A 110,382-nucleotide genomic window follows, 5' to 3' on the forward strand; every position below is an offset into this window, starting at 1 on the left:
TTGTTGGTTAGCTGGTTGTTTGGCGATGACCAAAACTAACCGACTTGGCGGGCTACGTCATTTTTAGAATGTGCGAAAAATACCGTACGTTATCATTTTCAGTCATTTGGCTGCAAGTGTTTTTTGAAAAGTGCCTCCCATTGCTTTTCCCACTTCTTTTTTTCAAAGGCTGGAGCAACTTGTAGGGCGTTAGAGGCTAGCTGCTGCATTTTTTCTCTGTCTTGTAGCAAACTCTTAATGGCAAATATGAGCTCTTCGGTTGTGGGGGCAATGAGAAGGCCGTTGAAGTCGTTGATGATGAGGTTTGGCAGCCCGCCTACATTGGTAGCAATAATGGCATTATTGGTAGCCATTGCTTCAATGCAAGAAAGAGAAGTCCCTTCTGATTGTATTGTGGGGACAAGGGCAATGTGGCTTGTTTCGTAAGCCTTATGCATATCTTCCATGTCAAATTCATCCCAGATAATTTTCCCTGGGTGCTTGTCTATTATGGCTTGTATAATTTTGGTATCATTTTCATCGGTCTGACCTACAAGGTGCAAAATTATGTCAGAGTGGGTATGCAAAAGGGCTTCGAAGGCTTCAAGGGCAATAAAAACTCCTCTCGCCCCATACAGGCGGCGAGGGTAGAGAATACGAATTGTTCCCGTAAAATCTTTTTCCAAGGGATGAAATTGATCGGCGTCATAGTAATTGGGAATGTACTGTAACTTGGAAGCAAGTGATACGTTTTGTGTACGCACCCAGTTGATGAAATTGGTATCAACACAAATGCATCTAGTGGAGTTTTTTAAGGCAGAGACGATTGTTCTTTCGTGCCGAGAGGGAGCATAGGCATGGTCCCAGTGGATACCATGGTTAATGCCAATGACGCAGGGATGTGTACTGGCAACCGCCATTTCAAGGGGGGAGGCGACAACTAGGTCGGCAGTGGAGCATTCTTCTTGGATGTTTTTTGAAAATTTTGCAAAATCAACTGTTTTACCAATTGGAACTCCTATCACGGGGATGCCCTTGAAGGTTCTTGAAAAGGGGGTATGGGCATTTTGCAGAATTCTTGGTTGCCAGTTGTTTTTCAGGCAGATGCAAGCAAGGTCGTAAATATATCGTTCCGCGCCACCTCTATAAACAGTTTCTCCTTCCCAATCAAAAAAATTGATATTGATAAAATCAACCGTTTTTTTTCGGTTTTTTTTCAGGGTGGATAATGTATTGCAGTGAGCAATGACGGGTAGCATTTGGCTTGCCCAGTCAACAGTTTGCAAAATTTTTGTATAGTCTTTTTTGTTTATGCTTGCCGGGGCTGTGGCCCATGTTTGAATTGCCGAAACCATTGTCGTGCGGTCATACACCATAATATCTTTGGAATATTCGCTTAATGTCTTGGTTGGCGTTGCAAACACGGGAAGCCCCAATGCCATATACTCAAAAAGTTTGAGAGGCGAAACGGGGTCTGTTTTTTCGTTAATTAGGAAAGGAATAATGGCTGCATCAAGTTGTGCCAAGTAGTACTTGAGTTCAAAATAGTCCACAAAAGGGATGTGATACACGTTGGGCTTGGCTATAACATTTTTGCGTATCTGGTCGTTAAAGCCATTGGCAAATTCGGCAACAGGACCAATAAACAAAAGGTTCACTGTAGGGCTATTGCTTATGGTGTCAAGCAGTTCCCAGTCAAGCAGGTCGCTGACAACACCATGGTAGCCAATGAGCTTTCTTGATGTATCTGTAATGGGAAGTGCGGCTATTTTGTCATTACTGGTGCAGACAAAGTCTTTAGCCCATACTCCATTGGTTACCAAAAAGGCATTTTCAGAAGCTGTATAGCCGTTTTTTTCAAGCAACATTTTTGAAGAAAAAAGTAAAATATCTGCTTCTTCTTTCATTTTGTTGTGTTCAGACACTAAATCAAGAGATTGTCCATCAAAAACAGCTAAATCATCAAGAATATCATACACAACTACAGCATTACGCAAAAATTTGTGTATATATCTGTAAAGTGGGAATGTAATATAGAAAATTGACGTTGTTTTTTGAAAATAAGCAATTGATTCAAAGTACAGATTGGTAAGAATTAAATTTGGTTCAAGATTTTTGATGAAGGGTTTTCCCTTGTCATGTTCTGTAATAATAACAACAGTATATCCCTTTTCGCGCAACGCACGAAAAATATGGTCCGGGCGTTGCCGTAATTCAAGGGGGTAGGAAAGAGGGTAAATAACAATAGGGTTACTATTTGCACAGTTATCTGTGACGAACTCCCGTATGCGCTGTACGGCGCTACTTGTTTCTAAATTTTGTATTGCATGCTTAATGTGTTTTTCTGCATCGAGCACATAGCGTGTGTGAGCAGAGAGGCTCGGCATGTCAGATTGAATATAATTATCTTTAACATAGCGAAAGAGCCTCTGAATTGCAAAAATTGGCCCATGTTGCCTTACTAAAGAAAGAAATTTTTTACTTTTGTGCAGGAATTTCATGTTATTTAATCTCGCTTAATCTCTGCTTTATTAGTCGCAAAGGAGCCGTGATGCGCCAACTTTTTGAGTTGTACACTCCATTTAGAGTTGCTGCGAGGTGGGAGCACCTGCCATCTTGTTCCGAAATTTGCTTTTCTCGCTCCGCAAATTGCTCACTCCGTTGAGCCGCAAGATAGAGCAAGGCTTGATACGGATTGTCATTGCAGGTGGAAACATGTTCCTTTGCGCTTGTAACGCTTTTATTTTCTATTAAATCGCACCAGCCTAACACAGGGGGTAATTCTTGCTCTTTTGCAAGTGTGCTGCGGACAAGGTTGGCATAAGCGGCATAGGTTTTTTGGCGGTCAAACAATGACGTTATTTCTTGAGGTAAATTCGGTCGTACCCGTTTTGTATAGGCTTGCATTATTGATGCAGCCAAGTCGGCAATAAGCTGGGGGCCACCATTGAGGAGGTGTTGGTTGTTGAAGGATTCATGTTTGTACGGAAAGTTGCGTTCCACAACATAAATACCATGGTGCCCTGTAAAGAGAGGAGCAAACCCTACATTGGATGTGACCACAGAAAGGTTGGCCGTTAAGGCCTCCAGGAAAGTAAGTTGCCCACCTTCGATTGCCGCACCATGAAGTTGGGCGTCTGCAATGGCATAGTATTCCTCTGGCGTGCGGGTGTGGCCTATGTATTGAACTATGTCTTGCAACTTATTTTGTTCAATATATTGTAATAGTTCCTGTAAATAGCCTGTGTCATATGCATGGCCAATAATTAAAAGTTTAGCTTTGACCCCAGCAAGGGTAGCAAGGTGAAAGCTTTTTACAAGGGTGAGCTGTCGTTTGATTCTGTTAATTGAAGCTACAGAGATGAAAATATACTCGTCCGCCGAATAGCCCATTGCGCTTCGTTTGACAGCTCGTTGTTCTGGTGGCAATGGAGTAAATTTTTGTATTTCAATGCCATTAGCTATGGTTATGCACTTATTTTCCGGCACGCCTAGCTCATGTACTGTGAATTCACGCACTACAGGGGAAACGGCTATGAATTGTGCCGTATTCTCTATTGTATTTTGCAACATAGTTTTTCCTTCTTCGTCCAGCCATGTGTACACATTGTGTACCACCTGGTAAAAAGGAATGCTCAGTTCTGCACAAATGTGGCTACCCTGAAAAGAGTAGTGGGCAAATACCACTTTGGGCTTTGCCGCCGCTAGTTGTAGGCGAAGGGATTGTTCACCATAAGGCATGTTGCATACGGTAAGGCCCATAGCCTGTGCTTTTTCAGCATCTGCTCCGGTATTGCCAAATACAAGTAGAGCAACCGTATATCCTTGCTTTTGTAAGCTAATGGCAAGGTCAATGACTACCGTTTCCAAGCCACCTGTAAGCATATTATCTAGTTGCATGATAATATCGCAAGGGGGAAGAGAATAGACAAAAGCTGACTGAGGAGAGGAAGCTACTGTAGGTGTGTGCTCGGAAATTTTTGAAATTCCGGAGAGAAGTGGTGATTCTTTCATCTCACTCTCTGGGCTTTTTATAGTAGGCTGTGCAACAGTTGTGCTAGCTTGAGTAATCGCAGCAGGTATTTCAAGGCGTAAGCGTAGCTGATCTATGGCAGCGATGCGCTGAACGGTCATTTCATTGTAAATGGCCAGATTCTTCTTTACCATATGTTGCCAAGTTTTATTATCTGGGAGTTTCCCATTTTCAAAATCTTCTAATGCAACATATTGTAGGCCTTTATCATTAAAATCCCCAATGAAGGGGCTTTTAATGATAGGCACAATACCCATTCCGATATATTCTACTAACTTTGTGGGGCAAGCAACATGGTTTACAACAATGTCTTCCCGCAAGATAAAGCCAAAGTGACTGCGAGCGTATTCTGATATAAGTTCTGTATGTGGCTTGCTGCTAATTTCAATTTCACAACAATCAGGCAGTGGTTGAGTGAATAATTTCTTAAATCCTTCTGGTTGTGGTGTGAAAATTTTGTAGTTGCACAATGTAGGCTGTAGTAATATAGCTTTAGCCATTTCAGGTGCCAATTGCCATTTGTGCAAACCACCTGCATAGATTGCTATTGGTTTTTCATTGTCTATCGTTTTATCATCCAGGCTGCTAGGGAGCGAAGGGAAAATAGGCAGTACGATGATGTCTCCCTTTACGCAGGCCCCGTATTTTTGTTGTAAGTATTTTGCCATGGCTTCAGAAACTACCACGACAAGCTTTGCGTGATGCATGGCAAAACGTTCTTTTTCTTCAGTTCTAAGCGCACTATAAAAGTCGTTGTGGTATCGGAATTCTTCAGGAACAACACCATGGACATCTATAATGCCTTTTATGCCGGGCAGGTATAATAACCATGGAAAGTATCCATTTAACATAGCGAGAACACTATGAAAATATAATTTTCGAAAGCGTAAGGCGAAAATGCCAATGCATATGTGAATAGCTATTTTATGCAGTTTTGTTCCAGTATAAGTAAAAATAATGGTGTCTGCATTTGGTCGTGACACCCAACTGACTGGAGAGTTTGGCCTTGCATGGAAATCGACATAAATGCGCAAATAATTGGTAAAAAGACCGTCTATTGCATTTATTCTTTGAAAATAGCCGTCTTTTTCTCTTTCTGGGTACATATAACCACCCAAAAAAATTACCCCTCTTGCTTTAAATAAGCATTTAATTCCTTTGCGTATTCGCATTAGTATGGTTGAAATTTTTCCTTGTTTTTTGTGGGGTTGCTTGCAGGAATGTTTCAAAGTCCATGCGTTTATCAAATGGTTTGCTTTAACTGTGCGCAAAACTAAGTCTTCAATTGATTGAAAATCTTGTTCAAGCTGTAAAATTTGCTCATTAGAGCGCGTACCACTGGCGAAGTAAGTATCAATTTTTTGTAATAGAAGTGTCCATTTTTCATCAAGTGAAGAGCTTGTGCTGGTAAGGAAACACATTGGTTCCAAGGCGGCTGGAATTGAAGGATTTAAGCGAATATCGGCGATTAACTTTTCATATTCAGATGAAAAGTGAAGAATGAGAGGTGTTAGTTGCTCTCTGAAAATTTTTTCAAATAAGCGATCTTCAGTAGAATTTTTATGGCGTTTTAACAAAGAAATAACATCAAGCCGAAAAGAAGAAACTGCTTTGTGGGGTCGAATTTCCCATGTAATAGAATGTTTTTCCTCAAGGTATTGTCTGTTTTTTTGAGCGTATTCCTGGAAATAGTTATAATCAAGCTTTGCAAACGAGGCAGATCCCCAATGGTGAATGAAAACGTCCCGTGCTATATAAAGTTCATATCCGCAAGATTTAGCCCGTAGGCAGTAGTCGTCATCTTCATATCCGCCTGGATAAAAAGCAGTATCAAGCAAGCCAACTTTTTGTACGAGTTCTTTGGTAAAGAGGACACAGAAGAATGTTGGTTCTGCTTTGGCTACCTCATTAGCAAATAGGCTATAGCGCTTTTGAGAAAATTCCGAAATTGATGTAAAAACATGCTGTTTGATGTTTTTTCCTGCATCCAAGGCTTCATTCAATTCAAATGTGTAGTTAGTCGGAATGCATTGTTCACTGTCTGATTTATTTGTTACAGGACTTATGGCATGACAATTTTTTGCAATAAGTCTGTCTAGCCATTGGTCAGTAACAATTGTATCAGCATTTAATAAGCATATGTGAGTAACACTTGGATTCTCAAGGAAAAATGAAATGCCAATGTTATTGCCCCCGGAAAACCCCAAATTTGTTTCTTGTTGAAAATAAGACCACTCGGGATTATTATTGGCAAAATGATCAAAGGCCGTTTTTATTGCATTGCGCTCATGGCCTGAAGAGGCATTGTCTATAAGTGCAACATGAAATTTTATTTCTGTTTGAGCAGCAACAATGCTGCTAAGTGTAAGCATGACCGCATCAGCAGAGTTATAGGAAACAATAACGATGCCCACAACAGGAGCAGAAGATACGTTGTTCATGCTAATTTACTTGCCTTTATGGGTAAAAAATTGAACAAAAGCCCGCAAAGGGGCTGTAATTTTCCAGCTTTTTGAGTTTTGATAGCCTTCAATAACGGCGTAGCAAGCAGAAACTTGTGACTGAAGGGCCGCATTCTCGCTCTGGCAAACAGAAACTTGTGACTGAAGGGCCGCATTCTCGCTCTGGCAAACAGAAACTTGTGACTGAAGGTCAGTAATTATGTTGTCACGTAGCGAAAGCTCATTATGGATGCGGAAGTACCCATTTTTCCAGGCATTTTCTTGGCTACGAGCATTGTCGATAATCCTTTCAAACAGTCCTTTAGAGAAATGTAATACTTGGCCAGGGCGAGCGGTCCAGCTCTCTAAAAGATATAAAGCATAACCAGAGCGCACTAGATAATCCATAGTTTGTGTAAGGTCATGTAGGCCAAAAAGAACAGGTGCCTTTTCATCGCCAATAACATTGAACCAAGAAGCTGAAACGACTTGTTTGCCTATTGTAATTGAGTGCTGCAAGCGCAGTTTCGCCGTGGGGGTATCTCCCCGGTTCAGTGCCAGCACTGCTGCATGATAGCAGGCATCGATAACTTTTGTGGCAGACATGCTACTAAATTCGAGCGGGTTCATGTGGGCGCATGCCTCAAATGATGCTTCTGCTTGCTTAAGATTTCCTATTTTTTGAAAGAGGAAAGCTTGCACATATTGTAAAGAAATTTTCCAGCGCACACAGTGGGGCAAGGAGTCTGCTTCCGCTTGGTAAACTGCAATGGCAGATAGCAATGCTTCAACTTCTGTTGTGGGCACTTCTTTTTCTAAAAGTCTGTATGCTGTAACGCAGAGAGCTGCCCCATAGTCGGCAGACTGAGGAGGATATTCCTTAATTACTTGTTCTGAAAGTGTAATTCTTTGCTCCGGGTTGGACATGGGCCAAGTGGTCATTCCCTTGGCTAGCCAAGGGTTAATGTAGCTCCCTGCATAGTTTGTTGCATGGTAGTCAGGGGATATAGGCTGGTTGGTGTGCACAGTCTCCACAAAGGGTACAGAGCGACCCAGCATCGGGCTTTTCATGGCAAAAAGAGCAATCCATTCAGCATCATCGGTTAAAGGGGAGTCTACTGACACTTCTTTCCAGAGGCGAGGGTTGTTTGTAAGCAGCCCACCTCCCCCTGCGGTTTGGACGAATCCTCTATCTAACAGGAAGTGTTCTGCAATTTCTTGCTTAAATCTCTGCCAAGTGTAGACTTGGCAGTGATAGGGTGGCTTTGCATCCTCTTCAATAGGCCATTCATTTGGAGCACTCAGCATAATGCGCCCTGAGGGACGCAGAACACGGGCAAGTTCTTTGAGATAAGCCTCAGGATTAGGCAAGTGTTCAATTGTTTCAAAACTAGTAATAAAATCGACGCTATTGTCAGGTAAAAAAGCTAAATTTTGTGCGTCGCCCTGTACAAAAGTTATGGTGCCATTGTTTCCATAATTGTCGCTAGCATACTGGATAGATGAAGGGGAAAGATCTACCCCAATAATTTGTTTCGCGGGACTGTTGTTATACAGAACATGAGGGCCATACCCAAGGCCGCAAGCACAGTCTAAAACAGTATCTCCAGGGCTAATGTGTATGGCAGCCATGTGGTATCGAACCACATGGGCATCGCTTCGGCGGCCTGCTTCACGTAGCATGTCCATGTGCAGGTCGCGTTCTTGTTTCAGTTTTTCCAGTGGATGATTTGCTCGCACTTCATCAGGTATTTTTTCAAGTATTATTGTGCAGCGCTCACTTTCATAATTTAATTCCTCATATGAGCATACTTGCATGTAGCGTGGGTGCCGCCGGAAACCCGCGGTAATGCATTGTTCAACCCACCATTCGCGATTCCGCAGTATGTCATCTTGCTCCAAGGTAGAAACATTGAAAACGGCGTATCGTTTTGTTAATTGACAAAGTGTAGCAAGGGTACTCGACAGTTGTTCCAAAGAAAGTTTGTCGAGTATTGTATCTACCACAAGTGTGTCCGCTTGTTGTTGCGTATTGTTGGCAAGTGATTGTTCAATATTATCTATCTCAAGTACCGCATGAGGAAAAAATTGCTGACAACTTGCTTGTTCCTCAAGGGAGGTGACTATTGCGTGTATATTTACGCCTTGTGAATAAAATGCATTAAGCGCCTTTTGGGGAAAACCACCATAATAGATAGTTTCACCAACGGCACAACATTTCAGGGTGTCATTAACAAGTTTTTTGATAAATGGCATTGGCTATTCCTCAATTTAGGCAATTGCATGGGGTGCTTGATGATCCTCTGGACTCGCACATGCAATAAGCAAAATTGTTGTGTTTTAGGTTTAAAGCAAGCAGCAGCTATGCCGATGATAACTTAAACTGAAGATATTTCAACTTCGTTTCCTGTACTGAGGTATATAGATTGGCAAAATTACGCCTGTACGTGATGGGAAGCATGGCTTGATTATTCTGTAAAAGTTTCTGTGAAGATATTAAGGGGGATTTCTGCAGTTTTTTCTAATACTAACATACTTCCTGAGGCGTTAACTACACGTGCACAGCCAAAATCGACAAGTCGTTTGCAAACTTCGGCAACGCCGGGGCAATGGTTAATTTGATTGAGAAACGCTGCTCCTTCATTAGGAACGGCATCATGAAAAACTGCAAGTAAGGGGGTATCTGGTGAAATGCGTTGCAATTGACCCCAATGCGCCACAACGTCGGCAGCACAGCCCTCAAAAGAATGGTCCCCGTCAATAAAAAGTAAGCCTACAGGTGGGGAACAAAATTGCCTTGAATCCCCCTCCACTAAGGAAAGCCGGGGAACGATTTTTTCTTGTGCAAAAAAGTCGTTTGCTTCCTTTGCGTGAGCAGGAGCGAGGTCTATGCTAATTACCTTGCGTGATTCTTGAGCGGCCTCTAGGAGTAGTATTGTACTTCCTCCATGTCGCCTGCCTACCTCCAGTATATCACCACTTGTGTCTCGGACGGCCTGCCAAAGTAATGCAGCTTCATCAAAGTTGAGACGTAGAATTCCTCTGTTCCTGTTATCACAAGTAAATAAATAGGTTAGTTTGTGGAACACGGTGTTTTCTCCTGTTATTGTTAGGATACAAAGATGCACCCGCTTGAAGCGGATGAGTTAGGATACGGGGCCTGTGCCTGAATGAGTTTGCGGCACAACAAATGGAGTTTGCAAGTTGATATGGGAATACTCAAATTGTCTGCGAAATTCATTGTCCCCGATATTTCTTGCAATATCTATTTGGATTAGTTGATGTATATCGGGCTATTTGAGTTGTTGCAATGCCTGTGAGCAATGACACTTGGCTGCATTCGAAATAGGGCCATGTTTATGGCTTTGACAGCCAAAAGTTTAAGCAATACTCACCATGCCCATATGAGTGAGCGCTTATTAACTTGGCAAAAGACTCGGGAAAGCCTTTTGTCACTCTTTTTATAAAAAATCCGGTGTCTATGAATATTTGTGTGCATTCTTCTTGGGTTAAAGATAATGGGTGAGCTGGATCTGTTATGCCTGCATGTGAGTCAAATGAAAGAAAAGCAGTTCCATCTTTTTTGAGGTATGTGTAAATATTTTCGATGATAGCTTTAAAATTATAGCAATGATCAAGAACATTTATGCTGATACAAAAATCTGAAGAATTTTTAATGGTATCAATTGTTTTTTCAGCAGGCACAGAAAAAACTTGAGAAGCTAGGTGCAGGTCGCATAATGCAACTTCCTCTATATATTTATCGGCCAGTGGTTCCAGGGCAATAATTTTAGCACCGGTAAAATACTTTGTTCTTAGCTGGCTACCCGCTCCAAGGTCTAGTATTGTCTTTCCATTGTAATCATCCTTTTTGAAGCCAAAAGCCTCAAAAAGTTCCATTGTTTGAGGCATAAAGTCCCCACTACGACGCCATTCGCTTGTAATATGATATTCAAGTTCAATTTTTTGCCCTTGCTCCATCCATACATTCTGGAGAGAGTTATTTGGCAATTTCTGAAACAATGATCTGAAAAAATTAGAGAAATTCATGCCCATTAGTCCTTAGCAGTGTTTTGCAATTGAGTTTCTTGCCATGACACGGTCATACGCATATCGCATACTCCTCCAAATGGGTAGTTGGGGAGGGGTCTCACTTCAAAAAAAGCTGCTTCATTTGTCCAAGATAACTGGTGCGCGTCTTGAGTTAAAGGATCGACTAAAGATGTTGCCACTTGAAGTTCATAAAAATCGGGCCCAAGTGTGCAGGGGGCAGAAAAAATAAGATTTAGCGCATGATCTTTTTTCAATTTATAATTATAAAAGAGCTCTGCTTCTGAATTCACATGTCTACGGGCGACATCTTGACTGAATGTTCCCCAAGAATAAATTTTAATCCCTTGTTTATTAATTATTCTAATGGCAACGAATAGATTATCTAAGTCTTCAGTGGCGCGTATTCTAATAGTAAATAAAAAATTGTCGTTTGAATAAAAAACAGATGTTACCTCACCGGATGATTTTGCGACAGACACGTTTTCAATTTCGAGTTTGCCGTTGGAAAAGCATTTTTGCACAATGTTGGTAGGAGTCGCATTACTTACAATTTGTTGCTCAAGCCCACTTAAAAGTGCCTGATAAGCCAGAATAGCATCATTTGCTTGACCATAGTACAGCATTTTGCCTGTATCTATCAACAAAGCTTGCTGGGCAAAAAGCCGAACACTTTCAACATCATGAGAAACAAGAATAAGACTTGTTCCAGAAGCCAGAAGTTCATTGATGCGTTGGTAACATTTTTTTTGAAAAAGAACGTCTCCCACAGCCAGGGCTTCATCTACAATAAGAATATCAGGATTAAGCTGCACTTGCACGGCAAATGCCACACGCACCATCATACCGCTGGAATATAGCTTTACTGGCTGGTCGAAAAAATCGCCAACGCCTGCAAAGCGCTCTATTTCAGGCATGGCGGCGTCCATTTCCGCCTCGGTCAGGCCAAGAATGGAACCGTTTAAGTACGCATTTTCCCGTCCGGTAAATTCAGGGTTAAAGCCGCTTCCAAGCTCTAATAGGGCGGCAACTCTTCCGTTTACCTGCAAGCTGCCTGTGGTTGGTGCAAGTACACCGGAAAGGAGCTGCAGCAAGGTAGATTTCCCGGCCCCGTTGCGCCCTAAAATGCCTAAAGATTCCCCTTTGTGCAATTCAAAGGAAACACCTTGCAGTGCCCAAAACTCTCGGAAAAACTGTTTTTTTCCGCGGAGCAAGGTTTGGAGAAGGCGGTGGTGGGGCTTGTCATATAATTGGTAGCTTTTGCCCAAATTCTGTGCCGAAATAATCACATCATTACAACACATCAGCAAACCCCTTGCGTAACTTACGAAACATCCAAAAAGAAAGAGCCAGAAAGAGCACGCTGCCACCCATGAGCACCAACCAATGTGTCCACATGGGAAGTGTTTGTGCAAAAAAAACAGCCCGTGTTTGTTCAACAATATGAGTTAGGGGGTTAAGTAAGACATAATTGCGAATTTTATCTGGAACAATACTCACGGGGTACATGATAGGCGTTAAAAACATGAAAGACATGGAAATTGGCCCTACAAGACTTTTCAAGTCGGGTAAGTATATCCCTAGCGCAGAAAGGCAGTACACAAGCCCTAGGCACCCAATAACAAGTGGCAAAAACGTTAAGGGCAGCAGCAAGGCTTGCCAGCTTGGTAGCCCTACGGAAAAAACATAAAAAAGAAACAGCAGGCAAATGTTGATTGTTGCTGTGAAAAGCGCGCTGGTTATAGAAACAAGTGGCATAATTTCAAGGGGAAATACGATTTTTTTAACGTAACTCGGGTTTTCTCGAATTAAGCCAGGCGCACGGTTGAAGCATTCCGAAAAAAAATTGAAGCAAATAAGCCCCATAAAAAGAACAAGGGCAGAAGGAGCCTCAGCATCCTCACCAGAAGGTAACAGAACCTGCCAGCGGGCCTTGAATATTAGGGAGAAAACATAATAGTATATTGCCAGTGTAAACAAGGGGTTTACAATCATCCAGAAGGCACCAAGTATGGAGCCGCGAAACCGTGCGGAAAAATCACGCTTGGCCAGTCCCCAAGCGAGATTAAGGTGTATCAGTGAGTTAGTCATGGTGTGGTGGGGGTAGAGGTTCCGTTGCCTGTGCAATGTGATAGTTAACTTTCAGTTGTGGCTGCTAAAGGTAAAAGCTGCTTTAATGCAGCATGGTTAGGCTTACTCCCAACGCAATAAGGGAAGAGCCAAACCAAAAATTTGGAGGCAACTTTTCTTTAAATATTATTTGTGCCGTCATAGGTGTGGATATATATACTATAGAAGCAAAAGGAACAAGAGCGGAGAGGGCAACTGTTTGGAGTACTTTTACACTTATGAGCACAGAGGCAAGCATGCAGCCTGCCCCCAAGCCCCAAAAAAACAAGGCGTACCCTGCCTGTTTGCAGCATGTTGCCTGCTTAAAGCACAATTGCCCGGCAGTGCTGCTGCACACGGCAACAAGGCAAAGGGAAGTTTCAAAAAGAGTCACGTACTTTTGCTCGTTCTTGTAGGTCTTGTGGTAATAAACACCCCTGCAATAATGCACCCCAGCCCAATAAAGTAGGGCAGGGCAAGGCGTTCCTGCCATAACAGGGCTCCGCAAAAAGGGACCAACACATAGGTGAGGGCTGTCCATGAATAGGCTGTAGCCAAGGGCAGTGCACGAAGCGTTTTTGCCCAGAAGAGCATGCCAATGGCAAAGCTGAAGAGTGCAAGCCAAAGATATGGGTTCATGGCCCAGCCTGACCACAGTCAGCCACATGCATATAGTAAGAACAACAATAGCAAGCCCCACCATAGTGCAATTTGGGGGCAAAAAGGCCATTATTGGCAAAGGGAGAGGAGGCTTGCTTCATGGTTTTAGTGCAGAGCAGTTTCTAAAAAACGGGCAATGCGTTCACCGCTGTGTCCGTCGCCATACGGGTTGGTGGTGGTAGCCACTTTTTTGTAGGCGGCTTCATCCGTCAACAAGCGGGAGGCTGTTGCAACTATGGTTTCCGGGTCTGTTCCCACAAGCATGTTTACCCCTGCTTCAACCCCTTCGGGCCGCTCTGTTACTTCACGCATTACCAGCACAGGTTTGCCAAGCGAGGGGCCTTCCTCCTGAATACCGCCGGAGTCCGTCAAAATGATATGGCTGTTATCCATTAGGCGAATAAATGGCTTGTATGTTTGTGGTTCACACAAAATAATGCCTGGGGCTTCTGCCAAAAATTCATTCACCACACTGCGCACATTGGGGTTTAGGTGCATCGGGTAAATAAGCCTATCTTCAGGAAAGCGACGGGAAAGGGTGAGAAGTGCCTGGCACATATTACGGAAGCCTTCCCCAAAACTTTCGCGGCGATGCCCTGTAACCAGTATAATGCGGCGTCCTTGGCTAATGGCCGTTTCTACTTCTATGGGTAAGGCGGGTGTTTCTGTGCGCACCATGTCACGCATCCAAAGCAGGGCATCAATAACCGTGTTACCTGTAACCAGAATATGGGAGTCTTGTACGTGTTCAGCAAGCAGGTTCTGGCGGGAGAGTTCCGTGGGGGCAAAATGCCAGGAAGCCACAAGCCCGGCAACGCGCCTATTCAATTCTTCCGGAAAGGGGGCTGCCATGTTATGGCTGCGTAACCCAGCTTCAATGTGTCCCACAGGAATATGTCGATAAAAGGCACATAAGGCGGCAACCTGTACAGTGGTGGTGTCGCCTTGTACCAGTACTGCATCAGGTATTTCTTTTTCGTACAGTGCATCCAGGGCTGCAAACAACCGTGCAGAAAGGCTTGAAAGTGTTTGCCCTGCTGTCATAACGTCCAAATCCACATCCGGGGTCATGCCAAAGTCTGCAAAGGCCTGGGCCAGCATTTCGCGGTGTTGCCCTGAGGCGCATAACCGCACATCAAATGTTTGGGGCAAGGCTCTAAGTGCCCTAACAACAGCAACCGTTTTTATTGCTTCAGGGCGAGTGCCTGCAATGACAAGAATCTTTTTCATGAGGTGCCTTGTAATTGGTTATGAAGATTGTAAGTGGCTCATAGCATGATTATGTGCAAGTAAGCACGCCTGCAAGCAGCTGTTGGCGTCCATAGTTTTGGCAATAAAACCATGGGGGTAAACTTTGACCCGTTGTGCTTGTGCCCCCAGGTTAAAGCACACCAAAGGTAGCCCAAGCTGAGTAACTTCAAGGGCCGTATAGGAAAATGTTTCCGGGCAGAGGGAAGGCACAAGCCCTACAGTAATGCCATGAGCTGCTATAATCTCTGGCAGGTCGGCGTGGCGGTAAGCTTTGGTCACTGTTAGCTTTGAAGAGGTTATGGGCAAATCTAGTTCGCCTATTACCACCACCCGTGCATCGCTGCAACGGCTTTCAAGCATTGCAACCAATTCTTGCACAATGGTAGCTCCCTTATGGCTGGTAATATGCCCGATAACACCAATGACTGGTGGTGTTATGCGGGAGAGAGGGGGCAGAGGTGCCCACTGGTCAAGGGGGGCATGGGGAACTATTTGCGCCTTGGCATGCAGAGTTGGGTAAATCTGTTCAAGGATATCTTGCACACTCTTGTCTGGAACATAAATAGCCGCTGCTTTTTGGAGAAATTCTTCCCATTGTCTGCGCCATGCCGTAATGTTATCGGGCGTATACGCCGGGACATTGCGGTTTGCTGGCAGGCACTGGTTGCAGACGATTGTTCCAGGGAGTCCACAATAATTGTTGTTGCTATTCATTAAGCTATAGCTTGGACATATGCAAAAATAGTCATGTACCCATACTTCCAAAGGTGTGCTGAGGAATGACTGTAAATATGACAAGGTGGTTTCAATCTGTGGCCAGCTTACAAGCTCATTCAGCAATAGTTTGCTAGGCGAAAGCCATTGAATGCACTGGGCCATACGTTCAAAGGAACGTTCTTTGATAAAAAGCTTATACTGAGTACTTTCCAGTTCTAGCAGGTACAGGTTCAAACCCGAAAGGTAGGTCCAGCGCGCTACAGCTCCACCTTCTGCTATGTGTCTGTTAATCCATTGCTGCGCAAAGGCATTGGCCCCGCCCCCGCACATGTGGTCTATGAGTATGGTTGGATGAAGCGATTGAAACAGGGCGAGTTTTTCCTGTGCAGAGCCTGTAGGGGATGCGAAGGGAAAAACACTCTCAAGGGGAATGGCCTTGCGGGCAAGAGCATAGCTTTTGTATAGTTTTGCGCCGTAACTATAGAGGTGCTTGGTGGCATAGGCTACGCCATCTTGCCTCGCGGCATGGTATAGCTTGTGGAGAACGCGGTTATGTATGCTTGGCATAATGCAAAGTGATGAAAGAGTATTAATCAACGGCAATTTTTTCGCGTTAGACAAAAGTGCTCACCGTTGCAGCGGGTTGCTTATTCTGCATCCAAAGCAAGGAAACGAAGAATATTCTTGCGCATGGCGCTGGAGGTGAATTCGTTTCTAAATACAGTGTAGGCATTTTGGCACATGGAGGCATACAAGTCTGGTTCATTTATAAGCCGTTCCAAAGATTTTTGCAAACCTTCTCCTGCTACTTCCGTAACAGAAAAACCACTTTGGGTGCGAATGAAGAACTCTACTGGTGAGGAATATGCTGGACCATGAAAGAGAATAGGGCGGGCTGCCGCCAGATACAGCGTTATTTTGGAAGGAAAGCTAAGGCGCGCAACATCTTTTTCTTCAGGTTTAAAAGGATAGGGGCAGTAAAGCACATCGCACTCTGCCAGCAGGCGCACCGCATCACGTTGGTCGCGCCAGCCTAACCATTCAATATGTTGCGGTTCATTGCTGGGGGAAAGGGGGCCACGGCCCATATAACGGATGATAACCTTTCGCCCAGCAATGGTCCAGTTGTTGGCTCCTAGCATGGCGAGCAAAGATTCCCACGCTTCTCTGGCGTATAGCTGTCCAGCCATGCCTATATACAGGTGTTCCTTGTCAGAAAGAGTGCTCTGGCAAGGTTGCCCCATTGATTCAGGAAGGGAGTGCTGGATCACTTGCGTGGCAACGCCATACAGCTTTTTGTATTCATCTGCCATCGGTTGCGCAATTACTGCACAGCAGGTGCTGCTGGCAACAGTTTCGTCAAAAACCTTTTTAACATAGCGTATGGTGGCTGGAGCCATATTATAGGCAGTCATGTGCCATTCTGGTGGGTCAAAAACCATGGTATAAAGTGGCAATTGAAGATTTTTCGCCACAGCTAATGCCGTTAATATCGGGCCTGGAGTGTCAAGGTTGGCCACAATGCTATCAATATTATGTTGAGAAGCAAATGCCGTAATTTTTTTAATGAGTTTTGGGAAGGCACGCATTTGGTAACGGTACAGGAGCCAACTTGCTGTATCCCGAAGGGGGCGAAGAGGCTTGTCTAGGGAAGATAGCTGCGGGGGAATGGGAATACCGCTTTCAATGGGTTTAGGTAAAAATAAATAAGGAATATCAATGGATGTATTGTTTTTCAGGTATGCTTGCCTGGGGTTTAATAGGACGGCATTGCAAACAAGGTGTGGTTTCAACTGTTGGCATATACCGTCAAGTGTAATGCCCGCAGTGCATTGCAGGCTAGGAGGGGTTTGGGATAATATCATTATTTTCATGCAAGCAATTCCTTACCCTAATGGATTACGACTGAAAAAAAACGCCGTGCCAAAAGGCGTATACCAGCGTAGGCAATGCCACAGAAAAGTACAGGCAAGGACCATGGGGCATGTTTGCGAAAAAGCAGCACTCTACTTCTTGTTATGAGCCATAGGCTACGCAGGTTTCCTTTTGAGCCGGGCCAACCTGTTGTAGCACCTTCTTTGTGAAATACAATTGCGTTAGATGCATAGGCTAACCCAAATCGTTTTTTATTCCGGCAGGCCCAGTCTTGTTCTTCACAGTAAAGGAAGAAATCTTCATCCATTTCCCCTACGGTTTCATAAAAAGATTGGGTTAACATTACGCTGGCACCATAAATAAAATTGATGGAGTCTTCCACCTCTTGTTCCAAGGCTTCATGGGCAGTCTGTATGGTTTGTCCGTTACCGTTAAGACGTGAAAGGCCTGTCCAGTAATTGGTTTTACCCCCACTTCTGCACTGTACTCTATCTTTAATGTGGTAATAGAGTACGCAGGAGCCACATAACCCGTAATGTGGCTGGGAAAATAACTTGTCGGACATGGCGCGTAGCGCATCTGGGGCTACAATTGTATCGTTATTCAAAATCCAAGCCGCATCAGCTCCTTCTTTAAAGCATATAGAGAGTCCGATATTGTTGCCTGCAGCATATCCTTTGTTGGATTTTGCGGCTACAAGAAGAATGCGTATATTCAATGGATGGGTGAAGGCCCATACCTGCGAGCCGGAAGTAGGCAGCCAAGGTGTTTTTTGTTCTTCGATATCCACCGGGTGAGATATGGTTACAAGCCATTCCGTAATCTCCGCACAAGAAGCATCTGTTGATTTATTGTCTATTATGATTATGGAATGGGGAGTGGTATTACTAAGTAGTAATGAGGAAACACACTCAATTGTATCTTTTGCATTGTTATAATTAAGAACTATAGGAGATATTTTTTTCATGTGTTTGAATATACTATGGTTTGTGTGATTGTTAAGTTCTATTTGCTTGTTTAGCCCAATACCGATTGAGGCTAAATGTGTTTCTATCATATTTTGGATGATAATCTTTAAAACTATCATATACATTGGTTAAATGACAAGTGATTATGGTTAATAATTTTAGCGGATAAAAGTACTCTATTGGCGGGCAACAAGATGCACAAGGCTATTGTTGACTCCGCCGTCTAGCAAAGGAGTATTCTTGACTCGCTCCAGCAGTTGTTCCAATTCTGGAGTAAGTTCGGGAAGGGCAAGGTCGTCCACTGCTTCGAGCAGGTCAAAAAGGTGTTCTCCATCCATTTGTAAAGCTATTTTAAGGGCAGGATTACCGGGGAAACATGCAGGTAAAGGCCACCACCGTCAGAATGCTTTTGAACCTTGCCGTTGGTTTTGAGTCCTCGCAAAAAAGTATCTGATAGTTTCATGCTGGTATCTCATGAGGTTGTGGTGCTGGTATTGTGCCCCTGGCAAGTATGAATGCTGGCATATTGGGTAAAAAGCGTATGTGCCAAGGGGTTGCCCGGTTGCTGGTATCGAGTTTTGCAAAGTGCCATGTACCAACAGAACTACCAGCAATAATGTTAGATTGCAATAGATGAAGTTAGACGGCACTAAACGCAAAGAAGGCTAATCCTCTTGATTTTCAAGGAGAATTAGCCTTCTTTGGGGTGTATTAAATTAAAAGTTGGTGGAGGCGGCGGGAATTGAACCCGCGTCCGAGAAGGATCCATCGAGACGTCTACGAGTGTAGGTTGAGATTAGCTTTTACCACAGGGGTTCCCCTCAACCAAGGGTCCTTGCGGCGATTCTGCCTTTAGTGTCTTGTACCCGCGCCAGCAGAAGAGTTTGGGTACCAGCCTGATGGTTTTTGTCTACTTCATACGCTTATCAGGCGTCTGCGTATGAAATAGCGCAGCTTAATTAAGCTGCGAGTGCGTAATCGTAATCGTTGCCAATTACTTTGGTTGCCGCTTTTTACGAGGCCAGCGGCGCCTCGACTCGCAATCATCAACTTTTCCACCCCCGTCGAAGCCAGTGCGCCCCCCCGTGGATGTCATGGCGGGGAAAAGCCCGTCATTTCCATAGTATATAACACCGCTTTGGAAAAAAGCAAGCACTGCGCCTGGGGGTGTTTTGGGCCGCACTGGGGTGCGCGCCAGCCGTTGCTCTTACGCCTTTTCCACGGGGAAGTAGAGAATAATGTGGCCTGTTTGTGTAAAGTCGGCTTTATATAGTTCGTAGCAGGGGGCGCTGCATGTGGCCTTGTATTCTTTATGGGCAGGAAGCCACTGGCTGAACAGATAGGTGTAAGCCCCGGCGAGTTCTTCCAAAGAAGGCACCTGCAATTCCAGAAAAGTGCCACCGGGAACAGCAACGCTGGCAAGGCCTTCCAGCACAGGTGCTGCTTCCGGCGCAGCCACGGCTGCCCAGTAATCAAACGTGCCTTTTTCCGCATCTGTAAGGAATGAAATGCCAAAAGATTCGTTTTGCTGGTAGGCAGAGCATATTTCCGGCATGCGTGGTCCAAAGTTTTTGTACCAAAGGGTTGAGCAATCTTCATGAGCCGTTTGCATGGAGGTGGCTATTTTCATGCCAATGGCCCGGAAGGGCGTACGGGTAACTACAGAAACGTCTTGCGGGGAAAAGGCCATGGTGTTCTCCAGGTCAAGTGGTATAAAAAAGCAAGGAAAATGCGTAGTGTAACAGCACACTTGTTTGTGCCAAGTTGCCACAATGGCAGGTGAAATACAAGGCTTGCGTTGCTACTGGGGTATGCACTTACCGCAGTGAATGAATGTTTAGCGCCGCACCGCAACTGGGGCAAGTAGACACAGTAATTTTTGTTTGTACCCGTGGTTGCTGGGTTTGAATGAACAAGGGCCGCCACAAGCCGTTTGAGGAAAGATAGCGCACCAGGAACATATGGCCGCAGGAACAAAAACGCTTTTGCATAACAACTCCGCTGTTTATAAATATGAACTTTGAGGACAGAAAAATATGCCAGGCAATGTGCCGTTATAGCCGCATCAGGCAAAACGGCAATCGCGGCAAAGCCACACAACTTTGCCTAGAATACGGAAGGAATGCAGTTCATCCCCCATAATTTCTATGGGTGCGTACTCCGGGTTGTCTGAAAGGAGCCGCACTGCGTTTTGGGCGCATTCAAGCCGCTTTACATAAATGGCGTCTTCAAACCCCACGGCATACACCCCTTGGCGGGCTGGTTGGTGTTGGGCCTGGTCTACCAGCACCATGTCGCCATCTAAAATAAATGGTTCCATGCTGTCGCCCATAACATGCATAAACACCATGGCTGAAGGGGTGCCCATGGGGGAAAGAAAGCTGTAAGGGAACGGGTGCTTGGCAAGCACTGCCCCTTCCACTTCAAAAGAACCTGCCCCGGCGCACAATGTAGCGCTGATAAGGGGAACATGGACCATTTCCTGGCTTGGTTGGCGCGTGGGGCGGTGTGCCACTGCTTGCTGTGTTTTTTGGGAGTTCGGCACGCCCGGGGCACTTTGCACAGGGGCAGCCGGGCTTGGTGTGCCTTTGCCAAACTCCAGCCAGTCTGGTGAAAGCTGGTAGCGCCGGGCGAGTGCCAGTATCCATTTATGGGGCACAGCGTCGCGGTTTTTGGCCTGGGTTATTGCGGAACGATGCACGCCAAGGGCCGTAGCAAGGCCCGCTTGCGTATCAATGGGCGTTGCTTTGGTGAGGCGTTCATAAAACAGGGAAAAGGGTATTATTTCCATGACTGTTCCTTCATTTGCAGCCCAGTGCTGCCTGCTGTTGCGTTATATAAACATGCAGCACAAAAAAAAGCAAGCCCCTTCCTTCATATTTTTGTAAAAGGAACGGGCTTGCTTTGCAATATACTTATTTCATAGTGATTTTTTCTCTGGAAACACTGTGGGGGAAGGTGGTGTGCTTGTTTATGCCAGCAAGCCGCCAGCGGTAGCCTTGGGCCAGTTGCGGGCAGTAAGAAAAGCCAAATTCACCTGTTTCTGCTGTCAGGCCAATATCGGCTGCGTTCACAAATACCACTTCCTGGGGCACAAAGGGGCACCCAATGCAGTCGTCTGGCCCGCCAGTAAGGGGGCCAACTTCAAGGCGCATGCGGTCCATGTTGTTATACGCCCCTTCCAGGGTGCCGCGAATGGCCAGACAGTTGTTCACAATTTTACCATTCAGGTTGGTAATGGTGAACGATTGGTTGGGGTCCAGCGGGCGCGGTTCGCCTGTTTTGCCGCAGCCTGCGGCAAGGGGAAGGGCAAGCAGGCACAAGGCAAATACAAAGGAATTGAGCAGGCGATTTTTCATGATTTTGTTACTCCCCACAGGGTTTTCCATTCATTCAGCAGGGTCAGGGCCTGCATGGGTGTTAGTGTGTTGGTGTCCAGGTTATGCAGTGCGGTGCAAAGGGGGTGTGCCACTTCCTCTTGGGCAGGTGGGAGCAGTTCCGGCTCTTCCTTTATGGGCAGGGTGCTTTCCATGCCGGGCAAAAGCTGTTGCATGGCAGCGTCGGAGTCGGTTTTTCCCCGTGCTTTCTGGTTTTTTTCCAAAAGTTCCAGCACTTTCTTGGCCCGGTTTACCACAGGCTGTGGCACCCCGGCAAGGCGTGCCACTTCAATACCATAGCTTCTGTCTGAAGGGCCGGGCACCAGGCGGCGCATGAACAGAATTTCGCCATTGTATTCACGAATGGCAATGTTCATGTTGTGCAGTCCCGGCAGCCTGCCTTCCAGCGCAGTGAGTTCGTGGTAGTGGGTGGCGAACAGGGTGCGTATGGAACCATCCCCCCGGCGCAGTAAGTCTTCCACCACGGCCCAGGCCAGGGAAAGGCCGTCGAAGGTGCTGGTGCCCCTGCCTATTTCATCAAGAATGACAAGGCTTTTTTTGGTTGCCTGGCGCAGAATGCGCGCCGTTTCCATCATTTCCACCATGAAGGTACTTTGGCCCTGGGCAAGGTTGTCTGAAGCGCCTACACGGGAAAAAATCCGGTCGCACAGGCCAATGGAAGCCTCTGCCGCAGGCACAAAAGAACCCGTTTGGGCCAGCAGGGCAATAATGGCCGCCTGACGCAACACGGTAGATTTCCCTGCCATGTTGGGGCCTGTAATAAGAATAAGGCGGCGCTTTTCGTCCATGAACAGGTCGTTGGCAATAAAGGCGGAAGGCCCCACCATTTGCTCCACCACCGGGTGGCGGCCCTGTTTTATGGTAAGGTCTGTTCCCTCATGCACCACCGGGCACACCCAGCGTTTTTTATGGGCCACTTCTGCAAGGCCCTGAATAAGGTCCAGGGTGGCAAGCACCCCGGCCATAAACAGCACACGGGGCCGCTGGGCAATTACCTGCTGGCGCAGTTCCTGAAACAGGCGGTATTCCAGCGCCTTGCGCTTTTCCCCTGCTGCCAGAATATTTTCTTCCAGCTCCTTCAGGGCAGGGGTAATGTAGCGTTCCGCATTGGCCACCGTTTGCTTGCGAATGAAGTGGGTGGGCACTTCTGGCGAACCTGATTTGGACAGCTCCAGAAAATAGCCAAACACCCGGTTGAACCCAAGTTTAAGCCTTGGCAGGCTGTGTATTTGCTGTTCGTGTTCAAGCAGTTTTTGCAGGCGCTGCTCCCCGTGTTCCACCAGGTCAGCCAGTTCGTCCAGTTGGGCAGAATACCCTGGCTTGAACAGCCCGCCATCGGTAATGGTGGGCGGGGGCGAGTCTACTACCGAGTTTTGTAAAAGGGCCTGAGCATCTTCCATGGAATCCCATTGCTGCATCAGGCGTTGGACGAGCGGGGGATGCTGGGTACCCAGTTCATCTTCCTGGGTGGGGTAGGTTCCCGGTGCCGGGGTTTTCAGGGCATTTTCCACCGCGGTCAGGGCGCTCAGGCTTTCACGCAGGGCGACAAAGTCCTTTGGTGTACTGCGGCCAAGAAGAATGCGGGTGGAAAGGCGTTCCAGGTCATACACTGAATGCAACCCGGCCCGCAGGGCGCTGCGCTGGTGGGTTTGCTGCAAAAAGTAGTTTACGGCTTCCTGGGTTTCCTGAATGGGTGCCAGTTCCCGCCATGGGTGGCGTAGGCGTTCTTCCAAAAGACGCCCCCCCATGGGGGTAAGGGTTTCATCCACCACTTGCCACAGGGTGCCAAGGCCTTTTTTACCGTCCAGGCGGCGAAAAATTTCCAGGTTTCGTTCGGTAATTTCGTCAATAATCAGGTGGCGGCTTAAATGCAGGGGCTTGAAGGGAGCCAGGTGGGAAAGTTCCTGCTTTTGCGTTTGCACCAGGTAACCCAGCAGGGCACCACAGGCACGGGTTAATTCTTCTTTGTCGTGCAGGCCCACAGCCCCAAGTTCCTGAATGCCCTGGGCTTTCAGAACGCGCTGGCTGGCGGTTTTATAATCGAAGTACGAGCGCACGGGCAAGCGCACAGGGGTGCTGCTGCCAAGGGAAATGCTTTGGGGAATGCGGAATACGTCGGCTGGCAGGTCTGGCAGCAGCAGTTCGCGCGGCTGCATTTTTTGCACCCATTGCCACAGTTCGCTTTCTTTTTTGCTGAACAGGCCGCTCCATTCCCCTGTAGAAAATTCAAGCCAGGCAAAGCCCCCAGCACCTTTTTCCCCATCCCAATAGAGCGCCCCCAAATAGTTGTGGGCTTTGGCGGCCAGGCTGGCGTCTTCCACCGCAGTGCCAGGGGTGCGTACAATGGTTACGGCACGTTTTACCAGCCCCTTGGCAGCTTTTGGGTCTTCTATCTGTTCGCAAATGGCAACATGATAGCCTTTTTCCAGTAACTGGTTCAGGTAGTTTTCCACCGCATGGTGGGGCACACCGCACATGGGCACAGGCTGTTCTGCCTGGCTGTTGCGGCTTGTCAGGGCAATTTGCAGTTCACGCGCTGCTATTTCGGCATCGTTAAAAAAAAGTTCGTAAAAGTCCCCCATGCGGTAAAAAAGCAGGGCGTCCGGGTATTCGTCTTTAATGGCGAAATACTGCTCAAACATGGGGGTCATTTTGCACGGGCGCTGTGGGGGAGCGGGTTGTGTCATGCGGGGGGTATACCTTTGGGGAATGCGTTATGCGCTTGATGCAAGAAACATGTAACCGGCAGCTCGTTAAAAATCGCAACACCGCGTAGCAACGTGTTGCCGCGCGGTGTGCTGGGCTATGCCCCGTGGGCATAGAAATGAAGACAAGGCGCTGCTCAATGTGTTGCCACTGGCTAGCAGGTTTCTGCCACCTGGGCATCAGCAGAGGTAGATGCTTCTTTGGGGGCAGCTTCAAGGGCTATGTTTTTTGCCCCTTCCAGGCGCTGTGTTTCACATTCTTTGCCAAGGCGTGCACATTCTGCATTCAGGCGTGTAATTTCCCCTTCCAGCACATGCACCGTTTTGGCGTGCTCGCGCTTTTGGCGCAGCAGGGCAAGGCTAACGCCGATGCGGTCCAGAATAAAGAAGGCAGTGGCAAACACGCCGCCCAGGGCAAAGGAGCCAATAAGCAGGAAGTAGTATGGCACCTGCTGTTCTGGTGCCCACTTAACCCCGGTACCGAACAGTTCCAGGGAAAGGGTGAAGTTTTGCTTGAGCACATCAATATTTTGCACAAGGAACAAGAGGCCGAAAAAAAACACCCCAAGTATAATGATGACTTTACCGAGTATAAGGGCCATTCTTGCGTTAATCATTGGGTTGTTCCTCTCTCTGCGTTAAGCGTTATGAATGGGGCACCATGGAAACACTGCGTTATTCTGTGCGTGGCCTTAAGACTATTGTACAATAGCCTTAAACAGGGGTTTGAGCATGCGGTAGGTGCTTGCAATGTGCTGCGGCACCACGTGAACATCATCAAGCACAGCCATGAAGGAAGAGTCGCCATTCCAGCGGGGCACAAGGTGAAAGTGCATGTGTTCCCGAATGCCTGCCCCTGCGGCTTCCCCCAGGTTCAGGCCAATGTTCAGCCCCTGGGGGGAAAAAGCCTTGCGCAAAATGGCAGCGCACTGGCGTATAAGCATGAAATGCTCTACAGACTCTTGTTCCGTAAGGTCATTTATATCCATAACATGCTTGTATGGAGTGACCATAATGTGCCCGTTGTTGTAGGGAAATTTGTTCATAATGACAAAGTTTTCCTTGCCACGGTATAAAATAAGGCGTTCTTCATCTTCTTCTGTATGCTGGGGAATGCAAAACACACAGGAATCGGGCTTAGGGCCAAGAATATATTCCAGGCGCCAGGGGCACCACAGTTGCTTGGTTTGCATACAGTTATTCCATGAAATTGTTTTACCCTTGCTCCGCGCACTCGCTTGGTAACTGGCACCGGGAAGGCAGGAATCAGGCGAACATGTTTTCTTGTGTGTATACTGCCTTTTCCTTTCTAGCAAGTGTCTTATGCCATGGGCATATATGCTGCATCAGGGAAAAGCAGGGGACGTTTTATTTCACCATCTACCGGAACTTTTGATTACGGTGTTTTTTCACAAAAGCGAAGCCGTTGCCAGCGTCGAGAAGCGCCCTCGCCCTTCTTTCGCCAGAAGAGCCATTACTTTGCGTTTCCCTAGGTTCGGCCTGCCAGCAACTCATTAATCTTCTTTTGGGCTGTATCATGGCGCAGCATGAATTCGTTGGCAAAGGAAAGCTGTTCCTTTTTGGTCAGGGTTTTTCCATCCAGGCAGGCTTCCAGCACGGCACGCAGCGTTTCCCGGAACAGGGGGCCGGGCTTTTCCCCCAGGCTTTGCAGGTCGTCGCCGGTAATTTTCAGGCGCGTGCCTTGCAAGCGGGTTATATACAGGGCCACATGTTCGGTAATGGAGTTCTGGTCGCCATAGCGGGCCATAAGGAACACAAGGCCTTCCGGGGCAACGGGGTTCAGTAAAAAATAGAGCTGGCTTGGGCGAATGGGTTCAATTTCTTTGTTTTCGTCCAGGGTGGCAAGGCGCGGCACAAGCCCTTTGACGGTTTCGCGCAGCTGTAAAAAGTCTGTGCGCTCGCGCTGGGTAAAGCCAAGGCGTTCAACTATGGCTCCTGCTTCCTGGTATTTTGCATTGCCGCACAGGGTCAGCATGAAGGGCACCCAAGTACGCAGCTTGGCCCCTGGGTTTTGCAGGCAGTACCATTTTATGGCGTCTTCAGTGGCGTTCATTTGTTCCAGCCTGCCAGGCACAAGGCGTAGGGCGGGGTGTATTTGGGGCAGAATGCCCAGCTCCTGCATACGGGCAAAGCATGGGGTTACCTTTTTTTCGTCAAATATGTGCTTGAGTTCATTGAACAGGCGCGAGCCGGAAAGCTTTTCCACCATGGAAAGCTTGAGGGCATTTTTAATAAGCCGTTCTGTTTGCGGGCTGATGCGAAAGGCAAAGCGCTGCTCAAAGCGTACGGCCCGCAACATGCGGGTGGGGTCTTCCACCAGGCTCAGGGAATGCAGAATGGCAATAAGCTTGTTGCGCAGGTCGCGTTGCCCGCCAAAGGGGTCTATGAGCCTGCCAAAGTATACCTTGTTGAGCTGCACAGCCAGGGCATTTATGGTAAAGTCCCTGCGGTACAAATCCATTTTTATGGAAGAAAGTTCCACAGTGGGCAGGGCGGCTGGCCGTTCATAATATTCCAGCCGGGCTGTGGCTATGTCCAGGTGGCATTCGTTACCAAAGGTATCAATATAAAACACAATGGCAGTATTAAACTTTTCATGAACCCGTACCCGCCCCCCCAGTTCTTCGGCCAGGGCCTTGGCAAAGGGAATGGCGCTGCCTTCCACAGAAATATCAAAGTCCTGGTTGGGATGCTTCAAGAGCAGGTCGCGCACAAAACCGCCCACTACAAAAGCCCCTATGCCGTGCTTGTCTGCCAGGGCACCTACTTGTTCCAACAGGGCAAAGCGGTCGTTGCTTACATGGGTTTTCAGCAGGTTTACCACGTCTTTGGTGTGTTTTTCTTCTCCATCTGCCCAGTCGTCTGGCAGGGCACTGGTATTGCCAATAAGCAGGCGGATAATATCGGTTCGGGTAAGCACCCCCACCACTTTGCCTTGTTCTTCAACAGGAATAAGGCGCTGGCGTTCATGCAGAATAATTCTTACTGCCGCTTGCAGGGGGGAATCTGGCGGCAGGGTGCGGAAGCTGTGGTGCATGAAGTCGAACACAGGTTCTGTTTCCAGTTTGTGGGTAACAGCCCGTGCGCTAATTTTTTGGTCCAGAATCCCCACACAGGCACCTGTGGTGGCGGAAACAATGGGCATGGCCTTTAACCCGTAGCGGGTCATTACGCTTGCCGCTTCCCCCATGGTACAGGTGTCGGGCATGGTTTTTGGCGGGGCTGTCATGTGGGTTTCCACAGTCATCATGGGGGTAATGGTGGCCACCAAAAATGCCATGAGCCCGGCTTTAACCTCTGCCAGGGGCAGGTCTTTTACCACTGCGGAAGCGGCAGCCCTGTGCCCGCCACCGCCATAGTTTTCACACAGGTTGCCCATGTCCATAAGGGGGTCTTTGCTGCGGGCAATAATGTGGATTTTGTCAAGCATCACCGCAAGGGTAATAACCGTGGTCAGGCTGGTGTCCACCTGCATGAGTTTTTCCACAAGGTTGGCAAATTCATCCACGTATTCATCCAGCACTATTTCCGTAATGGCAATGCGGGTGCCATGGATGTTATGGATGGTGAGGTTGCGAAGGAGTGCACCAAGCAGATGAATTTCATCCCCTGTCAGGTCTGTGGCCAGGCTTTTAATAACATCCAGGTGCATGCCCTGGCTGCGCAGGAAGGCCCCTGCGGCAAAGTCTTCCGGCGTGGTAGAGCCGTGGGTAAAGTGGCCTGTATCTTCATAAAGGCCAAGGCCCAGCATGGTGGCTTCGTCGTCAGTCAGGGGAATTCCTTTTTCTTGCAGCATCATACATAATATGGAGGTGGTGGAGCCAAACATATGCACCACCTCCACTTCCCCGTGCAGGTCGTCGTCTCTGTCCGGGTGGTGGTCGTACAGGTGTATGCGCACTCCGGGCTTATCCAGGGCCTCTCGAATATGTTCCAGGCGCTTGGGGTTGCGGGTGTCCACCACCACTACCAGTTCCACCTGGGAAAAGTCGCAGTCTTTGGGTTGCATAAAGTCAAAGCGCTGGGGAATTTCCTCCAGAAAAGGATGGGCGACCTGCCGTACAAAAAAGCTGGGGGCTACCAGCACGGCATTGGGGTACAGTCTGCGCGCGGCAACCATACTTGCCAGTGCGTCAAAGTCTGCACTGGCATGAGCGGTAATAATGGTGTGTGGCTGCACAGGAAGGCTGCTCATGGGGTGGTTCTCTTGTTGTGCGGTTGCGGGTGGGCGGTTTTACGGGGGCGGGCTGTGGCGCGGGGGTGGCAGGCCTTGTGCACGGCGGCAAGGCGTTGCTGCTGCACGTGGGTGTAAATTTCGGTAGCTGCAATGTCTGCATGGCCCAGCAGGGTTTGTACGGCACGCAGGTCGGCCCCACCTTCCAGCAGGTGTGTGGCAAAGGAATGGCGGAAGGTGTGGGGGGAAATGGTAAAGGGAATTTCTGCCTGCTGGGCATAGCGCTGCACCAGCTTCCATACAGCCACGCGGGAAAGGCCCTTGCCGGAACGGTTCAGGAACAGTACTTGGGCCTTTGGTCCAAAAAGGGGCCGCCAAAACTTCATGTAGTCATTGAGGTATTGGGTGGCTTCCTGGTGCACAGGCACAAGGCGTTCTTTGGAGCCTTTGCCAAACACCCGCAGCAGCCCGGTTTGGGGGTCAAAGTCCAAAGGCTTCAAGCCGCACAGTTCAGAAACACGCAGGCCGGAAGCATAGAGCAGTTCCAGCATGGTTCTGTCACGAAAGCCAAGCTTGCTGGTGGTGTCTGGTGCATCCAGCAGGCGGGTCATTTCGTCCTGGTGCAGCACTTCGGGTATTTGGCGCACTGTTTTGGGGTTTTCCAGAAACTTTGCGGGGTTATGCTGCATCAGGTTGTTTTGGAACAGATAGGCGAAAAAGCCGCGCAGGGCGGAAAGACGGCGGGCAAGGCTGCGGCTGGCAAGGGATTCACGGCGGGTAGAGGCAAGGTACAGCAGCAGGGTTTCCTCTTGCGCGGCTTGCACCGGGCAGGCATGCTGTGCAAGAAACCCCAGAAAATGGGCAAGGTCATTGTGATAGGCCGCAAGGGTATTATCCGCAAGGCCACGCTCAATAAGCAAATAGGCGAAAAACTGGTCAGCCAGGTGGCTGCCAGGAACTTCGCCAGATACATCGGCAGTAGCCTTGGCGGGGGGCTTTGGGGGGGCTTTGTGGTGCTTGGGCATGCTGCATGGTAGTACGGAAACGCTCCACTTGCAATGCCTGCGGGGGAAAACCGTTTGACACCTGTACCCTCGCACAGGTAAAGGTACGGGTGTGTTTGCAGCAAGAAACGTTGATTTATTCCGTTTGGCGACTTTCTTCCACTCGGGCTTCGTGAAAATGTACGGGATGGCAGCGCCACCCGCACCCTCCGCCCTTGCCAAACAAAATAACTGAGCGTTTCTCAGTACCATGTAATCAGTGCTTCCGTGGATATGTAGCGCACTATGGCAGAGAAAATGACAGCAGCCTATGTATGCCTGGGTTCCAACCTTGGCAACACCCGGCAGAATTTGGAGGCAGCGTGCGCTGGCCTTGCCGCGTTGCCGGGGGTAACTCTTGGGGCTGTCTCGCCCCTGTATTTTACCGAGCCGCAAAACGTGCAGGAGCAGCCGTACTTCAGCAACCAGGTGGTGCAATGCCTGTGTGGCCCTGCCTGGAATGCCCTTGGTTTTCTTCGGGTTCTGCTGCAACTGGAACAGTCCCTTGGCAGAATTCGCCAAGGGGCGGAGCGTTTTGGGCCGCGGGTTATTGACCTTGATTTATTGCTGTTCGGGCAGGAAACCTGCATAACGGCCGAACTTGTGCTGCCGCACCCGCGTATGCATGAACGGGCCTTCGTGCTTGTGCCCCTGGCCTGCATAGCGCCGCATTTGGAAATTTCCGGGCATGGCACGGTGCAGGAATGCCTGAACAGGCTTTCGTACAGCATGGACCAGCACGTTATTTATCAACCAGCCAGGAAGTGCTGAGTAAGTCGTTTGTGCTGCTACGTGTTTCTTCATGAACGCGGACTAAGCCAAACGAAACAACGCAGTAGTACTGGATGTTACGTTAATCAGCGCTTCTTCAAGAAAGGGCGTAAAGGAGACCTGGCATGACAAAGTGGATTATTATTGCTCTTGCCATTTTCGTTTTGTACAAGCTTATCACCAATGAGAAGGGTAAAAAAGAGAAAAGTGAAACCAAGGCCAAAGAGCGCAAAATTGCTGCCGGGAAAATGGTGAAAGACCCCATTTGCGGCACCTATGTTGAGGTAGACAGCAGCATTTCCGTGCGTGACGGCAACGCAACACACCGTTTTTGCAGTTATGAATGCCGCCAGGCCTATCTTGACAAGCTGGAAGCTTCTGGCCGGGATATTCCCAGCCTGGAACAGAAAGACGAAGACGATTAGGTTGTACTGCTCTTATGCATAGCTCTTTTCTTTCCACCACGGCCCTTCCCCATGGGGGCCTTCCTGAGCCAGCAAGTGCATTGCTGGCTGCTTGCCCTGTGCAAGAGGAAGCCTTTGCCCTGGCCTATGAAAGTGCAGGCCCACAGGTGCGCGCCGAAATAAAGCTTGCCCTGGCCCGGTTGTTTGCCCTGTGGGGGAAAGCCCCGCAGCAACGCGAAACGGTGCAGCAGTTTGCTGAAGGCTTTCAACTGCGTGAAGAATGCGCCCCTGCGCCGTTTACTGTGGTGCTGTGCCCCGTGCAGTTTGCCCAGCCAGCCTGCCTTGTGGCGTCCCTTATGCCTGCCCTGTGTGCCGGGGTGCCCCATGTTTTGCCAGTGTTTGTGGGGGAAGAGGCCGCCGTACACCCCTACCTTTTGTGCGCCCTGGAACTTGCCGGGGTGGAAGGGGCCAGCCTGCTTTCCCTGGAATCGGCAGAAGAACTGCTGGGCACCTTGTGTGCCGGGCTTGGGCAGGGGCGTTTGCTGGTGCTTGGGCCACAAGGCTTCGGGCTGCCCATTTTGCAAGCTGCCCTGGGGCTGAACCTGCCTGCCATGCCCCTGTGGGGTGTGCCGCGTACAACCTTGCTGGATTTATCTGCGCATTCCAAAGGTACGGGTGGGGCCAGTACATTTCCGCACTGCGGGCCGTTTATGCAGGTAGATGCGGCAAATAGCAGTGTGTGGCTGTGGCCCGGCCTGGAACCGCAATGGTTTATTAATAAGCGGGTGTCTCTGCTTTCTGACTAATTTGCTGGGAATCGCTGATTTTTCCGTTTGGCGGCGTTGCTTCACTTTTTTTGAAACAGTCGAGGACGGAAGAGTCCACTCCTGCTTCAAAAAAAGCTCGCGCCTTGCCAAACGAAAAACTTAGCGATTCCTAAAAACATTTAATCTTGGTAACGGCGTATAATTTGCTGATTCCACAGGAGAAATGAATTCTCCTCATTCGCATTTTTTTGATTCACCCTTTCTACATCGCATTCCCCTACTTGTAAGGAACTCCCACCATGCCTGTGAACACCCTGCGCAATATCGGTATTATTGCCCACATTGATGCGGGCAAAACCACGTTTAGCGAGCGTGCCCTGTATTACGCCAATGTCATTCACCGTATGGGCGAAGTACATGAAGGCGCGGCGTTAATGGATTTTTTACCGGAAGAGCAGGAGCGGGGTATTACCATTGCCTCTGCCTGTATTTCCTATGCCTGGCAAGGGCACACCATAAATTTGGTGGACACCCCCGGCCACGTGGACTTTACCATTGAGGTGGAGCGCTCCCTGCGTGTGCTGGACGGTGCTGTGGGTATTTTTTGTGCCGTGGGTGGGGTGGAGCCGCAGTCGGAAACGGTGTGGCGCCAGGCAGACGCCTTCCACCTGCCGCGCCTTGCGGTGATCAACAAAATGGACAGGCCCGGCGCTTCTTTTGCCGGGGTGCTGGCCGCCTTGCGTAGCCGCCTTGGCGTGCGCGGCGTGCCCCTGACCATTCCTGTGGGGGAAGGGGAAACTTTTTGCGCGGTGCTTGATGTGGTGCGGCAAGAACGCCTTACCTTTGAAGGGGAAGAACAGGGTAGGGTGGTGCAGCGCATCCCCTTTACGGCAGAAGATGCCGCCCTTGCCGCCCCCTACCGTGAAGGACTGCTGGATGCCCTGACAGAGCATGACGACGCCTTGCTGGAGCAGGTGCTTGCCGGGCAACTCATTGCCCCGGAAGTGCTGGACACTGCCATTGCGCGGGAAACACGGGCCTTGCGCCTTGTGCCTGTGTTTGCCGCTTCAGCCCTGCGCAACATGGGGGTGCAACCCGTGCTGGACGCGGTGTGCCGTTATTTGCCTAGCCCGGTGGAAGGGCAAGTGTGCCATGCCTATACTTTTGCCCGTGGGGCGGGTGGGAAAACTGCGGGGGCTGCCAATGCCGCTCCCACAAATCCGGCCTTCGGGGGGGTAGCTTCCGGGCAGGCCGTTCCCCACCAGCCGCCTAGCGGGGAAGGTTTGCTTGTGCCGTGCGACACCGCAGCGCCGTTGTGCGCCCTGGTGTTCAAGGTGGTGATGGAAGGGCAGCGCAAGGTTGTTTTTTTACGCCTGTATGCTGGCACCCTGCGTGAAGGCGATAGCCTGCTGTGCCTGCCGGAGGGAACCACCGCCAGGGTACAGCGCCTTTACCGCCTGCGGGCAGACAGGAAAGACCCGCTGGAATGGGCCAGTGCGGGCGATATTGTTGCGGTGGTAGGCATTAAAGATGCCAAAACAGGCGACACCCTTACCGCCCCGGAACGCCCCTTGTTGCTGGAACCCATACGCTCTTGGAAGCCGGTTATTTCCTTGGCCTTTGAGCCGCAAAACAGCGAAGAAGGCACCGCTCTGGGCGAGGCCCTGGGCCTTATTCTTCAGGAAGACCCCACCCTTTCCCTGCAAGTAGATGAAGGCACAGGGCAGTATGTGCTTTCCGGCATGGGGGAATTGCACCTTGATGTGGTGCGTGAACGGGTGGAACGTGAATTTCGCCTGCGGCCAAGGGTGGGCAACCCGCAAATTGTATGCCGGGAAACCCTTGCCCAGCAAGGGGCTGCCAAGGCAGATGTGGCCCGGGAGCTGGGCGACTCATGGCATTTTGGCAGTGTGGCCCTTGTGGCCCAGCCTCAGCCCCGCGGCACAGGTGTACTTGTAACGTTTACCTGCCCGGTGGAAGGGTGGGCAGCCCCCTTGCTGGAGGGTGTGAAAGCCGGGGTACAAAGCGCCCTGGTAACAGGCCTGCATGGCTACCCCATGGACGATGTGGCAGTAGCCATAACCAGGCTGGAGCGTATTGAGGGCAAAGCCACGGTGCCCGGCCTGCACATGGCAGCCCGGCAAGCAACGGAAGAAGCGTTTAAGGCAGGCGGGGCTGTGGTGCTGGAACCGCTTATGCACCTTGTGGTGCAGGTGCCAGCCAACTTTTTTGGGGCAGTTATGGCGTTGCTTGCCACACGCACGGCCAGGGTGGAAGCGGTGGAAGAAAAGGGCGACGACGGCCAACTGAAAGAAGTTGTGGCTGTGGCCCCCATGCGGGCGTTGTTCGGGTTTGCCACGGCGCTGCGTTCTGTCACCCAGGGCAGGGCCGGGGCTACCGTGCAGTTTTTACGATTTGATGTAGCCGGGGAAGAAATGGAAAAGGGGAAGGCATGAGTGTGGGAAATGGCAAGGCAGGCATGTTACCCAAAGCCAAAAAGGCGTTGGGGCAAAACTTTTTGCAAGATAAAAACATTGCGGCAAAAATTGTGCGCACCTTGCATATTGCACCGCAAGACGCCGTGCTGGAAATTGGCCCTGGCCCTGGGGCGTTAACTGGCTGGGTAATGCAGGCGAGCCCGGCCCGCCTTGTGCTGGTGGAAAAAGACAATGCCCTGGCGTTTACCCGTATGCAAGCGGAACGCGGTGATTTTACAGGGAAATTACAGGTGGTGCTGGCAGATGCGTTGACCATGCCCTGGAACCAGTTTACCTCCCCGTGGAAGTTTGTGGGCAACCTGCCTTATAACGTGGCTTCCCCCCTTATGTGGGACATCGTAAGCCAGGCCAGCGGCCTTGAGCGGGCTGTGTTCATGGTGCAAAAAGAAGTGGCCCAGCGCATTGTGGCCCATCCGGAAACTGGGGCTTATGGCGCACTTTCCGTATGGTTGCAAAGCTTTTGCCGGGCCAAGCTTGAATTTGTGGTGCCACCACAGGTGTTTGTTCCCCGGCCAAAGGTGGATTCTGCCGTGGTTTCCTTTGTGCCGCACCCAGCAGGCACATACTCTTTTTGCCCGGTCAGCCTGGCAAAAACGATTAAAATTTGTTTTCAAATGCGCAGGAAGCAACTTGGCACCATTTTGCGGCTTTCAGGGTTGAATGCTGGCGTTTTGGAATTATTGGGTATTTCCCCGCAACTGCGGCCGGAAGCACTGCCTGTAGCAACGTTTCATTTGCTGGCAAGCGCCTTGTTTGCAAGGAAATAGGCATTGACTTTTAGCGCCAAAGTGTGTTCATAAGAACTGAACCGGATTCGTCAGTTTCATCCCTCAGGGTGTTACCTATACAAGCTTCATGTTTTTGTTTGCAGTGCAAGCGTGTTTACAACTACATACGTGGAGGAATTAAGGTATGACCAAGGCAGAACTGGTTGCGCAACTTGCGGAACAAATTGGCAGCTCCAAGGCAGCCGCTGAAAAGACGTTGGAAGCTTTTTTGGCATCCATCGAAGAAACACTGGCAAAAGAAGGCAAGTTGACCCTTACCGGCTTTGGCACGTTCCTTGTGGAAACACGCCAAGCCCGCAAAGGCCGCAATCCCCGTACTGGTGAAGTTATTGAAATTCCTGCCTCCAAGGTAGTGAAGTTTCGCGTGGGGAAAACGTTGAAAGACTCTGTACAATAAGAGGTGGCCATGATTCGTTTTGGTGAAACTGTACACAGCGCGTTACCCCAAGATATTCCCTGGTTTTTGCCAGATCACCTGATTTTCTTTGGTGCGTTTTATGCTGTACTTGCCGTTATTGGCGGTGGGCTTGCTTATGTTATGTACAAGTCGCTGCGCGACGTACACAAGCAGGGTAAAAACGGCTGTTGCCACTAAGAGTTTTCTGAAAACGGCCTTGCCCCTTGGCAGGGTGTTTTCCTTTCATTCTTGTCTTTTTATGAAAAAAGCAGGCGGTAATTCGCTTGCTTTTTTTTGCTTGTTAGCGTATGTCTTTTCTCTTGCTGCACTGCCCGGGTTTCGGAACACGTATTCCTGGCAAATTCGCACAAAAGGGGGTGAGCTCTTTGCCCGGAGTATACCTTAACGAAGACGAGTACAACTTTGATATTGCGCTGCGTCGCTTTAAAAAGCAGGTTGAAAAGGCCGGCATTCTTTCTGAAATGAAGAAGCGCCAGCACTACGAAAAGCCCAGCGTAATGCGTAAAAAGAAAAAGGCCGCTGCCCGCAAGCGTCTTATGAAGAAAATGAGAAAGCAGAACTTGGGCTAAGTTTGTTTTGCTTTGCATTTCAAGGCCCGGAGAAAGTCCGGGCCTTTGTCTTTTCATTCTTTTCCCGCCCTTGTGCCATAAGGCACGCCGTGTTTTGCCGCATAACCTTAAGGCTGTTTTGCAATAGTCTTACCTGTAAAGGAGCCGAACATGAGTCTTCTAGAAACCATTGAAAAAGACTATCTGGTTGCATACAAAGCTAAAAATGCCGTTACCCTTGGGGTGCTGCGGTTATTGAAAACAGCCATCAAAAATTTTCAGGTGGAACACATGCGTGCCCCGGAAGATGGTGACGTGTTTGACGTTATCATTAAACAAGGCAAACAGCGCCAGGATTCCATTGAGCAGTTCACCAAGGCCGGTCGCCCCGACCTGGCAGAAAAAGAAGCCGCAGAACTTGAAGTATTGCGTGCCTACCTGCCCACCCCCCTGGAAGGGGAAGAACTTAACGCCGCCATTGCTGCGGCTGTTGCCGCTTCCGGCGCAACAGGCATGCGCGATATGGGCAAAGTTATGCAGTGCCTTATGGCAGACCACAAAGGCCGGCTGGACGGCAAGGCTGCCAGTGATGCTGTGAAGCAAGCCCTGCAACAACTTTGATGGGGAAACGCTGATTTATTCCGTTTTGCTGCGTTACTCACTTTTTTTGAAGCGGGGCAGGACCAAAGAGTCCAGCACCCGCTTCAAAAAAAGTTCGTGCCTTGCCAAACGAAATAACTGAGCGTTTCCAACAGCGCAAACTAATTCATGATTTTTTAATTTGCCACAAGTACACAACACCTAGTGTGTACTTGTTTTTCACAGGGTTATATGGACGCACACGTTTTACATGCATTAGAGCTGCCAAAGGTATTGCAATACCTTGCAGGCTTCACGGTTTCGGAATCTGCCAACGAAGCTGCCCTTGCCCTGTGCCCCATAGGGGATGAGGCCGAGCGCCAGAAGGAAGAACGCCTGTTTGACCAGGGCTGGCTGTGGCACGAGCGCAAAAAGACTGCCCTTAGCCCCTTTCCCCCACTGGACGGCGTGCTGCACGAAGTGGCCAAGAACCGTGCTGTGCTCGACCTGGATGCGTTTTGGGCGTTGCGCCAGGTGCTTGGGCAGGCCCGCACCCTTATGGACGACTTGCAGGAAGATGCCGGAGTAACACAGTGGCCTGCCTGGGCAGAACGCTGCTGTGCTGTGCTGGCCCCCAGTAAAAGTATGTCTGGCCTCGTTCGCTGCTTGAGTGATGAGGGCATGGTGCGTGATGAAGCCTCGCCTGAGCTTGCCCTGGTTCGCGGGGAGCTGCGCCGCTTGCACCAGCAGTGCATCCGCCGGGTGAAAGACTTTGCCGCTGAATACAATATTGCCCACTACCTGCAAGACGACTTCATGACCCTTTCTTCCGACAGGTATGTGCTGCCCTTAAAGGCCAATTTTAAGGGGCGGCTGCAAGGGGTTATTCACGACTATTCTCAAACCGGGGAAACCTGCTACTTCGAGCCCCTGTTTCTGATGGAAGTGAACAACCGCCTGCAAGAGTTGAAGCGGGAAGAGCGCAACGAAGAATATAAAATTTTCCAGTACCTTACTTCCCTTGTGCGCGATGAATTGCCGGGCATCCGTTCTGCCTACCAGCTTCTTGTGGAAATAGACCTTATGCTTGCCAAGGTGCGCCTTGCCGGGTGTTACCAGGGCAGACTGGTGCATGTGGCACCGGGGGCAGAGGTCAATCTTATTGAAGCACGCCACCCTTTGCTTGCCCTTGCCACCAGCCAGGAAGCCGCCAAGGCCCTGCGCCGGGTAAGCCGCATTGCTGCCAGCAATGGTGAAGAAGAGGGCAGCGCCCCCAAGCCTATGCGTGTGCCCCAGGCTGTGCCTTCCAGCCTTGAACTGCGCAAAGGGGAACATGCTCTGGTTATTAGCGGCGGCAACGCTGGCGGGAAAACTGTTTGCTTGAAATCTCTCGGCCTTATTGCCCTTATGAGTGCCTGCGTTTTGCCGGTACCCGTAAAGCCAGGCAGCAGCCTGCCCCTGTGGCGCAATATTCATCCGTTTATTGGCGACGAACAGAGCCTGGAAGACCATGTTTCCACCTTTACCGCCCAAATAACCCACCTTGCACGGGTATGGCCAAACCTTGGCCCGGATACCCTGGTGATTCTGGATGAATTTGGTGCAGGCACCGACCCCTCGCAGGGGGCAGCCCTGGCCCAGGCCGTGCTGGACGCTATTTTGGAGCGTGGTGGCTATGTGGTGGCGGCAACGCACTTTCCTGCCCTGAAAATTTATGCCCTTTCCACCCAGGGGGTACGGGCAGCTTCAGTGTTGTTCGACCCAAAAAGCAAAAAACCTTTGTTCCGCCTTGCTTATGACCAAGTGGGCTCCAGCCAGGCTCTGGATGTGGCACGGGAACACGGCCTGCCGGAAGAGGTGCTGCGCCGGGCTGAGCAGTATTTACTGCTTACCGGGGAAGATACCAGCGCCATGGTGGAACGCCTGAATGAGCTTGCTGTTGCCAAGGAAGCGGAAATTGCCGCCCTTGATAAAAGCCGCCATGAATTTACGGAACGCCGCCGCAAGCTGACAGAAACCTTTGCCAAGGAAAAAGAAACCCTGTTTGCCCAGGTGCAGGCTGCCTCGCAGCAAGTGCTGGCAGACTGGAAAGCAGGCAAGGCCGGGCACCGCCAAACCCTGAAAAATCTTGCAGGTATTCGGGCGGAGCTGGTTGCCCCCCCGGTTGCGGAAGAAGAGACTGCCCCAACCCAGGCCATAGATATTGCCCGCCTCACCCCTGGGGCCACTGTGCGCCACCTGCCGTGGAAGCGTAATGGCACCGTGCTGGAAGTGGATGTACGCAAAAAAAGAGTGCGGCTGGATTTTGCGGGAGTTTCCTTATGGGCAGAAGCGGAACATTTGGCCCCAGAAGGAGCTGCACATTCTGCCACACAAGGGAAAACTTCCGGTGGTGCCAAGGGCAGCGGCAAGGCTTCAGCCCCGGCAGGCGGGGGCGTTCCGACAACTTATGTGCCGTTGCATCTTGACTTACGGGGAATGCGTGCTGATGTTGCCGTTAATGAAATGGCGAAATTTCTCGATAAGGCTATTATGAGCGGATACAACGAAGTGGAAGTGGTGCATGGGCGTGGTACGGGAGCATTGCGGCGTGAACTGCACACCTTTTTACAGACCTTTCCTTCAGTTTCCGCTTTTCGCCTTGCACCGGAAGACCGTGGTGGCGATGGTATGACCATTGTGGAGTTGAAGTGAGCAGAGATAGCGGGGCGGTAACACGGGCCATTAAAAGCCGCATTAATATTGTGGATGTAGTGAAACGCTATGTTGAACTGCGCCGCATGGGTAACCGCTGGGTTGCCCCCTGCCCGTTCCACCAGGAAACAAAGCCCTCTTTTTCGGTCAATGAGGAAGAAGGTTTTTTTTACTGCTTCGGGTGCCAGGCCGCAGGCGACCTGTTTGATTTTTACAGCCGTGTCAACGGCCTGGATTTTAAGGAAACACTGGCTCAGTTGGCGGAAGAGGCAGGCGTGCAGTTGAACGAGGTACGCACCGACCCTCGCCAAGACAAAGAGCGCAGTCTCCGCAAGCTTACATTGAACATGTATGCCCATGCCTCCAAGCATTACCAGCGCAACCTTGTTTCCCCTGCCGGGGCCATTTGCCGGGAATACCTTGAACGGCGCAAACTGGACCAGGCGATTATTGAAAGTTTTGAGCTTGGCTGGAGCCTGCAGGAATGGCAGGGGCTTGCCAATAGCCTTCCTCAGGCCGGGTTTACCTTGCGCCAGGGGGAAGAATCTGGCCTGCTTGCCCGCAGCGACAGGGGCAGTAGTTACGACAGGTTCCGCGGGCGCCTTATGTTCCCCATAAAGAATCTTTCCGGACAGGTTATTGCCTTTGGGGGCCGCATTATTGGTGATGAAGATGCGGCAAAGTATATCAACAGTACTGATTCCCCGGTGTACAAGAAAGGCGACAACTTATATGGCCTGTTTCAGGCACGGCGTGGTATTTCTGCCAAGAAAAGCGCGATACTGACGGAAGGGTACATGGATGTGCTTACCCTGCACCAGTATGGCTACACCAACGCCTGCGGCGCACTGGGCACAGCCCTTACGCCGGAACAAGTGCGGCGGCTGGCGGGGTTTTGTTCGCGCCTGGAATTGCTGTTCGACGGTGACGCCCCAGGGCGCAAAGCTGCTATGCGAGCGTGTGAAATGGTGCTGGCCAAAGGCCTTCGCTGTTCTGTCATTACGCTGCCGGAAGGGGAAGATATTGACAGCCTGCTGCATGCCAAAGGCACCCCGGCTTTTGAAGAGCTGCGTACCTTTGCCCCGGATGGTCTTGATTTTTGCATTCGCACCCTTTCTTCCACCTTTGCCCCTAAAGAGGCACTTGAGTGGGTAAAGGCCTTCATCCTTTCTGTGGAACACGCAGAACTGTTGCCCCGCATTATTTCCCGTTTATGCCAGGGGCTTGATTTTGATGAACGCGAAATGCGCCGCATGGTTGCGGAAAAGTTACCCGCTTCAGCTGCTGCACAGGCAAGCGGAAGGGGGAGCGCAGCAGGGGGGGGCAAAGGCCCGGCACCTGCTGGAAAAAATGGCCTGAACAAGGGGTTGATGCAGCTTTTGGTGCGTTACCCGCACCGAGCGCCGCAGCTACAGGAAGCTGGCCTTGGTTTGGTACTGACAGAAAGTTGGGCGTATGCCCTGTGGGAAAAAATACTTGCCGCTGGGCCGGAGTATGACCCGGAAACCATTGTGCGGCAGCTTATCCCGGCAGAAAAAGAGTTCTGGATTCAGTACCGGGCAATGGAAGCCCCGCCTGAAGGGCATGAAGAGGAAGAAGTGGCTGCGGCATGCAGGCGCATTGGGGAAATTCGTCTTGAAAAGCAGGATAGTGCCTCCTCGCAAATTATACGGCAGCATTCTTCCAAAAATGATTATGACATGGCCTTGTTGCAGGCCGCGAATGAGACGTTGCTTCTGAAGAGAGCACGTGGGAGCGCAGATGAGTAATATTAAGGATATCCAACAGATTAAAGTGCTTATTGCCAAAGGCAAGGCGCTTGGCTTTCTTACCTTTGACGAGGTAAACAAGGCCCTGCCTTCAGAGGCTTCTTCCCCTGAGCAGGTTGAGGAAATTATTGGGATTTTCGACCAGCTCGACATTGCCATTGTGGATTCGGAAAAAGATGGCAAGCGTATTTCTGTTACCACCACGGAAACGGAAGAAGAGCCCATGGGTGAAATAACCCTGGACCTTGTGGAAGATGAAGACGGTGCCGACTATTCTTCCCGCAGCACAGACCCGGTGCGCATGTACCTGCGCGAAATGGGCGCGGTAAATCTGCTGGACCGTGACGGTGAAGTGCAGATTGCCAAAAAAATTGAAACAGGTGAGCAGGACGTATTGTACGCCCTGGTGGAAGTGCCTGTGGCCGTGGAAGAGCTGATTCTTGTTGGGGAAGACCTGAAGCAGAACCGCATTAAGCTGAAAGATGTGGTAAAAACCATTGAAGAAGATGACCCCAGCGAAGATGAAATGAACCAGCGCCAGCGGGTTATTTTGTTGCTGGATGAAATTCGCCAAATATTCAACAAGAAGCGGAAAATTTACAGCCGCCTTGATGAATGCTGCACCCTGGATAAGCGCGTTACCTCGCTCCAGAAAGATATTATCAGCTTTAAAGAAAAAATTGTTATCCGCCTTAAGGATATCAAGCTGGAAAAAACCCTTATTGACCGCATTATTGAAACGGTGGAAGACTATGTGCGGCAGATGCATAACTGCCAGCGCGACCTTTCCGCCTATTTGCTGGTAACGGGCAAAACCCAGCAGGAAATACTTGATTTATTTAAAGGCCTGGACGACCGCAAACTTTCCCCTGCTGAAACGGCGGAAAGTTTGGGGCTTTCAGTGGACGAGCTGTTTTCCTTCAAGGAAATGATTCTAGGGAAAATTGAAATCCTTTGCCGGTTGCAGGAAAAATGCTGCCATAACGTGACAGACCTTGAAGAAGTGTTGTGGCGTATCAAGCGTGGCAACACGGCTGCCATGCGGGCCAAGCAGGAACTTATTCGTTCCAACCTGCGCCTTGTGGTGAGCATTGCCAAAAAGTACACAAACCGTGGCTTGCAGTTCCTGGATCTTATTCAGGAAGGCAACATTGGCTTGATGAAGGCTGTGGACAAGTTTGAATACCAGCGTGGCTACAAGTTTTCTACCTATGCCACGTGGTGGATTCGCCAGGCCATTACCCGCGCCATTGCAGACCAGGCCCGCACCATTCGTATTCCGGTGCATATGATTGAAACCATTAACAAGCTCATTCGCACTTCACGTTACCTAGTGCAGGAACTGGGCCGCGACCCAACCCCGGAAGAAATTGCGGAGCGCATGGACTACCCCCTGGACAAAGTGAAAAAGGTGCTGAAAATTGCCAAGGAACCTATTTCCCTTGAAACACCTATTGGTGACGAGGAAGATTCCAGCCTTGGTGATTTTATTGAAGACAAAAAGGCTGTTGCCCCGGCAGAAGAAGTGGTGAACACCAAGCTTTCCGAGCAGATTGCCGTGGTGCTGGCAGACCTTACCCCACGTGAAGAACAGGTGCTGCGCAAGCGCTTTGGCATTGGTGAAAAAAGCGACCACACCCTGGAAGAAGTGGGCAAGCTGTTTAACGTTACCCGTGAACGTATTCGCCAGATTGAAGCGAAAGCGTTGCGCAAACTGCGCCACCCTGTGCGCAGCCAGGTGCTTCGTTCCTACTACGAAAGCTAGGAAAACACTGATTTATTCCTTGCTCCCCTAAGCCGATGTTCCCCGTGTTAAACCACTGGGCATCGGCTTTTTTACACCCAGGGCTCTATTGCTTTTATGCAATGAGTCGATATACTTGACAGTGGCGTTATACATTTGTTTGCGCTTTTGTGCTGCAAGGGAATTTGCCTATACGGCAAAGAAGGCCCATGTTGCGCGGGGCACCGAGGACGCTTGATAATTCATTGTTTGAATTGCTTCAGTGCGTGCTATGTAGCAAAATTTGTTCATGTATGTACAAAAAGTATTTTTTTGTGATACGGAGCGTCAGCGTCATTGTTTTTTTGAGCATGTAAGAGCAAAAGAGCCATTTGGGCGGAAGGATTTTAGGAGAATAGTATGAATATACAAACAAAATTGCTTATTCCAACCATTTTTCTTGTGGCATTGCTGGTGGGGGGAACAGGCTATGTTTCGTATCAGCAGTCTACAGAGGCCATGCATACCTTGCTTATGAACAATATGCGAGGTGAAGCGGAATCTTCTGCCATTGCCCTGAAAAACTTTGCTTTTACGGCTACAGAAAACGTGGCAAGGGAAGCGGGGGCGCCCTTTTTACAACAGTCTGTTATGAATACAGACGTGGATAAGAAAGCTCTTTCCAATTACCTGCTTACTATTACTGATGCCTACTCCAATTTTCAGCGTTTTGTGGTTGTTAGCCAAAAGGGTGAAGTGTTGGGCGATTCCTTTGGCCTGGAAGCTCCGCGGGGTTTTTCTTTGGATGCTCCCCACGTGCAGCAGGCCTTACGGGGTGAAATGGCCTCTTCTTCGGCTTATTTAAGTCCCCAAACCAAAACAAGTGTGTTTAACATCGCAGCCCCCATTATAAAAGATGGTCAGGTGTTGGGTGCCATTGTGGGTATGCTTTCCCTGGAAACTTTTTTCAAGCAGTCCATGGCTCAAATTCGGGTGGGCAATACAGGCTATGCCTATTTGCTTGATACGGAAGCCAGGCTGGTGGTTTTCAAAGATACTTCTCAGCTTTTCCGCACAGACCTGCCTGCCACCCCGGCATTCCGTGAAGTGGTTGCCGCAGGTTCTGGCTCTAAAGATGTCAATAATAATGGGGTGATAATTGCCACCGTGTTTCGCCCTGTTCCTTCTGCTGCCAACCTTATTGTGGTGGTACGGGCTGAATATGACGATGTGTTTTCCGACCTGAAAGATATTCGGAACTCCACCATAATGCTTATTGGGGCTTCGGTTATTCTTGGGGCTCTGCTCATTTTTCTTATCACACTGCCCATTGTTCGTTCCCTTGGTAAAGGGGTTGCTTTTGCCAATGCCATTGCCACAGGCAAGCTTGACGGAACCCTGGAAGTGAAGGGGAAGGATGAGGTGTTTGTGCTTGCCACTGCCCTGCAAAATATTCAAAAGGCGTTGCTGCGTATTATGGAAGAATACAAACGCCTTGAAGAACGCATTGTGCATGGTGAACTTGCGGCACAAGGCGACGCAAGCCAGTTCAGCGGGGAATATGCCAACCTGATGCAAGGAACCAACGCCATTTGTACCCGTTACCGCGAGGTGCTGGATAATATTCCTTCCCCTATTATGTCCATGGGGACAGACCGCAAAATTGCATTTATCAATGCCAAAGGGCAGGAATGGGTTGGCAGTGACTATGCGGGAAAATTGGGCAAGCAGTTGTTTGCCCGTGAAGATGACGGCACAGACAGGTGCGCAGTGCAGCAGGCCATACGAACTGATAAACCCGCTACAGCAGAAACAACGGTCCATCCCGGCGGTTCCAGCATGGACGTGCTGTATAGCTGTTACCCCATGCATGATAGCAAGGGCAACCTTTCCTCGTTACTGCAATTGTTCACAGACCTTACACAGATAAAAGGAACCCAGCGTACCATTATTCAGGTAGCCAAGGAAGCAACAGATATATCAAACCGTGTGGCAGCCGCTACTGAGCAGCTTTCCAAACAGGTAGACGGCGTGAGCCGCGGCACAGAAGTCCAGCGCGACAGGGCCGCTTCCACCGCCACGGCTATGGAAGAAATGAACGTGACCGTGCTTGAAGTGGCCAGAAACGCAGGGGAAGCAAGCGAGCAGGCTGAAAACACCCGGCAAAAGGCTCAAAATGGCAAGGAAGTGGTGGCGCAGGTTATTCACAGCATTCAGGCTGTGGACAAAGTAGCCCAAGAACTGCAGGAAAATATGCATAATCTTGGTAAGCAGGCTGAAGCCATTGGTGGTATCATGAACGTTATTTCCGATATCGCAGACCAGACAAACCTGTTGGCACTGAACGCCGCCATTGAAGCGGCACGGGCTGGTGAGGCTGGGCGCGGGTTTGCTGTGGTGGCAGATGAAGTGCGCAAGCTTGCAGAAAAAACCATGAGTGCCACCACAGAGGTGGGCAGCAGCATTCAGGGCATTCAGCGCGCTGCCAGTGCAAACATTGTACGGGTGGAAGAAGTGGGCAAAAACGTGAGTGATGCCACAAAGCTGGCGGGCTTTTCTGGTGAGGCCCTGCTTGAAATTCTCCAACTTGCCGGGCACAACGCTTCGCTTATTGCCAGCATTGCTACCGCAGCAGAAGAGCAGTCTTCCACATCTGAAGAAATTAGCCGTTCAGTGGCAGAGGTAAACCACATTGCAGAAGACATTTCAGGTGGTATGCATGAATCTGCCGGGGCTGTGCAGGAAGTGGCCCGCATGGCCATGGAACTGAAAAGCCTGCTGGAGCGCCTGCGGGCATAGAATATACCAGCATAATATAAACACACACAAACAACCGCCAGTTCCAAGGCACTGCATGGCAGGCAAGGAACTGGCGGTTTTGTTATCGGCTAGTCATAAGAATGGGGCATGACCCATAAAAATTAACGATGTACTATGTACACCACTTATGGTGTGCCACAATGCAAAGCACACAGCATAACAGATAAATGCCATGCATACAGCGCTACGCTCTGCACTGGCAGACCTGGAATACCAGAACTAAGCCATTGAATAACCTAGCCCACAACGAATAAGCGTGGGGAGTTGCGCAATGGCTTGCAGTTTGCCTGCTGGAAAAGACCCGAACTAGGAGTTAATAAAGTCTTTCAACTCTTTCCCAGCCCGGAAAAATGGCAGGCGCTTTGGCTGTACGGAAACAGTTTCACCTGTTTTTGGGTTTCTGCCAGTGTACCCTTTGTATTCTTTTACTTTAAAGCTTCCAAGCCCGCGTAGTTCAACACGCTGGTTGGTAAGCAACGCATTTCGGATGCTGTCGAAAAACGTATTGACAATAATGGTCGCTTCATCGGTTGAGATGGCATTCTTTTCTGAAAAGGCCTTGATGAGCTCACTCTTATTCATACTGTTTCTCCTTGACTTATAATTCTTTGCATAGAGTATGAAACATTTCTTGGTAATGTGCAATAGTTTTTACACAAAACTGAATTACCCATGGGGGAATGCATACTATTTTTGTGCAGTTTCATCTCCTGAACGGAGTGAACGGGGCACAAGGGGGCCATTTTCAAGGTCTTCTTCTGTGGCGGGGTTTTCAAGGCGCAGCAGGCCTTTGGCAAGGCTTTGGCAGTCTTTTGAGGCTTGCGATTGAGGAAACAATTCCATAAATGGCCGCTGCATTCGAACCGCTTCAAGTACTTTTGGGTCGTTATGCACTGCCCCTAAAAAAGTGGGTTTAAGGCGTAAAAAGCGTTCACACACAGTGCACAGGCGGTTAAAGGTATGTTGGGCTTCTGTCAGGGTTTCCACTTGGTTTACCAGAATGTAAAAGCTGGAAACATCGTATTTGGCGGTGAGCACCTTCATAAATGCATAGCCGTTTGTCATGGAAGTGGGTTCCGGAGTAACAACCAGAATACGCATGGAAGTGGCAGCGGCAAAGCTGAGTGCCGTGGGGGAAATACCTGCGCCAATGTCCAGTAACAGGTAGTCATACTCCTCGGCAAAGGGGTTTAAGGCACTGCACACAATGGAAATGCTGGCACTATCGAGTTCCGCGAAAGAGGCCAGGCCGGAGTTGGCAGGAATAAGGTCGAGCTTGGCAGCACCTTCATGCACAATGGGCATAACAATATCTTCCGGTTTATCGCCGGAAATGAGTATGTCTTGCATATGCTTTTCAGGAGCAATGCCCAAAAGGACGTCCATGTTGGCAAGGCCCATGTCACAGTCTACAATAAGCGTGTTGTGTTCCATGCGGGAAAGGGTATAGCCAAGGTTCAGGGTTAAATTGCTTTTCCCCACACCGCCTTTGCCGCTTACAATGGAAATACTTTTCGTTTTGGTCATGCCATTACTCCGTATAGCAGGCAGCAAAAAGCAATTGCTTTTCGTCTTTATGCACTAGGGTGCCCATGTCTTTCATCATTTTTGTTGATTGTGCAATGGTAATACAATTTCTGCCACTTTCCTTGGCCGCATACAGGGCTTCATCAGCAAGGCGCAGCAAGCCTTCCGGTGTGGGGGTACCGTCCATGTGGCTCAGGCTGGCAACTCCAGCAGAAAAGGTCACAGAAAATGGAAGAAGTTCGCCCCAGCGGAATGATTCCCTGCTAAAATCCTCTAGCAGTCGTTTGGTAATATGGCGGGCTGTCCATGCTGTGGCGGCTGGCAGCAGCAGGGCGAACTCTTCCCCCCCAATGCGGGCGGGAATATCATATGGCCGGCAAGAATTGCGGAGCATAGTGGCAAGGCGTTGCAGCACAATGTCGCCACAGGCATGGCCATAAGTATCGTTTACACGTTTAAAGTGGTCAATATCAATAATAACCAGGCTTAATTCCGCATTGGTGCGTGTTGCCCGCAAAAATTCGGTTTTTAAGATTCTGTCGAAAAAACCGCGATTGTAAATTCCCGTCAGGGCGTCGCTGTCGCGCTGGCGGGCCAGCTCTGCCTGGGCAGAAAAAATGGCTTCCAGTGCTTTTGCCTGTGTGGTGTGCAGGGGAATGGCCAACCAGTCTGTAAGGGCATGTGCGGTAATGCATTTTTGCAATGCATGGGCCGGCACATTCTTCACAAGGCGCACAAGGGCAGAACCTTCCCCTTCAGGAATGGCTGCTTCCCCTAGTTCCTGGATAATGCCTACACATTTTTCCAGTTCGGCAAGCATGGCTGCATCATGCAGCGCGTGTTCAGGTCCCGGTTTTTTGTTCATGGCGGTATAGGAGCAATCCGTGAATAAAGGTGTCTATGGCACCGTCCAACACAGCATCTACATCGGTCATTTCCACATTGGTGCGGTGGTCTTTTACCAGCCGGTAAGGCTGGAGGGTGTAGGTGCGAATTTGGCTGCCAAAGTTGATGGCCTCTTTGTCAAGGTACTGGCTTTTCCGTTCGTCCGCAACTTTACGAAGCTCCAGGTCATAAAGGCGTGCCCGTAAAATTTGCATGGCAGAATCGCGGTTACTATGCTGCGATTTTTCGTTCTGGCACTGTACTACAAGGCCAGAAGGAGCATGGGTTATACGTACGGCGGAGTTTGTTCTGTTCACATGCTGGCCCCCCGCGCCGCTGGCCCGGAACACGTCTATACGCAGGTCTTTTTCTTCAATCACAATGGAGATTTCTTGTTCCGCATCGGGCAGCACGTCTACTGAAGCAAATGAAGTGTGCCTTCTGCCCGAAGAATCAAAGGGAGATATGCGAATAAGGCGGTGAATGCCCTTTTCCCCTTTTAACAAGCCAAAGGCATTGGTGCCTTTAACGCGCAAGGTAACGCTTTTCAGGCCAGCTTCGTCGCCCCCCTGGTAGTCCAGGTGCTCTGTGGCAAAGCCGTGGGCGTCTGCCCAGCGCAAAAACATGCGCAGGAGCATGGCAGCCCAGTCCTGTGCCTCTGTGCCCCCTGCCCCTGGGTGAATTTCCAAAATGGCAGAGGCGCTATCTTCTTTTTCTGAAAGCAGCAGTTCCATTTCTGCTTCTTCCAGCAGGCGGCCAAGTTCATGCACTGCCGCCTCCAAAGCTTCCAGTGCTTCCTGGGCCGGGTCGTCTTCCACCATCAGCAGCCAGTCTTGGGCTTCATCATGGGCAGCTTGCAGGGTAGCTGCGCGCTTCTGTTCGTTTTCCAGGCGGCTTCGTTCCTGCAAAACAGGGGTCAGCTTTGTGGGGTCATTCCAGGCGTCTGGTGCTGCAAGCTGTTTTTCAATTTCTTCGCGGCGGTGTTGCAGGCCCTCCAGGTCAAAGCCGCCCCCGAAGCTGGGTATATTTGTCGGTAAGGGGGGCAAGGGAAGTACGAAGGTCGGCAAGCTGCAACATAATCTATTTCCTGAAAGGGTTACGGGTAAGCCCGGCAAAGGCCAGGGCAGCCAGGGAAAGGCAGGCCAGCAGCACTTCAAGGGCAAGGCCTGCGCGCAGGTACCACGTGGTGGCTGTTTCCGGGTACACCGTGACAACGGTGGTGGCTTCCTGAAACAGAACCCCGGGGGTGGTAATGCGCCCGTAGCTGTCTATGGCGGCGTTCAGGCCGGTATTTGTGGCACGTACCATGGGGCGCATTTGCTCCACAGCCCGCATGGAGGCAAGATACAGGTGTTGCCATGGGGCAGAACTTGGGCCGAACCAGGCGTCGTTACTAATAGTAATAAGCACTGTGGCCCCCTGGGCAACCCGTTGCCTTGCGTACTGCGGGAATATTACTTCATAGCAGATGAGCGCCCCAAGAGCAACGTATACAGGTTGCGCTGTGCCGGAGTCCCCAGCATTCACGCTTTTGTCATTGAATTCGGTCTTTTCGCCTTGCCCGGAAGGCAGGGCGTTTCCTTGCGGCTGTGATGCCCCAGAGCCAAGGGGGAGGGCTGGCAAGGCCAGCATAAGCGGGGCCGTGCGGGTGCCTTTGGCAAAATCAACCCCTTGCAAAATGTTGCGTAAAAATTCGAAGGTCAGGGCAAGGGGAATGTATTCCCCAAAAGGCACCAGATGCATTTTGTCGTAAAAATCAGCATCGTTCCCTTGTGGGGTGAGCAGTTGCAGACGGTTTGAAAGCTGGGCACAATAATCATCTGGCCCAGACACGCACCCGAGGGTGCCAAAACCAAGGCTAACCCCTTCCTCCCTGGCAATGTTACGTACGACGGCTGCAAGGTATTCTTCCTCAGCAAAAACGAAAGGCACGGCGGTTTCTGCCCACAGTACAAGGTCAATGGGGGGCGCACCAGGGGTTGCTTTTTGGGTTTGCAGCATGGTTCTGGAAAGGGCTATGTGCTTTTCCAGAGCTGCCAGTTTTGTTTGGGGCAGCCATTTTTGGTTTTGGTCTACATTGCCTTGCACAAGGCCAACGGTAAATGGCCTGCCCTGCGGGGCCGGGGCGCTGGCAAGGCGCTGCCAGCCATACAGGGGCATGGCAGCAAGCAGAAATACCCCCAGGCTCAGGGGCAAGAGCAGGGCTGTTTTTTTATCCCCTGCCGGAGGCAGGCACAGCACCCCCAAAAGAGCCGCTGCTGTAGCATACCATGCAGTAAGGCCGTTGCTGCCCAGTATGTGGGCACCTTGCACAAAAGCATTCCAGGGGGCAAACGCGGTGGCAAGGTTCAGCCAAGGGAAGCCGGAAAAAAGCCAGCCGGCAATGACTTCAAACCCGGCATACATCAGGCCAAAAGCGATAGCCAGCCCCGCTGGTCCAAAGGGGATGCGCCGTTGCAAGCGGTGCAGGCACAGGGCTGTTAGGGCTGGGTACAGGGCCAAATAGCTGCCTACCAGCACAACGCAGGGCACGGCCAGGGGCAGGGGCAACCCCCCCACCTGATAAATGGGATACACCAGCCAGTACAGGCAAGGGGCAAACCCCAAAAGGCCAAGCACCCACCCCCGGCGAAAGGCCACAGGGGCTGTGGGGGCGCGCAGGGCCAGTACAAAAAGGGAAAGCGGGAAAAGGAGTATGGCCGCAGGAATGTGGACCACAGGGTTGGCAAAGCCCAAGAAACAGCCCACAGCGCCTAGCAAAGAAAATGCCAGGGCAAGCTGCTTTTCGCAGCCGGGTGCGGGGGGCTTCATGCGTGTGGCAAGGCTTTAGGAGCGCTGAGTGGCTCTGCCAGAATGCGGCGCACCTGCCGGGTGTTGGCCTGTTTTACCACAAAGCGCATGGAATGAATGGTAAAGCTTTCTTCTGCCTTGGGCACATGCCCGGCAAGGTGGGTAAGGTAGCCACCAATGGTATCTACTTCTTCAGACTGAATGGAAAGGCCAAGCTGTTCATTAATGTCTTCCAGGTAGGCCCTGCCGGAAATGTCAAAGGTGCCGTCTGGTTTTACCTGAATTTCGGCCTGTTTGGGGGCATCGTGTTCGTCTTCAATTTCCCCTACAATCTCTTCAAGCACGTCTTCAAAGCTCACCAGCCCGGTAGTGCCGCCAAACTCGTCCAGAATAATGGCGAGGTGGTTTTTTTGGCGCTGGAATTCATGCAGCAAATCCACCACATCTTTTGTTTCCGGCACAAAAAAAACTGGGCGCATGCAGGTGTGGGCAGGTTGCTTCATGCTTTCAGGCTCCAGGCAAAAGCGCAGCAGGTCTTTTGCGTGAACAACGCCTATAAAGTCGTCGCGGGTTTCTTTGTACAGAGGAATGCGGGAATGGCCAGAAGAAAGAATAAGGCCCATAACGGTGTGCAGGGTGTCTGTGTGGCTTGCGCACACAATATCAGTGCGGGGGGTCATTATTTCCTGCACCTGCATGTCGTCCAGGCGTAACACATTAAGCAGCATGGAGCGTTCGCTTTGGTCCAGCTCACCCTCTTTGCTCGCTTCATCAATGGCGGCCTCTACAGACTCAGCACCCTTGCCCAGCAATACCTTTTTAATGGCATGCCAAATACTACTGCCAGAACCTTCGTCCAAAACGGAACTCCCTTTGTATAGAGAAGTTAGTACATGAAATTGCCCTGTATGGCGGGCAGGGCAGTTTTTAGTAAAACTCCCCTTGCCGAAAAACAGAATAAGCGCCCACCCGCAGGTTGTAAACAGCAGCGGCAAACCTGTGCCAGCTCCTGATGCATAGACAACACAGTACAACTATATGCCGCAAAATATAAAAAATCAATCCTGCCGCTGGGGAAGTTCGCGCAGCAGTTCAAGGTGGCGGCGCATAATCCAGTTGCCAATGCATTCCACTTCGCTGTTCAGAGAAATTTTAAACCAGTCCAGCCTGCCGGGGGTGTCTGCCATGGTGGTTCCCTTTTTGGCCTTGGCCCAGGCAATAAACTGCAAACCAACGTACAGGTCGTGGGTAGTTTGTTCTTCCCACAGGTTTTGAATGCGGCATTGCAGCCATACGCGCAGGCGTTTTTGGGCGTCCGGGTCTATCAGGTCCATTAGCAGCAGCACTTGCCCTACGGAATGAAAGGCCAGGGGGGTGTCGCGCAGGGTTTGCCGGGGAACGAACACCCGCATACCCCCTGCGGAAAGGTTCAGAATGTGGAATTGTTCAAATTTGGCGGGCATCAGCAGCAGGGTTGGGTCTGCCCAATCATTAATATCATCAAGCTGGTGGGCAAGGGGCATGTCCTGTTCACACCACAATGCCCCGCCGCGTACAAGGTCAAGCGGGGGGGTCAGGCGCAAAAAAGCTCTTTTCTGGCGGTTTTCCAGTATTGCGGGAATGGCTATGTCAACTTCTGCAAGGTTCTGGCCGCGGTTACGCACCCCTTCAATAGTGCTTTTGCAGGTAAGGTAGGTGGAGAATCCGTCTACTTTTACACGAAAGTACACATGCACCGCCCTGCCAATCCAGTAGTCGGAAAGGGTGCGTATACTGGTAATTTCAATAATAACATGGTCTCTTGTTATGGTAAGCGGCGTGCAGCGCAGGGCAGGGCGCTTTGTTCCGTCTTCCGAATCCGGCTGCACATCAAAAGCGCTGCGCTGGTCAATGGCGGCACGGAGCAAGTTTTTAATTTGCTTTGGGTCTTCAATATTGCCGTAGGGAATATAATGGTGCTGTTTTTCCTTGCGCGATTTAAGAACCAGCGCAAGCAAAAGCACGGCAATAACGCTTAGTACCCCAATAAGCCACGGACTTAATGCCGAGCCTACAAAAACTTGCGCCGCAAAGCTATTGCTTATTTCGCTTAACATAAGTGCACCGCACTGTATAAAAAATGGTTGTTCCAAGCTTCAGCGGGCATGCGGCCCGGCATATGCATTGTCCACTGGGCGTATGTACTGCGTTACTCACATTTTCTCATGGTTTCTCATGAAAGCAACACTTGGTAGGATATGCCCTGTCAATCTGTAAGCAAAGAGTGTTCCACACTAATGGCAAATGTGAAAAGGCGCAATACCTTATGTGAGTTATATTGGAAGGTTACTCCGTTATTACAAGGGATTCCTGTAATTTTTCGGCCCTGAAAAAAAGCGTAACTGGCTTGGATAGTAATGGAATTCCGGGAATCCGTAGGGATTTTTCAACCAGAAACAACCACAAGAGCCAAAGCGCCCGGCAAAGAGTATTTTCCGGGCGCTGCGCAATACGAGCTGTGGATTTTATACGACGGCTGCAAAGCGGCGTATGGAGCCAGTGTGCCTTCTTAAAAAGGCCGCATCAGCGTTTCCGTAAATAAATTTCCAGACATTGTACCATGGCCTGGCTAATGCCGGGTATACGGCTTGCCTGCCCAAGGGAAGAAGGACGCAGCGCGGAAAATTTTTCCCGTGCTTCCAGGCTCAGGCCGGGAACAGCAGTATAATCCATGTGTTGGGGTAAGGCGAATGTATCATACCCTGTACTGCGCCGGGCAAGTTCTTCCTGCCGGGTGACATAGCCTGCGTAACGGAACATGGTTTCCGCCTCAAACAGGACGTCCTGGGGGAACTGTTCCAGGGCAGGGCACAAGGGAAACAGGGAAGCAAACGTCACCGCAGGGCGGCGTAGCAATTCCCCCAGGGGCAAGGCATTGGTCGGGGCAGGTTCCCCCAATGCGGCAAAAAATGCCTGTACTTCCTTGTTGGGAGAAATGCGGGTGTGTTCCAGCAATTGCGTAACTTCGGCAAGACTTTCTTTTCGTTGTAAAAAAGCGTGCCATTGGGTGTCATGCACAAGGCCGTGGTTGCGCCCTGCCTGGGTAAGGCGCAGGTCTGCGCTGCTTTCGCGCAGCAGCAGGCGGTGTTCCGCACGGGAGGTAAGCATACGGTAGGGTTCATTGGTGCCTTTGGTCACCAGGTCGTCTATAAGAACCGCCATGTAGGCCTGGTCGCGCCCTGGTGTAAAGGCAGGCTTGCCCTGCTTTTTTGCCGCAACGTTTATGGCGGCCCACAGACCTTGGGCGGCAGCTTCCTCATAACCGGAAGTACCGTTTATTTGCCCGGCAAACCACAGGCCGGGAATGTCTTTGGCTTCCAGAGTGGGGTGCAGCATGGTGGCGTCAATTACGTCATATTCAATGGCATAACCGGGCCGTACCACGTGGCTGTTTTCCAGGCCGGGAATGGTGCGGAGCATGGCAATTTGCACTTCCAGGGGGAACCCGGTGGGCAGCCCGTTGGGGTAGCATTCTGCACTGTGGGTGCCTTCAGGTTCTACAAACACCTGGTGGCGTAACTTTTCAGGAAAGCGGGCAATTTTGTCTTCAATGGAAGGGCAGTAACGCGGCCCAGGCCCAGGAATGGCCCCGTTGTACATTGGGGAGGTTTTGAGCGATTTTTCAATAACCTCATGGGTTTTAGGGGTTGTCCAGGTAAGGTAACAAGGCTGCTGTGGCAAGGGGTTTTGCGGCGCTTGCCAGCTAAAGCGCGGGGTAGGGGTTGCGCCGTCCTGGCGTTCCATAACAGAAAAATCAATGCTGCGGGCCAGCAGCCGGGGGGTGGTACATGTCATAAACCGGCGCAAGGTAAGCCCCAGGGTTTCCAGGCTGCGGGCAAGGCCCGTGCTGGGGGCATCGCCCAGCCTGCCTCCGGCCTGGGTGTGGCTGCCAATATGAATTTTTCCTCGTAAAAATGTCCCTGCGGTGACCAGCACGGCGCTGGCGGCAAATTCCTGCCCCAACGCTGTGCTAATGCCGGAAACGCTGCCGTTCTGCGTAAGAATGCATTCCGCCATGTTTTCAAACACGAACAGGCCTGGGGCATGCAGGATATCGTATTTTACCGCAGCCATGTAGGCTTCTCTGTCCATTTGGGCGCGGGTGGCCCGCACAGCAGGGCCTTTGCTTTCATTCAGGGTGCGAACCTGAATGGCCCCGGCATCTGCCCAGCGCCCCATGCTGCCCCCAAGGGCATCAATTTCCCGCACCATATGCCCTTTGCCAAGCCCCCCCACCGCGGGGTTGCAGGAAAGGTGCCCAATGCGGTCGGCATTGCCGGTAACCAAAAGGCAGGTAAGGCCCATGCGCGAAGCGGCCATGGCGGCCTCGCACCCGGCGTGCCCTGCGCCTACAACGATAAGGTCAAAATGGCTGGGAAGAGGCGTGGGAGAAGTAAAAACGGAAGGCATAAAGACTCTCTTGCTAGTGTAGGAATGGAGAGTATTGCACAATTGAAATTGTTGTACTTTACTTGGGGAGGCTCTGCCTCCCCAACCCCCTCCGCCAAGGGCATGATGCCCTTGGAACCCGCATCGGCATTCAACTTTTCGCAAATGGGGGTCAAGGGGAATCATTCCCCTTGCAGGGGGCTGGGGGACAGCGTCCCCCAATAAAAGTCAAAAAAATTCATTGTGCAATGGCCTCGAATGATAAATCAGTGTTGCCTTAGGCATTCATGAGCATGTGCAAAAATACTTTAGCATCGCCAATGGTGTGGGGAATGCTGGAGCGTTCATTGGGAACATGGGGGTTGGGTTCTAATGTGGCCCACACGGCCGCGGGTATGCCCATGGCCCGTAAGGGGCTGGCCAGGGTTTGGCCCCCGGCCCCGTAAAGTGTGGCTGTTTTTCCCATGGTGGCCTGCAGGGCATGTTGCAGGCGGGTAACAACTTCGGCATCTTCCGGGGTAGCGCTTGCCCCGGAAAGTTGATGTGCCACTTCAATGTCTACCGTGGTACTAAAATTCTTGGCTACTTCGTCCACAATGCTGCGGCAACGTTCCAGCACGGCTTCCGGGGTGTGCCCAGGCAGCAGGCGGCAATCCATATAAAATACGTCTTTGCCCGGTATGGTGTTGATGTTTTCCACATTGGCCTCTTTTTTGGACGGCACAAATGTAGACCAGGAAGGAGAAAACAGCAGGTTTTTATCACGAAAGCGCCTGTACAGCTCTTCCAGGGCCAGTATGCAGGCAGAAGCCACCACAAGGGAATTGATGCCCTGGTCAGGAACGCTGGCATGGCATTGTTTGCCGTGGATGGTAAACTTCAGCCACAGGCAGCTTTTTTCGGCAATCTGGATTTTGCTGCTGTCTGCCACGCCTGTGTCTGGCACCACCACCAAATCGCCCGGCTGAATAAGGCCGGGGTTGGCAGCAAGCATGTGGGGCAACCCGTGGCGCATGCCTGTTTCTTCATCTGCCACAAACAAAAGGCCAAGGGAAAGTTCAGGTTCTACCTTGTTGGCAAGTAATGTTTTGGCTGCCAGCATGGCGCTTACAATGCCTTGCTGGTTATCTTCCACCCCTCGCCCATACACATAGTCGCCTTCTACATGCAGGGTAAAGGGCGGGGTACGCCACAGGGCTGCATCCCCGGCAGGCACCACGTCCATATGTCCCACCAGCCACAGGGTTTTTTTCTGTTTGCCGGGCAGCACGGCCACAATGTTTGGCCGCTCGCCTGAAGGAACCCGGGGGTCGGGGCAATTGATGTGGGTAATGTGGGGTATGCCCATGGCGGCAAGTTCCTGGGCAAGCCAGGCAGCCTTGGCTGTTTCCCCTTCTCCGCCGCTTTCCGGTCCCAACGCAGGGCGGGTGGTCAGTTCACGTTGCCACGTAATCACCTGTTCACGCTGTTGGTCTAGAAAGAGATCCAATGGGGCTATCATAAAGAAGATTCCTTTTGGGTGAATGAGCGCTGGAAAGAGTGGCAGCGCAGAGCACTCTTTTTTTGCAGAAACAAAAAAAGAGAAGGGGCTTTCCCCTTCTCTTTTTGATAACAATACTGCCTCCCCTTGTACAGGGGATTTTGGCCACTTGTCTGCATGTATATTGACTATTGCGACATTACGCCCAGTATATCCAAGGAAGCACTCATTGCATGGCGTTTTTCTACCGGCCTTTGGCAGCGCGCTTAGAAGCCTTAAGTGGGTTCACTTTCACGTTAGCAGCCTGGGTCTGCTTTGCATGGGTGGAAAAGTTGCAGTTGCCAAGGGACCATTTGGCTTCTGGCATGGGGTAGGCAGAGCAAAAGCGCTGGCCTTCAAATTCACGAACGCGGTTGCAGCCTTCGCATTTTTCAACTACTGGCTGGAATACGGCACCGTTAAACACCATACCTTCGGCAGACATGGTTGCACCAGAAAACGTATTTGGGGTTGCGCTCACGGGGGACCTCCCTTTCGCGCCTGAAAGACGCGGATTGATGAAATGTACAGGACAATACCTAATTTATGGGGCTGGGGCACCGTTGCCACAGGGGGCCTGGGCAAGGGGCGGCTAAACACGCTAGGGGCAGCATGTTGCATGCCGTGCGTGGCTGGTGTGTCAAAATACCAAGCCGCCAATGCCTCGTTACCCTGTAGCAGGAGGCATTGTGAACTGGAAATATTTAGCCTCGTTTTTATTAATGTCAAGCATTAATTGCATGAACCCGACTTTATCCGTTTTTGCGGCGGGATATAAGATTCGGCTGCATGGCCGCCTGCACCCCGCCGCATCGCTCCACCTTATTCTACGGTAACGCTTTTTGCCAGGTTACGGGGCTGGTCCACATCGTTGCCCAGGTGGCAGGCTGTTTCATAGCTCAGCATTTGCAGGGCGGCAAGTTGCAAAAAGCCTCCCAGTGGCCCCCAGGCTTCAGGAATAATCCATAAGTGGGTGGCATTCAGTTCAAAGCCGGGCTTTGGCGGGTTGGTCAGGGCAATAACCGGGCCACGGCGGGCTTGCACTTCTTCAAGGTTCGACTTGTTCTTGGGGAACAAAGCGTCGTGTGGTGCAAGAATGAATGAGGGAAAGTCCGGCTCAATCAAAGCAATGGGACCGTGCTTCATTTCGCCGGAGGCGTATCCTTCCGCATGGATATAGGAAAGCTCTTTTACCTTGAGTGCGCCTTCCAGGGCCAGGGGGTATGCCTGCCCGCGCCCCATGAACAGCATGCCCTTGCAGGCTGCAAAGCGCCAGGCCAGGTTTTTGGCTTCTGTTTGCAAGTTGGGCAGTGTTTCTTCCAGTTGTCCGGGCAAGGTGGCAAGGCCAGCTACGGCTTGTTGCATTATTTCCGGTGCAAGGGTGCCTTTTGCTTTGCCCCAGTGCAGGGCCATGAGCAGCAGAACTACCATTTGGCTGCACAATGCCTTGGTGGAGGCCACGCTTATTTCCGGGCCAGCCTGGGTATACACCACGGTGTCGGCTTCCCTGGCAATGGAGGAACCCACCACGTTGCACAGCCCCAGCACCAAGCAGCCCTTTTCCCTGGCAATGCGCAGGGCAGCAAGGGTGTCTGCTGTTTCGCCTGACTGGCTGATAACAAGCACCGCTTCGCCTTTTTCCAAAATGGGATTGCGGTAGCGAAATTCCGAAGCAATTTCCACTGTGGTGGGTATGCCAGCCCATTCTTCAAACAGGGGTTGGGCCCACATACCTGCATGGAATGATGTGCCGCACGCCACAATACGCAGGCGGCTGGGCACGGGCTTTTGGGCCAGTTCCGGCACGTTTACGCTGCCCCCCTGTATGCGTGAAGCGGTGCAGTTGGTAATAACCGAAGGCTGTTCAAATATTTCCTTCAGCATGAAATGGCGGAACCCACCTTTTTCTGCCGCCTGCATGTCCCACTGAATACGTTGCGCCTTTTTGGCAACCGGGGCAAGGGTGGCAAGGGAAAACACTTCCCAGGTGGTGGGGGTGATGCGGACAATTTCCCCGTCTTCAAGAAACACCACATCTTTTGTGTAGGGCAAAAAGGCGGGAATATCGGAAGCCACAAAGTTTTCACCCATACCCACGCCCAGCAAAAGTGGGGCGGAGTGGCGGGCAGCATAAATGGTGTTTGGCTCGTCCGGGGAAAGCAGGGCCACCGCATAGGCCCCTGTAGACTTGCGCAAGGCAGCAGCAAAGGCTTCCAGCAGGGGCACGCCGGGGCGCAGTTCATTGGCAACTGCGTTTACCAGCACTTCACTGTCTGTATCGGAAAAAAACTGTATGCCTTTGGCCAGCAGTTCTTTTTTGGTTTCCTGGTAATTTTCAATAATGCCGTTGTGAACAAGGCTGAGATTGCCTGCAAAAGACTTGTGCGGGTGTGCGTTGCTTTCATTGGGTTCGCCATGGGTGGCCCAGCGGGTGTGCCCAATGCCTGTGGTGGCAAGGGAAATTTCCATGCCAGCCAGTTTTTCTTCCAGGGCGGTTAGCTTGCCTTTGGCCCGCACAACATTCAGTTCTTTATTTTGCACAAAGCAAACGCCGGAAGAATCGTACCCCCTGTATTCCAGGCGGTGTAGTCCTTCAAGAATAAGTGGCACCGCGGGGCGGTGCCCGGTGTAGCCAATAATACCGCACATCGAGTGACTCCCTTCCATAAGATGAACGCCGAAGCGTTGGTGGAACAGACCATTGCAGGGGGGCTGTTGGCCCAAAAGCTACCTTGGCCTGAAGTGCAAAACCGCAGGGAATCCTGCTGTGATTGCCAAGCAGAAATACACCGGGCAAGGCCGCTACGCAAGAAAAATACCAGCAGGGAGGCAGAAATAATTTCTATGCCTGCCTATTCCTTGCGGCACATATTTTGTAAAAAAACAGGCTTGCCTTCTCTTCCTTTATTACCGTATACGAAACAAGCACGTTGAATAATTCGCCTGCCTCTATGGGCTTCAAGCTTGTGTGGTACCAGAAGGATAACAGATTCTTGTACCTATCTCTTCTGTGTTATGGATTCGCCTTGTGTTGGCGCATTTTTGTGACTGTCTGGTTGTATTTTGGAGGAATAAAGCATGCCTACCCCTATTAGTAAAAAAGAATCCCTGATTCCAGGGCAAACCAGCCGCTTAATTTTATATGCGCCGCAAATAGCCAAGGCGGCCAAACCCGGAAACTTTGTTATTTTACGCATTACAGACAAAGGGGAGCGCATTCCGTTAACCATTGCAGACACAAACCCGGAAGAAGGCACCATAACCATCGTCTATTTAGTTATGGGTAAAACAACGGCTGAACTGGAAGCCTTGAAGGAAGGGGATTCCATTCACGACTTGTGTGGCCCCCTGGGCAGGGAAACGCATATTGAGAAAAAAGGCACCGTGGTGTGCGTGGGCGGCGGCACAGGCATTGCAGCCATGCACCACATTGCCAAGGGGCACCACCGTGCAGGCAACTATGTGGTGGCTATTATTGGTGCGCGCAATAAAGACCTGCTGCTGTATTTTGATGAACTTTCCGCTTTTTGTGACGAAGTGCTGGTTTCCACCGACGACGGCAGCTTTGGGCACAAAGGTCTGGTAACAGAAATTTTGAAGGACAGGCTGGAAAAAGACAAAGGCGTGAAAGAAGTGGTGGCCATTGGCCCTGTGCCCATGATGCAGGCCGTTGCCAACACCACCAAACCCTTTGCTGTGCCCACCGTGGTAAGCCTTAACTCCATTATGGTAGACGGCATTGGCATGTGCGGTGCCTGCCGCGTTACTGTGGGCGGGGAAGTGAAGTTCACCTGTGTGGATGGCCCGGAATTTGACGGCCACCTTGTGGACTTTGGCGAGCTGCGCCAACGCCTTGCTACCTTTAAAGACCAGGAAACCCACTCCCACGGCGAGCACTGTAATTGCCTGGGTGACAAAGGCGACCCGCGCAAGAAAAAGCCTGCCCGCAGCGTGGGCAAGCGGGTGGCCATGCCCTGCCAGCCTGCCGCAGAACGAGTACATAACTTTGCTGAAGTGGCCCTTGGCTATTCACCCTTGCAAGCGCAAGAAGAAGCTGGCCGTTGCTTGCAGTGCAAAAACCCCAAGTGCGTCAAGGGTTGCCCTGTGGAAGTGCCCATTCCCCAGTTCATTAAGGCTCTGAGTGAAGGTGACCTGGAAAAGGCCTACAGCGTTATTAAATCTACCAACAGCCTGCCAGCAGTGTGCGGGCGCGTCTGCCCGCAGGAAAACCAGTGCGAAGGCGAATGTATTTTAAATGCCAAGGGCCAGCCCGTTGCCATTGGGCGGCTGGAACGCTTTGTGGCGGATTCCTACCTGACTTCCAATGCGTGCCAGGCTCTTTTGGGCGGCAGCAACGTGTGCGTATTCCCAGACCCGGACCTGCGCGTGGCCTGCATTGGTTCCGGCCCCTCTTCCCTGACAGTGGCAGGTTACTTGGCAGCGCGTGGTATTTCTGTAACGGTGTTTGAAGCGTTACATGAAGTGGGTGGGGTGCTTGTGTATGGCATTCCTGAATTCCGCCTGCCCAAGAAAGAGATTGTGGGCGCAGAAATTGCCGTGCTGCAACAGCTTGGCGTGGAATTTGTCACTAACTATGTGGGTGGCAAAACCATACAGATACAGGAACTGCTGGACCAGGGCTTCCATTCCGTGTTTATAGGTGTGGGTGCCGGGTTACCGCGCTTTTTGGGTGTGCCGGGGGAAAACCTGATTGGTGTATTCTCTGCCAACGAATACCTTACCCGTGTCAACCTTGGGCGTGCCTACGATTTTCCCAACTACGACACCCCCAGCCTGCCCGGCAAGAACGTGACCGTGTTTGGTGCCGGCAACGTTGCCATGGACGCAGCCCGCACAGCGGTGCGCCTTGGGGCAGAATCCGTAACCATAGTATACCGCCGCACGCGTGACGAAATGCCCGCCCGCCATGAAGAACTGGAACACGCAGAAGAAGAGGGCGTTACCTTTTCCCTGCTCAGTGGCCCGGTGCGCTTTGTGGGAGATGAAAAAGGCCGCCTGACCGGGGTGGAACTGCAACGCATGGAACTTGGGGAAGCAGACGCTTCTGGCCGCCGCAGCCCGCGCCCCATTGCTGGCGACGTGTTCACCCTGCCCACCGACCTTGCCGTGGTGGCCGTGGGCACACGGGCCAACCCCATTCTGCTGGAAGCAACCCCCAACCTTGAACTGAACAAGTGGGGCTACATTAAGGCCGATGAAAACGGTGAAACGTCCATTGCCAACGTGTATGCCGGGGGGGATATTGTTTCTGGGGCAGCCACGGTAATTCTGGCCATGGGTGCCGGGCGTGCTGCGGCAAAAGAAATTGCCCGCCGCATGGGCCGGGAAGATGTTTAGCCAATAATAAAGAATAATCCTTATAGGCAGGGGGCAGGGGCTGTACTTTGGTGCGGTTTCTGCTCCCCGCTATTTTAGGTAATGTAAAGCAGATGTTGTTGTTACAAGCATAAATGCAGGGTATAGCCCGTGAACAATAATGCGCTCTTTACAAAAACGCCTCTTGCAAACTTGGCAAGGCAACTGTACAACATAACCCTGCCTATTCCTTGAAGGCAAAGGCATTTTGTCCACCTTACAAGCTTTTCAGCGCATTGGTTGTGCCTGATGTGGTTTGTTTTTCCCTTTTTTTGAGGTAGCTATGAGCAGTTCTTTGACCCCGCGTGAAATTGTTGCCGAACTGGATAAATTTATCGTTGGGCAGACAGAAGCAAAACATATGGTGGCCGTTGCCGTGCGTAACCGTTGGCGCAGGCAGCGCCTGGAACCCGGCCTGCGCGACGAAGTTTCACCAAAAAATATTATTATGATGGGCCCCACAGGTGTGGGGAAAACCGAAATAGCTCGCCGCCTGGCCAAGTTGTGCGGCTCTCCATTTATTAAGGTGGAAGCCACAAAGTACACGGAAGTGGGCTATGTGGGGCGCGACGTGGAATCCATGATACGCGACCTCATGGAAATTGGCATTGCCCTTGTGCGGGAAGAAGAGCGTGCACGGGTAAAAGAAAATGCCGAAGCTGCGGCGGAAAACCGCTTGCTGGACCTTTTGTTGCCTGCCTCCCACACGGCAGACTTTATGGCTTCAGCCGACGGCCAGCCCGTGCCCACAGGGGTGAACCATGAAACCACGCGGGAAAAACTGCGGGCCATGTGGCGTGCAGGCCGCCTTGACGGGAAAGAGGTGGAGCTGGAAGTGGAAGAAAGTGGTGGTGGTCAGGTGGATGTATTTGGCATGCCGGGCATGGAGCAAATGGGCTCTCAACTGAAAGACGCATTTGGCCGCATGTTTCCGGCACGTAAAAAACGCCGCATGTTCCCGGTGGATGAAGCCTATACCCTGCTTGTGCAGGAAGAAGCAGAGCGCCTTATTGACCATGACGCAGTAACCACCCTGGCAAAAGAACGTGTGGAGCAGACCGGTATTGTATTTATCGACGAAATTGATAAGATTGCTATACCAAGCCAGAACGGGCGGGGCGGGGCCGATGTTTCCCGCGAGGGTGTGCAACGTGACCTTTTGCCCATTGTGGAAGGCAGTGCTGTTTCCACAAAGTATGGTATGGTGAATACCGACCATATTCTTTTTGTTGCTGCCGGGGCGTTTCATGTGAGCAAGCCTGCTGACCTTATTCCCGAATTGCAAGGGCGTTTTCCCCTGCGGGTAGAGCTGACAGCCCTTGGCAAGGAAGAATTTTTGCGCATTCTGCAAGAACCGCATAATGCGCTTACCGTGCAGTATGCCGCCCTTATGGGCACAGAAGGAATAACCCTTTCCTTTGCCCCTGAAGCGTTGGAAGAAGTGGCAGCCTTTGCTGAGCAAACCAACCAGCAAACCGAGAATATTGGTGCCCGCCGCCTGTATACCATTATGGAAAAAATACTGGCGGAACTTTCCTTTGAAGCACCGGAACGGAGTGGGGAAACCATAGTTATTACACGGGAATGGGTGCGCAATGCCCTTGCAGAGGTGAGAGAAAACGCAGACCTTTCACGATTTATTCTGTAAGCACACGGCTGGGCGCAGGTGGCTGCCCCCGGAAATATCTGGTTACGGTCATTGGGCTTTTCCTGCCCGGTGCAGGTGGTGGGCCATGTAACGGCAACGAGGCAATGATGATTGACTTACTTGAAAAAGCGCATCCCAGCGGGCAAAAGCCTTACCAGGACGTTATGCCCAAGGTGCAAATTGAACCCAATTCACGTGTGCATGTTCGCATTAACCCTTCTGCGCAGAGTGCACGTTCGCTTCCTGGGGAATATTTGGGGGTAAGCCATTACGACTTTATCATGTTCAAGCTGCCTTCAGTGCCGGGGGTACGCAACCTTTTGTTGCCGCGCACCGTTGTGGAAGTACGCTACCTGAGTGATGGCTCTGTTCACAGCTTTCAAAGCGAAGTCATGTCTCACATCATTAAGCCAAGTTTGTTGGTTTTTCTTGAATACCCTGGGCGTATCAGCATTGTAGAAATGCGCACCCACAAGCGCACCACCTGTTCGCTGCCTGTCATGATAAGTTCGCGCCACGGCGATACCCATGGAATAATTGGCGACATCAGCCAGGGGGGCTGCCGTATAACATTTAACGTGCAGGGCAAGGCTGCCTTGCGCCAATTGTGCCCTGGTGAAAAACTGGTGCTACGAATGGTGCTGAAGCCTGATGCGGAACCTATTGTGATGAATGCCTCCATTAAAAGCCTTGAAGCGCTTGGCAACTGCATGGGGGCTGGGGCCTTGTTTGAAGAGCATATTCCGGCATTTGCTCTCGCTGTAGATGAATATTTAGCCCTGTTACAAGAGGCTGCCGAATAACTGGCGGTCCACCCCAAGGGGCACGGCCTGTATTGCTTTATTGTAATGCGGTAGTGCTGGGTAAGGAGAAATAATGTCACAAGCACTTTTCAATGCACGTAAGCACCTTGCACAAACTTCCACCCTGCTCAAGCAAGGGCAATTACTTTCCGCCGTGCGGGGGGCGTATGCAGGCATTAAGCAGGTGGCAAACAGCAAGCCCATGCGCTCTGAAATGGAAGAGTTTACCAGAATGATTGAAGATGCCTGTTATGCTATAAGCAATAACCAGGAAATTAAAAAACTTTTTCCACTGCGTATTGACTATAAGCCTGGCTCTGAAGCGGCCATTGCTGAAACATTGGCAGAATTGGCCGATACTTTGGAAAGCCATGCAACAAGCCAATTGCCTGCCGATGCGCTACGTATTATGGCAGAAAAGGAAGAGGGGCTGGGCAAAGGGCAGCAGGAACTGGACCAGGGGGAGCACGACGCAGCCCGCAGTACCTTTTCTACCCTTGTAAACAAGTTTGCAGACGATGCGGCCCTTTCCGAAAACGTGGGCGAACGATTTATGCAAAGCGGCTTGTATGAAGATGCCAGCCAATATTTTGAAGCTTCCCTGGCCGCTCAACAAAGTTCCCCCAGAGTGTTTAACAGGCTGGGCATTGCGTTGCGCAAGATTAAACGCTATGAAGCTTCCGAAGAAAACTTTAAAAAAGCCATTGCCATTGATGCCAGCGACCCCAACCTGTACTTTAACTTGGGGCGGCTTTACTTTGACTGGAAGCGCTGGCCGGAGTGCCTGACACAGGCAGAAAAAGCCATGGAACTAAACGCAGGCTTTACCGAGGCCAAGCAATTGGCAGACTACGTGCGTAAACTGCCACAATAGTCGTCTCCGCTCGGGCTTCGTAGAGAGGACAGCCAAGGACGGACGAATTGATTCCTTGCTTCAAAAAAAGCGCGTGCCTTGCCAAGCGGAATAAATTAGCGTTTCCTTTATAAAAGTGCCCCTGCCGGGTATTGCCAGCAGGGGCACTGCGTTGTATTGGTGAAGCGGAATTATTCTGCACTCATTCTCCTTTTACTTCTCCTCGCGGAGCATACACCATGGAACAGCAAGCCCAGCAGGCCAGGTTACTTATTGAATGCCTGCCCTATCTTCGTCAATTCAGGGGCGAAACCATTGTTATTAAATACGGCGGCCATGCCATGACCGATGACCGCCTGAAGCGTTCTTTCGCATTAAACGTGGCTCTGCTCAAGCAGGTGGGCATTAACCCGGTTATTGTGCATGGCGGTGGCCCACAAATTGGGGAAATGCTCAAGCGCCTGAACATTCAGTCTACGTTTCGTGAAGGCCTGCGCGTTACCGACGACGCCACCATGGATGTGGTGGAAATGGTGCTTGTGGGTAAGGTAAACAAAGAAATTGTGGGGCTTTTGAACAGCGCCGGGGCAAAAGCTGCCGGTATTTGCGGTAAAGATGGCCGCCTGTTACGCGCCCGGAAAATGGAAATGGTTATTGAGCATAGCGGCGCTGCTGCCCCGGAAGTGGTGGACCTTGGCCGGGTGGGGGAAGTGATGGCGGTAAATACCGCTATTCTTGAAACCCTGGCCCAGGGTGACTTTATTCCTGTTATTGCCCCGGTGGGGGTAGATGACGACAATGAAGTATATAATATTAATGCCGACGCCGCTGCCGGGGCCATTGCCGCCACCTTGAAGGCAAAGCGCTTGCTCTTGCTTACAGACGTTGCAGGCATTCTTGACCTGGAAAAGCGCCTTATCCCTTCCCTGACAGTGAATGAGACTTGGGAACTGTTCGCCAATGGCACCCTGCAAGGGGGCATGATTCCCAAGGTGAAGTGCTGCCTGGAAGCATTGCAGGAAGGCGTGGACAAAGCCATGATTATTGATGGCCGGGTGGAAAACTGCATTTTGCTGGAACTGCTGACAGATGCAGGCATAGGCACAGAAATTGTGCATAAGCGGGCCACCAGCTCCATGCGCCAGCCAGGGCCAGGGGATAGATAGTACAGCCGCATTATGCTTTAAATAAAAGGGGTAGGTGAACCATGTTCGCCTACCCCTTTTATTTCCCTAAAGCCGACGGCAGTCGCGAAGTATTTTTTACAGCGGGTGCTGGGCTCTTTCGCCCTGCCCCGGTGGAAAAAATGCGAGCAACGCCGCCAAACGCAAAAAATGTGCGTTCCTAGCGTTTTTCCTGCTTCCAGCCCTTAGACTTCATGCAATCGTTGAACAGTTTTGTTTGCTGTTCTACCGCAATTTCTTTTTGAGCATTAAGCTTGCCAATTTCAAAGTTGCACTGGGCTTCATCCTGTTCATAGTTGGCCCCGGTGCGTTCTGGGTGTACCCACACTTCTTTAGAACTGGAAGCGCAGCCCCCCAAAGCCAAAAACAACACGCATGCAAGCAAGGTCTTCATAATATTTCCTTTTGAAAAGTGTTCAGTTCTCTGTGCCCCAGGGAAGCCTGCGGCCAGATTGTTCAGTAAATTGGTGAAAGTGCGCAGGTATGCTTGCAAACAACATCCCTTGCCGCACCGGGCATTGTGCAGGGAGGGCAACACACGTTTTGCCCCTGGGCAGCCCTAAGCGCTCTGTGTGTAGAGCATTTTTTCGTTCCAGGCAAGAGTTTGGGGAGGCAAGCCCCCCCAAGTAAAAAATAACAATGTAATCAGCGTTCCCTACTCTTTGCTTGCGTAAAGCGTATTCCAGGCGTCCAGAAAAAGCAGGGCCGTTTCCGCGCTGGAAAGCACCCCTTCTTTATGGCGCAGGGCTGTAATGATGTCATTGAAGGAAGCGTATGCGGGCAAGTTATGCTCCTTAAGGATGTCTTGCAGTTCTTTCTGCATGGCAGGGGGAATGCTTTCCGGCATGGGAGCTTCTGGGCGTGTGCCAAATTCGGGCAGGTGCTCTTTGGCAAAATCCAGCAGTGTGCGCATGCGTTGCTGGTAGGTGTGGTCTGCCAGCACCCGTGTACGGGATTTGCGGCACAACGCTTCCCGTTCTTCCGGGTGGGCAAGCCAGTAGGGTATTTTTTCTTCCAGGTCGGTCATGGAATCAAAAGTCGCCAGCTCATCTTCCGCAAACAGTTCACCCATAAGGCTGCGTTTGTCTACCAGTTGGAACGCGCCGCACGCGGCTAGTTCAAACGTGCGTGGGTTTACAAAATCCCCGCCGGAAACCAGGGTGTTGGCGTCCACACTGGAGTGCAGGTTCAAGTTAATGTGTGTGCCATTGTAGATTTTAACAGCATCTTCCGGGGAAATGCGCGCACCGCCGCGTTGCACCAGGGGGGCCAGGGCAGGGGCGTCTTCCCATTCGGTACCCCAAATCTTACATTTGTGGTGCACCAGCCGGGCAAAGGCTTCCCTTCTGTTGGGGTAGCCTGCTCCCAAAAAAGAGACTTCTGCGCCATATTCCTGCATGTCTTTGGGGTCAAGGGGGGTTGGGGCATGCAAGGCGGGCAGGGCGGCAAGGGGCAGGTACAGGGGGTTAGCTACGCCAGCCGCAGTCAGTTCTGCTAAAAAGGGTTCCTTCTGGATAACAGCAAAAATATCATACAGGGGTGCATAGGCGCGCCAGTAGGTAAACAGGCGGTAATCTTCCACAAACCACATGGCAGTGGGCACTTTCATGCTTCGCAGGCGTTGCAGGGCCTGGCGGCTCATGGGGGCCTGAGCAAGGCACAGCACCATGTCTGGCTGAAATGCTTCCACCTTGGCAAGTATGGCCTGGGAAACCACTTGCAAAAAGCTGTTTTCCAAAAAATTCTGTCTGTCGCTGCTTACCTTCAACCCTTGCAGCGCCTGAAATGCACTGTAAAATTCCGGTGCTTCAAATGTTTCCACAAGGCAGCCCAGGTCTTTCAGGGCGGTGGCGCAATACCTGCCAATGGGCAAAGAGCCGCCATACAGGGGAAGAATGACAAGAACGCGGTGCATGGGTGGCCTCTTGCAGGGTTTAAGTGAATGCGGTGTGAAGCATAGGGAAATAATGCTTGAAATAGCCAAGCATTATGGGTGCCAGGGCTGGAGCATTGCAGCGTTGAATGCTTTAGGGCAGCGTTAGGTAAAAGTTTTTTTGGAAACGTTCAGTTATTTCGTTTGGCAAGGCATGAGCTTTTTTTGAAGCAGGAGTGGACTCTTCCGTCCTCGACTGTTTCAAAAAAAGTGAAATAACGCTGCCAAACGGAATAAATTAGCGTTTCCTTAGGGCAGCATCCAATCTGCTTCCTGAAACAATGCTTCCGCTCCTTTGGCGGCGGGCTCCAGCCTGTGCAGGCGCAGTTCTGCAAGCAGGGCGCGGCGGCTGGTACGCTCCTCAACTCCGGCATCAGTACCATGCGCAGGGTGGTAGCATACCCCCAAATCGTCCAGGGCACTCCTGTAGCCTGTAAGCCCTTGCGGCCATTGCTGGGCCTGTGTGCCTGCAAGGTGCCCCAAAAATCCCGGCTGGCTGAAAGGAGCTAGGCACGCCATATTGTGGTGGCAGGGGGCAGTTTCCAGGCAGGGGGCACAGGGTACTGTGGCTTGCCATACGTTGTGCCCAAGGCCATAGGGGCCTGTTTCAAAACACCAGGCCGAAGAAAGGAAAAAAGCCTGCACAGGAACGCCAAAGTGCGTGGCAAGGTGCATAAGTCCTGTATCTGGCGTAATCAGGCAGTCAAGGGTGGGCAAAAGCTCCATAAGGTCCAGCAGCTCGGTGCGGCCTGTGGTGTCTTCCAGTTTGCGCTGGGCGTGCGGGGAAAGCTGCCGGCCAAACTGCCGGGCAAGGGGCACTTCCCCTTTGCCGCCAAGGCAGACAATGGTGGGGCCGCCGTAGGCACGGAAGAGTGCTTCCACGCAGGCCACCAGCACAGGCACAGGCAAGGAGCGGCGCTGGGCACGGCCAGCCATAACCACCCCAATGCGGCCTTGCCCTGCGGGGGTTGCCACAGGGTTTACCGCTTGCGGCGCAATGGGGGAAGGGTGCAGGTGTGCCCACATATCAATAAGGTTCAAGGGGGAAGACAGGCGGTGGCGTGTCCAGCGGGCAGCCAGTTCAAGCCAGGGGTGGCGCATGGGCTGGCCGTTGGGGCAGCTATACCCGCACACCACTTCCGGGGGAAACAGGCGGGCAATGGCATAAGAAAGGGGGCTGGCATTCAAGGTGTATACTGCGGAAAATGGTATTTCCTGCAACTGGGCAAACGTATGCCTGGCTGCGGTGAAGACGCTTTCAGGCGTGGCCCCACCTGTGGCGTGGGCAGGCAAGGGCAGCACATGGGCAAAGGGAAACAAGGCTGCGGCAAATGCAGCAAGGGAGGCGTCCACACACAGGTGCACCTGGGCACCCGGCTGCGCCGCAAGGGAGAGTAACAACCGTTTGGATTGTATGAGGTCGCCAAGCCTGGCAAGCTGTACGACAAGTAAATGGTTCACCCATATCCCCTTTTGCCCTGCGTGGCATGTGCGTTTTGCCCGGCATATGTGCAGGGCAGCTTGTTTTTAGTATCCCATTTCAGTTGGTTGGGCAAGTTTTGGCCTTTCAGTGCTGCATTCTTGCTGTGGCCCTGGCGCGTTTCCGTTACTTGTTGGGGGTTGTCGTGCTTGTTGTCTGTTATTGTTATGATTTTTACAAGAGCCAGATTTTGTATTCACGCGCCAATTATATCTATTCTGCTATTGTGCTGGTTGCTATGGGATATGTTTTACGCTACATTGAAAAAAAGATGATGTAATTCCGTGTTTTTCATGTGTGTCCCCATGTAATGTGCGCTTGTTTGCTCTCTTCTGCCCAAGTGCAAACGTGGTGGTGGCATAGTCAATACCGGGGTGCAGGCATCATCAGGTATTGCCTATTTCGCTGGCAGTTATATACATTCTGGGCAGTTTTTAGGCTGCATTATTGTCAGCAAGGGCAAGCCAAGATGTATAGAATGCATTCTTTTGCGTAATCTGTTTCACCGGGCGTAAACATTGCGCCAGGAGGCAAGGGCATGAGCCAAACACCGGAAAATGGCCTTGGGGAAATTATACAAAATATTTACCGGATGACCCCACAGGGTAAGCAGGAAAGTATTTTTGCCTGCCGGCCAGTTAAAATTGTGCTGCATGAACACGGAACTGTTATTGGCCGGTTTGCAGGGGCCTTGGGGCTGCGTGTGGCAGATGAGTTTTCCGCTGCACTCAACGACCTTTTAGCAGAGCAGTTGCAAAAAGTTATTCTGGACTTGAGCCGGACCACCATAAGCAGTTCCGGCCTGGGAGTTTTGGTGGCGTTTGCCTCCGTCCTGTTTGGGCTGAACAAGCGGCTTTACCTGTTCAAAGTGCCCGCGCAAATCAAGGAACGCTTGGACAGCCTGGAACTGACTGGTTTTTTTGTGTTTCTTGAAGAAGAGGATGATATTGTCAGTTCGCTTGTTGTGTAACGTTATATTCTCGATGCTGCCCATGGCATAAGCCCAGGGGTCAGGCCCAGGCCCAGGTGTGCCTGCCCCGTGGCCCTTTCTTCCTGTTAAGGAGCACCCCCCATGTATTACCTGCATCATTATTTCAACCCGGACTTTAACTATAAAAGCTTAGCCCCCCTTGAAGTTTCGGGTGGGCGTGTGGAGTATCAGTGCCTTGGCTATGTGCAGAACGTGGTGGCCGGGCAAACCCTTGCGGAAATCATGCCGCTGGAAGACACCCCGGAACATCAGCGTGACCCACGCTTTATATACTCCACATTCCACCTGCCGTGCGGTCCAAACTGTGAAGTACACCCCAAAAACCCCAATCGCATTATTGCTTCTGCCAACGGCTATGTTTTTTACCATGACGGCCTGATTTCGATAAAAAAAATGCTTAATGTACGGGGCAACATTGGTTTGCAAACGGGCAACATCCTTTTTGTAGGGGACATTGCCGTACATGGCGATGTGCAAACCGGCTTTGCTGTGCAGTCGCGCAACGTGCTGGTGAAAGGGCACATTGAAAGTGCAAAAATTAAGGCACTGCATGATATTGTATGCCTTTCCGGGGTAAAAGGCGCGGCCATACACAGTGTGGAAACGGAAGAAGGGGAAAAGCACGGCACCCGCCATGCACTGCCCAGCAGCTTGCTGGATGCTGGCGGAAATGTGCGCCTGCCGTTTTGCGAGAATGTCCAAATTCGGGCCAAAGGCAATGTGTTTATTGACGGTTCCTGCCTGCACTGCATCATTTATACTGAAGGTAACCTGGTGGTGAAAGGGCGCTTACAGGGGGGCACGGTGTATGCCAACGGCGTGGTATATGTTGAAGGGCAACTGGGCAGTGACTTTTCTTCCCCCACCCGCATTATGATGGGGTATGACCCTTTTGCCTTTTTGCAGTTGCAAAAAATGGAAAGCCGGATTGCCTACCTGGAAAGCAAAGTGGCGTACTTTAAAAAGCTCATGGCCAGGGGCGAAGTTATGGTACTGGAACATGGTGCCCGCCATGCCCTTGCCGTAAAAAAATTGGCCTTGGCCCAAAAACGCCGCACTGCCTTGTGGCGGCAGTTGGTGCTGCAAGAAGAAGAGGCCAAACAATGCCGCGTTATTGCCCCAGGCAAGGTTATGCCCGGCTGCGAAGTGGCCATTGGCACAGCCACCTTCACCACAGACACCATGGACTCTGGCAAGGTGTTTTTACTTGAAGAAGGTGAAGTGGTGTGCCGCAGTTCGCGCAATTCATTTGGGGCCATGTATTAAGCGTTTCATTTGGCGTGCGTGCTGGATAATGGTTTTCTCTTTTTCGGTGGAGCGCTGCCAAAGCTGGTGGCGCTCTGCCTTTTTGATTCAAAGCCCAGCATAACAGGGAAAGAAGGTTCAAACTAAGACCATTGCAAAACTACGTTTTGCGTACTTTTTCCATCATAATTCCCTCTGCCTGCGCAGCGTAAATTATGGCCTAAGTCCCAAATGCACTCATTTTACAGGAAAATTACGTTCCTTTATTGGTGCTTTTGGGAATGTCTTCCCTGCGGGAGGTCGCTTTAAGACTATCGCGCAATAGTCTTAAACTGCCTGTTTCCAGTGTTTTAGCTCATTGCTTTCCCTTGACTCACAGTACCCAAGGTGCCTATACTTCACGAAAAGAGTACCCTGCAAGACCCCTTGAAATAGCTAGGCTTTACCTGGCTGCGTTTGCAACAATTGTGCCTTGGGGGACTGCGCTTGGCAGGGTAATGCCCTGTACCGTACGGCCAGCCCAGGAAAAAGGCACACAGTGCAAGGCAGGGGTTCCAAGGCCAGCATTGCAACGTATAATTGCTTTAACGATACCAGGAGGATACGATGACGCAGCCTTCATTCAAGGATGCCATCACCATATGTAAATCCATTATGCGCAACGGGTTTGATGCGCATATTGTGAACACGCCATTGCACCACCTGCTTATTGTGGCTGACGGCAAGCAGGAAATTGACCTGTGTACCGACATGCCCGGTGACGATTTGGTAAAGTTGTTTCCCTCCGCAGCCTTGGGGCTCAATGAAAACGGGGCCCTTGCCACCCTGCGTGAAGGGGATTTTTTGTACCGTTTTTATCAGATGCACGAAAACACGGTGGCCCCGGAAGATTTTTTAACCCGCACCACCCCCACCCTGGAAGCACGCCTTGCCCAGCACAATGAAGCGGAAAAAGTAAAGCGCCAGGCCAAGAAGCATAAAGAATACAAAGGCTTTATGTGTATGGAACATTCTGTGTGCTTTGCGGGCCACCCAGATGAAGTGCTGCGTCAGGATTACCTGCGCGGCATTCAGGCCATGCGCCATGCTGCCAACTTTGATTTGCCCATTGAGCAAAATACCTGGATGGCCATTGTTGGCTCTTCCCAGCGTATTATCGACTATATTTCCGTGCAGCATATTATGGATGAATGGCGCCAGGTGGCCGCAGAAAATATGTGGCGCTTTGTGCAGCTTTTGTTTGATAGCCAGGTGCTGCATGCCCTTATTCCCGAACTTGCCGCCCTTGCCTGTGTGCAGCAAACCAAAAATGACAGTGGTGTAATGGATTCCGTACTGGAACACACCATTGGTTGCATGCGTCATTACCCTGAAGGGGAGTTTAACCACGATTGGCTGGGAACGTTTGCCATGCTCTTTCATGATGTGGGCAAGTTGTACACTGCTGAATTTTACCAGGGCCGCTGGACTTTTTACCAGCACCACCGGGTGGGGGCGCAGGTAACGCGTATTATTTTACGTCGTTTGCGTATGCCCATTGATCAGATAGACCTGATTTGCGACTTGGTATGCAACCACATGCGCTTCCAGTTTACCATGACAGACAGGGGGATTCGCCGTTTTAAAGTGCTGGAATCATACCAGCGCCTCATTCAGATGTCTCGCGCCAACATTAAGTCGCGTGAAGATAATTACACGGCGTTTAACCACAACGCCAAGTATTTGGACAGGGCGGAAAAGCCGGAGCGCGAGCTGGAACCATTGCTGAACGGCAACCAGATTATGGAAGTGACGGGCCTGCAACCTGGGCCCCATGTGGGGTTATTGCGCCAGAACTTGCTAAAGGCCCAAATTGCCGGGGAAGTGAATTCCCTGGAAGAAGCCACGGCTTTTGTTAAATTACACGCCCAAAGCGTGTAAAAAATACTATTAGAGAGTCTTGCACTGTGATTTATGTTGTATTTCCCGGGAAGGCAGTGCCTCCGCAGGGAAATGCAACACTATCCGTTGTACAACGGTTTTAGGTTGCATTTTTTCACAAAAGGGCTGTAATGGCCCTTTTAACCCTTGTGGGAGGCTGTATGAAGATAGGGTATATTGGTCTTGGGCTTATGGGGTTTCCCTGTGTTCTCAATCTTATCCGTAGCGGTTATCACGTTTCAGTGTGGGCTCGCCGCCCGGAAGCAAGTTCGGCCCTGGAAGCACAAAGCGCAGTTTTGTGTGATTCTCCTGCTGCGGTGGCCCTTGCTTCTGATATTGTCTTCCTGAACGTGACCAATGCGCCTGATGTGGAAGAATTGCTGTTTGGCCCGAATGGCATTGCCTCCAGCCAGAAGAAAGGCCTTATTGTGGTGGATATGAGCACTATTTCCGCTACACTAACACGTGAATTTGCCGCCCGCCTGGCCCCCATGGGCATAGAATTTGCCGACGCCCCGGTTTCCGGTGGTACAGCAGGGGCAAAAGCTGGCAGCCTGACCTTTATGGTGGGGGCAAGTGAAAACCTGTTTGCCCGTATTGCCCCAGTGCTGGAAAGCATGGGCACAACCATTACCCGCATTGGGGAAACCGGGGCAGGCCAAATTGCAAAAAGCTGCAACCAGATTTGCATTACCGCCAGCATCCTTGGCGTGGCGGAAGCCCGCGCCTTTGCCGAAGCCAATGGAGTGGACTTTGCCCCGGTGCGTGAAGCCCTTATGGGTGGGTTTGCTGGCAGCACAGTGCTTAAGCTGCACGGCCAGCGCATGATTTCCAACGATTATTCCCCTGGCTTTAAAAGCGCACTGCACCTGAAAGACATGAAAATTGTGGATGATATTGCCGCAGAACAACACTTGCCCATGCCCGTAAGCGCCATTGGCGTGGAAATGCTGCAACGCGCAGTGGATGCAGGATTCGGCGAAGAGGATTCCAGCGCCATGGCTAAAGTACTACCGGGGAAACGCTGATTTATTCCGTTTGGCAGCGTTACTCGTTTTTTTTAAGGCGGGGCAGGACTGAAGAGTCCAGCACCCGCCTTAAAAAATAACTTGTGCCTTGTCAAACGAGGGGGTCAAGGGGCGTCACGTCCCTTGCAGGAGGTATGGGGGACAGCGTCCCCCATAAGATACGTAACTATAATAAATTACAACTTAGCGCGTTGTTCATTTTCGTCTTTGTAGAGCTTGTAAGTGACAGAATCGCTCAGGGCTTGCCAGCTTGCTTCAATAATGTTGAAGGAAACCCCAACAGTTACCCATTTGCTGTTATGGTCGGCAGATTCAATAAGTACCCGCACTTGTGACGCTGTGCCGTGGGTTTTTTCATTGGTTCCCAGCACCCGCACTTTAAAGTCCACCAGGCGCATTTCAGCCAGGCTGGGGTAAAAGCCGGAAAGGGCTTTGCGCAGGGCATTATCCAGGGCGTTTACCGGGCCATAGCCAAAGGCGGCGGTGTGTTCGGTGTGGCCTTCCACTTCCAGGGTCACGGTGGCTTCGGAAGTGGGGGCATCGTCCCCGGCCTGTTTGGTTTCAAACACACGGAACTGCTTGAGCTTGAAAAAGTCGCGTACCCCGCGCCGGGCAAGCTTGCGCAGCAGCAAAAGCTCAACAGAAGCTTCCGCAGCGGCATAGTCGTAGCCGGAAGCGGCCTTTTCCTTCAATTCCACCAGCAGGCCTTTTACCACTGGTTCTTCTTTATCCAGGTGGAAGCCAAACTTGCGGGCCAGGGAAACAATGTTGCTTCGCCCGGCAAGCTCTGTTAGCAGAATGCGCTGCTCGTTGCCCACAAGGGCAGGGTCTATATGCTCATAAAGGCTGGAATTTTGGTTTACGGCGCTTACGTGAATGCCCCCTTTGTGGGCAAAGGCAGAGCGCCCCACAAAGGCCTGGCGGCTAAACGGCACCATGTTCACAATTTCAGAAATATAATGGGCCGTTTTACGCAGTTGGGCCAGGCTGCCCTGGGGCAGGCAGGTGTATTGCCCTTCATATTTCAGTTCCAGCAAGGCAACAATGGAGCACAAGTTTGCATTGCCGCACCGTTCACCAACGCCATTAATGGTGCCCTGCACCATAGCAGCGCCACCTTCCACAGCGGCAATGGAGTTTGCCACAGCCAGCTCGCAGTCGTTGTGGGCATGAATGCCAATGCGGGCCTTGGGCAGGGCAGCGCACACTTCGCGCACTATGCGCTCAATGGTGTGGGGCAAGTTGCCGCCGTTTGTGTCGCACAATATAAGGTAGGTGGCCCCGCCTTCAAATGCAGCCTGCAACACGGCAAGGGCATAGTCTTTGTCGCGTTGGTAGCCGTCAAAAAAGTGCTCTGCATCAAACATCACTTCCGGCAGGTGGGCCGCAAGAAATGCAATGGAATTACGCACTACTGGCAGGTAACTTTCCGGCGTAATGCGCAAGGCTTCTTCCACGTGGCGGGCGCAACTTTTGCCAAAAATGGCGGCAGCGTCTGGCTTGGCCGCCACAATGGCTTGCAGGTTCGGGTCTGTTTCCGCCGTATTCTTGGGGTGGTAGGTAGAACCAAACGCAGCAATGCGGGCATGGTGTAACGTGTGCTTACGAATTTCTTTGAAAAAATCGGTATCCACCGGGCTCGCACCCGGCCACCCACCCTCAATATACGCCACGCCGAATGAGTCCAGCTTCAAGGCTATGGTAATTTTATCGTCCAGCGAAAGGTTGACGTCTTCCGACTGGTTCCCGTCGCGCAGGGTGGTATCATAAATAGTAATTTGCTTCATGCTTTGGCCTAATCTTCCAGGTACGACTGTTTATCCAGGCCAAAGGTGTTGTGCAATACGCGCACGGCAAGCTCTGTATATTTTTCTTCAATAACACAGCTTATTTTGATTTCCGAAGTGCTGATCATGAGAATATTGATGTTTTCTTCATGGAGAGCTGCAAACATTTTGGCAGCAACCCCTGAGTGGTTGCGCATGCCCACGCCAATGGCAGAAATCTTCGCCACATTGGCGTCATATTCCACAATGGGGTTACCCAGTTGCTTGCGGGTTTCTTCCACAATAGCCAGGGTGCGTTGCAGGTCTTTGCGGCTCACGGTGAAATTCATGTCTGTCACCCCGTCTTTGCTGGGGTTCTGCACAATGACATCCACGGAAACATTGGCACTGGCAAGCGGGCCAAAAATGGCAGAAGCCACCCCTGGCTTGTCTTCTACGGCAGTGATGGTAATACGGGCCTGGTCCCTGTCGTAGGCGATGCTAGAAACCATAATATGTTCCATGGTTTTGTCCTCATGGGTTACGAGTGTTCCTGAAGCCTCGCTGAACGTGCTGCGCACAAGCAAGGGTACATTATATTTTTTTGCAAATTCTACAGAGCGTATTTCCAGTACTTTTGCCCCCATGCTGGCCATTTCCAGCATTTCTTCATAGGAAACAACGTCCAGTTTGCGGGCCGTTTGGCACAGGTTGGGGTCTGTGGTGTATACGCCTTCTACATCGGTATAAATTTCACACATGCTGGCTTTGGTGGCAGCAGCAAGGGCCACGGCGGTGGTGTCTGAACCGCCCCGGCCAAGTGTGGTAATGCGGTTGTCTTCTGTGCAGCCCTGAAAGCCTGCCACCACCAGCACATCATAGTGTTTAAAATGATGTGCAATATATTCACGGTCTATGTGCTGTATGCGGGCCTTGCCAAAGGTAAAATCTGTATGAATTTTCAATTGGTGGGCCAGGAATGAGCGGGCTTTGATGCCTGCGTCAATAAGCATCATGGTGAAAAGGGCAATGGAGACCTGTTCCCCTGTGGAAACAAGAACATCCAGTTCTGCCGGGTCTGGCGACTGTGACCATTCTCCGGCAAGCGTAAGAAGGTGGTTCGTGTCTCCCTGCCGGGCAGAAAGTACTACAATCACCTTGGCCCCCGTGGCAAGGGCCTGGCTCACTTTGCCTTGAACAAGCTGCATCCGTTCCCGTGTTGCCACAGAACTGCCGCCGAATTTTTGAACCATAATTTCCATGGGTCTATCCTTATCCACAGTGGTCATTTTGTCGTTCTGCCAATTCCCAACCAAAGAGATTACAGTATACTGGGAAGCCGTTCTGCTACCCGGTCAAGAAAAGTTTTGCCTTGCCTGCCCAGCGGTGTCAAGTCCAGAACACGCTCATTTGTATCAGAAATTGAAAAAAGGCAGTAAACACCATGGGGGGGGGCGTCTGCCTTGTGTATGCGTTCAGGCCATTCCACCACAGTCAGCACCCCTTGGGCATCAAACGATTCTGCCAATAAATCAAGAGGCTGTGCTGTTTCCAGGCGGTACAGGTCAAAGTGGTGCACTTCTGGCCGGGTGGGGTATATATTGCACAGGGTAAAACTAGGGCTGGAAGTTTCCGCAGCAGCCCCCCCTGGCAAGGATGTTACAAAAAAAGAGGTAAATGTGGTTTTACCCGCCCCAAGCCCGCCTGAAAGCAAAAGCGCCCCCGGTGAAACCTCACACGCGGCCTGGGCCATGGCTTTTGCCACAGCAGCAAGCGATTCCAATGAGGTAATGGAGAAAGTAAGACTAGGCATGGTACAGCTCCTGCCACACCTTGGGCAACATGGCGGCAATGTGGCTGGCAAGGTGCCCCTGTGGTCCTTGCTGCTCCAGCAACATGCCTGCCCTGGCGTGTAAATAAACCCCAAGGCTGGCACTTTCCAGTGGCTGTATGCCTTTTGCCCGCAACGCCCCAATTATGCCCCCCAGCACATCGCCGGAACCAGCCGTGGCCAAGGCGGGCACAGCATAGGGGGAAAGTACCGTGGGCGTATTTTGCCCGGCTACCAGGGTGCCTGCACCTTTTACCACAAGGGTGGCCTGGCACATTTCAATAAAAGCACGCAAGGCGGCTGGCCTGTTGGCCTGCACGTTTTCTGCCAGGTTAACCGGGTGCGGCACTGAATTTGCGGTGTTTTTTTGGGCCCTGGCAGCGGCATGGAAGGCAGGGGGCAAAAGCCGTGCCAGCTCAAACGGGTGGGGAGTTATGCAATCTTCCTGCCCAAGTAGTGCCAGGGGGAGCGGTGGTGCTTCTACTGTGGTTCCGTCTGCATTGCTGGCATAGAAAAAGGAAAGAGCGTCTGCATCCAGCACAACAGGGGGGCGGTTTGGTATGCCCAAAAGGCGCTCAACCACGGAACGGGCATAAGGGCCACGGCCCATGCCAGGGCCCATAACGATGCAGCCTGGGGTTGTGGCATGCACCAAGGCTTCCATCGTTTCCACTGCGCCTTGCCAATTATCGCTTTTTCCCATGGGGTGCACAATGCATTCTGGTTGTGCGGCACGCAGCCAGGGGGCCAGGGTAGCAGGGCAGCCCAGGTGCACTACACCAGCCCCGGTACACAGCGCCCCAAGGCTGGTGAGGTGGGGAGCCCCGCTATATTGAGTGCTCCCCCCAAGGACAAGTACTTTTCCTGCGGAACCTTTGTGCTGGTCTGGGGCTGGCGCTGCCCATTCCCCTGGTTCCGGGGCCAGAAGTAACCAGGAAGGCGGCTCTTGCAGGCGCACCTGGGTGGGCATGCCAATGCGCCGCACATGGAGCTTGCCTATGTATGGAGCGGCTTCCAGGAAATATTGTCCGGGTTTCCCTGCTTCAAACGTTACCGTGGCATGGGCCCGCACTGCTTCCGGCATGGGGGAACCAGTGAGCCCGCACAGGCCGGTGGGCATATCAATGGCAAAAATAAAGCTTTGTTTGCGCCGGGCGTTTATGTTGCGCACCAGGGCCAGTTCCCGGCTGCGCAAGGGGCCGCGCATGCCTATGCCGCACAGGGCATCCACCACAATGTCCGGGTATTGCCATTCAAGGGGCAGGGGCAATTCGCCTGTGGCGGAAACAGCCAGCATGTTCACCCCCAGGCGCTGGGCCATGCGGGCATGTTCCCGCACTGCGCCGCGCGTTTCATTCAGGGGGTGGGTGTGGTACACAAGTACCTGGCACCCCTCATTGTGCAGGTGCCGGGCCAGGGTAAAGCCGTCCCCCCCGTTGCTGCCCCCCCCGGCAAGCACCAGAACCTGGACTTTGGAGGTCAGGGCAACGTGGGAGTGCAGTACCTGTAGCGCTTCACGCCCGGCATTTTCCATAAGCATGGTTTCAGGGTAGCAAAATGATTCTGTGGTCAGCTTGTCCCAGCGCAGCATTTCTTCCGGGGTGGGCAGGGGAGAAAAAAGGGGTAACTGGGTTAACATGATAATTCCTGCTGTGCCGTAATAGGGGTGGGGGAAAGGCGTTCCAAAACAACCACAGCCCCGGCAACATCACGGGCATGGCTCAAGGAAATGTGGGCCACAGTGGCTCCCATTTCTTCCATGCGTTCCAGTGCTTTCCCATGAAGCTCAAGGCAGGGCTTGCCATTGGGGAGCGAGCGCACGGTTACATCGTGCATGCCAATGCCCTGGCTGAACCCCGTGCCAAGGGCTTTTACCCCTGCTTCCTTTACCGCAAAGCGGGAGGCTAGAAAGTCTACGGCTGCGGCAGGGGCCTTGGGCATGGCGGCCAGTTCCTGCGGGTGCAGCAACCGGCGGGCAAAGTGTTCCCCATAGCGGGCAAAAATTTTGTGAATGCGGGCACGCTCCACAAGATCAAAGCCTATTCCTACAATCATATTCTATTCCTTATTACGGTGCAGGGCTACCTGCACAGGAAAATGCTGGCGTATTCACGGTCTGGCTGGTATGTGCGCCAAAGGCACGGCAGGCAAACAATGGTAAAGTTAGGCACTGCATGGGCCTTTCGTCAAGGGAAAAGCCTTGCCAGGGCTTCAACAATTTTCAAGAATATTGACGTGTGCGTGGCTTCACGGTACTAAACCCAAAAATCATTTGCCTGTTGTAATGGCAATTGCCGTGCCTGCTATGGGGGATTATTCTTCTTCATATTCCAATGGCACGGTAACGGAAGTCGCTTTTTTCTGCTTTGGAACCACGAATGCGCCACCGTTGGGGAGCTTATGAATATTTGTGTTGTTGGCACCGGGTATGTAGGCCTTGTTAGCGCCGCTTGCTTTGCTGAAATGGGGAACACTGTCCACTGCGTTGATATAAACCCCAAAGTAGTGGAAGCGTTGCGTGCCGGCAAGGTGCATATTTATGAACCGGGGTTGGAAGATTTGGTGCTGCGCAATACCAGCCAGGAACGCCTGTTGTTTACCACAAGCCTGGTGGAAGGATTGCGCGGGGCAGAGGTTGTGTTTATTTGCGTGGGCACCCCTTCCTTGCCCGATGGTTCCTGTGATTTGCGCTATGTGCAGGCGGTTGCCGCAGAAATTGGCGAACATATGAATGCCCCCCTGGTGGTGGTGGACAAATCCACCGTACCTGTAGGGACGGCCAAAATGGTGCAGGCATGCATTCACACTGCGCAGCAGGCGCGGGGGATGAATATTCCTTTTGATGTGGTTTCCAACCCGGAATTTTTGAAAGAAGGCGACGCTGTAAGCGATTTCATGAAGCCCGACCGGGTAATTATTGGAACACACAGCGAAAGCGCTGCCCGCCTGATGAAAACAGTGTATGCCCCCTTTGCCAGAACCCGTGACAAGATTATTGTTATGGGGCCGGAAAGCGCGGAAATGACCAAGTATGCCGCCAACTGTATGCTGGCGACTAAAATTTCATTTATCAATGAAATAGCAGGTATTTGCGAAAAAGTAGGGGCTGATGTACGCGATGTACGCACAGGCATTGGGGCAGACCAACGCATAGGCTACCATTTTATTTACCCTGGCCTTGGGTATGGTGGCTCATGTTTTCCCAAGGACGTGAAGGCGCTTATTCACACCGCCCGGCAGGCAGGGTGCGCGCCGCAGTTGCTTGAGGCTGTGGAAGAAGTGAACGCCCACCAAAAGCTGGTTATGGCCCGGCGTATTGAAGACTATTTTGCCCCCCAGGGGGGTATTGCCGGTAAAACACTGGCCCTTTGGGGGATTGCCTTTAAAGCCAATACCGACGACATGCGCGAATCTGCCGCACTGTACACCATTGATTACCTCACGGAACGCGGCATGACGGTGCGCTGTTACGACCCGGAAGCGGCTGCCGGGGCACGTGCGCGGTATGCCCATAACCCGCTGGTGCAGGTGGTGGGGAAACAGTATGACGCCCTTGAAGGGGCCAGTGCCCTGCTGGTGGCAACGGAATGGAACCAGTTCCGCACGCCTGACTTTACTGCCATTAAAAATGCCCTGCAAGCCCCCATACTGTTCGACGGGCGCAACCTGTATAACCCGGTAGATATTGCCCGACTTGGTTTTGCCTATTTTTGTATTGGCAAAGGTGCGTAACCCCCTTGCGCACCCTGCTATTTTACTTTATATAACAATAAGCTATAAAAAAATATGCAGTGCTTTTGCTGCCCTTGTGGGTTGCGCCGCAAGGGTACAATGCCCATTTGTGGTGCTTTTTCCGCAAAAATGAGTTAAGAATGATTGGCATTGCCGTGAATGGTTGAGCGGAGCAAATTTTTGACTTGATATAAGTAAGGAAACCCTAAACGTGAAGTAACGCAGTCAAACGGAATAAATCAGCGTTTCTCCAAAATGCTCTAAAGAAAAAACGCCATAGGACGATACAAAGAGAGAAGTGGAACGCACCGCAATGGCACGTTGCGAATACTGTCTTTTCTTTGGTAAACGCATTTATTTTCAGGCGGGTTTCCCCCTGGTCACAATGCCGCCCCAAGCAACAGAGGTGGAGTATGGATTTAAAAAAACAAGATGATGAACTGCTACAACTTGTTACCTTCAGTATTGGCGAAGAAGAATTTGGCGTTGATATACTGAAAGTGCAGGAAATTATTCGCACCATGGAAATTACCAAGGTGCCCCGCGCCCAGAACTTTGTGGAAGGGGTAATTAACCTTCGCGGTAAAGTTATTCCCATTATAGACATGCGCCGCCGCTTTGGCCTTGATTCCAAGGCACATGACCAGCACACACGCATTATTGTTATTGAAATTAACAATATGATTGTGGGCTTTGTGGTGGATTCTGTTTCTGAAGTGCTGCGTATTCCCGCCAGCACGGTAGAGCCACCACCACCCGTTGTGGCCGGGCTGGAATCGGAATACATTAGCGGCGTGGGCAAACTGCACGACCGCCTGCTTATTTTACTTGACCTTGATAAATTGCTCTCCGGGGAAGATATGGAATCCATTGGGCAGTTGTAGTTTTCTGCAGGGTTTGATATGAGGTCGCCATGGGAATAATCCATGGCGACCTTTTTTTTCGAACGCCTTTTTTTCCTTTACGTTTCCCCTTTTATTCTGGGAGTTCAGTTGTCTTTCTCCACTCTTCTTCCCCTGTTTTCCAGTTCTTCTTCCCGTGCAGCAACGCTCTACAGGGCAGGGGCTGCCACCGTGGCCCGCCTGGCCCATGCCCTTATGGAGCAAGGCCGCAACGTAGTGGTGGTTGTGCCGGAAGCAGCCGCCATGGGCGAACACAAGGCCCTGCTTTCCCTGTTTTCTTCAGAAGAATCCATGGCTGAAGCACCCGCCGCCCAAGCCCGTTGGGAGCGCCCCTTTATTGTTATGCCGGGGCACCCCGCTAGCCTGGGGGGGAAAAGTGGCTGGGCGGAACGCATGGCTGCGCTTTACGCCTTGCGCCACCGCCGTCCTGTGCAGGGCGTGCTGGTAAGCCTGGACAATTTTTTATTGCGCCTGCCCCCTGCCAATATTTTTGATGCGCACGAACTGGGGCTGCGTAAAGGTATGGACATGGCACCTGATTTGGTGCTGGACCAGGCTGTGGACTGGGGGTACACCCGCACGCCCATGGTGGGGGGGCTGGGGGAGATTGCCCTGCGTGGTGATATTCTGGATATTTTTTGCCCCGGCTATGCAAAACCCCTGCGCCTGGAATTTTTTGGCGACACCCTGGAAGATATTCGCCTGTTTGACCCCATTTCCCAGCGGTCTTTGGCTTCTCTTGATGAAATGACGATGTTACCTGTGGCCCCGGTTATTGCTTCAGTTGCGCTGCGAAAAGAGGCAGAAGCCTTTTGGAAGCACAATGTAAAGGAAGGGCGCCTGGCCCAAAGCGACCTTGCCGGGCTTACCCGCATGCTGGATGGCGGCGGGGCAGGGCTGTTTTCCGGGGCATACTACCCCAAAGCTTCCCGGCTGGAAGAATGGCTGCCTCCAGACCCTGTCTTTTTGTTGCCAGGGGAACGGGACATTCCCTCTGCCCTTCTGGAGGCAGAACACAGTTGGAGCGCATACCTGGAAAAAGAGCGGGAACTGAAAGGGCTGCACCAGCCCCGTTCCCTTGTGTTGCGCCCCTGGGCCGACGTGCCTGCCGTTTTTGCCAAACGCGGGCGAGTGTATTGTACAGACCTGCGCGTGGGCGTACCGGAAGAAACGGAACATGCTTTTTCCCTGCCGGAAAAGCGGCTGGCAGAATTTCGGGAGGTTATGGCTTCCCCCCAGGCCCAGGAACGGCCCTGGCAACACCTTGTGGCGGTGATGCGTGCCTGGAGTGGCATTCGGGCAGATGCGGCCAGCCTACCCGCAGGGCAGGGTGAAGGCGAGGGCACGGCAGAAGAGACCACCCGTGACCTGCCCACAGCCATGCTGGCCAAGCCGCACCGCCGTGCCCAACTGGTGCTGAGTTTTGCCACGGAACGGGCTAGAAAGCGCTTTCTGACTCTGGCCGAGCAAGACGGCGTTATTCCCAAATTGCGCTACACCCCGGAAGAGCCCGGTGTGTTTGCCCTTATTTCCCCCTTCCGGGCCGGGGCTGCCCTGGAATGGGACACAACCCTGGTGCTGGGGGAAGACGTTATGCAGCCCCGGGTGGAGCGTGCACGGCGTATGCCTGCCGGAGCATTCCAGGGGCTGGACAGGTACGACAGCCTGCGTGAAGGCGACCCGCTTGTGCACCGTGATTACGGCGTGTGTACCTTTGGCGGCCTGCACCGCCTGAACCTTGGCACCATTGGCAACGACTACCTGCTGCTGCATTATGCCGGGGAAGACAAGCTGTATTTGCCTGTGGACAGGCTTTCCCTCATCCAGCGTTTTAAGGGGGCGGAAGGCATTGCCCCGGCCCTGGACAAGCTGGGGGGCACGCTATGGTCTTCCAGTAAGGAAAAAGCGCGCAAAGCCATTGAAAAAATTGCCGCTGACCTGGTGGAAATGTATGCCTTGCGCAAGGTGGTAAAGGGCTTCCGGTACACCCCCATTAATGAAATTTATCGGGAATTTGAAGCCTCCTTCGGGTTTGAAGAAACCCCGGACCAGGCTCGGGCCATTGAAGAAGTGCTGGCAGACATGGAAAAAGCCGAACCCATGGACCGCCTGGTGTGCGGCGATGTGGGGTTTGGCAAAACAGAAGTAGCCATTCGGGCGGCGTTTCGGGCTGCCCTGGAAGGCAGGCAGGCAGCCATATTATGCCCCACAACCATTCTGGCAGAGCAGCATTACCAAACATTCAAGGGCCGTCTTGCGGGTTTTCCGGTGAATGTGGCCATGCTTTCACGCTTCGTGACCAAGGCAAAGCAAAAAGAAGTGCTGGAAGCTGTGCGCAAGGGGCAGGTGGATATTCTTATTGGCACGCACCGTTTACTTTCCAAAGATGTGGAACTGCCCAACCTGGGCCTGCTTGTGTTGGATGAAGAACAGCGCTTTGGCGTGCGGCACAAGGAACGCCTTAAGGAAATGCGTAAAAATGTAGATGCCCTGACGCTGACAGCAACGCCCATTCCGCGCACGTTGCAGCTTTCTCTTTCCGGCATCCGCGAACTTTCCATTATTGAAACGCCTCCAACAGATAGAAAACCTGTGGCAACGGCCTTGATTGACAGGGATGATGCCACCCTGAAGCAAATTGTTGAACGTGAAATAGCCAGAGAAGGGCAGGTGTTTTGGGTGCATAACCGGGTGCAGGGGCTTACCCGTGTGGCTGAGTATGTGAAAAAACTGGTGCCCCATGCCCGCATTGGTCTGGCCCATGGGCAAATGGGAGAAAAAGAGCTGGAAGACACCATGCACAAGTTCTGGCATGCGGAACTGGATGTACTGGTGTGTACTTCTATCGTGGAATCTGGCCTGGATTTTCCCAGGGCCAATACATTGGTAGTGGACCAGGCCCACATGTTTGGCCTTGGGCAGTTATACCAGTTGCGGGGCAGGGTGGGCCGTTCAGAACGGCAGGCCTTTGCCGTGTTTGTCACCCCGGACCCTGATAAATTGCAAGACATTGCCCGCCAGCGGCTGCGCATTATTCTGGATATGGACTACCTGGGGGCTGGCTTCCAGGTGGCCATGGAAGACCTGCGCCTGCGCGGGGCTGGCAACATTCTTGGGGAGTCGCAGTCTGGCCACATGAACCGCCTGGGGCTTGACCTGTTCCTTGAAATGCTGGAAGAAGCCGTGGCAAAACTCAAGGGTTCCAACATGCCGGTGTTTGCGGAAACGGAACTCTCCCTGTGTATTCCTGCATTTATTCCTGAAGAATATATGCCGGACAACAAAGAACGCCTGCGCTATTACAAGCTACTTTCTTCCGCCCCCACCCAGGCAGAAATGCAAGAAGTGGTGTTTGAAATGCGCGACAGGTTTGGCAAGGTGCCGCAAGAATTGCATAACTTTGTCGAGGTGCTGGCCTTCAAGCGCATTGCTACAAAGTATGGCATTGCCAAGGCAGATATCTACCCGGACAAGGTGCGCCTTGCCTTTACAGAGCAAAGCGCCCCAGACCCTGCTGCGTTAATAGCGTTTGTTACTGAACAACGGGAAAAAGGCGTGGCCCTGCGGCTGCAACCGCCATGTGTGCTGGAAGTGCCCATGGGGGCAGGGGAAGTGGCGGAAGGCCTGGCTTTTGTTACCGGGCTGTTGCGCACAGCACCTCTAGTGCAGCCCCTTGCGTCTTGAGCCGATGGAGCGTATAAATATTCATGATGCAATCAAATAACTCATCTTTCTTACTGCGCGTCCTGCGCGGGCAAGCCTGTGCTCTTGTATGCCTTGCCCTTGTAAGCCTGCTTTTTGTGGCAGGGTGTACCCCTGCGCCCAAGCTTGGCGTGGTGGCCACAGTTAATGGGGCCCCCATTACCTTTGAAGAACTTGAAGCGCGCCGGGCCGGCCTGTTTCCTCTTTCCCTGGAAGGGTTTACCAATGCCCCTCGGGAGGTGCTTTTGCAGCAGTACCAGTATGCGCTGCAAGAGCTGATTCAGGAACAGCTTATTCTGCATGAAATGGCCCAGAAAAAAATCACCCTGCCTGAAGGGGTACTTGATGCCCGAGAAGCCCTTATCAGGGCAGACTATCCTTCAGGTGCTTTTGAACAAATGCTGCTTGAAGAAGGTATTGCTTACCCTGCCTGGCACAAGGCCCTGCAAGCCCAACTTATGGTAGAACATTTTCTGGGCACGGTTATCCGTTCCCAAATAAGCCTTTCCCCGGCAGAGGTGGAAGAATATTACCAGGCCCACCGTGCCGATTTTATTCAGCCAGAACAATGGCATTTCATGCAGTTTACCGGGGTGGAAAAAAACGGTGTGCAAAAGGCTGTGCAGTCTTTCATGCAAACAGCAAATGCCACTGCCGTGCAAAAAAACTATGCTGTTGTTGTGCGCGACATCCGTATGGCAAAAGACAAGTTGCCTGAAGATGTCACCAAAGAACTGGCAACGGCGGCAGAGGGTAAGGCAACAGCAGTAAAGAAAAATGCGGATACCTTCAGGGCATTTATTCTTGTAGAAAAAGCACCGGAACGTGCGTTAAGCCCTGCGGATATATATAGCCGGGTGGAGCAGGTGCTTGTGGAAAGCAAGCAAAAATCTGTGCTGGATGAATGGCTGGAAAAGCGCATTAAAAAAAGTTCCATTCTTGTGCACCCCCTTTTGGGGCAGGCCAGCACTGCCACCCAAGAGCAGGGTGAAAAGCTTCCTCCTGCCGGGGGGAAACAAGCCCAACAAGCCATTGAAGAAGCCCCTGTGGAAGAACCGCAAGACGCAGACCAAGGCCCTGCCCCCATGCAAAACAAGGCAAACCCATAGGCCGTTGTATTATAGTACTGTTCTTGGGGGGCCCTGCGGTATTTGAGGATACTATATTTATGCCCAGCAAGCACGATGCTTGCACAAGCCGCTAAAAAAGTTTAGGTGTTAACGGAGTTTCCTTCGCTGTGTCCATGTTTGTCCTTTTTGCTAGCTGCAGGAAGGGGAGTTGTTTGCCAGGGTTGCTGGTTGCGCTTGCAGGGTTCCTGGGCGCTTTTCCTTCACCTCTATAACCGGAGAGTTACGGTGTCGCTTTCTTCACGCCTGTTTGTCCTTCCTTTATTGTTTTTAGCTCTTGGCCAACAGCCCAAAGCTAATGCTGCCCCTGCTACCGTGAACAAGATTGTGGCGGTTGTAAATGGTGAAATGATTACCCTGCATGAGGTGCGCGCCCGAATTGGCATTGAAATGGCACAACAGCGTAAGTCGTTAACGCCGGAGCAGGCAGAAAACCTTGTGCTCCCCACCCTGGACACCATGATCAATGATATTTTGATGCGCCAGGAAGCAAAACGACTTAAAATTACTGTGGCAGACACGGAAATTGACCCGGAAATACGCCGCATGGTGCAGCGCAGCCGTATGTCGCAACGCGACTTTGAAGCCCGCCTGGTAAGCCAGGGGTCCAGCATTAAAGAATTACGTGAACAAATCCAGAACAACATCATGCGCCAGCGCATTTACGCCATCATGGTGGCCCGTAAAATTACTGTGCCGGAAGAAGATGTGCGGCGTTTTTATGATGCCAACACAGATATGTTCACGTCTGAAAAGAAAGCTGATTTTTCCATTCTTATGTTCTCTCCCAATGTAGATGCACAAAGCATTTACGCGCAAATTAAAAGCAATGCCATAAGCTTTGAAGAGGCCGCCAAGAAATATTCGGTAGACCCGAACTCTAAAAATGGCGGGAACGTTGGGGCCATTCCCTGGGACAGGCTCCCCGCACCCATGCAAAACCTGTTTACTCAGCAGCTTAAACCTGGGCAAATGACCCCCCTTGTACGCATCGATAAAAACATGGGAATTATTCGCTTAAACAGCATAGATCCAGGCGGTAAGGTAATGCCCTTTGAAGAGGTGAAACGTGAAGCGGAAGACCGTGCGCGTGAGCCACTGGTGCGTGAGCGCATGAATGAGTACATTAAGCAACTGCGCGGCAAAGCGGTTATTGATATGCGCCTGTAGGCGTTGATACCATACTGATTGTTGCCGTCTTTTTTATTGCGTAAAAGACAGAGGGAAGCACGCAACCAGTGTTTCCCTCAACTCTGGCAGAATGCGGTTGGCACAATTCAGCTTTTGATACTGGTGAGGTTTGCATGACATTACTTGAACTTGGGCAGGAAATTCGCGGGCGCAGAGAAGCGCTTGATTTTTCCATTGATGAAGTCGCTGGGCGCATTAAGGTTTCGGCCCGTATATTGCGGGCTATCGAAGAAGGAAACCTGAGTGGCTTGCCCCATGCTGTGTATACGCGCGGGTTTATTCGGGCGTATGCTTCCCTTGTGGGGCTTGAAGCAGAACAGCTTGCCAAGGCGCTTGAAACAATTTTCCCCCCTGATGAAGGGGAGGAACTTGCCCCTGTTACCCCTGCCTTTACACGCCCTGTGCCTGCTGGGGAACTAGGCAAACGCCTGGCCATTATTGTGTTTATTCTGCTGCTCCTTGCCGGAGTGGTGGGAGGGGGGTGGTACATAACCACCACCTACGGCTCAAAAATAATTGAGCTTGTGAAACAGCCTTTCTCTGCCGTAACCCCTTCCACAGGGGTTACTCCTATTATGGCGGTTGCCAACTCTTCCCTGGAGAACCCCCAAATTACTGACGTTCATCAAGCAGAGCCTGCCCCGCAGGAAGCGCAAGACGCTTCCCAGCATGCCGAACCCACCATGGAAGCTGGCCAGTTAGCCACTTCTGCGGGCACTGTGGCTGCTTCCCAGCCTGCCACGCCCCCTGCAAACCCTGCCGCCAGCCAGGAAGGCCTGAACCAGCATGAACGTGCTGCCATTGCAGCCAATAAGCAAATTGTGTACATAAGCGCCACCGAAGACTGCTACCTTGGCATTACCGCAGATAATGGCAAACTGATTCACCACATGTTGAAAGCGAATGAATCATACCCCGTGGTGTTTACGGATTCCCTCAAGCTGCTTCTTGGCAATGCCGGGGGCATTTCCATTCGTTATAACGGAAAAGACCTGGGAGAAATTGGGGCAAAAGGCAAACCGCGCCTGTTGCTGTTCCCCATGTAGCGTTGCAACCAATGGAATTTTCAGAACAGGCAGTTATTCTGCAAGTAGGTAAAATGCGAGAAGCCGACCTTTGGGTTCGGCTTCTTTCCCCTTCTAGGGGGGTATATTCCGCCTTTGCCTTTGGGGGCAGCCGCAGCAGAAGGCGCTTTGTGGGGTGCCTGGATATGTTCAACCGGGTACTGTTCCGGGTGGAGCAAAGCCCACGTTCCCAGTACCTTACCCTGCGTGAAGGGGTGTTGCTACAAGGCCCGGCCCGGCTACGAACAGACTGGGGCCGCCTTGGTATTGCAGTAAACTGCGCCAAATTTTTACAGGCTTTTGGCCTGACACCGGAAGGGGCAGGCAAAGCGCACGCTTTGTTTTGTGAATTGTTGCAAGCCCTTGAAGAAGGGGAGAATACCCCCAATCTGTTGCCGGTGTTTTTTCGCATGCGGCTGGCATACGACCAGGGATATGCTGTAAACCCTAGTACTTGCGCCGAATGCGGTAAAGATATACAAATAGAGGGCGCGTACTTTTCAGTGCGTGCCGGAGTGCTGGTGTGCGGGGGGTGTGTTGGGCTTTGCCCGGATAAGCCCCTTGCCATGAGCTCAGAAGCACTTGCCGTATTGCGGGCGGTGCTTTTTTCTCCCCTTGCCCAATGGGGCAGTGTGGTGGTTAGCCTGCGGGGCCGCAATGAATGCGGCAGGGCAATAGACGGCTTTATTCATTACCATGTGGGCCTTTCCTGGGAAAACGGGTACTTTGCCCGTTCATAGTGGGGAATGTGCCAAAACGGCTGCCTGGCAGCATTTCAAGCGTGTGGAGCGTATATGCACTTTCAAGACCTGTTTTTAACGTTGCAACGGTTCTGGGCTGGTAAAGGCTGCCTTATTGGGAACTCCTTTGATGTGGAGTGCGGCGCAGGAACCTTTAACCCGAACACGTTCCTTCGGGTTATTGGGCCGGAACCATGGAATGTTGCTTATGTTGAAGCTTCCCGCAGGCCAACAGACGGGCGCTATGGGGAAAACCCCAACAGGTTGCAGCACTACTTTCAGTTTCAGGTAATTTTAAAGCCTTCCCCGGCCAACGTGCAGGAAATGTACCTGGAAAGTCTGCAAGCCTTGGGCATTAACCCGGCAAAGCACGACATCCGGTTTGTGGAAGACGACTGGGAATCGCCCACCCTGGGTGCCTGGGGGCTTGGCTGGGAAGTGTGGCTGAACGGCATGGAAGTGACCCAGTTTACCTATTTCCAGCAGGTTGGTGGCATAGACCTTGCCCCGGTAAGCGTTGAAATTACCTATGGCTTGGAACGGTTATGCATGTACTTGCAGGAAAAGGAATCTATTTACGACCTTACCTGGAATGACCACGTGACCTATGGCGAGCTGTACCACCAAAATGAAGTGGAGCAGTCGCACTGCAATTTTCAAGGCAACGACCCGGAAATGCTCCTGCGCCACTTTACCGACTTTGAACACACCGCCCACCGGCTTGTGGAGCAGGGACTTTTATGGCCCGCTTATGATTACACCATGAAGTGTTCCCACGCCTTTAACCTGCTTGATGCCCGCGGTGCCATTTCCATTACAGAACGCACAGCCTACATTGGCAGGGTGCGTGGTGTTGCTTCGGCTGTGGCCCGCCTGTACGCAAAACAGCGCCAGGACATGGGCTACCCCATGCTTGGGAAGTAATATTCGCCGTAATATATGTTTTGCCAGGGCTGGCTGCTGCCATGTTACCCCTGGCACACAGGATTCACGCAGGAACCAAGGAAAAAAAGTATGCCCACGTTTATACTTGAAATAGGTACAGAAGAATTGCCCTCCCGCTTTCTGGCAGATGCGGAAAAAGAACTTGCCACCCGCCTGCAGGCAGGGTTTGATGCACACGGCCTTACCTATGAAGGCGTTACCGTTGCTTCCACCCCCCGCCGCCTTGTATACTATGTTAGCAACATGGCGGAAACGGCTATTTTTAAAGAAGAAGTAGTTATGGGCCCCCCCATGAAGGCAGCCTATGACGTTGGGGGCCGCCCCACACGTGCCGCAGAAGGGTTTGCCAAAACCCATAATGTGACGCTTGAAGACACATTCTCTGTGGATACGGACAAAGGGGCTTACCTGGCTGTACGCAAGAACACTGGCGGGGAAAAAGCCGCAGACCTGCTGCCTGCCATTTGTACGGCTGTCGTCAGTTCCTTGCCTTTCCCCAAGCGCATGCGCTGGGGAGCAAGTGAATTCACCTTTGCCCGCCCCTTGCGCTGGGTGCTGTGCCTGCTGGGCAGCCAACCTATTTCATTTACCGTAGGGCCTGTCACTTCCGGCAACCAAACGTATGGCCACCGCGTGCATGGCGCAGGCCCATTCATGGTGCCCACTGCGGCGGATTACTTTACCCTGATGAAAAACCAGGGTCATGTGGTGGTTGAAGGGCAGGAGCGCCTGCAACGCATTCAAAGCGACGGAACGCGCCTTGCCAAAGATAAGGGCGGCGTTGTGCTGTGGAAGCAAAGCCTGCTTCAGGAAGTGCAAGGGTTATGTGAACACCCGGTACCTATTCTTGGTGCCTTTGACCCGGCATTTCTTGAAGTGCCGCGTGAAGTGCTGCTGACTAGTATGGAGAGCCACCAGAAAAGTTTTGGCCTGGAAAATAGTGAAGGCTGCCTGTTGCCCTATTTCCTTACCGTACTGAACATTGACCCCCAAGACCTTTCCCTGGTGCAAAAAGGATGGGAGCGCGTGCTGCGTGCCCGCCTGGAAGATGCCCGCTTCTTCTGGAAAACAGACCTTGCCGCCGGGTTTGAGCCCTGGCTGCATGCCCTGGATTCTGTTATTTTTCTTGCCCCCCTTGGTAGCATGGGTGAAAAAACACGCCGTGTTTCCCGCCTGTGCCAGTGGCTGGCTGAAAGCGTTGCTGCCACTACCCCAGGTTTTGTTGTGGCCCCGGAAGATGCCGCCCGTGCTGGCCGCCTTTCTAAAGCAGATCTTGTTTCAGAAATGGTGAAGGAATTTGACACCCTGCAAGGTATTATGGGGGGCATTTACGCCACCCGTGCAGGAGAGCATGAAGCCGTTGCCGCTGCCCTGGCAGAACAATACCTGCCTGCCGGGCCGGAAAGCCCTGTGCCTGCTTCTGCTTGCGGGGCGCTGCTTTCCATGGCTGATAAGGCAGACACCCTGGCTGGCTGTTTTGGCCTGGGCATGATTCCTTCCGGCACAGCAGACCCTTACGCCCTGCGCCGTGCAGCCCTTGGCATTGCTCGCATCATAAAAGAAAAAGGCCTGCGCCTGGATGTGCGCGTGCTGCTGCAAAAAGCCCTGGAAAATTACAGCGATGTGCAGTGGAAGTTGCCTGCCGAACAGGCCCTGCCCCGGCTTGAAGAATTCTTTACCCAGCGCTTGAAGCATTACTTTATTGCTGCCGGGTATAACACCCTGTTTGTTGATTCATGCTTGCTGGCAGGCTCCCATGATGTGTGCGCCGTGGCCCGCCGGGTGGAAGCCCTGGCCGCGGAAAGCCAGAAGCCGGATTTTGAAGCCACCGTGCTCACCTTTAAGCGCATGGCGAACATTACCCGTAAGCAGGCTCAGGAAGGCGGCACCCCCCTGACAGGGGAGTACAAGGCCAGCCTGTTTGCTGAAGCCGCGGAAAAACGCCTGGCTGAAGAATTCGAGCGCATTACACCCGAATTTGATGTTCTGTGGGCCAAAGACGATTACGTCGGGCTGTTTGGGCTCATTCTGCCCCTGCGCCCGTTTGTAGATGCCTTCTTCACCGACGTTATGGTCATGTGTGAAGAGGAAACCGTGCGCACCAACCGCCTGAATCTCATCACCGCCATTGTGCAGCGCCTGGGCAGGCTGGCGGACTTTTCTGCCCTGCAAATGTAAGGGAAACGCTGATTTATTCCGTTTGGCGGCGTTGCTTCGCTTTTTTGAAACAGTCGAGGACAGAAGAGTTGACTCGGCCCTTCCTGGGCCTCGGCCTTCGGCTCCCGCCCTTTGGGCGGTTCCCAATTCTGCTTTCCTGCAAAATTGTCACTCCTGCTTCAAAAAAAGCTCGCGCCTTGCCAAACAAAATAACTGCGCGTTTCCAAAAAAACATGAGAAGTAATGTTGAGAATTGGGGGGAACCATCAGGGCATGATGCCCTGTTGGTTCCCCCTCTTCCCCCCTCCTTTACCCCATATGTGTGGGGTGAAGGAGTTTTTGTTTTAGGAAATACTGTCAAACGAAGCAACGGAGCGTTTCTCAAAAAACGATTACTGTATCCTGTGCATGGCATAATACAAAAGAAGAGGGGCCAACCACTGTGTACTGTGGTTTGCCCCTCTTTATGAGCGGATAAGCGTTTTCTTAGCTACATCCAGAAATAAAAAACAATGGGCGCAATGGCCAGGCGGTACCAGGCAAAGGGCCGGAAGGACATGGAGCTGACAAGGCGAATAAGCAGGGAAATGGCACCAAGGGCCGCCAGGAAGGAAACAAGGGTACCCACCGCAAAGAACATCCAGTCTGCGTGGCGCAGGGCATCGGCATTTTTCAGCAGGGAGTAGCCAGTGGCAGCCACCATAATGGGCACAGCCGCCATAAAGGAATATTCGGCAGCCAGTTCACGCCGGGCACCCAGCAGCAGCCCCCCCATAATGGTGGAAGCAGAGCGGGAAAAGCCGGGCCACAAGGCAAGGCACTGAAAGCACCCAATGCCAAAGGCCACAGCCGGGGTAATGTCGTCCAGGCTGACATAGCGCGGGCGGGCCTTGCGGCGTTCCACCAGCAGAATGGCCGCGCCCCCCACAGCCAGGGCAAGGGAAACACTCACGGGGTTAAACAGCTTGTCATGAATAAAGGAATTGGCAAAAAGCCCCACAATGCTGGCGGGCAGGGTGGTCAGTAATAAAAGGCCCATGCCCCGTACGCCGGAAAAACGCACAAGGGGTTTGGGGGCAAGCAACCCCCAAAAGCGCCGCCAGTAAAGCACCACCACCGCCAAAATGGAACCAAGCTGAATGACCACTTCAAACGTGTTGATGTTTGCCTGGTTTTGTATGTTTAAAAGCGAGCCCACAATAATGAGGTGCCCGGTGGAAGAAATAGGCAAAAATTCTGTAATTCCTTGGACAAGTCCAAGAATCGCAGCAATAACAAGATCATGCATGGAACGTTCCGTAACAGCCGCACGCAGCGGGTGGAAGGGTGAGGTGAATCTTCCAATAAGGCAGGGAAATACAGCATCAAGACTCTCCTTGCAAGCTCTTTATGCTTGTTGTAATGTACCCGTTAGCTTTAAACGCTAAGGTTACAGCCCTGTGCCCGTTAGTTTTGAAGCTAGCATGAAGGAGCAAACCCATGGCAACCATTATACCTCATTCTGAACAGGTACACCGTGCAGTGCAGTATGTGCTGGAAGCAAAAATTCAGTTTCCAGAAAAACGGCTCGATTCACTTGTGGAAGAGGCAGCCATGCGGTATACCCTTTCTCCGATTGAAGCAGAGTCTCTTTTGCGGCTGTTACATGAAGAACTCACCCCCGGCAAGCAGTCAGTGTTTCCCTCGTCATAATGGTGCTGTAACACACAAAAGGATGTTTTTCTGTTTATTCCAACACTACACCGCTTTCTCTTTAAAGAGCTTGTGCAAACCTTTGTGCTTTGTGCCATCTCGCTGCTTACCCTTATTTTAATAAGCCGTGGCGTGCAAATGCGTGAGCTTTTTTTAAACCTAGATCTTTCCTTTTGGGAAACAACCCTGTTGTTTGCCTACATGATGCCCCTGTTTTTGCTGCTGGTGTTGCCCATTTCCTGTATGCTCAGTATTTTTCTTACTTTTTTGCGCATGAGTACAGACAGGGAACTGGTGGCGCTTAAAGCCAGCGGCATAAGTATTTTTCAACTAATGCGTGGCCCCATGGTCTTTTCCACCCTGTGCATGCTGTTGGCGTTTGCTGTTTCCATGCACGGCATTGCCTGGGGCATGGGCAATTTTCGGGCCTTGTTGCTGAGCCTTGCCAACACAAAAGCCCAAATTGTGTTGCAACCAGGTGTTTTCAACCAGGACTTACTGGGGAAAACCTTGTTTACCCGCAGCATAGACCCCAAAACCGGCACGTTATATCAGGTAATTTTTGAAGACCGTAATGTGGATGAAGCCCGCACCGTGACCTTTATTGCGCCGGAAGGGAATATTGAAACCGACCAGGAAAAGGGTGAAATGCATTTTTCCCTGAAAGATGGACGCATTTATCAGGTTACAGAAGGTAAACTGAGCATACTTGATTTTAAACGCTACCTGCTGCAACTGGACATAAGCAAACTGCTTTCCGGGGCAGATATTGGCAGCATCCGGCCCAAAGAAATGGGCTGGGAAACGCTCATCCAACTGCGCAGCGTAAATGATCATAAAGATGAGCGCTTTCGCAACAAGGTTGGGGTAGAAATTCAAAAGCGCATGGCATTGCCTGTGGCCTGCCTGGTGCTTGGCCTGTTTGCCATTCCTGTGGCCTGCTTTTTTGAAGGGGTACACAGGCAAGTGGGTGTTGTGGTAGCCCTGGTGATGTTTTTGATGTATTATAGCCTGCTTTCTTTAGGTTTTTCTTTGGGCGAGGCTGGCGCACTGCACCCAGGCATAAGCATTTGGATGGCAAACGCCGTGTTTGCCCTGTTGGGCGTGGGGGGGCTGGTGCTTGTTGGCAAAGAACGTGTGCCCCAGCTTGGCATGTTGCTTCTGCCGTTTTTGCGTAAGTGGAAAAAGGCGGAATAATGAAACTGCTTTCCCGTTATCTTGTACGGCAAAATCTGTTTTTGGTATTTGTCATTTTGCTTGTTGGGGTAGGCATTTATGTGCTTACAGACCTGTTTGAACTGCTGGACAGATTTGTGGAAGCAAAACTGCCGGCAAAAACAGTGCTGTGGTATTATGTCATTAAATTGCCTGCCATTGTGGCGCAACTATTGCCTGCCATTTTCTTGCTGGCTATGGTGCTGCAACTGAACATGCTGGAACGCAGCAAAGAACTGATAGCCCTGTATTCAGGGGGTATTTCTCCTTTCGTGCTGCTGCGCTTTATTGTCATTTATTCCCTTGTTTGGGCTGTGGCCCAATTGTTTTTTGCTGAAGCCCTTGGCGTTACAGGTGAACGCGAAGCCCGGCGCATTTGGCAAGAACAGGTGCAGCAAACAGGCGGGGGGAAAGATACCCTGAACCATGTGTGGTTTACAGACAAAGAGCATATTGTCTATGTGGAACAGGCTGCACCAAACCTGGGCACGGCACAGGGGGTGCGCATTTACACCCTGGCCCCCTCAGGTGATGACCTGGAAGCGATTATCAGCGCAAAAACCGTTACCCTGGATAAAAAAGTGTGGCATTTGCACGATGTAAGCCGGGTAACAACACAAACCATGGTTAGCGAACAGCTTGATTCACTTGAATTTCCGCTGCGCCAAGACCTCAAGGCTTTTTTGTTGGTGGAATCGTGGTCAAAACCGGAACGCTTACCCTTATGGGAGTTGCGTGATGTTATTAAACGGCTGGAGCGTGCAGGCTCTAACATAGAAAGTTTGCGCACTGTTTGGCATTCTAAAATTGCCTATGCTGGCTCGGTTATCATTATGGGGCTACTGGCCCTTGCCATTATGCAACACACCAAAAGTGTGTATAAGGCGGTGGGGTTTTCCCTGGTGGCCATCTTCTTTTTTTATAGCGCTAACACCATTAGCGTAACCATTGGCAAGGGGGGCTCTCTTCCCCCGTTGGTGGCCGCCTGGCTTACCAACGGGGTAGCATTGCTGCTTCTTGCAGTGGTTTTCCTGTGGCCTGTGTTGCGCCATGTGGCAGCAAGCAGGCGCGCCTAACACAAATTCGTACCGTCACTGAACGGTATGCAGTATTCCCCAGGCTATTCTCCAAAAAAATGGGCACCTTTGTATAGGTGCCCATACTGGGTTCGTCCTCTGGAACAATTGGCCCGTGGGTATACCCACAAAGAAAAACTACACTGCGGTGTCGTCTTGTGTAACCATGTTTTCAGGGGCAATGCCTTCTTCCCCCTCAAAGCCTTGTTCGCTTTCTTTCACCACCAGCAGGGCCAGCACTTCTTGCCACAGGGCATCCACCCCCTGGCGTTTTCCTGCGGAAGTTACAATAATGTCATCATGCCCCAAAATTTCGGACCAGGCCTTGCGGCATTGGTGCAGTTCTTTGCGGGTGCATTTGTCTGCCTTGGTCATAACGGGCAGTACCCGAAGCCCCAGGGAAATGGCATACTGGGCAAGCCGCACGTCAAGCAGTTGGGGCGTAAGGCGTGAATCAATAAGCAATGCCAGGGCACGCAGGCCAGGGCAACTTTGAAAATATTTTTCCAGCAGCTTTGCCCATTTGTTGCGTTCATCCTGGCTACATTTGGCATACCCATAGCCGGGCAAATCCACCAAAAAAGTATTGCCATTGTTAATGGCATAATAATTTATGCTGCGGGTTTTGCCAGGGGTGGAGCTTGTTTTTGCCAATTGCTTGCGGCCTGCCAAGGCGTTGATGAGCGAGGATTTACCTACGTTGGAACGCCCGGCCAAGGCTACCTGGGGTGCTTCAAGGTTCAACAACTGGTCGAAGGAATAGGCCGTGGCCATAAGGGTAAGGCTGGGAGCGGGGTGCATATGAGGGATCCTGGCAGGGGGCCTGCGGTTGGCGGTTTTTTTGCAGTAGTCTTGTGGCTTGACAACAAGCACGAGTATGAGAAAATAACAGGTTGTTCGTGCGGTTTCAACCATGCGTTTGCCGGGCTGAAGTTTGCAGGAAACTGTTCCCCGCGTGCGGTTTTTTCGCTGCCACGCCAGAACAGAGGCATAATTCTCGTTATTATTTTATTTTCAACAATCTGGAGGAACCATGTATTCAACCACCGACTTTCGCAAAGGGCTGAAAATTGAAGTGGAAGGCACTCCCTATGAAATTGTGGAGTTCCAACACTTTAAGCCCGGCAAAGGCGGGGCTATGGTACGCACTAAACTGCGTAACTTTTTAACAGGCCGTATGCAGGACATTACCTTCCGCTCCGGTGAAAAAGTGGGCCGCCCTGACCTTGAAATGCGCGAAATGCAGTATTTGTACCGGGAAGGGGATGAACTTGTGTTTATGGATCTCACAAGCTACGAACAGTTGCAAATTCCTCTTGATAGCGTGGGCGACAAAGCTGGCTACTTGAAAGAAAGCCAACTTGTGCCTGTGCTGCTTTACCAGGGCAAGCCCCTTGACCTGGAATTGCCTGTTTCTGTGGTGTTCCGCGTAACACAAACAGAACCCGGCGTGAAAGGTGATACCGTTTCCAACGTGACCAAGCCTGCCACCCTGGAAACTGGCATTATCATTCAGGTACCTATTTTTGTGAACGAAGGCGATTTGGTAAAGGTAGACACCCGCAGTGGTTCTTACCTTGGCCGCGAACAGGGCTAATTCCATTACCAAGTAACCATTGTTTTTTCTTGGAGAGCTGCTAACGGCGGCGTAGCCGTCTTGCTTCTCCAAATCCTTCGGTTTTGGTCGTCTGCTTGCGCAGACTCCGTGATACTAATTCTGGCAGTATTACTGTATAATTGGTATAACACGGCTCACTTGGGGAACCGCTACAGTATCACTGTGCAACAAGTGTTTTCCAAGTGATACCGGCTGCCCGGTGTGGTTTTGTGGTTCCCATGGCCCGGCCTGTTTCTGGCTGGGTCATGTGTGTGCCAGCAGTGCTGGTTTTTTCTTTTACATGCTGTTTCAGTGGCCAGCCGTATGTGTTGCGCCAAGAAAACAGCAGAGTGGTATTTCATGTCTCGAAATCAGGAAAAAGGCATACAGGAATATGCTGAAGGCAGTTGGCTTGGCCGGGAACTTCTAGGCCTTGTTGCCATATTTTTTGGCCTGTTGCTGTTGCTGAGCCTTGCCACCTTTGACGCCAGGGACCCCTGGCTAAACCAGGTAATTAGTGGAAAAATTACCACGGTGCATAATAAGGCAGGGCTTTTTGGTTCATACACTGGCGGCATGCTGTTTGATGCTTTTGGCATTGCTGCGTGGATGGTGCCATTTTATTTTTTCTTTATGGGCGCACGTCGCATCCTTGGTTCCCAGGGGTGGCCCTGGTGGCGCTGGGTGGGCGTTGTGCTGCTTGGGCTGTGCTTTGCCATTGCCGGGGCCGCACGCGACGCCCAAATGCTGCAAGCTGCCACCGCAGGTTCCAGCGTTTCCAACCATGGCGGCGGGTTGCTTGGCTACATGCTGTACACAGGCCTTGTGGGCTGGTTAAGCCCCACGGGCACCATGCTTGTGTGGCTCTTTTCCTTGCTGCTTTCAGTGCAAATGCTTGTGGGCTTTTCCTGGCTTGGGGTTGTGGTGGGGTTTGCCAAAGGGGTGTGGCTTACGTGCACAACCCTTGCGGGGGACATGGCTGATTCCTTGAATCAGCGCCAAGACCCTCTTGCGCTTCCCAACACCGCTTCCCCTAGCTCTGAACAGGGACCAAGGGAAGAAGCTGCCCAGGATTATGAGTCTGTTGACCAGGCTACCCCAGGGCAACCCACTGCGTCAGAACAATTTTCCTATGCAGCCAATGGCGCGCCACTGGCTGTGCCCACTGCCACGGCCCCTGCTGGGGCAAAACGGTGGAGCCTTATGTCACTCTTTGCCAAGCTGGGAGCCAGAAAAGAAGGGCGACAGCACAGCAACGATTTGCCCTTACTGGAAATTGCCGTAGACGAGCCAGAAGGCACACCGCCCTGGCTGCGCGACTTTGAATCCGGCAGGCATGGTGTACATGCGGAAGAATCCATGCCGCATGCACATTTTGTGGAAGAGCAGGCGTGGCAGGCAAGCCCCCATGTGTTGCCTAATGCCACTACAACGCAGGAAGCACCTGCATTTACGGCCGAAGAACTAACCACTGCCATGCAGCAGGCCGTGCCAGCCATGCCCGCCTCCCCTGAGGCCACGGCAGCCCGGCAACCTGTACCCCTTGCCCCCAAAGTACAAACCACGGAAGCTGACGCGGCTTCAAAGCATATGGAAGCCCCCGCAGCCCCGCAACTTGCAGCGCCTGAGGCAAAAGACACGCCGCCTTCACGCCTGTCCAGTATTTTTACCCGCAAAGCCAAAATTCCCCTGCCTGGGGCAGAGCTTTTGGAGGGAATAGATACCCAACGCCCCTTGGCAAACAAGGCCATGCTGGAACAAAAGGGCAAAACCCTTATGACCTGCCTGAAGGATTTTGGCATTCAGGGCGAGCTTGTGGGCATTACTCCCGGCCCAGTGGTCACCATGTTTGAGGTGCGCCCAGCCCCCGGCGTGCGTGTTTCACGCATTGCCAACCTGAGCGACGACCTGGCCCTGGCGCTTAAATCCATTGCCGTGCGTGTGCAGGCCCCTATTCCAGGCACAGACACCGTGGGTATTGAAATTCCTAATGATGTGCGGGAAACCGTGTGCTTCAAGGAGCTTATTTCCTCACGCCTGTTTCAGCAAACCACCATGCGCTTGCCATTGGCCCTGGGGAAAGATATTTCCGGTGCATCCTATGTGGCAGACCTTGCCGCCATGCCCCACTTGCTGGTGGCCGGGGCCACTGGGGCAGGCAAAAGCGTAGGCATTAACTCCATTTTGCTTTCCTTGCTGTACAAGGCCCGGCCTGAAGAGGTTAAGTTGCTGCTGGTTGACCCAAAACGGGTAGAAATGGCTATTTATGCCGACCTGCCCCACCTGGTACACCCGGTGGTAACAGAAATGAGCCTTGCCAAAAACGCCCTGGACTGGGCCGTTTCGGAAATGGACAAACGCTATACCGACCTTGCCAGGGCAGGGGTGCGCAATATTGCTGATTACAATACAAAGCTGGCAGGGCTGAAAGGCAATATGCCGGATGAACTTATTGGCCTTGCCCCCATGCCCTACCTTGTGCTGGTTATTGACGAACTGGCAGACCTTATGCTTGTGGGTTCCAAGGAAGTGGAAACCAGCATTGTACGCCTTGCCCAGCTTGCCAGGGCCGCAGGCATTCACCTTATTCTGGCAACCCAGCGCCCCAGTGTGGACGTGGTTACCGGGCTTATTAAAGCCAACTTCCCGTGCCGTATCGCTTTTCAGGTAACTTCCAAGCACGACTCGCGCACAATTTTGGACGCCGTGGGAGCGGAGTACTTGCTGGGCAAAGGGGACATGCTGTTCAAACCCTCTGGCGGGAAATTTTTGCGTTTGCACGGCGCGTTTGTGAGTGACAAAAACGTGAATACCGTGTGTGATTACTGGCGGGCCAGGCAGAAACCGGAATATCATGTGGACTTTACCGAGTGGGGCGGGGATGACCCCTTTGAAGGGGGCGGTTCCGGCAATGGCGGCGACGACGTAAGCGGCGACCCATTGTATGGCGAATCCTGCGAGTTTGTCCGCCAGCAAGGCAAAGTGTCCATTTCCCTTATTCAGCGGCGCTTTCGCATTGGCTTTAACAAGGCCGCCCGTTTTGTGGACCAAATGGAACACGACGGCATTGTGACCCCGGCGGATGGCAGCCGCCCCCGTCAGGTCATTCGGTAGGGAAACGCTCATTTTTTCCGTTTGGCTTCGTTATTCGCCTTTTTTGAGGTAGGGCAGGACAAAAGAGTCCAGCCCCACCTCAAAAAAACTCGTGCCTTGCCAAACAAAAAAACTGAGCATTTCCCAAAACACTGCGTTTTTATGGGGGCAGTGTTCCCCAAAAAAACATTGTGAATACAGTTCAGTAAAAGAAAAGCTGATTCAATAACAGCTTTAATAACTATATAACATAAGGGGGGGCAATGCCCATCCGTCTTTTATTATCCGTGGCCTTTGTGTGCCTGTTGGCCCTGCCTGCCAATGCGGCCCCTGCGGCCAACATCACCGCAAGCCTGCAACAGAAGTATGACACTATTTCCAGCATGGAAGCCAAGTTTTCCCAAACCATTATCCACAAGGAAAGTGGGGCCAAGGAAACGCGCACAGGCACGTTGTACTTTAAAAAGCCCTTGTTGGTGCGGTGGGAAGCTGAAAAGCCCACCAAAGAACTGCTTGTGGTGGGGGAAAATGCTATTTGGAACGTCTTCCCGGATGAAGAGGTGGCCTACAAGTACCCTGTGAGCATGGTGCATGACACGCACAATATTTTCCGGGTTATTACTGGCGGTTCCCGCCTTGAGCAAGACTTTACCGTGGAGAACAAGGGCATGGAAAACGGCCTTGTGCGCCTTAACCTGTTCCCCCTGGAGCCTGTACAAAGCCTGGTGGAAGCAGTGTTTTGGGTAGACCCGAAGACCATGCTTATCCAAAAATTTCGCATTACCGACTTTTACGGCAACCACAACGACATTACCATGACCAGTTACAAGCTGGATGGCAAAGTGGCCGCCTCCCAATTTGCCTATGCGCCGGAAAAAGGATTTATGGTGGAAGACCGCACCCAGAACAACGGGGCACCGCGTAAAAACTTTTTGCAATAACCATAGGGGGAACCCATGGCAGCATTACGCTTTGCCTACATAAAAGAATTGGAAGACTACTTTACTTCCGGCACGTTTGCCGAAGATTTTATGAATTCACCGGAAGACCGCCGCCATGAAATGCTGGAATTTGCAGAAGCACTTATGGATGCGGCGGAAAAAGCGGATGAAGCGGTCACCAAAATTATATTCCGCAAGGTTGAATAACGAGCAAGAGACCTTGCACATTGTGCAAAACTCTTCATAAAGGCATTACTGTATGGCGGAATTCTGGTTTCATGTGTTTCGCAACTGGGCAGATTACTTCCCATTGCTCCCTGCATTGCTTTGGTTTGGGGCAGGGGTTATTTTTGTTGTGCTGGCAGGTTTTTGGGGGCTTTTTCGCCGCAATTGGGGTGTTCACCGGGTGTTCACCGGGTTGTATTATATTTATATCCCGCTTGTTTTCTTCCTCATCAGCTTGTTGCATTACTGGGTGAACGACCTGGAAAAAGCCATGTTTTTGGCTCTGGACCAGTCCAGGCAATCCATTAGCGCCACAGCCACCAGCAATGCCCAGCAAGCGTTGGCTCCTTTCATGAAAGTGAATGCCCCCCACACGTTGTACGACCTGCAAGCTATAGGTGCCGCCTTTGCAGCCTCCTTAAGTGAGCAATACAGCGTGCCCGTGCCCCTGGAAAAGGTTATGGTAGCAGATGTGGTGGAAATAGATATTCCTACCTATTTCCGAGATATTTCCCAAGATATACAGCATTTGTTTGCCGCACAAATGGCTACAGCCATGCAAGAACGCCTGGCCAAAACCCTGGATGGCAGCTCGCAGGTTTCCCCTAAAGGGGTGCTTGACTTCTGGAACAGTTCATTCAAGGCAGACCTGGAACAAGGCCTTGCCGTGGAAACAGCCCAAGCGGTGTTGCAGGAATTGTTTGTTTCCATTCGTCAACACCTGTACCCCTTATGGGTTCTGCTGGTTGCCCCGCCCATCGTGGAAACACTGCTCTTTTTTCTGTTCCGGCGCAAACCCAGGGAAATACGCATGAAATAGTCGACGTGTAAAAAGGCCACTCGTTTTTTACCCTCGACTCAGTAAGGTCTGGGCAGGTTGTGTGGTTTGCAATAAGAAAGAACAAGGCAGAAGGTAAGGGGATGCCCTGCCTTCTGCCTTTTCGATTGTTGTTGCCAGCCATATGCGTACGGCACACCGTAAAAAAGGCTTTTGCCCTTACTTTTCGTACGGTTTTACGCCATATTCCTGCACTTGGTGGGCAAGGGCCGTAGGGGTGCCCAACAAAGGGGGCAGCACGGGGTGCAAAAACAAAAAGTCATTAGCCAGTCCTGCAAATGGGTCAAGGTCGTGGGTGCTGAGTACCACACACACGCCGTTCTGGCGGCAGGTTGCCACCAGCCCCAGTAGTTCCCCCACAGCGGGGTAGTCCAGCCCGCTTAAGGGTTCATCCAGCAGTAGCAGGCTTGGGCCGCGCAACAGGGCCGCAGCAAGGCACAGCTTGCGTTTTTGCCCGTAAGAAAGGTGCTGTACAGGGGTATTCCACATATCTTCCAGGGCAAAGGGCCGCAACATGGTGCGCGCTTGTGCCTCTGCCAGGGCCACGGCCTGGCGCTTTTCCCCTGTAGCCTTTTGGGCAAGGGGCAAGGCCGTCAGCAGCATATCTTCCCCCACGGTACTGCCTATTATTTGCATATCTGCATCTTGCAGCACCAGGGCGCTGTGTTCACGCAGGGCAGAACCGTAAAGGGAGTTGGGGGGTATTTGGGGCAGGGGGCTTTCCTGCTGTGTTGCCTGGGGGTGGGGTTTTGCCGGGACAAGGGCAATGGTGCCCGCTTGTGGTTCCATAATGCCAGCCAGAAGGCACAGCAAGGTTGTTTTGCCGCACCCATTCATGCCAGCAAGGCACAGCAGCCCCCCGCAAGGTAAAGAAATGTTGAGGTTACTATACAGCGCCTTGCCCGTGCCTGGGTGACCAAATGCAAGGCCTGTTACATACAGCCCCATGGGCAACTCCGGGGGAACAAGGGAAGGGGCTTCCCGTTGGGGGGCCATATGCAGGGGGGAAAGAGGGGGTGCTACCACTTGCCCGCCAGCCCGCGCTTACGCAGCACTCGAAAAAATAAACTTGCCAAAGCCACTTTGGGTAGCCCCAGGGGCAAAAAAGGTGTTACACCAAGGGCAATGGCTTTTTCCATGGGCCAGCCAAGGCGCGCAACCATCCACAGCACGCCGCAAGTATACAGTATAAGCATTCCGAGCGCGGCAGGGGCAAAGGCAAGGCCCACCACCTTGGCACTAAGGGCAAGGCTTTCACGTTCTTCCACGCTGGCGGTTACAGGCGGTTCCGGGGCATAGCGTTGCACAAGGCGTGCCCCCACCCCGGCAAAAAAAGCAAGAAACAGGAAGCCCACAAGGTAACCCCCGGTGGGGCCAAGCAAATGGGCAAAGCCGGACCGCCCGCCAGAAAATACGGGCAACCCCAGCAGCCCAGCGACAATATACAGGGCCACGGCATATACCCCGTAACGCGGGCCAAGCACAAAACCGGCAAGGCAAACAAATAGTTCCTGAAACGTTATGGGCACAGGGCCAATTTGCACGTGCAGCAAGGCACCTGCGGTTATCAGGGCTGCCATAAGCGCAGTAACGCTCATGCGGTGCAAAGTTTCCACAGGGGAAAAGGGGGTGACCATACTTCACATTTCCTTATGGGTAGTGTAATGGGGTGCCATGGTTTGCCTGCATACCCAAAGCTAGGCCATTGCAAAATAGTATTGAGCAGACATTCCCTTGTACCTATACCTATTGAAAAAACGGATTGCAAGCTTGTGAACGGCGCTTATATAGAAGTTCCTGCCGGGGGCCGCACATGGCGGCTGCACCGCCCGGCCGATTTGGAAGCCCTGTGGAACACCATGGGCACAGACGAATTTGGTGACGATGAGCGCCTGCCCTACTGGGTGGAACTGTGGCCTGCCAGCCTTGGCCTTGCGGCGCTGCTGCAAGAAAATGCCGCAGCCATTCAGGGCAAGTGCTGCCTTGACCTTGGCTGCGGCCTTGGGCTGACTGCCCTTGTGGGGGCCAGCCATGGGGCACGGGTGCTGGGCATGGACTACGAACCCCCAGCCTTGCACTATGCTGCCATGAATGCCAGGGAAAACAGCATTTCGGGCGTGGCCTGGGTGGCAGGCGACTGGCGCTACCCCCCTGTGGTGCAGCATGGGTTTGACGTGCTATGGGGCGGTGATATTATGTATGAAGCCCGCTTTGTAGGCCCTGTGTTCCGCTTTCTGGAACACGCCCTTGCCCCTGGTGGCTGGGCCTGGGTGGCTGAACCTGGGCGCAATATATTCCCGGCATTTCAGCAAGCCCTGGCCCACGGTGGCTGGCAGGCAGGCAGGGTGGCAAAGCATACCGTACCTGCCATGCACGGTAAAGGCTCTGTTGGGGTGGACCTGTGGCGCATTTCCCGCAAATAGGGAACCGCTGATTTATTCCGTTTGGCGGTGTTGCTTCATGTTTTCCGTTCGGGCTTTGTGAAGATGCACAGGCAGCAAAGCTACCTGTGCCGCCGAAGCATCTACGCCGCCGCCGGAGCGAAAATAAGGAGAGTTTAGCATGAGTAATATAACCCGCTTTGGCGTTTCGCTAGACGAAACGCTGCTCGGAGAATTTGACGCCCTGTGTGAGAAGCGCGGTTATCCTAACCGGTCTGAGGCCATTCGTGATCTTATCCGCAAATCGCTCGTGGAAGAAGAGTGGCAGGATAAAGACACAGAAGTGGCTGCCACCCTTACCCTTATTTATGACCACCATAGAAGTGACCTGGCCCAGCGCATAACTGCCGTGCAGCATGAAGAGCACCATATGGTAATAACCACCCTGCATGTGCACCTGGACCACAACAACTGCCTTGAAGTTATCGTTTTGAAAGGAAAAGTTGAAATGATTCGATCGTTTGCAGAACGGTTGACCTCCACCAAAGGTGTGGTATACGGCAACCTTTCCCTGGCCACCATGGCCAACAGGCTGCGGTAGCTTCATGCAAGACATGCAAAGCCAGCAGGCCGAAATTCCCATGCCCATAGACAGGGTGGGGGTGCGTTGCATTCGCATTCCTCTTACCATTAGCGACAGGGCAAGCGGTAGCCAGCACACCGTGGCGGAAGTGTCCCTTGATGTTGACCTGCCCGCGCACTTTAAAGGGACGCACATGAGCCGCTTTCTGGAAGCATTGGAAGGCTGGCAGGAAGACCTGGGCTACCATAACCTGAAGAACTTGCTGGAAAATGTACGGGAACGGCTGTGTGCCCAGCGGGCTCATGCGGTATTCCAGTTTCCCTTTTTCATGCGGAAAAAAGCGCCTGCCACTGGGGCAGAAGGGGTGCAAGGGTATGACTGCACCCTTAAAGGAACACTTGAGGCGACCAAAAAACCGCATTTGGAACTGCAAGTGGTGGTGCCTGTAATGACCGTATGCCCGTGTTCCAAGGCCATTAGCCGTGAAGGGGCACACAGCCAGCGGGCAGATGTGCGCATTGCCGTTACCCTGAAAGGGTTTAGCTGGCTGGAAGAATTTATTGAAATAGCAGAGCAGGCAGCCTCTTCCCCCACCTATCCGCTCATAAAGCGCCAGGATGAAAAATTTGTGACGGAAAGCGCCTTTGCCAACCCCATGTTTGTGGAAGACGTGGTGCGCAGTGCGGCGCAACAACTGGAAGCACACCCCCAGGTGCAGTGGTTCCGGGTGGAAGTGGAAAGCTATGAATCCATCCACGCGCACAACGCCTTTGCCCTTATTGAACGCCACTGCGAACGCAAAGAGGCATAATTTACTTCTGGAACCCCTATGCACATTGTTCTTTTTGAACCGGAAATTCCGCCCAACACAGGCAACATAGCACGGCTTTGTGCTGCCACCTGCACAGAACTGCACCTTATTGAACCCCTTGGGTTCAGCCTTGAAGACAAATATATGAAGCGGGCCGGGCTGGATTACTGGCCTCATGCGCGCGTTTCGGTGTGGCCCAATTTTGCTGCCTATTGTGCCGGGGCCGGGGCAACAAAGCGCCTTGTGGCCACCAGCAGCCGGGGCGGGCAGGCTGTGCACCAGTTTGCCTTTAGCCGGGAAGACGCCCTGGTATTCGGCCCGGAAACGCGAGGCCTGCCACCGGAAGTGATTGCCCAAACAGCCCACCGGGTGCGCATTCCCATTTGGGGGCAGGTGCGCAGCCTGAACCTTTCCACTGCCGCAGGCATTGTGCTGTATCAGGCCCTTGCTATGACCGGGCTGTTAGACAGCGTTGATACTTCTGCTCAGGAATCTTCTCCGCCTACACCATAAGGAACTACGCCTATGGAGCCATTTATCAGCCTTGCCCCGTGGCAGGGGGCCACTTTTTTCCTGCTGCCAGTGCTGGCTGTGGTGCTGGATATGCTGGTGCCAGACCCGCGCAATGTGCCGCACCCGGTGCAAGCCATTGGGCGTTTTTTCAGCCTGGCGGAAAGCCCGGCTAGGCACCTTGGGGGCAGTGTTGCCGTGGGTGGGTGCATGGTGGCTTTGGTCTGCTTTGCCACAGCTTTGTGTGTGCAGCTTGCCCTGCTGTTGCCCTTTGGCCTTGGGGTGTTATGTGCCCTGTATTTGAGCTGGAGCGGCCTTGCCCTGGGAACACTGCTGCGTGAAGGAACAACTGCCTGCACAGCCATTGCGGCCGCGGAAGTGGCCGTGACTGCTTCCTATGCCCAGCAGCTTGTGCTGCACAGTGAAGAATTAGCTATTACCCCGGAAGAAGAGGCTGCCGAGTATTTACTGAAGGAAGCCCGCAGCGCAGTGGGCATGCTGGTTTCCCGCAGTACAGACAAGATGAACACGGATGAGTTGTACCGCTCTTTGGCAGAAAGCCTGAGCGAGAATTTTAACGATGGGTTTATGGCCCCGTTGTTCTGGCTGTGCCTTGGTGGACCTGTGGGGTTATGGGTGTATAAAGCCATAAGCACAGCAGACTCCATGTGGGGCTACAAAACAGAGCGCTTTCTGCTTATTGGCCGGGTGGGTGCCCGCCTGGATGACCTGATGGCGTTTGTTCCTGCTCGTCTCAGTGCAGCGGCCCTGTATGCCACAGCCAGATTTGTTGCGGTTGGGAAAGACTTTCCCGGCTATGCTGTAGCTGTTCGTCAAGGGCAACTTATGGAAAGCCCCAATTCCGGGTGGCCCATGAGCATGGCAGCCTGGCTGTACCGTGGGCGCATGGGGGGGCTTACCCCCTACAACGGCATAGAAGTGGAAAAACCCATTCTGGGCCCCCTTACGGGCAGGTGGACTGTGCAAAAAATCCAAACCCTGCTGCGTCACCTGCGCTGGGCAGCCTGTGCCAGCGCCTTGGGCCTAATTCCCGCCGCTGCTTTTGTCTTTTTTACGATACGTTGGGTTGTTAGTTAGAGCATTTCAATTTTGAAATGCTCTGTGGACGCGCAGCGGACACTCGCGAAGCGTGTCGTTTTGTTAAGTCATTGCAGAAAGTTGTATGAAGTGGTTAATCCATACTACGGAAAAGGAATATAACTTTTCAAAGTTAATCTGCTCTAGATATCTTTGCAGGGGAGGGAACCACAAGGGCATGATGCCCTTATGGTTCCCTCCCCTGCACCCCTCCTCCTTCACCCCATAAAGGGGTTATGGGAAAAAGTTGATTACGATTTAAAAGTATAACAGCTCAAAGAAAAAGCTCAGTTTTCTCCTTTGGCAAACGATAGTGCCAAACGAAAAACTGAGCCTTTTTTATACTAAAAAG

The 110,382-nt window shown here is 51.8% G+C and carries 87 protein-coding genes, 1 other RNA gene and 1 pseudogene; 45 read left to right on the plus strand and 44 right to left on the minus strand.

The features are described 5' to 3' along the window. Positions 1-98 precede the first annotated feature (98 nt). The 21 genes from G497_RS16615 to xerD form a co-directional block, all read right to left on the minus strand. Complete coding sequence (locus tag G497_RS16615; RefSeq protein ID WP_051257814.1) at positions 99-2,480, minus strand: glycosyltransferase; 2,382 nt, start codon at positions 2,478-2,480, stop codon at positions 99-101. Between the two features lies 1 nt (position 2,481). Beyond that, positions 2,482-6,453 (minus strand): glycosyltransferase, encoded by a 3,972-nt coding sequence (locus tag G497_RS0103815; protein WP_027187152.1) that lies wholly within the window; start codon positions 6,451-6,453, stop codon positions 2,482-2,484. Between the two features lie 6 nt (positions 6,454-6,459). After that, the gene (locus G497_RS18955) at positions 6,460-8,709 is read right to left on the minus strand and encodes a class I SAM-dependent methyltransferase (RefSeq protein ID WP_051257815.1); all 2,250 of its coding nucleotides are present in this window, start codon (positions 8,707-8,709) and stop codon (positions 6,460-6,462) included. A gap of 212 nt (positions 8,710-8,921) precedes the next feature. Further along, positions 8,922-9,542, minus strand: coding sequence for a class I SAM-dependent methyltransferase (locus tag G497_RS0103825; RefSeq protein WP_027187153.1), 621 nt, complete (start codon positions 9,540-9,542; stop codon positions 8,922-8,924). Between the two features lie 268 nt (positions 9,543-9,810). Continuing rightward, positions 9,811-10,503: a methyltransferase domain-containing protein gene (locus tag G497_RS0103830; RefSeq protein ID WP_169726966.1), complete on the minus strand. Its 693-nt coding sequence runs from the start codon at positions 10,501-10,503 to the stop codon at positions 9,811-9,813. A gap of 5 nt (positions 10,504-10,508) precedes the next feature. Next, positions 10,509-11,807: an ABC transporter ATP-binding protein gene (locus tag G497_RS0103835; RefSeq protein WP_027187155.1), complete on the minus strand. Its 1,299-nt coding sequence runs from the start codon at positions 11,805-11,807 to the stop codon at positions 10,509-10,511. Next, a complete protein-coding gene (locus G497_RS0103840) occupies positions 11,797-12,594 on the minus strand; it encodes an ABC transporter permease (protein WP_027187156.1) in 798 nt (265 codons plus the stop codon). The genes G497_RS0103835 and G497_RS0103840 overlap by 11 nt, the downstream gene beginning before the upstream one ends. A 408-nt stretch (positions 12,595-13,002) precedes the next feature. Then, positions 13,003-13,251 carry an EamA family transporter gene (locus G497_RS16625; protein WP_051257817.1) on the minus strand — a complete coding sequence of 83 codons (249 nt, stop codon included), beginning with the start codon at positions 13,249-13,251 and terminating at the stop codon, positions 13,003-13,005. Between the two features lie 126 nt (positions 13,252-13,377). Next, entirely contained in the window at positions 13,378-14,502 is a 1,125-nt protein-coding gene (wecB, locus tag G497_RS0103855; RefSeq protein ID WP_027187158.1) for a non-hydrolyzing UDP-N-acetylglucosamine 2-epimerase, read from the minus strand. 18 nt (positions 14,503-14,520) lie between these two features. After that, positions 14,521-15,861: a glycosyltransferase gene (locus G497_RS0103860; RefSeq protein WP_156907910.1), complete on the minus strand. Its 1,341-nt coding sequence runs from the start codon at positions 15,859-15,861 to the stop codon at positions 14,521-14,523. A 26-nt stretch (positions 15,862-15,887) separates the two neighbouring features. After that, a complete protein-coding gene (locus G497_RS0103865) occupies positions 15,888-17,114 on the minus strand; it encodes a glycosyltransferase family protein (RefSeq protein ID WP_027187160.1) in 1,227 nt (408 codons plus the stop codon). Positions 17,115-17,131: 17 nt separating this feature from the next. Beyond that, a complete protein-coding gene (locus G497_RS20045; protein WP_156907912.1) occupies positions 17,132-18,202 on the minus strand; it encodes a glycosyltransferase family 2 protein in 1,071 nt (356 codons plus the stop codon). A 605-nt stretch (positions 18,203-18,807) separates the two neighbouring features. After that, positions 18,808-19,166, minus strand: a transfer-messenger RNA (tmRNA) gene (ssrA, locus tag G497_RS19635). A 124-nt stretch (positions 19,167-19,290) separates the two neighbouring features. After that, a complete protein-coding gene (locus tag G497_RS0103875; RefSeq protein WP_027187162.1) occupies positions 19,291-19,773 on the minus strand; it encodes a GyrI-like domain-containing protein in 483 nt (160 codons plus the stop codon). Between the two features lie 375 nt (positions 19,774-20,148). After that, positions 20,149-20,874, minus strand: coding sequence for a LexA family transcriptional regulator (locus tag G497_RS0103880; protein ID WP_027187163.1), 726 nt, complete (start codon positions 20,872-20,874; stop codon positions 20,149-20,151). Positions 20,875-20,998: 124 nt separating this feature from the next. After that, on the minus strand, positions 20,999-21,442 hold the full coding sequence (locus G497_RS0103890) for a hypothetical protein (protein WP_027187164.1): 444 nt from the start codon (positions 21,440-21,442) through the stop codon (positions 20,999-21,001). Next, the gene (mutS, locus tag G497_RS0103895) at positions 21,439-24,168 is read right to left on the minus strand and encodes a DNA mismatch repair protein MutS (RefSeq protein WP_027187165.1); all 2,730 of its coding nucleotides are present in this window, start codon (positions 24,166-24,168) and stop codon (positions 21,439-21,441) included. Before mutS ends, G497_RS0103890 begins: the two co-directional genes overlap by 4 nt. A 173-nt stretch (positions 24,169-24,341) precedes the next feature. After that, positions 24,342-24,803: a hypothetical protein gene (locus G497_RS0103900; RefSeq protein WP_027187166.1), complete on the minus strand. Its 462-nt coding sequence runs from the start codon at positions 24,801-24,803 to the stop codon at positions 24,342-24,344. Between the two features lie 81 nt (positions 24,804-24,884). Beyond that, positions 24,885-25,379 (minus strand): HIT family protein, encoded by a 495-nt coding sequence (locus G497_RS0103905; protein ID WP_027187167.1) that lies wholly within the window; start codon positions 25,377-25,379, stop codon positions 24,885-24,887. A 296-nt stretch (positions 25,380-25,675) separates the two neighbouring features. Beyond that, complete coding sequence (locus tag G497_RS0103910; protein WP_027187168.1) at positions 25,676-28,402, minus strand: CBS domain-containing protein; 2,727 nt, start codon at positions 28,400-28,402, stop codon at positions 25,676-25,678. Beyond that, complete coding sequence (gene xerD, locus G497_RS16630) at positions 28,399-29,406, minus strand: site-specific tyrosine recombinase XerD (RefSeq protein ID WP_084515968.1); 1,008 nt, start codon at positions 29,404-29,406, stop codon at positions 28,399-28,401. The genes G497_RS0103910 and xerD overlap by 4 nt, the downstream gene beginning before the upstream one ends. 264 nt (positions 29,407-29,670) lie before the next feature. Between xerD and folK the strand changes: the two genes are divergently transcribed. The 13 genes from folK (at position 29,671) to G497_RS18960 (ending at position 45,182) form a co-directional block, all read left to right on the plus strand. Next, positions 29,671-30,195 (plus strand): 2-amino-4-hydroxy-6-hydroxymethyldihydropteridine diphosphokinase, encoded by a 525-nt coding sequence (folK, locus tag G497_RS0103920; protein ID WP_245576341.1) that lies wholly within the window; start codon positions 29,671-29,673, stop codon positions 30,193-30,195. A 125-nt stretch (positions 30,196-30,320) separates the two neighbouring features. Further along, positions 30,321-30,620 (plus strand): transcriptional regulator, encoded by a 300-nt coding sequence (locus tag G497_RS0103925; RefSeq protein WP_027187170.1) that lies wholly within the window; start codon positions 30,321-30,323, stop codon positions 30,618-30,620. Positions 30,621-30,634: 14 nt separating this feature from the next. Then, complete coding sequence (locus tag G497_RS0103930; RefSeq protein ID WP_027187171.1) at positions 30,635-31,405, plus strand: histidinol dehydrogenase; 771 nt, start codon at positions 30,635-30,637, stop codon at positions 31,403-31,405. 260 nt (positions 31,406-31,665) lie between these two features. Next, a complete protein-coding gene (locus G497_RS0103935; protein ID WP_027187172.1) occupies positions 31,666-33,822 on the plus strand; it encodes an elongation factor G in 2,157 nt (718 codons plus the stop codon). Beyond that, positions 33,819-34,631 carry a 16S rRNA (adenine(1518)-N(6)/adenine(1519)-N(6))-dimethyltransferase RsmA gene (rsmA, locus tag G497_RS0103940; protein WP_034636527.1) on the plus strand — a complete coding sequence of 271 codons (813 nt, stop codon included), beginning with the start codon at positions 33,819-33,821 and terminating at the stop codon, positions 34,629-34,631. Before G497_RS0103935 ends, rsmA begins: the two co-directional genes overlap by 4 nt. A gap of 145 nt (positions 34,632-34,776) precedes the next feature. Continuing rightward, positions 34,777-35,049, plus strand: a complete 273-nt coding sequence (locus G497_RS0103945) for an HU family DNA-binding protein (protein WP_027187174.1) — start codon at positions 34,777-34,779, stop codon at positions 35,047-35,049. 9 nt (positions 35,050-35,058) lie between these two features. Beyond that, positions 35,059-35,247 (plus strand): hypothetical protein, encoded by a 189-nt coding sequence (locus G497_RS0103950; protein ID WP_027187175.1) that lies wholly within the window; start codon positions 35,059-35,061, stop codon positions 35,245-35,247. Positions 35,248-35,435: 188 nt separating this feature from the next. Further along, positions 35,436-35,639, plus strand: a complete 204-nt coding sequence (gene rpsU, locus G497_RS0103955) for a 30S ribosomal protein S21 (RefSeq protein ID WP_027187176.1) — start codon at positions 35,436-35,438, stop codon at positions 35,637-35,639. A gap of 150 nt (positions 35,640-35,789) precedes the next feature. Beyond that, entirely contained in the window at positions 35,790-36,239 is a 450-nt protein-coding gene (locus G497_RS0103960; RefSeq protein WP_027187177.1) for a GatB/YqeY domain-containing protein, read from the plus strand. Positions 36,240-36,449: 210 nt separating this feature from the next. Continuing rightward, positions 36,450-38,891, plus strand: coding sequence for an endonuclease MutS2 (locus tag G497_RS0103965; protein ID WP_027187178.1), 2,442 nt, complete (start codon positions 36,450-36,452; stop codon positions 38,889-38,891). After that, positions 38,888-40,660, plus strand: a complete 1,773-nt coding sequence (gene dnaG / locus G497_RS0103970; protein ID WP_027187179.1) for a DNA primase — start codon at positions 38,888-38,890, stop codon at positions 40,658-40,660. The genes G497_RS0103965 and dnaG overlap by 4 nt, the downstream gene beginning before the upstream one ends. Next, complete coding sequence (rpoD, locus tag G497_RS0103975; protein ID WP_027187180.1) at positions 40,653-42,425, plus strand: RNA polymerase sigma factor RpoD; 1,773 nt, start codon at positions 40,653-40,655, stop codon at positions 42,423-42,425. Before dnaG ends, rpoD begins: the two co-directional genes overlap by 8 nt. A gap of 378 nt (positions 42,426-42,803) precedes the next feature. Next, positions 42,804-45,182 carry a methyl-accepting chemotaxis protein gene (locus G497_RS18960; RefSeq protein WP_051257818.1) on the plus strand — a complete coding sequence of 793 codons (2,379 nt, stop codon included), beginning with the start codon at positions 42,804-42,806 and terminating at the stop codon, positions 45,180-45,182. Positions 45,183-45,509: 327 nt separating this feature from the next. On the opposite strand, the gene G497_RS0103985 is transcribed toward G497_RS18960, so the two are convergent. The 11 genes from G497_RS0103985 to glmS all read right to left on the minus strand — a co-directional run bounded on the left by G497_RS0103985 (position 45,510) and on the right by glmS (position 59,001). Beyond that, positions 45,510-45,785, minus strand: a complete 276-nt coding sequence (locus G497_RS0103985; RefSeq protein ID WP_027187181.1) for an HU family DNA-binding protein — start codon at positions 45,783-45,785, stop codon at positions 45,510-45,512. Positions 45,786-45,890: 105 nt separating this feature from the next. After that, the gene (locus G497_RS0103990) at positions 45,891-46,730 is read right to left on the minus strand and encodes a MinD/ParA family protein (protein ID WP_027187182.1); all 840 of its coding nucleotides are present in this window, start codon (positions 46,728-46,730) and stop codon (positions 45,891-45,893) included. 4 nt (positions 46,731-46,734) lie between these two features. Then, complete coding sequence (locus tag G497_RS16640) at positions 46,735-47,595, minus strand: GGDEF domain-containing protein (protein ID WP_051257819.1); 861 nt, start codon at positions 47,593-47,595, stop codon at positions 46,735-46,737. After that, a protein-coding gene (gene prfB / locus G497_RS16645; protein WP_211228738.1) for a peptide chain release factor 2 occupies positions 47,573-48,692 on the minus strand; the annotation gives its coding sequence in 2 pieces (ribosomal slippage) (positions 47,573-48,616 and positions 48,618-48,692; 1,119 coding nt in all). Before prfB ends, G497_RS16640 begins: the two co-directional genes overlap by 23 nt. 3 nt (positions 48,693-48,695) lie before the next feature. Further along, positions 48,696-50,426 carry an apolipoprotein N-acyltransferase gene (gene lnt / locus G497_RS16650; protein WP_051257820.1) on the minus strand — a complete coding sequence of 577 codons (1,731 nt, stop codon included), beginning with the start codon at positions 50,424-50,426 and terminating at the stop codon, positions 48,696-48,698. Beyond that, positions 50,423-51,265: a hemolysin family protein gene (locus G497_RS0104010; RefSeq protein ID WP_027187184.1), complete on the minus strand. Its 843-nt coding sequence runs from the start codon at positions 51,263-51,265 to the stop codon at positions 50,423-50,425. Before G497_RS0104010 ends, lnt begins: the two co-directional genes overlap by 4 nt. Positions 51,266-51,463: 198 nt before the next feature. Continuing rightward, positions 51,464-52,501 carry a PilZ domain-containing protein gene (locus tag G497_RS0104015; RefSeq protein ID WP_027187185.1) on the minus strand — a complete coding sequence of 346 codons (1,038 nt, stop codon included), beginning with the start codon at positions 52,499-52,501 and terminating at the stop codon, positions 51,464-51,466. 466 nt (positions 52,502-52,967) lie between these two features. Further along, complete coding sequence (gene mnmG, locus G497_RS0104020; protein WP_027187186.1) at positions 52,968-54,854, minus strand: tRNA uridine-5-carboxymethylaminomethyl(34) synthesis enzyme MnmG; 1,887 nt, start codon at positions 54,852-54,854, stop codon at positions 52,968-52,970. 256 nt (positions 54,855-55,110) lie between these two features. Continuing rightward, positions 55,111-56,334, minus strand: a complete 1,224-nt coding sequence (locus tag G497_RS0104025) for a M20 family metallo-hydrolase (protein WP_027187187.1) — start codon at positions 56,332-56,334, stop codon at positions 55,111-55,113. 223 nt (positions 56,335-56,557) lie between these two features. Beyond that, a complete protein-coding gene (locus G497_RS0104030) occupies positions 56,558-56,833 on the minus strand; it encodes a PxxKW family cysteine-rich protein (protein ID WP_027187188.1) in 276 nt (91 codons plus the stop codon). A gap of 341 nt (positions 56,834-57,174) precedes the next feature. Then, positions 57,175-59,001 (minus strand): glutamine--fructose-6-phosphate transaminase (isomerizing), encoded by a 1,827-nt coding sequence (glmS, locus tag G497_RS0104035; protein ID WP_027187189.1) that lies wholly within the window; start codon positions 58,999-59,001, stop codon positions 57,175-57,177. A gap of 429 nt (positions 59,002-59,430) precedes the next feature. On the opposite strand from glmS, the pseudogene G497_RS20435 reads away from it, so the two are divergent. The 6 genes and pseudogenes from G497_RS20435 to argB all read left to right on the plus strand — a co-directional run. Beyond that, a pseudogene (locus G497_RS20435) lies at positions 59,431-60,258 on the plus strand (sulfide/dihydroorotate dehydrogenase-like FAD/NAD-binding protein); the annotation flags it as partial. Positions 60,259-60,321: 63 nt separating this feature from the next. Further along, positions 60,322-61,710: an NADPH-dependent glutamate synthase gene (gene gltA, locus G497_RS20440; protein ID WP_211228739.1), complete on the plus strand. Its 1,389-nt coding sequence runs from the start codon at positions 60,322-60,324 to the stop codon at positions 61,708-61,710. A 301-nt stretch (positions 61,711-62,011) separates the two neighbouring features. Further along, positions 62,012-63,376 carry an ATP-dependent protease ATPase subunit HslU gene (gene hslU, locus G497_RS0104050; RefSeq protein ID WP_027187192.1) on the plus strand — a complete coding sequence of 455 codons (1,365 nt, stop codon included), beginning with the start codon at positions 62,012-62,014 and terminating at the stop codon, positions 63,374-63,376. Between the two features lie 104 nt (positions 63,377-63,480). Beyond that, positions 63,481-64,179: a flagellar brake domain-containing protein gene (locus tag G497_RS0104055; RefSeq protein ID WP_169726967.1), complete on the plus strand. Its 699-nt coding sequence runs from the start codon at positions 63,481-63,483 to the stop codon at positions 64,177-64,179. Between the two features lie 73 nt (positions 64,180-64,252). Next, positions 64,253-65,053 (plus strand): tetratricopeptide repeat protein, encoded by an 801-nt coding sequence (locus G497_RS0104060; protein WP_027187194.1) that lies wholly within the window; start codon positions 64,253-64,255, stop codon positions 65,051-65,053. Between the two features lie 218 nt (positions 65,054-65,271). After that, positions 65,272-66,198, plus strand: a complete 927-nt coding sequence (gene argB / locus G497_RS0104065) for an acetylglutamate kinase (RefSeq protein WP_027187195.1) — start codon at positions 65,272-65,274, stop codon at positions 66,196-66,198. Between the two features lie 178 nt (positions 66,199-66,376). Here argB and G497_RS0104075 read toward each other — a convergent pair whose 3' ends face one another. From G497_RS0104075 to G497_RS16660, 3 genes are all read right to left on the minus strand, one after another. Beyond that, entirely contained in the window at positions 66,377-66,610 is a 234-nt protein-coding gene (locus tag G497_RS0104075; protein WP_156907916.1) for a hypothetical protein, read from the minus strand. A gap of 261 nt (positions 66,611-66,871) precedes the next feature. Beyond that, positions 66,872-68,131: a CgeB family protein gene (locus G497_RS16655; RefSeq protein WP_034636538.1), complete on the minus strand. Its 1,260-nt coding sequence runs from the start codon at positions 68,129-68,131 to the stop codon at positions 66,872-66,874. A gap of 267 nt (positions 68,132-68,398) precedes the next feature. Next, a complete protein-coding gene (locus G497_RS16660; RefSeq protein ID WP_034636541.1) occupies positions 68,399-69,610 on the minus strand; it encodes a glycosyltransferase family 9 protein in 1,212 nt (403 codons plus the stop codon). A 557-nt stretch (positions 69,611-70,167) separates the two neighbouring features. Here G497_RS16660 and G497_RS0104095 point away from each other — a divergent pair. From G497_RS0104095 to G497_RS0104115, 4 genes are all read left to right on the plus strand, one after another. After that, positions 70,168-70,599: an STAS domain-containing protein gene (locus G497_RS0104095; RefSeq protein WP_027187198.1), complete on the plus strand. Its 432-nt coding sequence runs from the start codon at positions 70,168-70,170 to the stop codon at positions 70,597-70,599. A 102-nt stretch (positions 70,600-70,701) separates the two neighbouring features. Then, positions 70,702-71,886 (plus strand): FapA family protein, encoded by a 1,185-nt coding sequence (locus G497_RS16665; RefSeq protein WP_051257821.1) that lies wholly within the window; start codon positions 70,702-70,704, stop codon positions 71,884-71,886. Positions 71,887-72,471: 585 nt separating this feature from the next. Then, complete coding sequence (locus tag G497_RS0104110) at positions 72,472-73,785, plus strand: HD domain-containing protein (RefSeq protein ID WP_027187199.1); 1,314 nt, start codon at positions 72,472-72,474, stop codon at positions 73,783-73,785. A gap of 161 nt (positions 73,786-73,946) precedes the next feature. Further along, complete coding sequence (locus G497_RS0104115; RefSeq protein ID WP_027187200.1) at positions 73,947-74,813, plus strand: NAD(P)-dependent oxidoreductase; 867 nt, start codon at positions 73,947-73,949, stop codon at positions 74,811-74,813. Between the two features lie 176 nt (positions 74,814-74,989). Here the strand turns inward: G497_RS0104115 and cimA are convergent, their stop codons facing one another. Genes cimA through G497_RS16680 form a run of 5 tightly spaced genes read right to left on the minus strand, consistent with a single transcriptional unit; the run spans position 74,990 to position 80,465 of the window. Beyond that, a complete protein-coding gene (gene cimA / locus G497_RS0104120; protein ID WP_027187201.1) occupies positions 74,990-76,600 on the minus strand; it encodes a citramalate synthase in 1,611 nt (536 codons plus the stop codon). A gap of 8 nt (positions 76,601-76,608) precedes the next feature. Continuing rightward, positions 76,609-77,841, minus strand: coding sequence for an aspartate kinase (locus G497_RS0104125; RefSeq protein ID WP_027187202.1), 1,233 nt, complete (start codon positions 77,839-77,841; stop codon positions 76,609-76,611). Positions 77,842-77,900: 59 nt separating this feature from the next. Continuing rightward, positions 77,901-78,392 carry a tRNA (adenosine(37)-N6)-threonylcarbamoyltransferase complex ATPase subunit type 1 TsaE gene (tsaE, locus tag G497_RS16670; protein ID WP_051257822.1) on the minus strand — a complete coding sequence of 164 codons (492 nt, stop codon included), beginning with the start codon at positions 78,390-78,392 and terminating at the stop codon, positions 77,901-77,903. Beyond that, the gene (locus G497_RS16675) at positions 78,385-80,049 is read right to left on the minus strand and encodes a bifunctional ADP-dependent NAD(P)H-hydrate dehydratase/NAD(P)H-hydrate epimerase (RefSeq protein WP_034636545.1); all 1,665 of its coding nucleotides are present in this window, start codon (positions 80,047-80,049) and stop codon (positions 78,385-78,387) included. The genes tsaE and G497_RS16675 overlap by 8 nt, the downstream gene beginning before the upstream one ends. Then, positions 80,043-80,465 (minus strand): holo-[acyl-carrier-protein] synthase, encoded by a 423-nt coding sequence (locus G497_RS16680; protein WP_051257823.1) that lies wholly within the window; start codon positions 80,463-80,465, stop codon positions 80,043-80,045. Before G497_RS16680 ends, G497_RS16675 begins: the two co-directional genes overlap by 7 nt. A gap of 345 nt (positions 80,466-80,810) precedes the next feature. Here G497_RS16680 and G497_RS0104150 point away from each other — a divergent pair, with 345 nt between their 5' ends. The 9 genes from G497_RS0104150 (at position 80,811) to glyS (ending at position 93,991) form a co-directional block, all read left to right on the plus strand. Continuing rightward, positions 80,811-82,142 (plus strand): UDP-glucose dehydrogenase family protein, encoded by a 1,332-nt coding sequence (locus tag G497_RS0104150; protein WP_027187203.1) that lies wholly within the window; start codon positions 80,811-80,813, stop codon positions 82,140-82,142. 413 nt (positions 82,143-82,555) lie between these two features. Further along, complete coding sequence (locus tag G497_RS0104155; RefSeq protein WP_027187204.1) at positions 82,556-83,026, plus strand: chemotaxis protein CheW; 471 nt, start codon at positions 82,556-82,558, stop codon at positions 83,024-83,026. Between the two features lie 108 nt (positions 83,027-83,134). Further along, positions 83,135-86,728: a transcription-repair coupling factor gene (gene mfd / locus G497_RS16685; RefSeq protein ID WP_051257829.1), complete on the plus strand. Its 3,594-nt coding sequence runs from the start codon at positions 83,135-83,137 to the stop codon at positions 86,726-86,728. A 23-nt stretch (positions 86,729-86,751) separates the two neighbouring features. After that, positions 86,752-87,855, plus strand: a complete 1,104-nt coding sequence (locus tag G497_RS0104165) for a peptidylprolyl isomerase (RefSeq protein ID WP_027187205.1) — start codon at positions 86,752-86,754, stop codon at positions 87,853-87,855. A gap of 246 nt (positions 87,856-88,101) precedes the next feature. Further along, complete coding sequence (locus tag G497_RS0104170) at positions 88,102-89,043, plus strand: SurA N-terminal domain-containing protein (RefSeq protein ID WP_027187206.1); 942 nt, start codon at positions 88,102-88,104, stop codon at positions 89,041-89,043. A 134-nt stretch (positions 89,044-89,177) separates the two neighbouring features. Beyond that, positions 89,178-90,110, plus strand: a complete 933-nt coding sequence (locus G497_RS0104175) for a RodZ domain-containing protein (protein WP_027187207.1) — start codon at positions 89,178-89,180, stop codon at positions 90,108-90,110. An 11-nt stretch (positions 90,111-90,121) separates the two neighbouring features. After that, positions 90,122-90,868, plus strand: coding sequence for a DNA repair protein RecO (recO, locus tag G497_RS0104180; protein ID WP_027187208.1), 747 nt, complete (start codon positions 90,122-90,124; stop codon positions 90,866-90,868). A gap of 54 nt (positions 90,869-90,922) precedes the next feature. Further along, on the plus strand, positions 90,923-91,792 hold the full coding sequence (gene glyQ / locus G497_RS0104185; RefSeq protein WP_027187209.1) for a glycine--tRNA ligase subunit alpha: 870 nt from the start codon (positions 90,923-90,925) through the stop codon (positions 91,790-91,792). A 90-nt stretch (positions 91,793-91,882) separates the two neighbouring features. Next, entirely contained in the window at positions 91,883-93,991 is a 2,109-nt protein-coding gene (glyS, locus tag G497_RS0104190; RefSeq protein ID WP_027187210.1) for a glycine--tRNA ligase subunit beta, read from the plus strand. Between the two features lie 469 nt (positions 93,992-94,460). Here glyS and G497_RS0104195 read toward each other — a convergent pair whose 3' ends face one another. Continuing rightward, positions 94,461-95,258: an undecaprenyl-diphosphate phosphatase gene (locus G497_RS0104195; RefSeq protein WP_027187211.1), complete on the minus strand. Its 798-nt coding sequence runs from the start codon at positions 95,256-95,258 to the stop codon at positions 94,461-94,463. Positions 95,259-95,449: 191 nt separating this feature from the next. Here G497_RS0104195 and G497_RS0104200 point away from each other — a divergent pair, with 191 nt between their 5' ends. From G497_RS0104200 to G497_RS16690, 3 genes are read left to right on the plus strand one after another with little or no spacing between them, the layout of a single operon-like run. Then, the gene (locus G497_RS0104200) at positions 95,450-95,662 is read left to right on the plus strand and encodes a hypothetical protein (RefSeq protein WP_027187212.1); all 213 of its coding nucleotides are present in this window, start codon (positions 95,450-95,452) and stop codon (positions 95,660-95,662) included. 36 nt (positions 95,663-95,698) lie between these two features. Next, positions 95,699-96,859 carry an LPS export ABC transporter permease LptF gene (gene lptF, locus G497_RS0104205; RefSeq protein WP_027187213.1) on the plus strand — a complete coding sequence of 387 codons (1,161 nt, stop codon included), beginning with the start codon at positions 95,699-95,701 and terminating at the stop codon, positions 96,857-96,859. Then, positions 96,859-97,953: an LptF/LptG family permease gene (locus G497_RS16690; protein ID WP_034636551.1), complete on the plus strand. Its 1,095-nt coding sequence runs from the start codon at positions 96,859-96,861 to the stop codon at positions 97,951-97,953. Before lptF ends, G497_RS16690 begins: the two co-directional genes overlap by 1 nt. 138 nt (positions 97,954-98,091) lie before the next feature. Here G497_RS16690 and yihA read toward each other — a convergent pair whose 3' ends face one another. Continuing rightward, a complete protein-coding gene (gene yihA, locus G497_RS16695; RefSeq protein WP_084515973.1) occupies positions 98,092-98,754 on the minus strand; it encodes a ribosome biogenesis GTP-binding protein YihA/YsxC in 663 nt (220 codons plus the stop codon). A gap of 232 nt (positions 98,755-98,986) precedes the next feature. On the opposite strand from yihA, the gene efp reads away from it, so the two are divergent. The 5 genes from efp (at position 98,987) to G497_RS0104240 (ending at position 104,629) form a co-directional block, all read left to right on the plus strand. Next, positions 98,987-99,550 carry an elongation factor P gene (gene efp, locus G497_RS0104220; protein WP_027187214.1) on the plus strand — a complete coding sequence of 188 codons (564 nt, stop codon included), beginning with the start codon at positions 98,987-98,989 and terminating at the stop codon, positions 99,548-99,550. A gap of 360 nt (positions 99,551-99,910) precedes the next feature. Then, on the plus strand, positions 99,911-102,664 hold the full coding sequence (locus G497_RS0104225) for a DNA translocase FtsK (RefSeq protein ID WP_027187215.1): 2,754 nt from the start codon (positions 99,911-99,913) through the stop codon (positions 102,662-102,664). A gap of 242 nt (positions 102,665-102,906) precedes the next feature. Continuing rightward, positions 102,907-103,584 (plus strand): outer membrane lipoprotein periplasmic chaperone LolA, encoded by a 678-nt coding sequence (gene lolA, locus G497_RS0104230; protein WP_027187216.1) that lies wholly within the window; start codon positions 102,907-102,909, stop codon positions 103,582-103,584. A 15-nt stretch (positions 103,585-103,599) separates the two neighbouring features. Then, a complete protein-coding gene (locus tag G497_RS0104235; RefSeq protein WP_027187217.1) occupies positions 103,600-103,791 on the plus strand; it encodes a hypothetical protein in 192 nt (63 codons plus the stop codon). A 52-nt stretch (positions 103,792-103,843) separates the two neighbouring features. Continuing rightward, the gene (locus G497_RS0104240) at positions 103,844-104,629 is read left to right on the plus strand and encodes a hypothetical protein (protein ID WP_027187218.1); all 786 of its coding nucleotides are present in this window, start codon (positions 103,844-103,846) and stop codon (positions 104,627-104,629) included. A 177-nt stretch (positions 104,630-104,806) separates the two neighbouring features. Here the strand turns inward: G497_RS0104240 and G497_RS0104245 are convergent, their stop codons facing one another. Together G497_RS0104245 and G497_RS0104250 are read right to left on the minus strand one after the other, a co-directional pair. Then, positions 104,807-105,673, minus strand: a complete 867-nt coding sequence (locus G497_RS0104245; RefSeq protein ID WP_051257824.1) for an ABC transporter ATP-binding protein — start codon at positions 105,671-105,673, stop codon at positions 104,807-104,809. Beyond that, on the minus strand, positions 105,667-106,284 hold the full coding sequence (locus G497_RS0104250) for a biotin transporter BioY (RefSeq protein ID WP_027187220.1): 618 nt from the start codon (positions 106,282-106,284) through the stop codon (positions 105,667-105,669). Before G497_RS0104250 ends, G497_RS0104245 begins: the two co-directional genes overlap by 7 nt. Before the next feature lie 135 nt (positions 106,285-106,419). Here G497_RS0104250 and G497_RS16700 point away from each other — a divergent pair, with 135 nt between their 5' ends. From G497_RS16700 to G497_RS16710, 5 genes are all read left to right on the plus strand, one after another. Next, positions 106,420-107,070: a class I SAM-dependent methyltransferase gene (locus G497_RS16700; protein WP_034636595.1), complete on the plus strand. Its 651-nt coding sequence runs from the start codon at positions 106,420-106,422 to the stop codon at positions 107,068-107,070. Between the two features lie 139 nt (positions 107,071-107,209). Then, positions 107,210-107,629, plus strand: coding sequence for a nickel-responsive transcriptional regulator NikR (nikR, locus tag G497_RS0104260; protein WP_027187221.1), 420 nt, complete (start codon positions 107,210-107,212; stop codon positions 107,627-107,629). Between the two features lie 4 nt (positions 107,630-107,633). Next, positions 107,634-108,422 (plus strand): GTP cyclohydrolase FolE2, encoded by a 789-nt coding sequence (gene folE2, locus G497_RS0104265; RefSeq protein ID WP_027187222.1) that lies wholly within the window; start codon positions 107,634-107,636, stop codon positions 108,420-108,422. 18 nt (positions 108,423-108,440) lie between these two features. After that, positions 108,441-108,935, plus strand: a complete 495-nt coding sequence (locus G497_RS16705; RefSeq protein WP_051257825.1) for a tRNA (cytidine(34)-2'-O)-methyltransferase — start codon at positions 108,441-108,443, stop codon at positions 108,933-108,935. Between the two features lie 12 nt (positions 108,936-108,947). Continuing rightward, the gene (locus G497_RS16710) at positions 108,948-110,030 is read left to right on the plus strand and encodes a CobD/CbiB family cobalamin biosynthesis protein (RefSeq protein WP_051257826.1); all 1,083 of its coding nucleotides are present in this window, start codon (positions 108,948-108,950) and stop codon (positions 110,028-110,030) included. Positions 110,031-110,382 lie beyond the last annotated feature (352 nt).

Source organism: Desulfovibrio cuneatus DSM 11391, from assembly GCF_000430005.1.
Taxonomy (GTDB): domain Bacteria; phylum Desulfobacterota; class Desulfovibrionia; order Desulfovibrionales; family Desulfovibrionaceae; genus Frigididesulfovibrio; species Frigididesulfovibrio cuneatus.

Excerpts from the sequence above, each read along its gene's own strand:
- G497_RS0103910 (WP_027187168.1), bottom strand. The coding sequence starts at position 28,402 with ATGAGCAGCCTTCCTGTGCAGCCACACACCATTATTACCGCTCATGCC.
- G497_RS0104110 (WP_027187199.1), top strand. The coding sequence starts at position 72,472 with ATGACGCAGCCTTCATTCAAGGATGCCATCACCATATGTAAATCCATT.
- nikR (WP_027187221.1), top strand. The coding sequence starts at position 107,210 with ATGAGTAATATAACCCGCTTTGGCGTTTCGCTAGACGAAACGCTGCTC.
- G497_RS20045 (WP_156907912.1), bottom strand. The coding sequence starts at position 18,202 with ATGATAGTTTTAAAGATTATCATCCAAAATATGATAGAAACACATTTA.
- xerD (WP_084515968.1), bottom strand. The coding sequence starts at position 29,406 with ATGCCCAAGCACCACAAAGCCCCCCCAAAGCCCCCCGCCAAGGCTACT.
- G497_RS0103965 (WP_027187178.1), top strand. The coding sequence starts at position 36,450 with ATGGACGCACACGTTTTACATGCATTAGAGCTGCCAAAGGTATTGCAA.
- G497_RS0103815 (WP_027187152.1), bottom strand. The coding sequence starts at position 6,453 with ATGAACAACGTATCTTCTGCTCCTGTTGTGGGCATCGTTATTGTTTCC.
- G497_RS18960 (WP_051257818.1), top strand. The coding sequence starts at position 42,804 with ATGAATATACAAACAAAATTGCTTATTCCAACCATTTTTCTTGTGGCA.
- G497_RS0103875 (WP_027187162.1), bottom strand. The coding sequence starts at position 19,773 with ATGGCCTTTTCCCCGCAAGACGTTTCTGTAGTTACCCGTACGCCCTTC.
- G497_RS0104225 (WP_027187215.1), top strand. The coding sequence starts at position 99,911 with ATGTCTCGAAATCAGGAAAAAGGCATACAGGAATATGCTGAAGGCAGT.
- G497_RS0104015 (WP_027187185.1), bottom strand. The coding sequence starts at position 52,501 with ATGTTAAGCGAAATAAGCAATAGCTTTGCGGCGCAAGTTTTTGTAGGC.
- G497_RS16665 (WP_051257821.1), top strand. The coding sequence starts at position 70,702 with ATGTATTACCTGCATCATTATTTCAACCCGGACTTTAACTATAAAAGC.
- yihA (WP_084515973.1), bottom strand. The coding sequence starts at position 98,754 with ATGCACCCCGCTCCCAGCCTTACCCTTATGGCCACGGCCTATTCCTTC.
- G497_RS0103840 (WP_027187156.1), bottom strand. The coding sequence starts at position 12,594 with ATGACTAACTCACTGATACACCTTAATCTCGCTTGGGGACTGGCCAAG.
- G497_RS16640 (WP_051257819.1), bottom strand. The coding sequence starts at position 47,595 with ATGAACAAAAAACCGGGACCTGAACACGCGCTGCATGATGCAGCCATG.
- G497_RS0104055 (WP_169726967.1), top strand. The coding sequence starts at position 63,481 with ATGATGATTGACTTACTTGAAAAAGCGCATCCCAGCGGGCAAAAGCCT.
- G497_RS0104250 (WP_027187220.1), bottom strand. The coding sequence starts at position 106,284 with ATGGTCACCCCCTTTTCCCCTGTGGAAACTTTGCACCGCATGAGCGTT.
- glyQ (WP_027187209.1), top strand. The coding sequence starts at position 90,923 with ATGCACTTTCAAGACCTGTTTTTAACGTTGCAACGGTTCTGGGCTGGT.
- G497_RS16705 (WP_051257825.1), top strand. The coding sequence starts at position 108,441 with ATGCACATTGTTCTTTTTGAACCGGAAATTCCGCCCAACACAGGCAAC.
- lolA (WP_027187216.1), top strand. The coding sequence starts at position 102,907 with ATGCCCATCCGTCTTTTATTATCCGTGGCCTTTGTGTGCCTGTTGGCC.
- G497_RS0104125 (WP_027187202.1), bottom strand. The coding sequence starts at position 77,841 with ATGGAAATTATGGTTCAAAAATTCGGCGGCAGTTCTGTGGCAACACGG.
- G497_RS0103950 (WP_027187175.1), top strand. The coding sequence starts at position 35,059 with ATGATTCGTTTTGGTGAAACTGTACACAGCGCGTTACCCCAAGATATT.
- G497_RS0103830 (WP_169726966.1), bottom strand. The coding sequence starts at position 10,503 with ATGAATTTCTCTAATTTTTTCAGATCATTGTTTCAGAAATTGCCAAAT.
- G497_RS0103900 (WP_027187166.1), bottom strand. The coding sequence starts at position 24,803 with ATGATTAACGCAAGAATGGCCCTTATACTCGGTAAAGTCATCATTATA.
- glmS (WP_027187189.1), bottom strand. The coding sequence starts at position 59,001 with ATGTGCGGTATTATTGGCTACACCGGGCACCGCCCCGCGGTGCCACTT.
- G497_RS0104165 (WP_027187205.1), top strand. The coding sequence starts at position 86,752 with ATGATGCAATCAAATAACTCATCTTTCTTACTGCGCGTCCTGCGCGGG.
- recO (WP_027187208.1), top strand. The coding sequence starts at position 90,122 with ATGGAATTTTCAGAACAGGCAGTTATTCTGCAAGTAGGTAAAATGCGA.
- G497_RS0103890 (WP_027187164.1), bottom strand. The coding sequence starts at position 21,442 with ATGAAAAATCGCCTGCTCAATTCCTTTGTATTTGCCTTGTGCCTGCTT.
- G497_RS0103990 (WP_027187182.1), bottom strand. The coding sequence starts at position 46,730 with ATGACCAAAACGAAAAGTATTTCCATTGTAAGCGGCAAAGGCGGTGTG.
- G497_RS0104235 (WP_027187217.1), top strand. The coding sequence starts at position 103,600 with ATGGCAGCATTACGCTTTGCCTACATAAAAGAATTGGAAGACTACTTT.
- G497_RS0103905 (WP_027187167.1), bottom strand. The coding sequence starts at position 25,379 with ATGCAAACCAAGCAACTGTGGTGCCCCTGGCGCCTGGAATATATTCTT.
- G497_RS0103925 (WP_027187170.1), top strand. The coding sequence starts at position 30,321 with ATGACAAAGTGGATTATTATTGCTCTTGCCATTTTCGTTTTGTACAAG.
- G497_RS0104060 (WP_027187194.1), top strand. The coding sequence starts at position 64,253 with ATGTCACAAGCACTTTTCAATGCACGTAAGCACCTTGCACAAACTTCC.
- rsmA (WP_034636527.1), top strand. The coding sequence starts at position 33,819 with ATGAGTGTGGGAAATGGCAAGGCAGGCATGTTACCCAAAGCCAAAAAG.
- G497_RS0104240 (WP_027187218.1), top strand. The coding sequence starts at position 103,844 with ATGGCGGAATTCTGGTTTCATGTGTTTCGCAACTGGGCAGATTACTTC.
- G497_RS0103835 (WP_027187155.1), bottom strand. The coding sequence starts at position 11,807 with ATGTGTTGTAATGATGTGATTATTTCGGCACAGAATTTGGGCAAAAGC.
- G497_RS0103935 (WP_027187172.1), top strand. The coding sequence starts at position 31,666 with ATGCCTGTGAACACCCTGCGCAATATCGGTATTATTGCCCACATTGAT.
- hslU (WP_027187192.1), top strand. The coding sequence starts at position 62,012 with ATGAGCAGTTCTTTGACCCCGCGTGAAATTGTTGCCGAACTGGATAAA.
- gltA (WP_211228739.1), top strand. The coding sequence starts at position 60,322 with ATGCCCTGCCAGCCTGCCGCAGAACGAGTACATAACTTTGCTGAAGTG.
- efp (WP_027187214.1), top strand. The coding sequence starts at position 98,987 with ATGTATTCAACCACCGACTTTCGCAAAGGGCTGAAAATTGAAGTGGAA.
- lnt (WP_051257820.1), bottom strand. The coding sequence starts at position 50,426 with ATGAAGCCCCCCGCACCCGGCTGCGAAAAGCAGCTTGCCCTGGCATTT.
- G497_RS0104025 (WP_027187187.1), bottom strand. The coding sequence starts at position 56,334 with ATGATAGCCCCATTGGATCTCTTTCTAGACCAACAGCGTGAACAGGTG.
- G497_RS18955 (WP_051257815.1), bottom strand. The coding sequence starts at position 8,709 with ATGCCATTTATCAAAAAACTTGTTAATGACACCCTGAAATGTTGTGCC.
- argB (WP_027187195.1), top strand. The coding sequence starts at position 65,272 with ATGGAACAGCAAGCCCAGCAGGCCAGGTTACTTATTGAATGCCTGCCC.
- G497_RS16625 (WP_051257817.1), bottom strand. The coding sequence starts at position 13,251 with ATGAACCCATATCTTTGGCTTGCACTCTTCAGCTTTGCCATTGGCATG.
- glyS (WP_027187210.1), top strand. The coding sequence starts at position 91,883 with ATGCCCACGTTTATACTTGAAATAGGTACAGAAGAATTGCCCTCCCGC.
- G497_RS16710 (WP_051257826.1), top strand. The coding sequence starts at position 108,948 with ATGGAGCCATTTATCAGCCTTGCCCCGTGGCAGGGGGCCACTTTTTTC.
- G497_RS16675 (WP_034636545.1), bottom strand. The coding sequence starts at position 80,049 with ATGTTAACCCAGTTACCCCTTTTTTCTCCCCTGCCCACCCCGGAAGAA.
- G497_RS16690 (WP_034636551.1), top strand. The coding sequence starts at position 96,859 with ATGAAACTGCTTTCCCGTTATCTTGTACGGCAAAATCTGTTTTTGGTA.
- G497_RS0103985 (WP_027187181.1), bottom strand. The coding sequence starts at position 45,785 with ATGAATAAGAGTGAGCTCATCAAGGCCTTTTCAGAAAAGAATGCCATC.
- G497_RS0104195 (WP_027187211.1), bottom strand. The coding sequence starts at position 95,258 with ATGCATGATCTTGTTATTGCTGCGATTCTTGGACTTGTCCAAGGAATT.
- tsaE (WP_051257822.1), bottom strand. The coding sequence starts at position 78,392 with ATGCCTAGTCTTACTTTCTCCATTACCTCATTGGAATCGCTTGCTGCT.
- folK (WP_245576341.1), top strand. The coding sequence starts at position 29,671 with ATGGCAGAGAAAATGACAGCAGCCTATGTATGCCTGGGTTCCAACCTT.
- G497_RS0103880 (WP_027187163.1), bottom strand. The coding sequence starts at position 20,874 with ATGGAAATAATACCCTTTTCCCTGTTTTATGAACGCCTCACCAAAGCA.
- G497_RS0104115 (WP_027187200.1), top strand. The coding sequence starts at position 73,947 with ATGAAGATAGGGTATATTGGTCTTGGGCTTATGGGGTTTCCCTGTGTT.
- G497_RS0104150 (WP_027187203.1), top strand. The coding sequence starts at position 80,811 with ATGAATATTTGTGTTGTTGGCACCGGGTATGTAGGCCTTGTTAGCGCC.
- G497_RS16680 (WP_051257823.1), bottom strand. The coding sequence starts at position 80,465 with ATGATTGTAGGAATAGGCTTTGATCTTGTGGAGCGTGCCCGCATTCAC.
- G497_RS16655 (WP_034636538.1), bottom strand. The coding sequence starts at position 68,131 with ATGCACCGCGTTCTTGTCATTCTTCCCCTGTATGGCGGCTCTTTGCCC.
- mutS (WP_027187165.1), bottom strand. The coding sequence starts at position 24,168 with ATGACACAACCCGCTCCCCCACAGCGCCCGTGCAAAATGACCCCCATG.
- folE2 (WP_027187222.1), top strand. The coding sequence starts at position 107,634 with ATGCAAGACATGCAAAGCCAGCAGGCCGAAATTCCCATGCCCATAGAC.
- G497_RS0104095 (WP_027187198.1), top strand. The coding sequence starts at position 70,168 with ATGAGCCAAACACCGGAAAATGGCCTTGGGGAAATTATACAAAATATT.
- cimA (WP_027187201.1), bottom strand. The coding sequence starts at position 76,600 with ATGAAGCAAATTACTATTTATGATACCACCCTGCGCGACGGGAACCAG.
- G497_RS0104200 (WP_027187212.1), top strand. The coding sequence starts at position 95,450 with ATGGCAACCATTATACCTCATTCTGAACAGGTACACCGTGCAGTGCAG.
- G497_RS16615 (WP_051257814.1), bottom strand. The coding sequence starts at position 2,480 with ATGAAATTCCTGCACAAAAGTAAAAAATTTCTTTCTTTAGTAAGGCAA.
- G497_RS0103865 (WP_027187160.1), bottom strand. The coding sequence starts at position 17,114 with ATGAAAATAATGATATTATCCCAAACCCCTCCTAGCCTGCAATGCACT.
- G497_RS0103945 (WP_027187174.1), top strand. The coding sequence starts at position 34,777 with ATGACCAAGGCAGAACTGGTTGCGCAACTTGCGGAACAAATTGGCAGC.
- G497_RS0104155 (WP_027187204.1), top strand. The coding sequence starts at position 82,556 with ATGGATTTAAAAAAACAAGATGATGAACTGCTACAACTTGTTACCTTC.
- rpoD (WP_027187180.1), top strand. The coding sequence starts at position 40,653 with ATGAGTAATATTAAGGATATCCAACAGATTAAAGTGCTTATTGCCAAA.
- G497_RS0104075 (WP_156907916.1), bottom strand. The coding sequence starts at position 66,610 with ATGAAGACCTTGCTTGCATGCGTGTTGTTTTTGGCTTTGGGGGGCTGC.
- G497_RS0103960 (WP_027187177.1), top strand. The coding sequence starts at position 35,790 with ATGAGTCTTCTAGAAACCATTGAAAAAGACTATCTGGTTGCATACAAA.
- wecB (WP_027187158.1), bottom strand. The coding sequence starts at position 14,502 with ATGAAAAAGATTCTTGTCATTGCAGGCACTCGCCCTGAAGCAATAAAA.
- mnmG (WP_027187186.1), bottom strand. The coding sequence starts at position 54,854 with ATGCCTTCCGTTTTTACTTCTCCCACGCCTCTTCCCAGCCATTTTGAC.
- G497_RS0103930 (WP_027187171.1), top strand. The coding sequence starts at position 30,635 with ATGCATAGCTCTTTTCTTTCCACCACGGCCCTTCCCCATGGGGGCCTT.
- G497_RS0104175 (WP_027187207.1), top strand. The coding sequence starts at position 89,178 with ATGACATTACTTGAACTTGGGCAGGAAATTCGCGGGCGCAGAGAAGCG.